Genomic DNA, 111,169 nt, shown 5'->3' with positions numbered 1-111,169 from the left:
CGGCTGTGCCGCTCGTGCACCATCAGCCGGGCGGCGTGCTGGCCGAGGGCCTCCGGCGCGGTGTAGCCGAAGAGCTCTTCCGCCTGAGGGCTCCACAACACGATCCGGCCGTCGGTGTCCAGCACCACGGACGCCACGCCCAGGACGTCGAGCAGCCCGCCCGGGGGCACCGGCCCGCGGGCCGGCTCGCCGCCCTCCGCCGCCGGAGCCTCGGCTGCACTCATGCCACGCACCGCCTTCGCCCGTCCGCACGGCACGCCGTCCCCCGTGCCGACTCCCCTTGTTCTACCGCGCTCACACCCGACTCTCCGCCGCCTTCGCCCGACTACCTCCACCATCCCTCAACCCGGCGCGGGGCGTCCGCCCAAGCCCGCCGCGCCGGCGCCGCACGCGCGGAGGCCCTGCCGAGACCGTACAGCGATGTCCGGCGGGCCGTGAGAGTTCACGCACAGGGTGTGTTGTTGGCCTGTACATGACCAGCACGCCACGCCAGACTGTCCGCCGACCGAGTGCCACCCCCGCACCGCGCCCGAGGAGTCGGCCATGCCCGCGTCCGCCCGGCCACGCTGTCACGCAGTCCTCGCCGGACTCGTCACCTTCGTCACCGCCGCCGTCGTGTCCCTCGCCGCACCCACGCCCGCGGGCGCGGCCGACGCCTGGACCGAGACCGGCTCCGACCGAGCCGACCCGCTGACCGAGAGCCAGGGCCTGACCTCGGTCGAGGTGCCCGCGGGAAGCCCCAACCACTACACCGGCATCGGCACCATCCCCCTCGGGGTCTCCAGCCGCGGCTGGAACCACGTCGGCGACCCCGACGCCTCGTACGACGGCCACTCCATCGAGCCCTACCAGCGGGACTCCGGCAACTCCAAGATGTTCCGCGTGCGGGCGCCCGGCGGCACCTGGTCGGAGTACGTCCACACGCTCGGCGCGGGCGAGGCGCTGAACAACTCGTGGGTCGCCGTCTCGCCCGACGGCCAGTGGATGCTGTCCGGCGAGTGGGGCACCATGACCCGTCTGCTCGTCTTCCCCACCCCGGGCGTCAACCCCTCCACCTCGCCCTCGCAGAACCTCCCGCAGGTGTCGACCGTCCGCCTCGACCACGCCGTCCGTGACGTCCAGGGCTGTGACTTCTCCGGCCCGACCACCCTGCTGTGCTCCTCCGACGATCCGGAGGGCAGCCTCTTCGGGCTCACCAAACCGCTGCTCCAGATCGACCTGTCGGCCGCGCCGAACGGCACCACGGACGTCTCCGGCCATGTCACCGCACTGCGCCGGCTGCCGCTGCGCAGCTCCTGCTCGGGCGCGTTCGAGGTGGAGGGCATCGACTACGACCGCCGTACCGGCATCCTGCGCGTGATCGTGATCTCGCCCGGCTTCTGTGTGCTGACGGACAGCAAGACGTACAAGTTCTCCCGCGGCTGAGGTGTGTCCGGCGGCCGGTGATGCTTTGCTGAAGGGATGGACGCGGTGCGGTGGGGTACTCCGTTCCACTGCAGCGTGGTCATGAAAGGAGCGATCAATGGCAGACACGGAGCGGTCGCATCCGGAAACCGTCTCGGTGGAGATCAGCGGGTATTCGACGGACGACGCCCGGCTCGTCTTCGAAGCGCTCAGCGCCTGCTTCGCCTCCGACCGGGCTCCCGAGGAAGTACCGCAGCAACTCCACGAGACGCGTCCGATGGTGTGGCTGGGCACGTACGACGTCGCGGAGGCCCGTGGCGGGGGCTGCCCGCCCGTCCACCTGACGTCCCCCGTCCAGGCGGACGTCCAGGGCAGCTACTGGGCGGTGGAGCGCTTCCGCCACACCCTGGACTCGATGTTCAACGTGCAGGAGACCTGCACGGCCTCGGGCGACCAGGAGCGGGACCTGCACCTGCGGCTGGAGAGCCGCTGACCCGCACGGCAGCGCCCCGGCCGGCCTCTCGCCGGCCGGGGCGCCGGCGCGCCGCTCCGCAGCTCCGTGACCGTCCGCCGTGACGCGCGCCGCCCTGCCGACGGCTTCGCGCCGGACGTTTTTCCAGCCCCACTCTGTACATACCAGTCGGTACAGAGTGGCCGGTGTCACCGCCGTCCGGTTGTGCAACTAGTTGCATAAAGCGGCGGGCTTCCTCTACAACAAGAGGCGGACGACACCGCGCACGGAGGGCCCCATGAGCCGTTACCCGCACCTGATGACCCCGCTCGACCTGGGCTTCACCACGCTGCCCAACCGCGTGCTCATGGGCTCGATGCACGTCGGCCTGGAGGAGGCCGACCGCGGCTTCGAGCGGATGGCGGCGTTCTACGCGGCCCGCGCGCGCGGGGGAGTGGGGCTCATCGTCACCGGCGGTATCGCCCCCAACGACGAGGGGCGGCCCTACGAGGGCGGAGCCAGGCTCACCACCGAGGCGGAGGCCGAGCAGCACAAGGTGGTCACCGAGGCCGTGCACCGCGAGGGCGGCCGGATCGCCATGCAGATCCTGCACTTCGGCCGGTACGCCTACCACCAGGACCTCGTCGCGCCGAGCCCCCTCCAGGCGCCGATCAGCCCCTTCGTGCCCCGTGAGCTGACCGAGGCCGACATCGAGCGCACCATCGGGGACTACGCCCGCGCCGCCCGCCTGGCCCGGCAGGCCGGCTACGACGGCGTGGAGATCATGGGCTCCGAGGGCTACCTGATCAACGAGTTCATCGCCGCGCAGACGAACCAGCGCACCGACCGCTGGGGCGGCTCGTACGAGAACCGGATGCGTTTCCCCGTCGAGATCGTCCGGCGGGTCCGCGAGGCCGTCGGCGAGGACTTCATCGTCATCTACCGGCTGTCCATGCTGGACCTGGTCCCCGGCGGCTCCTCGCTGGACGAGGTGATCGCGCTCGGCAGGGCCGTCGAGGCCGCCGGTGCCACGATCATCAACACCGGCATCGGCTGGCACGAGGCCCGCATCCCCACCATCGCCACCTCCGTCCCGCGCGGCGCCTACACCTGGGTCACCAAGAAGCTCATGGGCGAGGTCTCCGTGCCCCTGGTGACCACCAACCGCATCAACACCCCGGAGCTCGCCGAGGAACTGCTGGCCGACGGCTGCGCGGACATGGTCTCCATGGCCCGGCCGATGCTCGCCGACCCCGACTTCGTCGCCAAGGCGGCCGCCGGCACCCCGGAGGCCATCAACACCTGCATCGGCTGCAACCAGGCCTGCCTCGACCACACCTTCAGCGGCCGGATCACCTCCTGCCTGGTCAACCCGCGCGCCTGCCACGAGACCGAGCTGGTCCTCGCGCCGACCCGGCTGAAGAAGCGCGTCGCCGTCGTGGGTGCCGGTCCGGCCGGACTCGCCTGCGCCGTCTCCGCCGCCGAACGCGGCCACGCCGTCACGCTGTTCGACGCCGCGAGCCGGATCGGCGGACAGCTCAACATCGCCCGCAAGGTGCCCGGCAAGCAGGAGTTCGACGAGACCCTGCGCTACTTCCGCCACCAGCTCGACGCCCACGGCGTCGACGTACGCCTGGACACCTGGGTGGACGCCGGCGACCTGGAGGGCTACGACGAGGTCGTCGTCGCCACCGGCGTCACCCCGCGCACCCCGGACATCCCCGGCATCGACCACCCCCGCGTCCTCGGCTACCTCGACGTGCTGCGCGACGGCGCCCCCGTCGGCGACCGCGTCGCCATCCTCGGCGCCGGCGGCATCGGCTTCGACGTCGCCGAGTTCCTCACCGACGGCGGCGACAAGGCGAGCGAGGACCCGCGGACCTACTTCCGCCACTGGGGCGTCGACATGGACTACCGGGCACCCGGCGGCCTCGCCGCCCCCGAGCGGCCCGCCGCGCCCCGCCAGATCCACCTGCTCCAGCGCAAGACCACCAAGGTCGGCGCCGGACTCGGCAAGACCACCGGCTGGATCCACCGCACCGAGCTGAAGCACCGGGGCGTGACCATGGTGCCGGGCGTGCGCTACGACCGGATCGACGACGCCGGCCTGCACATCACCGTCGGCGAGGAGAGCACCGTCCTGGACGTCGACACCGTGGTCCTCTGCACCGGCCAGGAGCCGCGCCGCGACCTCTACGAGGAGCTGGTCGCCGCCGGCCGCAGCGCGCACCTGATCGGCGGCGCCGACGTGGCCGCCGAACTGGACGCCAAGCGCGCCATCAAGCAGGGCACCGAGCTGGCGGCTGCCCTGTAGGCACCCAGGGGGGCCGCGGGCGCGGTCCCTAGGATGAGCCCATGTCCCTCCCGCACGCGATCCTCACCGCCCTGCTGGAAAAGCCCTCGTCCGGGCTGGAGCTGACCCGCCGGTTCGACAAGTCGATCGGCTACTTCTGGTCCGCGACGCACCAGCAGATCTACCGCGAGCTGGGGAAGCTGGAGGCCGGGGGCCTCATCCGCGCGCTGCCGTCCGCACAGCCGGCCCGCGGGCAGAAGAAGAGCTACGAGGTCCTGTCCGCGGGCCGTGCCGAACTGGCCCGCTGGACCGCCGCCGCGCAGGACCCGCGGACGATGCGGGACCCGCTCCTGCTGCGGCTGCGCGCGGCGGCCGTGGTCGGCACCGCCGGTCTGGAGGCCGACCTGCGCCGCCACCTCCGGCTGCACCGGCGGCAGCTGGCCGAGTACCAGGAGATCGAGAAGCGCGACTTCCCGCCGGAGCGGGACACCCCCGAGGACCGGCTGCGCCACCTGGTCCTGCGGGCCGGCATCGACCTGGAGACCTTCTGGACCCAGTGGCTCACGCACGCCCTGGCGGAGTTCGCGGAACTGCCCGCTGAGGAGCGCGAGCAGAGCTGACTCAGAGCCGGTACGGCTTCGAGCGGCGGCGCAGCACCCAGGCGGTGGCCACGATCCCGGCGCCGACCAGGGCGCCGCCGACCCCCATGGTCAGCGGGCCGTAGTCGCGGGCCGCGCCGCCGAGACCGCCCATCACACCGCGCGACGGAGCGGGGCTGGACGTCGAGGAGGTCGTGGGGCGCGCGGGGCTCGCCGGCGCGGAGACGATCACCGACTGGCTGCCCGCGGTGGCGCCGCTGGAGCAGACCACGACCACGGTGTACGTCCCCGGGCTCACCGCCGACCAGGCGGCGGACTGGCTGACGGAGGTGCCGGACAGGGCCACCTGCCGGCCCTGGGCGAAGTTCGCCTGCCGGCTGTTGAGCAAAGCCGCGGTGCCCCAGCTGCCGTTGATCTGGGTGCACGCGCTGGTGACCACCGACACGGCGGAGCCGGTGGTGCTGACCGAGATGCCCGAGACGGCGGCGGACGGCCCGGCGAGCGCGGCCGGGAGCGCGGCGGCGGCCGCCAGGGTCAGGCCGGAGCGGAGCGGAAGTCGCGAGTTGTCCATGGGCTGGCCTCCGGCGGCACGGTTGGCGGTACGTCCCATGCGCCGCCGAGGGTCGGAAACGTCCGTGCTGCCTCAACCGCAGCCAACGCGGCCCCGGACCCGCACGCACGCGGGGCGGACCCGGTCGGGTGACGGGCTCCGCCGACCGGCGCACCGGCGCGCCGGTCAGCCGCCCGTGGTCACCGTCCGCTCCGCCGACCAGCCGCCCCACGTGCCGTCCGGCAGCCGTGCCCGCAGCCGTACCCGGTGTTCCTCGCCGGTGGCGGTGCCCACGTAGAAGCTGTGCCGGGCCCGGCCGCGCGGCGGTGTGCCGCCCCAGACGAGCGAGGTGGCCGCGGTCCCGTCCAGCTGGATCTGGTACTCGGCGATCACGCCGTCCGCGCTCGGCGGGTCCCAGGCGAGGTCGATGGAGAAGGCGCCACCGGAGCGGTGGGTGGCGGCGGTGAAGGCGGTGGGCGCGGTGCTGCGGCCGTCGTCGCCGCCCGGGGTGGTGAGGCGGACCGGCGCGCCGGCAGGGGAGAGGTTGTCGGCGGCGTCCCGGGCCCGGACGGTGAAGACGTACCGCCTGCCGGGGCGCAGGCCGGTGACGACGGCGGCGGTCTGGTTCCCGCCGACGCTGTGGATCTTCACCCCGCCCTGGTAGACGTCGTACGACACCACACCCCGGTCGTCCCGGGACGCGCCCCAGCCCAGCTGGACCGCGCGGCTGCCCACGGCCCGCCCGGTGGCCGGCCCCGGCCGGGACGGTGCCGACCGGTCGGACGCCGTCGCGGCCGGCGTCCGCGCCCGCACCGCGCGGCTCGGCGGGCCCAGCCGGCCCTCGGCGCCCCGCGCCCGCACGGTGAAGGCGTACATGGTCGACGGCCTGAGCCTGGTGACGTCCACCATGTGTTGCGAAGCCGGTACTTCGGCCACTTTCGTGGTGCCGCGATAGACCTCGTAGCCACGGACCCCGGAAGATGCCGGGGCCGCGTTCCACATCACGTGCACGCTGGTGGCGCTGCCCGCCGCGGCGGTGATCCCGGCCGGAGCCCCGGGCGCCCCTCCCTCGCCGCCTTCGTCGGCCCGGCTCCAGCCGCAGGACGCCACCAGCAGCAGCGATCCGCAGACCAGCGCGAGCGGGACAGGAACGCGTCGCACGGCTGTGCCTCCTGGACGGCCTCGGCAGCACGTAAAGGTCCGGACCAATATGGCCCGCCGGGTGCGGCCACAGCAAGAGGGCCGTGTTGGTGACCATCGCCGGACCTTACGTATGCTGAATCCCCCTACGGCTGAACTACCCGAGAGGGCAGGGAAGTTCATGCCTGTGGCGCGGACACGCTGTCGTCGCCGATCCCGCGCCGGCGCGGGTGGCCGGGGGTCCGGGAAGACACCGGCCGGACCCCCGGCCCCTGTTGTCCCCGCCCGACCCGCCATGTGGACCTATCCGTTCCCTCACGGGGTGTCAGCGGCGTGCTCCATCCGGCCCCTTCGCGGCGGCCCCCGTCGCCGGGCGCCCGGACCCGCACCACAGTGTGCTGCACGTTCGCCTTGTCCCCGACGAGAGGGTCCCTCATCGTGCGTGTCCCGTCGCTGACCCTGGCCGCGGCCGGCGCCGTCCTGATCGCCCCGGCGGCGCTGCCCGCCCCCGCCACCGCCGTTCCGCCCCGCGAGCGGTCCGTGGCCCGCGGCGACGGTGCGGTCACCGCCGCCGAGCTGCTGGCCCGGACCGGCACGTGCACCCGGCTCTCCCGGGGCCGCTACCGCACCGACGCCGGCGATCCCGCGACCGTCCGCGTGTGCGGCACCCGCGACGCCGTCTTCTGGAAGGCCGACCTGGACATCGACTGCGACGGCCGGCCCAGCGCCCGCTGCAACCGCCGCACCGACCCGGTGTTCGCCGCCGCCACCGCCTTCCAGCAGTCCGACGGCCGGTACCTCAGCGCCGAGAACCTGCCCTACATCGTGGTCCCGCCGCCGAGTCACCGCTGGAACCCCCGCGCGTACGGCGTCCGTGGCGGCTCTGTGGCCGCCGTCCTCTACCGCGGCCGGGTGCAGTACGCGGTCGTCGGCGACACCGGGCCCCGGGACGTCATCGGCGAGGCCTCCTACGCCACCGCCCGCGGCCTCGGCATCCCCGCCGACCCGCGCGAGGGCGGGGTGCCCTCGGGCGTGACCTACATCGTCTTCCGGGACTCCCGCGTCAGCCCCATCGAGGACCACGCGGCGGCCGTCACGGAGGGACGGCGGCTGGCCAGGCAGTTCGTCGCCAGGCACTGACCGGCCCGGCGACGCGCTCCCCGGCGCGCTGACCCGCCCGGGCCCCCGCCGCACCGACCGGCCCGGCGGCGCGGACGGCGGCGCGCTCTCCGCTGCCCCGGCGCACCGGCCGGCCCCCGGGCCCGGACACTCCTGTCACAGTGATCGGCGTCGCCCCGACCGGCCCGGCGCGCCGGTACGCCGGCGCACCGCACCGCACCGGCCGGCCCCAGCGCGCCGGGCCCCCGCGTCGACCAGCCGGGGGCGCCGGCCCCCGTCACACCTTCCGGTAGGCGTACGCCTCCGCCGCCGCGGCCTCCACCGCGTCCAGGTCCCCGCCCGCGGCGGCGGTGACCACCGCGGCCACCGCCCCCTCCACGAACGGCGCGTCGACCAGGCGCGTGCCCTCCGGGAGTTCGTCGCCCTCGGCGAGCAGCGCCTTCACCGTGAGCACCGCGCTGCCCAGGTCGGTGAGGACCGCCACCCCGGCGCCCCGGTCCACGGAGGCCGCTGCCGCCGAGACCAGCTCGGCACTGGTGCCGAGCCCGCCGCCCTCGACGCCGCCCGCCGCCGCCACGGGGACCGCGCCGGCCCCGCCCGCCAGGCCCTTCGCCAGCTCGGCGACCGAGGCGGCGACCTCCGCGCTGTGCGACACCAGCACGATCCCCACCCGCTTGTCCTCACTCACCGTCCGCCTCCGCCGTGTCGGCCAGCGCGGCGATCAGCAGCGCCGACGAGGTCGCCCCCGGATCCTGGTGGCCGATGCTGCGCTCGCCCAGATAACTGGCCCGGCCCTTGCGTGCCTGCAGGGGGGTCGTGGCCACCGCCCCCTCCTCAGCCGCGGCCCGCGCGGCGGCGAACCCGTTCCCGAGCGCGTCCACGGCCGGCACCAGGGCGTCGATCATCGTCTTGTCGCCGGGCGCCGCCCCGCCGAGCTTCATCACCCCGTCCACACCCGCGCGCAGCGCCTCGGCCACCTGTTCCGCGCCCACCTCCTCGGCGTCGCCGAGCGCCTTGCCGGCGCGGCGCAGCAGGGTGCCGTACAGCGGGCCGGACGCGCCGCCGACCGTCGAGATCAACTGCCGCCCGGCCAGGGTCAGGACGGCGCCCGGCGTGTCCGGCGCCTCCTTCTCCAGGGCGGCCGTCACGGCCCTGAACCCGCGCTGCAGATTGCTGCCGTGGTCGGCGTCCCCGATGGCCGAGTCGAGAGCGGTGAGCCGTTCCGCCTCGCGGTCGACGGACGCGGCGGCCGCCGTCATCCAACGGCGGAAGAAGTCGGCGTCGAGCACTGGATCTCCTTGCGTGGTAGGGCCGTTGACCAAGCCACCGGTCCGGTGGCCGCCTGCTCCGCCGGATCACATACCCCAGCGCAGCGCCGGCGTGCTCACCGGCGCGTCCCACAGCCGCAGCAGCTCCTCGTCCGCCTGGCACAGCGTCACCGAGGCACCCGCCATGTCCAGGGAGGTGACGTAGTTGCCGACGAGGGTGCGGGCCACGGCGACACCGCGTTCCCGGAGCACCCGCTGCACCTCGGCGTTGAAGCCGTACAGCTCCAGCAGCGGCGTCGCGCCCATGCCGTTGACCAGCACCAGGACCGGACTGCGCGGCGGCATGTCCTCCAGGACCGCGTTCACCGCGAAGTCGGCGATCTCCCCGGACGTCATCATCGGCCGCCGTTCCCGGCCCGGCTCGCCGTGGATGCCGATGCCCAGCTCCAGCTCGCCGTCCGGCAGATCGAAGGTCGGGCTGCCCTTCGCCGGGGTCGTACAGGCGCTCAGGGCCACACCGAAGCTGCGGGAGTTCTCGTTGACCTGCCGGCCGATCGCCTCCACCCGCTCCAGCGGCTGCCCCTCGGCCGCGGCGGCGCCCGCGATCTTCTCCACGAAGAGCGTCGCGCCGGTACCGCGCCGGCCCGCCGTGTACAGGCTGTCGGTCACCGCGACGTCGTCGTTCACCAGCACCTTGGCGACCTGGATGCCCTCGTCCTCGGCCAGCTCGGCCGCCATGTCGAAGTTCAGCACGTCCCCGGTGTAGTTCTTCACCACGAACAGCACACCGGCGCCGCTGTCCACGGCCGCCGCGGCGCGCGCCATCTGGTCGGGCACCGGCGAGGTGAACACCTCTCCGGGGCAGGCCGCGGCGAGCATCCCGGGGCCCACGAACCCGCCGTGCAGCGGCTCGTGCCCGGAACCGCCGCCCGACACCAGCCCCACCTGTCCGGCCACGGGGGCGTCCCGGCGGACGATCACCCGGTTCTCCACGTCCACGTTCAGGTCCGGATACGCGGCCGCCAGCCCGCGCAGCGCGTCCGCCACGACGGTCTCCGGCACGTTGATCAGCATCCTCATGGGTGTCTCCTCGTGGGCTGAGCACTGGGATTCGTTGACTGCGGTCCGAGGCGGGTCGTCTTCCACGGGTCGTGGCGGGCTGTGGCGGTCGTGGCTCACCTTCCGCCGGCGTCGTGCCGACGCCGGCGGCGATGCGTCGGGTGCTGCCGGCCGCCCGCTGGGGGCGGCCCCCGACGCGTCTACTGGCAGTATCGGCCTTGCGGCGGCGAAGGTCACCTGCGCCGCCGGCCGCGCGCCTCCCGGTGCCCCGGGCGGCCATGCTCGCCGGCGGTGCCGCGGCGGCGAAGGCCGTGCGCGTCGCACGCTTCCGTCCGGGCCGGTGGGGGAACTCGGCGGACGGGGACCCTTCGGGCCGCCGACCGGCGGAGGAGGTGCCGTTGCCGTGGACGACTGGGAGACCTGGGAGAAGCCCGACGAGATACGGCTGTCACTGCGCGAGCGGCTCGTGCTGGCGCGGATCGAGGCCGGACTGCGTCAGGACCGGCGGTTCGCGCGCCGTATGGGCCGTACCCGCCGTGGGGGCCGCACGCGCCGTGCGGGCCGCGCGCGCCGGGAGGTGTGGCTGCCGGCGGCGGTGCTGCTGCTGACGGTCGCGTCGGTGTTCGTCGCCGTCATGGGCATCCGCACGTCGGACCCCGCGCTGCTGTGGTGCTTCGCGCTGCTGTGGCCGCTGACCCTGCTCCAGGCCTTCCGGCTGCTGTGCCGCGCGGCCCGTGCCCGCTCCGGCCGCGGCTCCCGGGCCACACCGTGGCTCTGACCCGCACTCGGCCCGGCCCCGCCGGAGCCCGTGGAACCCGAAGAAGCCGAAGAAGACATGCGAAAGGGGCCGGGCACGTGCCCGGCCCCACGGGGAGCGCCTCGTCAGCTCTTCGCGTCCGTCTGCTCTCCGCGCCCCGTCAGCTCTCCTTGCCGCGCCCCGACATCATGTCGCGCAGACGGTCGACCAGACCGGCTCCCGGTGCCAGCAGCTTGTTGGCCGGGGGAGTGTCCGGCGCCGAGGGGTGCGGGCGGGTGGGGGCCATCTTCTTCGCCCGGCGCACCTTGTCCCCGAGGTCCATCAGCGCGTCCGGCGTACACGCCGCCTCCAGCTGCGGGAAGAGGTTCTGCTCCTCGTCCGTCACATGGGACCGGATCTCGCTCATCAGCCGCGTCATGAGCGTGTCGAAGCGGGGATCGTCCGCCTCGCAGCTCTCCAGGTCCTTCATGATCTGCTCGGCCTCGGCGTGGTCCTCGAGCTCCTTGTCGGCCAGGGCGTCCCCGCCGGTCAGGTGCTCCCGCACCGCCGGGTACAGGTAGGCCTCCTCCGCGACCGAGTGCCGGACCAGCTCCATCGTGGCCTGGTCGCACAGGGTCTTGCGCTCCGCGGAGCCGGGCGGCAGAGCCTCGATGCGGCCGAAGATCTCCTCGACCTCGCGATGGTCGGTGATCAGCTCCTGGATGACGTTCCCGCCGTGACCCATGGTCGTTACCTCCTGCGTGAAACGCGGCGGCCCGTGGAAGGCCGGCCGTCGCCGCGCCGAGTGCCCCGAGCCCGGCGCGCTACACGGCCCCCCGGGCCCCGTCAGCCCATCGAGTGGCAGGCGGCGGCCGACCGGCCCCCCTCCGACAGCGCCCACTCCCACCAGTGGTCCAGGATCTCCGGAGCCAGCTCGTCCGCCGGCACCAGCGCAGGCCAGCCCAGGGCGCGGGCCTGCGCGCCGACCTTGGCGCCGCCCGCCACCGGGTCGACGGCGATCACGGGGATGCCGCTGCGCAGCGCCAGCACCAGGCCGTGCAGCCGGGTGGTGACGACCACGTCGAAGCGGGCGACCAGGGCGAGGAACTGCTCGGCGGTGGCGCACAGCCGCCAGTCGTCGACGGCCAGCCGGGTGTCGGCGGATACGCGCGCACAGTCCTTGCCGGCCAGCCAGCCGGTGATCCGGTCGCTCACCTCCGTGTGCCGACGGCGCCCGGCGTACTCGCCCTGGCCGTGCGTGAGCACCACCCCGGCCACCGGCGGCCGCGGTCCCGCCGGAGCCCCGGCCGCCAGGTCCCGCCGGGCCGGGGCGCCGGTGCCGTCGCGGGCGACGACCGCGTGGAAGCCGGTGGCCGCGGGGTCCGCCGGGTCGACCACCGAGACCCCGGCCGCGAGTCGTCTGCAGAACCTGAACCTGTCATGGAGGGCGGCCACTTGGGGCCCGTGCACGGGACCGCACACGAAGAGCAGCGTGTCGTACGTCCCCGGGTGGGCCGTCTCCAGGGACAGCGCGCCGGGCCGGAAGCCGGGGCTCCACGCCGTGTCGTGCGGGATACCGGCTCTGTTCAGCGCGGCGGACATGTGCGCCTGCGCGAGGACGTCCCCGGCCGTGGCCTCCCCGTCCCGGAAGCTGAACCAGCCGGTGAGCAGCAGCCGTCGGGGGGTCCGGCCGGACGCCCCGAGCGTGCGCAGCGCGGCGTCCGTGACCTCGTCGTGCATGAGTCCTCCACCGTGACCAGCGGGATCACCGGGGCGTAGGAGTCGCGCGAGTACCCCTGGTTCCGGAGAATAAGAATCCAACGTGTGAAACCAACTGGCACGGGAACTCAGCTGCCAGTGCCGTCCAGCCAGCGGCGGCCACCCCAGGGCGGTCCTCCCGATTCAGCGGGGACCCGAACCCTGTCCTCTCCCTCTCCCACGGGCCGACGACGTCGGGCCCGTCGACGCGACACGCGCCGAACACCCGCACACAGCCCCTCCGACCTGCGGAGCGAGGCTCTCGGGGCCGCGCACGAGACGCGGACGACGTGCACGAAGGACGACGAAGGAACAGCCCCATGACTGGTGACACACCGTTCTCCTGGCGGCGCGCCCTCGTGACCGGCGGCGCCGGATTCCTCGGCTCCCACCTGTGCGAGCGCCTGCTGGATTCAGGGGTCGAAGTCGACTGCGCCGACAACCTGGTCTGCGGGCGCCGCGAGAACGTCGCGCACCTGGAGGACCGGCCCGGTTTCCGCTACGTGCACGGCGACGTCTGCGCACCCAAGTGCGCCGGGCGCCTGCCGGGCCCGTACGACCTGGTCCTGCACTTCGCCTGCCCGGCCTCGCCCGCCGACTACCTGCGGATGCCGCTGCAGACCCTGGACGTGGGCAGCCTCGGCACCCGCAACGCCCTGGCGATCGCCGAACGCGACGGCGCCCGCCTGCTGCTCGCCTCCACCTCGGAGGTGTACGGCGATCCGCTGGTCCACCCGCAGCACGAGGGCTACTGGGGCAACGTGAACCCGGTCGGACCGCGCAGCGTGTACGACGAGTCCAAGCGGTTCGCCGAGGCCCTGGTGACCGCGCACGCGGGCACCCACGGCACGAACGCCGGCATAGTGCGGCTGTTCAACACCTACGGCCCGCGCATGCGGGCCCACGACGGCCGCGCGGTGCCCACGTTCATCTGCCAGGCCCTCGCCGGCGAGCCGCTCACGGTGACCGGCGACGGCAGCCAGACCCGCTCCCTGTGTTACGTGGACGACACCGTCGACGGCATCCTGCGGGTGGCCGAGAGCCGGTCGGTCCGGCCGGTGAACATCGGCGGCAGCGAAGAGATCACCATGGCGGACCTGGCCCGCCGGATCGTCGCCCTGACCGGTTCCCGCTCGCCGATCGCGTTCGTCGACCGGCCCGTCGACGACCCCGGCCGCCGCCGCCCCGACACCACCCTCGCGCGCGAGCTGCTCGGCTGGTCGCCGCAGGTGCCGTGGGAGGAGGGCCTGAAGCAGACGATCGCCTACTTCGCCGCCCTGCTCCCGGAACCGGCCCAGCCCGCGGCGGAACCCCCTCGGTCCTGACCCGGCCCCCCGCCCTTCCCCGGCCCTGGAGACAGCGCATGCACGTCCTAGGAATCAACGCACTCTTCCACGACCCCGCCGCCGCCCTGATCACCGACGGCCGGATCGTGGCGGCGACGGAGGAGGAGCGTTTCTCCCGCCGCAAGCACGGCAAACGGCCCGTTCCGTTCTCCGCCTGGGAGCAGCCGGAGCAGTCCGCCCGCTGGTGCCTGGAACAGGCCGGGCTCACCCCGTCCGACCTCGACGCCGTCGCCTACTCCTACGACCCCGCGCTCGCCCGCCCCGCCGAGGAGATGGGCCTGCACGACCCCTGGGACCACCTGCGCCGGCAGTACGCCCGCGAGGCCCCGGGCTTCCTCGCCGAGGCGCTGCCCGGACTCGACCCGGCCAAGGTGAGGTTCGTCCCGCACCACATCGCGCACGCGGCCTCCGCCGGGCCCGTCTCGCCGTACCCCGACTGCGCCGTCCTCGTGCTGGACGGCCGCGGCGAGTGCGGCTCCCACCTGGCCGGCCGCTACACCAACCGCGAACTGACCGTCCTCGGCACCCAGCGGCTGCCCGACTCCCTCGGCCTGTTCTACGAGGACCTCACCCACCACCTCGGATTCCTGCGCAGCAGCGACGAGTTCAAGGTGATGGCCCTCGCCTCCTACGGCACCCCCCGCTTCGCCGGCCGGCTGCGGGAGTACGTCCACGCCGACGACGGGGGCGGCTTCCGGGCCCGCCCGGTGCCCTGGGCCGATCTCGTCCCGCCCCGCCCGGCCGGCGGCGCCTTCGGCCAGGACCACGCCGACCTCGCGGCCAGCGCCCAGCTGTGCCTGGAGGAGACGATGCTCGCCCTCGCTCGCCGGCTGCACGAGGCCACCGGTGAGGACGCGCTCACCATGGCCGGCGGTGTCGCCCTGAACTGCGTGGCCAACACCCGGCTGTGGCGCGAGAGCGGCTTCCGGCACGTGTGGGTGCAGCCCGCCGCCGGCGACGCCGGTACGGCCCTCGGCGCGGCGGCCCACGTCGCCAGCCAGAAGGACACCCTGGAGCCGATGCCGACGGCCGCGCTCGGCCGCGGCTGGAGCGACGCCGAGCTGCGGGCGTGGCTGGAGCGGGCGGCCGTACCGTACGAGGAGCCCGCCGACATCGCCGAGACGGCCGCCGAGGCGCTGGCCGACGACGGGATCGTGGCCTGGTTCCAGGGGCGCAGCGAGTACGGGCCGCGCGCGCTCGGGCACCGGTCGCTGCTCGCCCACCCCGGGCGGGCGGAGAACCTGGAGCGGCTCAACGCGGTCAAGGGGCGCGAGGAGTTCCGGCCGGTGGCGCCGATGGTGCTCGCGGAACGCGCGGCCGAGATCTTCGACGGACCGCTGCCCAGCCCGCACATGCTGTTCGTGCACGACGTGGCCGCCGACTGGAAGGCCCGCATCCCGGCCGTCGTGCACGTCGACGGCACGGCCCGCATCCAGACCGTGGACCGCGCCCAGGAACCCCTGGTGGCCCGGATGATCGAGGGCTTCGAACGGCGCACCGGGCTGCCGGTGGTGGTCAACACCAGCCTCAACACCGCCGGGCGGCCCATGGTTGACGACCCCCGCGACGCCCTGGAGTGCTTCGGCTCGGCCCCCGTGGACCTGCTGGTGCTCGGGCCGTTCGCGATCCGCCGAGGGAAGGCGTTCGCATGAGCGACGCACCCGCCTACACCGTCGTCGTCCCGACGATCGGCCGCCCCTGCCTCGCCGAGTGCCTGCGCGCCCTCGCCGCGGCCCACGGCCATCCGCCGCACGAGGTGGTCGTCGTGGACGACCGGCCCGCGCCCGACGGCGACCTGACGCTGGAGACGGCCGGGCAGCTGCTCGACCGGGTGCGCACCCTGCGCACCGGCGGCCGGGGCCCGGCCGCCGCCCGCAACGCCGGGTGGCGGACCGTCCGCACCCCGTGGACGGTGTTCCTCGACGACGACGTCCAGGTGCTGCCGGACTGGTCCCGGCGGCTCGCCCGGGACCTCCGGGACGCCGGCCCCGACGTCGGCGGTGTCCAGGGACGGTTGCGGGTCCCCCTGCCCCCGGACCGCCGGCCCACCGACTGGGAACGCACCACCAAGGGCCTGGAGAACGCCGCCTGGGCCACCGCCGACATGGCCTACCGGACCGAGGCGCTTCTGCGGACCGGCGGCTTCGACGAACGCTTCCCGCGGGCCTTCCGCGAGGACGCCGACCTCGCGCTGCGCGTGCAGCGGGCCGGCTGGTCCCTGATCCGGGGCACCCGGGTCACCCGGCACCCGGTCCGCCCCGCCCACTGGTGGGCCTCGCTGCCCGCGCAGCGCGGCAACGCCGACGACGCGCTGATGAACCGGCTGCACGGCCGCGACTGGTGGGACCGCGCCCGGGCGCCCCGCGGCCGCCTGCCCCGCCACCTGGCGGTCACCGGCGCCGCCCTCGCCGCGGCCGGCTGCGCCCTCACCGGACGGCGCCGGGCCGCGAGCGCCTGCGCCGCGCTGTGGAGCCTGGGCACCGCCGAGTTCGCCCTCGCCCGGATCCTGCCCGGCCCGCGCACCGCCCGCGAGATCGCCGGGATGCTCGGTACCAGCGTGCTCATCCCGCCGCTCGCCGTCCGGCACTGGTTGCGCGGAGTCGTCCGTCACCGGCACGCCGAACCCCTGGGGGGTGCCGAGTGAGCGGGCTGTCCGCCGTCCTCTTCGACCGCGACGGCACCCTGGTGGCCGACGTGCCGTACAACGGCGACCCCGGCCGGGTCCGGCTGCTGCCGGGCGCCGCCGCGGCCGTCGCGCTGGCCCGCGCCCACGGCCTGGCCACCGGCGTCGTCAGCAACCAGTCCGGCATCGGCCGCGGACTGCTCACCACCGAGCAGGTGCACCGCGTCAACGGGCGCGCCGACGAACTGCTCGGCGGCCTGGACGTCTGGCTCTTCTGCCCGCACACCCCCGACGCCGGCTGCGCCTGCCGCAAACCCCGCCCCGGCCTGATCCACACGGCCGCCGCCCGGCTCGGCGTACCGCCGGCCGAGTGCCTGGTGATCGGTGACATCGCCGCCGACGTCCTGGCCGCCCGCGCGGCCGGTGCCCGCGGCGTCCTGGTCCCCAACGCGGCCACGGCCCCGGCCGAGGTGGAACGTTTCTCCACCGAGAGCGCCCCCGACGTGCTCACCGCGGTCCGCGCGGCCCTGATCGAGGCCGGGGCCTCGGTGGGCGGACGCGCGTGCCGGCCGCCGCAGTCCAGGACCGCGCCGGCTCCGGCGGACCACGGGGCCCCCGGCCGGCCCCCGGCCCCCTCCCCGGGTTCCCCGGGCGCGCTCGCCCGGGAGGGGACGCGGTGCGCGGTGCCGGACACCGTCGCGCCGGCCCGGAGGTGGTCGGCGTGAAGTCCCTCGTCGTCCGGCTCGACAGTTTCGGCGACGTGCTGCTCGCCGGGCCCGCCGTGCGCGCCGTCGCCGCGGGCTCCTCGCACGTCACCCTGCTGTGCGGCCCCCGGGGCGCGGACGCCGCGCGGCTGCTGCCCGGAGTGGACGAGGTGCTGGTCTGGGAGGCCCCCTGGGAGGGATTCGATCCGCCCCCGGTCGTCCCGGCCGACATCGACGGGCTGGTGGGACGGCTGCGGGCCGGGGCGTACGACACCGCGCTCGTCCTCACCTCCTTCCACCAGAGCCCGTTGCCCACCGCGCTGCTGCTCCGGCTCGCCGGTGTCCGCAGGATCGGCGCCGACAGCGTCGACCACCCCGGCCGGCTCCTCGACGTACGCCACCGGCGCCTTGAGGGCCGGCACGAGGCCGAGGCGGCGCTGGACACCGCCGCCGCCCTGGGCTTCCCGCCCCCGCAAGGCGACGACGGCCGGCTGCGCGTGCTGCCGCCCCCCGACACCAGCGGCCTCACCGGCAAAGGCCCCTACGTCGTCCTGCACCCCGGCGCCACCGCCCCGGCCCGCGCCTGGAGCCCCCGCCGCTGCGCCGAGGCGGCCGCGCTGCTCGCCGACGCCGGGCACCGGGTCGTCGTCACCGGCGGCCCCGGCGAGACGGACCTCACCCGGCGGGTCAGCGGCGATCTGGCCGTGGACCTCGGCGGCCGGACCTCCCCCCGGACCCTCGCCGGGGTGCTGCGCCTGGCCGACGTCGTGATCAGCGCCAACACCGGCCCCGCCCACCTCGCCGCCGCCGTCGGCACCCCGGTCGTCTCCCTCTTCGCGCCCGTCGTCCCGGCGGAGCGCTGGGCGCCGTACGGCGTCCCCGTCATCCTGCTCGGCGACCAGTCCGCGCCGTGCGCGGGCACCCGGGCCCTCACCTGCCCGGTACCGGGCCACCCCTGCCTGGACGAGGTCACCGGACAGGACGTGGTGCGCGCGGTGCACAAGCTCATCCAGGAGCGGCAGTCATGAACATCCTCGTCTGGCACGTGCACGGATCCTGGCTCACCGCCTTCGTGCAGGGCCCGCACACCTACCTGGTCCCGGTCACCGAGGACCGCGGATCCGACGGCCTCGGCCGGGCCGCCACCTGGGACTGGCCGGCGTCGGTCGAGGAACGCACGCCCCGGCAGCTGCGGGACTGCGACATCGACCTGATGGTGCTCCAGCGCCCGCACGAACCCGACCTGGCCGCGCGCTGGACCGGCCGGCGGCCCGGTGTGGACGTGCCCGCCGTGTACGTCGAGCACAACAGCCCCGACGAGTCACCCGAGCGGGAACTCCACCCGCTGGCCGGGCAGTCGGCGATCCCCGTCGTCCACGTCACCCACTTCAACCGGCTGATGTGGGACAGCGGCCGGGCCCCGACCGAGGTCGTCGAGCACGGCATCATCGACCCCGGGCCGCTCTACACCGGCACCGAGCGGCGCGCGGCCGTCGTGGTCAACGAGCCCGTGCGCAGGGGCCGTACCACCGGCACCGACCTGCTGCCCCGGTTCTCCCGGTCCGCGCCCCTCGATGTCTTCGGGATGCGCACCGAAGGCCTCGCCGGACACCTCGGCCTGTCGCCCGAACGCTGCCGCGCCCGGGACCTGCCGCAGCACGAACTGCACCGGGAGATGGCCCGTTGCCGGGTCTATCTGCACCCCGTGCGCTGGACCTCGCTCGGCCTGTCCCTGCTGGAAGCGATGTTCCTGGGCATGCCCGTGGTCGCCCTGGACACCACGGAGGTCCGCGAGGCGGTACCCGAGGGCGCCGGAGTGGTCTCGAACCGCCTCGACGTGCTGGAGGACGCCGTACGGACCTTCCTCGCCGAACCCGGGCAGGCCCGCCGCACCGGCGCGGCCGCCCGGGCCGCGGCCCAGGCCCGCTACGGAGAGCGGCGCTTCCTGGACGACTGGGAGCGCCTGATCAAGGAGGTCACCCGATGAGCCGCATTCCGCACACCGCAGGGCGCGTCGCCATGGTCTCCGAGCACGCCAGCCCGCTGGCCGCGCTCGGCGGACCGGACGCGGGCGGCCAGAACGTGTACGTGGCGCAGGTCGCCCGGCAGCTCGCCCGGAAGGGGTACCGCGTCACGGTGTACACCCGGCGGGACTCGGCGGGCCTCCCGGACCGGGTGACCCTCATCGACGGCGTGCAGGTGGTGCACGTGCCCGCCGGGCCGCCCGCACCCGTCCCCAAGGACGATCTCCTGCCCCACATGACCGAGTTCGGGCACTTCCTGGCCCGGCAGTGGGCCCAGAGCCCACCCGACGTCGTGCACGCCCACTTCTGGATGTCCGGCCTGGCCGCCCTCGCCGGCGCCCGCGACCTCGGCATCCCCGTCGTGCAGACCTACCACGCGCTCGGCACGGTGAAGAAGCGCTACCAGGGCACCGCCGACACCAGCCCCCCGCAGCGCCTCGCCATCGAGGAGGCGATCGGCCACGAGTGCGCCCGGATCATCGCCACCTGCAGCGACGAGGTGGCCGAACTGAAGGCCATGGGGCTGCCGGAGGACCGGATCAGCGTCGTGCCGTGCGGGGTGGACCCCGACCAGTTCGCACCGGCCGGCCGCACCCGCCCGCCCGGCGCCCGCAGGCGGCTGCTCGCCGTCGGCCGGCTCGTGCCCCGCAAGGGCTTCGACCGGGCCATCCGTGCCCTGGCCGGCGTCCCCGACGCCGAACTCCTCGTCGCCGGCGGCCCCGAGGCCGACCTGCTCGGCACCGACTCCGAGGCCGCGCGCCTCTACGGCATCGCCGGCGAGTACGGCGTCCTGGACCGGGTCACCCTGCTCGGCGGGGTCAGCCGCGCCCGGATGCCCCGGCTGATGTCCAGCGCCGACCTGGTGCTGTCGCTGCCGCTGTACGAGCCCTTCGGCATCGTCCCGCTGGAGGCCATGGCCTGCGCCACGCCCGTCGTCGCCACCGCCGTCGGCGGCCAGCTCGACACGGTCGTGGACGGCACCACGGGCGTCCTGGTACCGGCCGACGACGACTACGACCTCGGCGCGGTCGTCCGCACGCTGCTCGCCGACCCCGACCGGCTCGCCCGGTACGGAGCCGCCGGCCGCTCCCGGGTGCTGAGCCACTACACCTGGGACCGGGTGGCCGACGGCGTGGCCGGGGTGTACGGCGCCGTGTCCTCGATCCCCTCGCTCTCGGGAGTCGTCCGATGAACACCGCCACCGGCACCACGCACTGCGACGACCTCGCCAAGGCCCTGGAGGCCTTCCGCGACCACGGCCCGCTCCTCGAACGCTGGGGCACCGAACTCGCCAGGCGGCTCGGCTCGGGCGCCCGGCTGCTCGTCGCGGGCAACGGCGGCAGCGCCGCCCAGGCACAGCACCTCACCGCCGAACTGGTCGGCCGCTACCGCGACGACCGGCCGCCGTTCTCCGCGGTCGCCCTGCACGCCGACACCTCCTCCACCACCGCGATCGCCAACGACTACGGCGTCCAGGAGGTGTTCGCCCGGCAGACCGCCGCCCACGGCCGCCCCGGCGACGTGCTCCTGCTGCTGTCCACCAGCGGTGCCAGCGCCAACCTGCTGACCGCCGCCGACAGCGCGCACCGGCTCGGCATGACGGTGTGGGCGCTGACCGGGCGGGCCCCCAACCCGCTGCAGCTCGGCGCGGACGACGCGCTGTGCGTCGACGCCCCCGTCGCCGCCACCGTGCAGGAACTGCACCTGGTCGCCGTACACATGCTCTGCGAGGCCTTCGACCAGGCGGTCGAGCGCGGCGAGGCCGGCCACCGGGTCCCCGGCCACGGCACCGACGGCCACCCGGACGCGGACGGCCACCCGGACGCGGACGGCCACCCGGGCGCGGACTGCCGGCCGGGTACGGACAGTCGGCCCGGTGCCGATGGAAGGCCGGGCGCCGATGCAAGGCCGGGCGCCGACGGGAGGCCGGGTGTGGTCGGCCGGCTCGTCGGCCGGGCCCGCACCGTCGGCCGTACCCCCGCGCCCGGCGCGCCGGTGGCCCCGCGGAAGGGACACGCATGACCGCCTCGCAGACACCCCTCGTCGTCGTGGGCGACGCCCTGCTCGACCACGACCTGTGCGGCCGGGCCGAGCGGCTGGCCCCGGACGCGCCCGTGCCCGTCGTCCACGGCACCCGCCGCAGCTCCCGCCCGGGCGGCGCCGCCCTCGCCGCCTGCCTCGCGGCCGCCGACGGACGCCCCGTCACGCTGGTCACCGCGCTCGGCTCCGACACCGCCAGCGACACCCTGCGGGAACTGCTGGCCGGCCGGGTCCGGCTGGTCGAGGTGCCGATGGAGGGAACGCTCAGCAGCAAGACCCGCGTCCTCGCCGGGGACCGGCCGCTGCTCCGCCTCGACGACGGCGAGGGCCGCGCCCGCGAAGCCACCCGGGAGGCGGTGTCCACGGTCGCGGCGGCCGCGGGCGTCCTCGTCGCCGACTACGGCCGCGGTACCGCCGACGTCCTGCGGGACGCCCTGGCGCACACGGCGGCCCCCGTCGTCTGGGACCCGCACGTGCGCGGCCGGCCCCCCGTCTCCGGTGTCCGCCTGGCCACCCCCTCCGCCCAGGAGGCCCGCGCCTTCGCCCGGCGACTCGACGGCACCGGGTCCGGCGACGCCGCCGGGCTGCGCACCGCCGCCCGGGACGCCCGCGCCCTGGTCCGGGCCTGGCAGGCCCAGGCCGTCGCGGTGACCCTCGGCGAGCGCGGCGCCCTCCTCTCGCACGGCGAGACCCCGCTGCTGGTACCGACCCCCGCCGCCGCCACGGGCGACCCGTGCGGCGCCGGCGACCGGTTCGCCGCCGCCGCCGCGGGCCTGCTCGCCGACGGCGCGCTCACGGAGGCCGCCGTCCAGGCCGCCGTGCACGCGGCCACCCGGTTCGTCGCCGAGGGCGGCGCCCGCGCGGTCGCCGTCCCGGACCAGCCGGAGACGGCCGCGGAACCGTCGGCCGACGGCGACACCACCGGGGACGCCGTGCGCACCGCCGCCCGGGTCCGCGCCGCGGGCGGCACCGTCGTCGCCGCGGGCGGCTGCTTCGACCTGCTGCACGCGGGGCACGTCGCCCTCCTCCAGGCGGCGCGCCGGGCCGGCGACTGCCTCGTCGTGTGCATCAACTCCGACGACTCGGTGCGCCGCCGCAAGGGCGACGGCCGGCCCCTCGTCCCGGCCGCCGACCGGGTGCGGGTGCTGCGCGCCCTGGAGTGCGTGGACGCCGTCGCCGTGTTCGACGAGGACACCCCGGAACGCATCCTCGGCGAACTCCGCCCGCACATCTGGGCCAAAGGCGGCGACTACGCCCGGACCCAGCTGCCCGAACAACCCCTGGTGGAGAGCTGGGGCGGCCAGGTCCTGCTGCTGCCCTACCTGGACGGCCGCTCCACCACGGGCCTCGCCCGCCGCGCGGCCCTGGCCCCGAGCCCGACGGGAGGACGGCCCAGGTGACCACGCGACGTCCCGCCCGGCCCCCCGCCCGGACGCGAGCACGGTCCCGTGCGGGCTCGCGGTCCTGGTCGCGGGCAGGGGTCGTGGGTCGGGGGTGGTGGGCCGGCCGGTGGGTTTGCCCCGGTTCCGGTGCACGGTTCCGTGCGGGCTCGCGGTCCTGGTCGCGGGCAGGGGCCGTGGGTCGGGGGTGGTGGGCCGGCCGGTGGGTTTGCCCCGGTTCCGGTGCACGGTTCCGTGCGGGCTCGCGGTCCTGGTCGCCGGTAGGGGCCGTGGGTCGGGGGTGGTGGGCCGGCCGGTGGGTTTGCCCCGGTTCCGGTGCACGGTCCCGTGCGGGCTCGCGGTCCTGGTCGCCGGCAGGGGCCGTGGGTCGGGGCTGGTGGGCCGGCCGGTGGGTTTGCCCCGGTTCCGGTGCACGGTCCCGCCGCGTACGGACGCCGCGGACACGGCCGTCGGCTGCCGGGCCACAGCTCACGCCCCCATCCACCGGAGGTCTCCCTCGGTGATCACTGATCGCTCCCCGAGCCCCCCGAACGTCCTGGTCCTGCGTGCGCTGGGTCTGGGCGACCTGCTGGCCGGTGTACCCGCGCTGCGCGGCATCCGCCGGGCCTTCCCCGGGCACCGGGTCGTCCTCGCCCAGCCGCCGGGCCTCGCCGAACTCGCCCTGGCCACCGGGGCGGTCGACGCCGTGTTCCCGGCCGAGGCACCGGGCCGCGCGGTGCCGGACCTCGCCCACTGGCCCGGACCGCCCCCCGACGTCGCCATCGACCTGCACGGCAACGGCCCCGAGAGCCGGGACGCCCTGGCGGCCCTGACCCCGCGCCGGCTGCTCGCCCACGCCTGCCCGGACGGGCCGCCGTGGCGGGCCACCGTCAACGAACGGGACCGCTGGTGCGCCTTCCTGCACGGCTACGGCATCCCGGCCGACCCTCTGGACCTGCGGCTGCCCCCGCCCGCCGCGCCGTCCCCGGCGCCGGGCGCGGTCGTCGTGCACCCCGGCGCGGCCTCGGGTTCCCGCCGGTGGCCGGGGGAGCGGTTCGCAGCCGTCGTACGGTGCCTGCGCGCCGCCGGCCACCGCGTGGTCCTGACCGGCGGCCCCGGCGAGGACGCCCTGGTCCATTCCGTCGCCGAACGCAGCGGCCGGCCGGACGACGACGTCCTCACCGGCGGCCTGCCGCCCGGGCAGCTGTCCGCGCTGGTCGCCGGCGCGTCCCTGGTGCTCAGCGGCGACACCGGCCTCGCCCATCTCGCGGTGGCCCACGGCACCCGCACCGTCACCCTGTTCGGGCCGGTCTCCCCGCGCCTGTGGGGGCCGCCCCCGAGCCCCGACCACGTCGCCCTGTGGAAGCCCGGTCCGCCCGGCGACCCGCACGGCCGCACCCCCGACGCCCGCCTGCTGCGCATCCGCACCGGCGAGGTCGCCGCGGCCTGCCTCATGCTCCTGCGCGACGCACGCGGCCGGCACCGGCCCCGACCGGAGGTGGCCACGCATGTCCACTGAGCACGCCCCCGGCCGCGTCCTGGAGCCCGCCGGCCCGGGCGACCCCCGCGTCACGGTCGCCGTCATCACCCGCGACCGCAGCGACAGCCTGCTGCGCACCCTGGACGCGCTGGCCGCGCTGCCCGAGCGGCCCCCGGTCATCGTGGTCGACAACTCCCGTGACGACACCACGTGCCGGGCCGTCGCCGGCCACCCGGCGATCGCCCGGCTGCTGCGGCCCGCCGCCAACACCGGGGCCCTCGGCCGCAACCTGGCCGTCCGGCACGCCCGCACCCCCTACGTCGCCTTCAGCGACGACGACTCCTGGTGGGAGCCCGGCAGTCTGCGCCGGGCCGCCGACCTGCTCGACCGGCACCCGCGGCTCGGCCTGCTCGCCGCCCGCACCCTGGTCGGCGAGCAGGCCGCCGAGGACCCCCTCAACGCCGTGCTCGCCGCCTCCCCGCTGCCGCCCGAGCCGGACCTGCCCGGCCGCCCGGTGCTCGGCTTCCTCGGCTGCGCCTGCGTGGTCCGCCGCGAAGCCTTCCTGAGCGCCGGCGGCTACCACCCGCTGCTCTTCTTCGGCGGCGAGGAGACCCTGCTCGCCTACGACCTTGCCGCCGCCGGCTGGGGCGTCGCCTACGAGCCCTCCCTGGCCGCCTGCCACCACCCCGAGGACCACGGCCGCAGCGGCCGCTCCTTCCTCGTCCGGCGCAACCACGTGCTCACCACCTGCCTGCGCCGTCCCTGGCCGGTCGCCCTGCGCGCCTTCGGCGACCTCGTCACGGCCGCGGCGGCCGGCCGGCCCGGTGCCCGCCGCGCCCTCAGGGAGACCGTCGTCCGGTTCCCGGCCGCCCTCGCCCGCCGCCGCACGCTGCCCCCGCACGTCGAACGCGCCGCCCGCCTGCTCGACCGGGACGCGGCCGGCCGCCTGGCGGGACACCCCGCGCGACGACCCGGACCCGCCGTGAAGCCACCGCAGGGGGAGGAGCCGGGTGATGAACCGGACACGAGGTGACGATGAGAGGGGAGAGTGCCGCGCCGTGACGCGTACGGATTCCCACGACCCGCGGGGAGGCGCCGCGAGACGCCCCGGACGACGGCTCGGCCGTGCCCGACCGCGGCCGACGCCGGTTGACGACCGGGTCGTGCCGGACCGCGGCCGCCGCCCGACGACGACCCGGACCTGCCCGACCGCGGCCGACGCCGGCCGGGGTGTCGAGGTGTCGTCGACGCCGCGCCGCTCACCCGGACCCGTCCCGACGGCCCGCGCGGGGGTGCCGCGAGGTGCCCCGGACCTGCCCTGACGACCCACGTGGAGGTGCCGCGCATGACCCGGACCCACCCTGACGACCCGACGGCGGGTGCCGCGCGATGACCCGGACCGCCACCGAGCTCCGTACCCGGACCGGCCCCGACGACCGTACGACCGTCGTCCTGATCACCCACAACCGCCGCGACGAACTGCTGCGCACCCTCGCCCTGCTGCGCCGGCTGCCCGAACGCCCGCCCGTGATCGTCACCGACAACGCCTCCTGCGACGGCACCGCCGAAGCCGTCGCCCGGGACTTCCCCGAGATGACCCTGCTGTGCCCCGGCCGCAACCTGGGCGCCATCGGCCGCAACCTGGCCGTCCAACGGGTGCGCACGCCCTACGTCGCGTTCTGCGACGACGACACCTGGTGGGAGCCCGGCAGTCTGCGCCGCGCCGCCGACCTGCTGGACGCCCGGCCCCGGCTGGCGGGCGTCACCGCGCGGATCGTGGTCGAACCGGACGGCGCCGAGGACCCGGTCGTCCGCGAGCTCCGCGAGTCCCCGCTGTCCGGCCCCGACTGGCTCCCCGGGCCCGCGCTGGGCTCCTTCCTCGCCGCCGCCACCGTGCTGCGCACCGAGGCCTTCCGCGCGGGCGGCGGCTTCCACCCCGGACTCTGGCTCGGCGGCGAGGAGGAACTGCTCGCCTGCGACCTGCTGCGCCAGGGCTGGTGGCTGGCCTACGCCGAGGAGCTCACCGTCCATCACCACGCCTCCCGGCTGCGCGACAGCACGGCCCGTCGCGTCCTCGGACTGCGCAACACCCTGTGGTTCACCTGGCTGCGCCGCCCGCTGCTGCCGGCACTGCGCCGCACCGGCCACCTCATCCGGACCGTGCCCCGGGACGTGGCCTCCGCGCGCGCGTTCGCCCGCGCCACCGCCGGACTGCCGTGGGTGCTGCGCCAGCGCGACCCCGTACCGCCGGAGCTGGAGTGCCGGCTCGCCGCGCTGGAACGCGCCCGCAGGGACTCACCCGCACGGCGGTACGTCGGCTGACCGGGCCGCGCCACGACACGCCCGGAGGCGTCGTTGCATCGGGCAACCGGGCGAGGGCACAGTGAGGTCCCGGTCAAGAAGCGGCCGGCCGAGATCCTCCCGTCCCGAGCCCAGGAAAACCCGTGCCCATGGAAATCGGTCAGCCGTCCCCGACACCGCTCTCCTCCCCGTCCCCCTCCCGCGTCCGCCCCGGCGGCCCCGCCCCGCTGCTGCTGCAGACCGTGCACGAGCACCGCCCCGGGCTCGGCGGCATCAGCGTCCTGAAGGCCCGCGGCACGGTCGACGCCGCCAACGCCGGGCGCTTCGCCGAGGCCCTCGCCGACCACCTCCGCCACGCCGGTCAGGCCGGAGAACACCCCCTGCTGGACCTGAGCGAGGTGTACCTGGCCTGCGTCGACGCGGTCCGCTCACTGGAGCGGGCGACCGGGCCGCTCGCCGGCTCCGGCCGCGCCCTGCCCGTCGTACAGCCCCGCCCGCACGTCCGGGAGGCCCTGGCCAGGGCCGGTGTGCCGGGGATCCGACTGCACGCCTCGCTGCCGGCCGCCCTGGACGCCCTGGCCGCGCTGCCCGGATAGCCGACCCGCCGGCCGTCGGCCACGTCCGCACACGGACCCCCGCCCGGCCAGGCCTGCGGACCACTGCCCGCCCGGTGCGTGGACCGCTGCTCCGCCCGGCGCACGGACGACCGTCGCCCCCGCGGCACATGGACCGCTGCCCTGCCCTGCCGGGCGTATGGACCGCCCCCTGGCCCGGCCTGCCGGACCGCCGGTCGCCTGGCGTGTGGGCCGCTGCTCCGTCCGGCGCACGGACGACTCCCATCTCGCCGGAGCACGGACGACCGCCGCCTGGCACACGGACCGTCCCCCCGGGCCGGCCTGCGGGCCACCGCCCACCCGGTGCATGTGACCGCTGCTCCGCCCGGCGCACGGACGAGGGCCGCCCGCCCGGTGCACGTACCGCTGCCCCGCCCCACGCACGGACGACCGCCGTCCCGCCCGGATCACGGACCGTCCCCCTAGGCAGGCCCGCTGGATTCACCGCCCGCGCGGCGCACGGACCGCTGCCCCGCCCGGCACACGGACGACCGCCGTCCCGCCCGGCGGACGGACCGCCCCGGCCCGCCGGCCGCCGCTCGCCTGGCGTATGGACCGTCCCCCTGGCCCGGCCCCGCCCCGGCCCGCAGGCCACCGCTCGTCCGGCGCATGGACCGTCCCCTCCGCCCGGCCCCCTTGGACCGCCGCCGCCCGCCCGGCTTGACGGACCGCCGCCCGCCCCGCTGACGGACCGCCGCCCGCCCCGCTGACGGACCGCCTCCCGACACGCGGACCGCCTCCCGACCGCCGACCGGCCCGCGGATCGTTCCACGCCTCCGGCGTGCCGGACCGTGCGGTTGATGGCCGGGGATCTACCGTGCAATGTGGTGCAAAGGCCGGGAAGAGGCCGATCGAGTTCTTTGTGGACGTCCCGTCTGGGTGATGCGATGAAACCTTCTCCCGGCCGCCCGGCCGCACCGGCACCCCTCGTCATCGAGTCCTCCGTGGTCGAGGGGCTGCCCGCCGAAGGCGCCCTGCTGCTGCGCATGTCGGGCAGCCTCGACGCCGCCGGCGCCGAGGCCTGGTCGGAGGAGCTGCGCGGTCACCTGGAACAGGCCGACCGCGCCGGACTGCGCCCCGTGCTCGACATGGCGCACGTCCAGCTGGGCGGCGCCGCCGTGCTCCGCACGCTCAGCGAGACGACCCGGGCGCGCGCCGGACGCCCGGACCTGATCATCGTCCGCGCCCGTCCCGGCGTCCGCGAGGCGGTGCACCTGGCCCGGCTGGACGGCGTCCGGCTGTACGCCACCCTGGACGAGGCGCTGCGCGAGCTGGCCCGCACCGCCGCCCGGATGGAGGAACTGCCCGCCTGGCGCTCCCAGATGGCGGACCCCCTGCGACCCTCGTACGAGGACTTGCACAAGGAGGTCCGCGCGCTGCGCGCCCGGGTGCGCACCGCGCCGGTGATCGGCATGGCGCAGGGCACACTCATGGTCCGCTACGGCCTGCCGGACTCCGGCAGCGCCTTCCGGGTGCTGCGCGACGCCTCGCAGCGCTTCAACGTGCCGCTGCGGGTCCTCGTCTCCGCCGTGGTGGTGGCCCGGCCCCCGGACGGCGAGGTGTGGTTCCCGGGCCGCCGCTCCCTGCCCGTGCCCCAGCTGCGGATCCTGGCCCGGGGCGGCCGGGACCCACGCTGCCGGCGGCAGATGATCGACGCCGTACTGCACGAGGCGCTGGCCGCCGGGCAGGCCCCCGCCGGTTACGTGCAGTTGGTGGACCCGGCCGTGAACGCCCTGATGCTGGAGACCCACCACGGCTGCGTGGACGCGTTCCTCGACCATCTCGTGCGCGGGCGCGGCGAAGGCGCGGCCGACGCGGCGGCCCGCGTCCAGGGCCGCCAGGTGAGCGTGCCCGACGTCGCCGCCGACACCCGGCTCTCCGACGAGTGCCGGCGCGCCCTGCTGGCCACCGGCACCCACGCCGTGCGGAGCGTCCCCCTCCTCTCCACCGCCGGCTCCTGCACCGGCGTGATCACCCTGCACTGGCCCGACACCGGCCACCGGCCGACCTCCGCGCGGACCGAGGCGCTCGCGCTGCTGGCCGCGGAGAGCTCGGCCTGGCTGAGCTGGTACCACCGCTCGGTCCTCCTGGACGCCCTGGAACACCTCCACCGCACCCTGACGCGCCCCGCGCCCTGACCGGGTCCGGCGACGGGTGCGTCACCCGCGCCGCCCTGGGAACCCGGCCCGCACGGAACACCCACCACCGGAAAGGAGTCCGGCGCATGTCCAATCCGCAGCAGCCCGAACAGCGGCGCAGTGACAAGGGTGGCGCCACCCCGCAGGACAGCGGCGAGCTGAAGGCCCGCCAGACCGGCCCGGACGCGGGCGCCCGCCCGCACGGCACGGACAAGGGCGGCAAGGGCGGGGGCGAGGGCGGCGGGGTGCCTCCGGCGCAGCAGCCCGACCACCCCTGACCCGGTCCTGTCCCGACCACCAGCCACACCAGCCGGTCCCCGACGACCGCGCCCCCCCGACGTCCTGCCGAGCGGCCCCCTGACGGGGCCGCTCGGCACGTCCGGACGGTTCCGTCAGGCACGTTCGGACGGTCCCCGTCAGGCACGTTCGGACGGTCCCGCCAGGTACGTCCGGACCGCCCGGACGGTCCCGTCAGGCGTTACGCTCCGGGGTATGCGGATCTCCGTCTCCTCCGACATGGACGAACCCGTGGCCCGCCTCCTGGTCGCGGAGCTGCGCCGGCGCGGGCACGAGGTCCGGGAGCACGGCGCGCTGCGGCCCGGGGCCGACGCGCAGTGGGCGGTCTGTTCCGAGGCGGCCGCCCGGGAGGTGGCCGAGGGCACCGCGGACCAGGCGGTGGTGTGCTGCTGGACCGGAACCGGCGCGTCCATCGCGGCCAACAAGGTGCCGGGCGTGCGCGCGGCGCTGTGCACGGACGCCGGCACGGCCGACGGGGCGCGCCAGTGGAACGACGCGAACGTCCTGGCGCTGAGCCTCCGGCTGACGTCGGAACCGGTACTGAAGGAGATCCTCGACGCCTGGTTCGCGGCCGAGCCCAGCCAGGACCCGGAGGACCGGCAGAACGTGGCCCGCGTCGGCCGCCTGGACGCCGCGCGGAAGACCTCCTAGAAGACCTCCCCGGCGCCCGGGACGGTCCGGCGCGGGCCGGTTGCCGTGCTTAGGGGGATGCGGGGGTGCGGGGTGGGCTCGCGGGGCCGGGGCTCAGTGGGCGCCGAGTCCGCCGCCGCCGAACGAGCCGCTGGAACCCTTGCTCCAGCGTGGCCGGTGCGTCGTCTCGCTCGGCTTGGAGTCCATGTTGCTCAGCTCGTAGGGGGTGAGGGGGCGGTCGCCCTTGGCGATCCGTGGGATCTCCGCGGACTCCCTGTTCTGCCGGACCTCGTGCACCGGTCCGTCCGTCGGCAGCTTCGGCTGTTCCTCGGGGCGCGGGCGCGGCGACTCGTTGTACTTGACACGTGAGGTCATCCAGAAGCCGCCGGCGAGCAGCGCGAGGACGCCCACGGCCACGATGAACAGAACGAGGCTCATCAGGCCGCTCGCCGCGGCCAGCTGCATCGATGCGGTAGTCATAGGACAGGAATACCCCTCCCAGAACGCCACGAACCCGGACATTAAGGGTTGCGAGTAGGGGGGCGGGGGCGGCTGGTGGCCGGGATCGGCGGGCAGGTCGCTCCGGACCCTCGACGGGGGTTTGCCGCCGGTCGCCCCGGCTACCCGCACGAGGTGACATCGCCGACTTCGCAGCAGCTGTACCGCTTTCTGGAAGACCGCTTCACCTGCGCGCAGGCCTGCACCGAGTGCGCCCGGGCCTGCGCCGTGCGCGCGAGCCTGGTCGACCCCGACGGCACCGAGCGCCAGGAGCGGGTGCGCCGGCTGGGCATCATGTGCGCCGAGGTGTGCGACGCGACCTGCCGCGTCCTCTGCGAGGAGAACCAGCAGGACGAGGAGGCCATCCGGGTCCGGGTCGACTGCTGCCGCTCGATCTGCCTGGAGAGCGCCCGGGCCTTCGACGAGTACCCCGGCGCCGAATCCGCCGCGGGCTGCTGCCGGGCCTGTGCCGCGGCCTGCGCGGACTTCTTGAAGACGCTCCAGTGACGACCGGACCGGATCTCCCGAACCCGCTCCAGTGACGACCGGACCGGATCTCCCGAACCCGCTCCGGTGACGACGGGATCTCCCGAACCCGCTCCCGAACCCCCGCCGGTGACGACGGGCTCTCCCGAAGGCGCTCCGCCCGGCGGCCGGACTTCCGGACGGCGCTCCCTCGCGGCCGGATCTCCGGAAGGCGCCTGAGTTGCGGCCAAGCTTCCGGAAGGTGCCCCACCGGCGGCCGGACCGGCCATTCGCCGGGGCCCCGGCATTCCCTATTTCTGAAACACGTTCTACGGTGTGCGCCGTCAGGACCGCCCTTGGGGAGCCTGGAGGCGCCGTGCACCTCGACCACACACCCGAGCAGCAGCGGCTGCGCGCCGAGCTGCGCGCCTACTTCGCCGAGCTGGTCCCGGACCACGCCTACGCCCGGTACGCCGACCCGGCCGCGCAGAAGCGGTTCTACCGCGACACCATCCGCCGGCTCGGCGCGGACGGCTGGCTGGGGGTCGGCTGGCCGCGGGAGTACGGCGGGCGCGGGATGACGGCGATGGAGCAGTTCATCTTCTTCGACGAGGCCGCGCAGGCCGGCGTACCCCTGCCGCTGATGGCGCTGAACACCGTCGGGCCGACGATCATGCGCTACGGCAGCGACGAGCAGAAGGCGTACTTCCTGCCCCGCATCCTCTCCGGCGAGATCGACTTCGCGATCGGCTACAGCGAGCCCGGCGCGGGCACCGACCTCGCCGCGCTGAGGACCCGCGCCGTGCGTGACGGGGACGACTACGTCGTCAACGGGCAGAAGATCTGGACCACCAACGGTGACACGGCGGACTGGGTGTGGCTGGCCGTGCGCACCGACCCCGCGGCCCCGCCGCACAAGGGGATCACCATGCTGCTGGTGCCGACCTCCGCCCCCGGCTACTCCTGCACGCTCATCCGCACGCTCGCCTCCCACGACACCACCGCGAGCTACTACGAGAACGTCCGCGTCCCCGTCTCCCGCCGGGTCGGCGCCGAGAACGAGGGCTGGCGGCTGATCACCAACCAGCTCAACCACGAGCGCGTCACCCTCGCCGCCCACGGCACCATGGCGATCCGCGCCCTGCACGACGTCCAGCGCTGGGCGAGGGAGACCAAGCTCGCCGACGGCCGACGGGTCGCCGACCTGCCCTGGGTGCGCCGGCTCCTCGCCCGCACCCACACCCGCCTCGACGCGCTCAAGCTCCTCAACCGGCAGATGGTCTCCGCCGTCCAGGACGGCACGCTCACCCCGCAGGACGCCTCGGCCGTCAAGGTCTACGGCTCCGAGGCCCGCCGGGACGCCTACGCCTGGCTCATGGAGATCGTCGCGGCGGCCGGCCCGCTGAAGGAGGGCTCGGCGAACACCGTCCTGCACGGAGAACTGGAGCGCGGTTACCGCTCGGCCGTCATCTTCACCTTCGGCGGCGGCAACAACGAGATCCAGCGCGAGATCATCTCCTGGATCGGCCTGGGGATGCCCAGGGTGCGCCGCTGACCCGGCGCGCGGCGCGGGGAGCCGCCCGGTCACCCGTCCACGACGCGCAGCACCGCCAGGGTGATGTTGTCGGGGCCGCCGGCCTCGATGGCGGCCTTCCACAGTTCGAAGACGGCCCGCCCGTCGTCGTACTCCCTCAGCACCCCGTCCAGGACCTCGTTCGGCAGCGGGTCGGTGAGGCCGTCGGTGCAGACCAGGAAGCGGTCGCCGGGGGCGATGGCGGTGGTGGTCACGTGCGGGGTGACGGCGCGGTACTCCGGAGTGCCGCCCAGGGCCTGGGTCACCAGGGACGTGGTGCGCTGCCCCGGCGCCCGCGGCGGGCTGTCGTCCACGCTGATCTGGACGACGCCGTCCCGGGGCGCCGCGAAGACCCGGCTGTCGCCCACGTTGAACGCCAGCAGCGACTCGGGCTGTACGACGGCGCCCGCGACGGTCGTCCCCATCGTGACCGGGGCGTCCCCGCCGCCCGCGGTCGCGTACACCTGGCGGTTGCAGGCGTGCACGGCCTCGCGGACGTCGTCCTCGCCGGCCAGCCGCGGCCCCGTCGCGGCGAGCCGCCGCACGACCAGGGCACTGGCCACCTCGCCTCCGGGCTGGCCCCCGAGCCCGTCGGCGACCGCCACGACGAGCGGCGTACCGAGCGGGAACACCAGCGTCTGCGGGTTCTCGGTCACCGTGGCGCACAGGGTCCACGGCCCGGCGACGAGACTGTCCTCGTTGTGTGTGCGGACCAGGCCGGGATGACTCAGCGCGCTCACGGCGACGTACGCCATGGAATGGCACCCCCTGCCGGGCTCAGCCCGCGTACACCCGCTGGACGAACTCGGCCATCTGGTCGTCGGTGAGGTGGCGGGCGATGTCCGCCTCGCTGATCATGCCGATCATGCGCTTGTCCTCGATCACCGGCAGGCGCTTGATCCGGTGGTCCTCCATCTCCCGCAGGACGTCGGAGACGTCGGAGCCGGCGTCGATCCAGCGCGGGGTGCCCTCGCACAGATCGCCGCACCGGACGCGCGCGGGGTCGTGGCCCGCGGCGACGCACTTCACGACGATGTCGCGGTCCGTGATGATGCCGCACATCCGGTCGTGATGGTTCGGGTCGCTGACCGGCAGCGCCCCCACCTGGTGGTCCCGCATCATCTGTGCGGCGCGGTCCAGCGTCTCGGACGCGGGGATCCACTGGGCTCCCGGGCTCATGATGTCCTTGGCGGTCGTCATCGTCCGTCTCTCCTCCGTCGTGTGGGGTTGGGATCGTCTGTGTCTGTGCGGCGCCTCCGTGTGAGCGGGACCGTTCCCGTCAGCCGAGCCGGTGCGAGGTCACCGTGAACTGGGCGCCGTCGGGGTCGCGCAGGACCGCCTCGTCCTCGCCCTCCGCCAGGACGCTGCCGCCGTGCTTCTCCGACGCGCGGGCGCAGGCCTGGACATCGGTCACCTTGAAGTGCACCTGCCAGTGCGCCCGGACCGAGGGGTCGGGCGGCGCCTCCACCGAGCCCGACTCGATGCGGGCCACGACGGAGCCCCCGCTGCGCAGCAGCACCGATTCCTCCGCGTACTCGACCTCGCAGCAGCCGGGGCGGCCCGAGGCCCAGTCCAGGATCTGGCCGTAGAAGATCACGGAGTCGAAGGCGTCGCGGGTGTGGAGGGTGATGAACGTCGGTGCCGCCCGCCGCCACGCCTCCCACTCGGTGACGAGCTTGCCCTGCCACACCCCGAACGCCGCTCCGTCGCGGTCGGCGAGCAGCGCCGCCCTGCCGGGAGGGAAGGAGATCGGCCCGACCGCCACCGTGCCGCCGCGCTCCCGGGTGCGGGACGCGGCCTCGTCGGCGTCCGTCACGGCGAAGTACGGCGTCCAGGCCGCGGTCCGCTGGCCCACCGCGGCCACCGCGGCGATCCCCGCGACCGGTATCCCGTCCTTCAGCGCGGTCCGGAAGTGCTCGCCCAGGCGGGCCTGGCGGCACCGCCAGCCCAGCACGGCGCCGTAGAAGTCCTGGGTGGCGTCGAGATCGCGGCTCGTCAGGCTCACCCAGCACGGCGCACCGAACACCGAACTCGAGTCGACGTCATCCGTCGTACCGGGATCCGTCGTACCGAGATCCGTCGTACCGAGATCCGTCGTACCGAGATCCGTCGTACCGAGATCCGTCGTACCGACATCCGTCGCACCGGACGGGTCTGTCGTGCCGTGGTTCATGGCATCGCTCGCACCCTGGTCTCACAGACCGGCGGCCACCGCTCTGCCTTCCAGTGTCCGACGGGAACCCCGAGCCTGCACGCCGTGCCCGCCGGGGCACGGATCCCGTGGCATCCGGATCCCGTGGGACCCGGGCTCCCGCGGACGTGGGCCCCCGTCGGCGTCGGACGGTGGACGCCTACACTTTCGAGTGGCTGTTCCCCTGCGGGAAGGGACGTGCGGTGGCTGTGGTCACACCTGCGGACGGCGGCGATCCGGGGCTCTTCACCCCCGCCTCCGTGACCTGGCAGATGCACGGCGACCCCATGATGTGGGTCGCCGGCGTCCGCGCGCTCTACCTCCAGGCCCTGCACCCGCGGGCGGTCAGGGGCGTGATGCAGAACTCCGACTTCCGGCGCGACGCCTGGGGCCGGCTGATGCGCACCGCCGACTTCGTGGGGACGACGACGTACGGCACCACCGAGGCCGCCGAGCGGGCCGGGGCCCGGGTGCGCAGGATCCACCGCATGCTCACCGCCACCGATCCCGACACCGGTGAGCGCTACGGCGTCGACGATCCGGAACTGCTGCTGTGGGTGCACTGCGCGGAGATCGACTCCTATCTGCACGTCCTGCGCCGCTCCGGTTTCCCGCTCACCGACGGCCAGGCCGACCGGTACGCAGCCGAACACCGCGCCAGCGCCCGCCTGGTGGGCCTCGACCCCGGGACCGTGCCCGGGAGCCGCGCGGAGCTGGCCGCGTACTTCGCGGCGGTCCGGCCGCGGCTGGCCGCCGGTCCCGACGCACGCGCGGTGGACGACTTCCTGCTCCGCCCGCCGGTCCACGCCGTCCTCGTCCCGGCACGGGAACTGCTGTGGCGGCGGGTGGCCCTGCTGGCGTACGCGGCGCTGCCGCCGTACGCCCACGAGCTGTACGGCAGGCCGGCCCCCGCGCCCGCCACCGTCACCCGCCGGCTGCGGACCGCCGGCGCCCTGCTCCGCCGTGTCCCCGCACGGCTGCGCTGGCAGCTGCCCCCGAAGCACATCCTGCGGGCCATGGAACGCCTCGGCCCGGGTGCGCGCCCGGCACCGGAGAAGGTACCGGCAGTACCGGAGATCCCGGCAGCACCGGCGGTTCCGGCACCGGAGGGCGCACCGGCGGCGCCGAGGGCGGCGGAAGCGGGGGAGTGACCCGGTCCCGTCCGCCTCTGGCCGCGTGGATCACCGCGTGCTACGAAGGACCATGCCCGCGAACGAGACACCCCGCGCCTACGACGCCGTCATCGTCGGCGGCGGCCACAACGGCCTGGTCGCCGCCGCCTACCTGGCCCGGGCCGGCCGCTCGGTGCTGGTACTGGAACGCCTGGACCACACCGGCGGCGCTGCCGTCTCCACCCGCCCGTTCGCCGGGGTCGACGCCCGGCTGTCGCGCTACTCCTACCTGGTCAGCCTGCTGCCACCCAAGATCGTCCGCGATCTCGGGCTGGACGTCCGGCTCCGCTCCCGCACCATCTCCTCGTACACCCCGGCCGAGCGGGCGGGCCGGCCGACCGGGCTCCTCGTCGGCGGGGGCGAACAGCGCACCCGGGAGGCGTTCGCCCGGCTCACCGGCGGCGACCGCGAGTACGAGGCCTGGCAGCGCTTCTACGGCATGACGGGCCAGGTCGCCCGGCGCGTCTTCCCGACCCTCACCGAACCCCTGCCCACGCGGGAGGAACTGCGCCGCCGCATCGACGACGAGGCCGCCTGGCGGGCCCTGTTCGAGGAACCGGTCGGTGTGGCGATCGAGGAGAACTTCGCCGACGACCTGGTCCGGGGTGTCGTCCTCACCGACGCGCTCATCGGCACCTTCGCCGACGCCCACGACCCCACCCTCGTCCAGAACCGCTGCTTCCTCTACCACGTCATCGGCGGCGGGACCGGTGCCTGGGACGTGCCCGTCGGCGGCATGGGCGCCCTCACCGACGCGCTGGCCGCGGCGGCGCGCGCGGCGGGGGCGCGCATCGCCACCGGGCACGAGGTGGTCCGCGTCGACACCGACGGGCACACCGCCGAGGTCGCCTACCGCACGGCCGAAGGAGAGGGCGTCGCCACCGCCCGGCACGTCCTGGTGAACGCCTCCCCCCGGGAACTGGCCGCCCTCACCGGCGACCCGGCACCCGAACCCGCCGAGGGCGCCCAGCTCAAGGTCAACATGCTGCTGACCCGGCTGCCCCGACTGCGCGACCCGGACACCGACCCGCGCGAGGCCTTCGCCGGGACCTTCCACATCGCCGAGGGCTACCGGCAGCTGGCCACCTCCCACGCCCAGGCCGCCGCCGGCGAACTGCCCGCCGCGCCCCCCTCGGAGATCTACTGCCACTCCCTGACCGACCCCACGATCCTCGGCACCGACCTCGCCGAGCGCGGATACCAGACGCTCACCCTGTTCGGCCTGCACGCACCGGCCCGGCTCTTCGACCGGGACAACGACGGCGCCCGGGAGGAACTGCTGGCCTCCACCCTCGGCCAGCTCGACGCCCACCTCGCCGAACCTCTCGCGGACTGCCTGGCCACCGACGCCGACGGCCGCCCCTGCATCGAGGCGAAGACCCCGCTCGACCTCGAACGCGACCTGCGGCTGCCCGGCGGCAACATCTTCCACCGGGCCCTGTCCTGGCCGTACGCCGAGGAGGGCGGCGGCCGCTGGGGCGTGGAGACGCGGCACGCCAACGTCCTGCTGTGCGGGGCGGGCGCGGTACGCGGAGGCGGGGTGAGCGGGGTGCCGGGGCACAACGCGGCGATGGCGGTGCTGGAGCGGCCCTGACCGCCGACGCGCCGGCCCTCAGTCGGCGGACCGCAGCCAGCCGGCCGCCGTGATCCGCGCCGCGTCCGCCGGCCGGGCCCCGTCGAACAGCACCGTCCCGCCCGCCTCGACGCGCAGCGCGTCCACGTACGCGCCCCGGCCGACGTACAGCCGGTCGGTGGTGTACCGCCAGCGCACGGCGAGCCGCGGGGCGGCCGGCAGGGCGGCGGTCACCCGGTGCCAGACCCGCCCCGACCAGCCGGTGACCACGCCCGCCGGGTGCTGCCCGGGGTCCTCGCCGTGGCGGGTGGTGCTGAACGGGACCGGCTGCCAGGTGGTGCCGCCGTCCGCCGTGTGCTCCAGCACCACCGCGTCGGAGTCCGGCTCGGTGTCCCACCACAGGGCGCAGCACAGCCGGGCCGCGCCGGCGGAGGTGTCCAGCGCCGGGAGCGTGAGCGTCGCGGCCGTGGCGCTCGCCATGCCGGAGAACCAGGCGGTACGGCCGCGCGCCGGGCGGACCGGTACCGCACGGGCGAGGTGGTTGCCGGCGGCGACCCGGGGAGCGGAACCGGAGCGCCAGGTGCGCACGGGGTGCACGGAGTTGCCGAGCACGACCAGGAACGAGTCGGTCGTGGGATCGAGCACCAGTGAGGTGCCGGTGAAACCGGTGTGGCCCGCCGTGCGCGGTGTGGCCATCGCCCCCATGTACCAGTGCTGGTACAGCTCGAAGCCGAGCCCGTGCCCGTCGCCCGGGAAGGCCGTGTTGAAGTCGGTGAACATCAGGTCGACGGACTCGGGCCGCAGGATGCGCGCCCGGCCGTAGCAGCCGCCGTTGAGCAGCGTCCGGCCGAGCACCGCGAGGTCCCAGGCGTTCGCGAAGACGCCCGCGTGACCGGACACACCGCCCAGGCTGTACGCGTTCTCGTCGTGCACCTCGCCCCACACCAGCCCCCGGTCCAGCCCGGACCAGGGCCTGCGCGCGTCCTCGGTCGCCGCGATCCGCGGCTTCCAGGAGGCGGGCGGGTTGTAGCGGGTGCTGTCGAGGCCGAGCGGGCCGGTGACCTCCTCGGCCAGCAGCGCGTCCAGGGTACGTCCGGTGATCTTCTCCAGGACCAGGTGCAGGGAGATCAGGTTCAGGTCGGAGTAGAGGTAGGCGGTGCCCGGCGGGCTGAGCGGCGCCTGGTCCCAGATGAGCCGGAGCTTCTCCTCGTACGTCGGCGCGTCGTACAGCGGGATCCAGGAGCGGAACCCGGAGGTGTGGGTGAGGAGCTGGCGGACGGTCACGTCCTGCTTGCCCGCGCGGCCGAAGTCCGGGAGGTACGAGGCGACCGCGCGCTCCAGTTCCAGCGTGCCCCGCTCGATCTGCTGGACGGCGAGGACCGAGGTGAACAGCTTGGAGACGGAGGCGAGGTCGAACACCGTGTCCCGGGTCGTCGGGAGCTGCAGGTCGGGGGGCAGTTCGACGCCGGTGTCGGTCGTCTCGTCGTACCGGGCGTAGCGCACGGCCGTGCCGATCGGCTCGTGCAGGGCCACGGTGCCGCCGCGCCCGGCGAGCAGGACGGCGCCCGCGTACCAGGGGTGGCGGGGCGAGGCCGAGAGGAACGCCTCGGCGTCCGCGACGAGTCGGCGCAGGGGGGCGGGGAGCAGTCCGGCGCGCTCGGGGGAGCCGTGGCGCAGGGTGGGACGGCGGCCGGAGGCGGGTGCGGCCGCGGCCGGGGCCGCCGGGAGCGCGCCGAGGGCCAGCGCGCCGCCGGCGGCCAGGGAGCCCACGACGAGCCGGCGGCGGGTCGGTCCGCTCCCCGGTCTGCCCGCGGCTTCGTCCGTCATGGTGCGGCCTCCTGACTGAAAGAATCCTTCCGGGGCTGCGTCGCACCGTGAAACTTTCCTGTCACGTGGTGGGTGTGTCAACGGGGCGCGTGACCTTCTGGAAAAACTGACGGTCCATCAGGAAAAGTCTTCCGTCGTCCGGCCGCCTGCGGCATCCTGCGCCCATGCAGACGGAGCTGAGCGAGAGACTGGAAATCGAGCACGCCGTCTTCGGCTTCACGCCGTTCCCCGCCGTCGCCGCGGCCATCAGCCGGGCCGGCGGCTTCGGCGTGCTCGGCGCGGTCCGTTACACCGCCCCCGACGACCTCAAGCGCGACCTCGACTGGCTCGACGCACACACCGGCGGCCGGCCCTACGGGCTCGATGTGGTCATGCCCGCCCGGAAGGCCGAGGACCCGGAGGGCCGGACACTGACCGAGGCCGACGTCGAGGCGATGATCCCGGAGGAGCACCGGCGGTTCGTCCGCGACACCCTCGCCGCGCACGGGGTGCCGGAACTGGCCGAGGGCGAGGCGTCCGGATGGCGCATCACCGGCTGGATGGAGCAGGTCGCCCGCACCCAGCTCGACGTCGCCTTCGACCACCCGATCCGGCTGCTGGCCAACGCCCTCGGCTCCCCGCCCGCCGACGTCGTCGCACGCGCCCACGTCCGGGACGTCCTGGTCGCCGCGCTCGCCGGAAGCGCCCGGCACGCCACGAAGCACCAGCAGGCGGGCATCGACGTCGTCGTCGCCCAGGGCTACGAGGCCGGCGGCCACACCGGGGAGATCGCGACCATGGTGCTCACCCCCGAGATCGTGGAGGCCGTCGACCCGCTGCCCGTCCTGGCCGCGGGCGGCATCGGCAGCGGCCCGCAGGTGGCGGCCGCGCTCACCCTCGGAGCCCAGGGCGTATGGCTGGGCTCCGTGTGGCTGACCACCACAGAGGCGGAGCTGCACTCGCCCGCCCTGACCCGCAAGCTGCTCGCCGCCGGCTCCGGGGACACCGTCCGCTCCCGCGCCCTGACCGGGAAGCCCGCCCGCCAGCTCCGTACCGCCTGGACCGACGCCTGGGACGACCCGGCCGGACCCGGCCCCCTGCCCATGCCCCTGCAGGGCCTGCTGGTCGCCGAGGCTGTCTCCCGCATCCAGAAGCACGAGGTCGAGCCCCTGCTCGGCACCCCCGTCGGCCAGATCGTCGGCCGGATGACCGCCGAACGCAGTGTCCAGGCTGTCGTCGACGACCTCACCCGCGGCTTCGAACGGGCCGTGGACCGCATCAACCGCATCGCCGGAAGGAGCGGACAGCCGTGAGCGCGCCCGCCAGCACACCCCCCGCCGGTTTCTGGGCCCAGGCCGCCCACGACCCCGGCCGCACGGTCCTGATCGCGCCGGACGGCGGCGAGTGGACGGCCGGCCGGCTGCACGCCGCCGCCAACCGCCTCGTCCACGGGCTGCGCGCCGCCGGACTGCGCCGCGGGGACGCCCTGGCCGTCGTCCTGCCCAACGGCCCCGAGTTCCTCACCGCCTACCTCGCCGCCGGCCAGGCCGGTCTCTACCTCGTCCCCGTCAACCACCACTTCGTCGGCCCGGAGATCGCCTGGATCGTCGCCGACTCGGGTGCCAAGGTCCTCATCGCCCACGAGAGGTTCGCCGGCCCGGCCCGCGAGGCCGCCGACGAGGCCGGGCTGCCGGCGAGCCACCGGTACGCCGTCGGCCCGGCCGAGGGCTTCCGGCCGTACGCCGAACTCCTCGCAGGGCAGCCCGAGTCGGCCCCCGCGGACCGGGAGCTGGGCTGGGTCATGAACTACACCTCCGGCACGACCGGCCGCCCGCGCGGCATCCGCCGGCCGCTGCCCGGCAAACGCCCCGAGGAGTCCTACCTCGGCGGTTTCCTCGGCATCTTCGGCATCAAGCCGTACGACGACAACGTGCACCTCGTCTGCTCGCCGCTGTACCACACCGCCGTCCTCCAGTTCGCCGGCGCGTCCCTGCACATCGGGCACCGCCTGGTGCTGATGGACAAGTGGACACCGGAGGAGATGCTTCGTGTCATCGACGCCTACCGGTGCACCCACACCCATATGGTCCCGACCCAGTTCCACCGGCTGCTGGCACTGCCGGACGAGGTCAAGGCCCGCTACGACGTCTCCTCCCTGCGGCACGCCATCCACGGCGCCGCGCCCTGTCCCGACCATGTGAAACGCGCGATGATCGACTGGTGGGGCCACTGTGTGGAGGAGTACTACGCCGCCAGCGAGGGCGGCGGGGCCTTCGCCACCGCCGAGGACTGGCTGAAGAAGCCCGGCACCGTCGGCAAGGCCTGGCCCATCAGCGAACTCGCGGTCTTCGACGAGGACGGCAGACGGCTGCCGCCCGGTGAACTCGGCACCGTCTACCTGAAGATGAACACCGGCGGCTTCTCCTACCACCAGGACGAGGCGAAGACGCGGAAGAACCGCATCGGCGACTTCTTCACCGTCGGCGACCTCGGCTACCTGGACCAGGACGGCTACCTCTTCCTCCGCGACCGCAAGATCGACATGATCATCTCCGGCGGGGTGAACATCTACCCCGCCGAGATCGAGTCCGCCCTGCTGGCCCATCCAGCCGTCGCCGACGCCGCCGTCTTCGGCATCCCGCACGACGACTGGGGCGAGGAGGTCAAGGCCGTGGTCGAACCCGCTCCCGGCCACGAGCCCGGCCCCGGGCTGGTCGCCGCGCTCCTCGGCCACTGCGCCGGGCGGCTGGCCGGCTACAAGCGGCCCCGGAGTATCGACTTCATCGCCGAGATGCCCCGAGACCCCAACGGCAAGCTGTACAAGCGGCGGCTGCGGGACCCGTACTGGGAGGGACGCACACGCCCCGTGTGAGACGGATGTGGTCCCGCCCCATGGGGACGGGACACACACGGGAGCGCGGAATCAGCGCTCGCGCACGTGCACGACCCTGAGCGCGGGGGAGGACACGAGGTCCTTCTCTCAGAAGCGCGGTGTCACCCGCTTCCCCCGGGGAGAACAGCTCGATCGTGTTCCACGCGCCCAGGGCCTTCCGTTCCGCCCGGCACGGGCATCCGCCCGTCCTTCCGCACGAGGAACCGGTGCTCGCCGAGCGGGGAGTCCGGCGGGACGTCCCCCGCCCGCAGCCCGGTCACCGTGTCCGCGAGGGCCGTGGCGAAGCCCGGGGCACCGGGGTCGAGCGTGCTGGGGGTGTGGACCGGGTCCGCCGCGGAGAACGGCAACCTCCACCGCCGGGCGCTCGGCGTCGGCGCGCCGAGCCGCCGCCGGAAGCGGTCGAAGAGCAGCGCTCCCCGGCTGCCTGCGCCGGCGGTGCGGTCCCGGGCCGCGAGCACCGGGCACGCCCCGCAGACGTCGGCCTCCGTGCCGTCCGTGTTCCCGGCGACGCCGTCGGGCAGCGACGCGTGCTTGACCTGTCCCGGTGGCGGACCGAGGATCGTCAGTCATGACGCAGGGACAGGGCAGCACGGTCGACGGGGTGCTGCGGCGCAGTGCCCGGCGCACCCCGGCACGGATCGCGGTCGAGTACGGCGACCGCGCCTGGACGTACGAGGAACTGGACGCGGCCGTCTCGCGCGCGGCGACCGTCCTGCTCGCCCAGGGACTCACCGCCGGCGACCGGGTCGGTTCCTACGGCCACAACTCCGACGCCTATCTGATCGGCTTCCTGGCCTGTGCCCGCGCCGGCCTCGTGCACGTGCCGGTCAACCACGGCCTGACCGGCGACGACCTCGCCTACATCATCGGCCAGTCCGGCAGTTCCCTGGTCCTCGCCGACCCCGTTCTCACCGACCGGCTCCCCGCCGGCGTCCGCATGCTGCCGCTGCGTGACGCCGACGACTCGCTCCTGGCCCGGCTCGCGACGGCGCCCCCTTACGACGGCCCCGAACCGCGCACCGAGGACCTGGTGCAGCTGCTCTACACGTCCGGGACCACCGCGCTGCCCAAGGGCGCGATGATGACGCACCGCGCCCTGGTCCACGAGTACCTGAGCGCGATCACCGCCCTCGACCTCAGCGCCGGCGACCGCCCCGCGCACTCCCTGCCGCTGTACCACTCCGCGCAGATGCACGTCTTCCTGCTGCCCTGCCTGGCGGTCGGCGCCACCAACCTGATCCTCGACGGGCCCGACGGGGACCGGCTGTTCGACCTGATCGAGGCGGGACGGGTGGACAGCCTGTTCGCCCCGCCGACGGTCTGGATCGGCCTGTCCCGGCGCCCGGACTTCGCGACCCGGGACCTGTCCGGGCTGCGCAAGGCCTACTACGGCGCGTCGGTCATGCCGGTGCCGGTCCTGGAGCGCCTGCGCGAGCGACTCCCGGGGCTGGGCTTCTACAACTGCTTCGGTCAGAGCGAGATCGGTCCGCTGGCCACCGTCCTGGCGCCCGACGAGCACGAGGGCCGGATGGACTCCTGCGGCCGTCCCGTCCTGTTCGTGGACGCCCGGGTGGTCGACGAGGACGGCAAGGACGTCCCCGCCGGCACGCCCGGCGAAATCGTCTACCGCTCACCGCAGTTGTGCGAGGGCTACTGGGACAGGCCCGAGGAGACGGCGGAGGCCTTCCGCGACGGCTGGTTCCACTCCGGGGACCTCGCGGTGCGGGACGCCGACGGCTACCTCACCATCGTGGACCGGGTGAAGGACGTCATCAACTCCGGTGGCGTACTGGTGGCTTCACGCCAGGTCGAGGACGTCCTGTACACCCATGAGGCGGTCGCGGAGGCCGCGGTGATCGGCCTGCCCGACGAGCGGTGGATCGAGGCCGTCACGGCGGTCGTCGTCCCCCGCGGCGAGGTGACGGAGGACCAGCTCGTCCGGCACGTGAAGGAGCGGCTCGCGCCGTTCAAGGCGCCCAAACGGGTCCTGTTCGTCGACGAGTTGCCGCGCAACGCCAGCGGCAAGATCCTCAAGCGCGAGCTGCGGGACCGCTTCAGCGGCTAGCGGGGACCCGCTCCGGCAGCAGCGCGTCGGCGAGCAGCCGCCAGTACGGCAGGGCCGATGCGCCCGGCTCGACCCCGATCACCTGTACGGCCACATGGTCGGCGCCCGCGTCGACATGGCCGTGCAGCTTCCGTACGACGGTGTCCGGATCGCCCCAGAACACCAGGTCGTCCACGAAGCGGTCGCTGCCGCCGCCGGAGAGGTCGTCCTCCGTGTAGCCCAGCCGGCGGAACTTGGCGAGGTTGTACGGCGTCCGGAGGTAGCCCTGCAGGTGTTCGCGGGCAAGGGCGCGGGCGGTGGCCGGGTCGGACTCGAAGAGCACGGCGTGCTCGACGGCCAGGAAGGCGTCCGGGCCGAGGATCTCCCGGGCTCCGGCGGTGTGGGCCGTGTTCACGTGGTACGTCTGGGCGCCCTCGGCCCGGTCGCGGGCCAGCTCCAGCATCTTCGGCCCGTACGCCGCCAGCAGTCGCCTGACCGGAGTCCCGGGCCCGGGGTTGGGGGTCCGCAGGGTGTCCAGCTCGTCCAGGTAGGCCGACATGGCGGCCAGCGGCTTGACGCCCGGCCGGGGGTCGCCGCCGAAGCCGAGCCCGAGCACGTGCCGGCCCGGGTAGGCGTCCGCGAGCAGCGTGGCCGCGCCCTTCGTCCAGCGGGCCTCCCGGGACCAGATCCGCGCGATGCCGTTGACCACGTTCAGCCGCCGGGTCGAGGCGAGCAGCAGCCCGGCGTGCGTGAACGCGTCGCGGCCGAGCGCCTCGGGGACCCACAGCGCCCGCCAGCCCATGTCCTCCAGCTGCCGGGCCGAGTCCCGGAGCCGGGCGGCCGACTGGTGCTCGAAGTCGAAGGTGTAGATCCCGTACGTGCCGAGGTTCATCGGTGTGCCCCCTGTCGATTCGTTGATTCGTAATATTGCAGATTTTCGATATGAGTCGCAAGGGGGAGTGCGCGCGCCGAAGTCGGGAGGGGGTGAGCGGCCCGCCAGGGGCTGGGGAGTGCCTGGCCGGGCGGCTGGGGCGTGCCCGGCGAGTGGCCCGCGGGCGGCTGAGCCGTTCGGGTGACGCGTGGTCGGCTCGGCGACGCAGGGTCCGCACCGGGCGGCCCGGCTTCGGGAAGGATGGCGCCCGCACGCCGTCGCTCCTCGTGAAGGGACACCCGTCCATGCGTCTTCGCACCGCCGCGGTCGCCGCCTTCGGCGCCCTCGCCCTGGTCCTGACCGTCCCCGGCTCCGCCTGCGCCGCGGAGGGGGAGTTCGAGTACACCTACACCGGCCTGGACGGCGCGCCGCGGATCGCGGTGCTGGAGGATCCGCCGAACGGGGAGTGCGTCACCCTGCCGGAGGTGGCGGACCCGGGCGCCGGCTCGCCGGCCCACTCTCCGCGCAACCGCACGGACGCGCCCGCCGTGGTCTTCACGGAGCCGGACTGCGCGGGGGAGTCGTTCACGCTCCGCCCGCACACCGGACGCGGCGGCGAACGGCTCAGGCTCCGTTCCGTCCTGTTCCTCTGACTGTTCCTCTGGCAGCGGCCCGGGGGGGCGTTCTCCGGCGGCGGTGCGGCGGGCCCCGCGGTGGCGCCCCCTAGAGGGTCCGCCCCATTTCCGCGACCAGGTCGGCGATGCGCTGCTCGTCCCGCTTGTAGTGGGTCCACTTGCCCACCCGGGTCGCCCGGACCAGCCCCACGCGCTGGAGCTCCGCCATGTAGGCCGACACCGTCGACTGCGCCAGTCCGGCCTTGGCCTGGATGTGGCTCACGCACACACCCACCTCGGCCGGGTCCGCTACGGCGGCCTCCATCGGGAAGTGCCGCTCCGGCTCACGCAGCCAGCGCAGCATCTGCAGCCGCACCGGGTTGGACAGTGCCCGCAGCGCGTCGACCAGGTGAGGGTCCGGGGTGAGGGCGGTGTCCGTCATGCCTGCGGAGTATAGGCGCCGCCGACGATTCGAGGAACGTCGATGCGATCCGCCCGGTGCTCCCGTGCCGCGCCTGCGTTCCGCCCGGTGCTCCCGTGCCGCGCCTGCGTCACTCCGTCTCGCGCGGTCGCAGGTCCACGATGCGGCGGATCTTGCCCACCGAGCGCTCCAGCGACTCCGGCTCCACGATCTCCACGTCGGCCGACACCCCGATGCCGTCCTTGACCGCGGCGGCGATGGCCCGGGCGGCCGCCTGCCGCACCTCGGGCGGCGCGTCCGGGCGGGCCTCGGCCCGGACCGTCAGCGCGTCCAGCCGGCCCTCCCGGGTCAGACGCAGCTGGAAGTGCGGTGCCACGCCGGGCGTGCGCAGCACGATCTCCTCGATCTGGGTCGGGAACAGATTGACTCCGCGCAGGATCACCATGTCGTCACTGCGCCCGGTGATCCTCTCCATCCGCCGGAACACCCGGGCCGTGCCGGGCAGCAGCCGCGTCAGGTCCCGCGTCCGGTACCGGACGACCGGCATGGCCTCCTTGGTCAGCGAGGTGAACACCAGCTCGCCCCGCTCGCCCTCCGGCAGCACCTCACCGGTGATCGGATCCACGATCTCCGGATAGAAGTGGTCCTCCCACACATGGAGACCGTCCTTGGTCTCCGCGCACTCCTGGGCCACCCCCGGGCCGATCACCTCGGACAGCCCGTAGATGTCGACGGCGTCGATGGCGAACCGCTCCTCGATCTCCCGCCGCATCCGCTCGGTCCAGGGCTCGGCCCCGAAGACGCCCACCCGGAGCGAGGTGCCGCGCGGGTCCACGCCCTGCCGCTCGAACTCGTCCAGCAGGGTGAGCATGTAGGACGGGGTCACCATGATGACCGACGGGCGCAGGTCCTGGATCAGCTGCACCTGCCGGGCCGTCATGCCGCCGGACGCGGGGACGACCGTACAGCCGAGGCGCTCGGCGCCGTAGTGGGCGCCCAGACCGCCGGTGAACAGCCCGTAGCCGTACGCCACGTGGACGACGTCCCCCGGCCGGCCGCCGGCCGCCCTGATCGACCGCGCCACCATGTCGGCCCACAGGGAAAGGTCGTCGTCGGTGTAGCCGACCACCGTGGGGCGGCCCGTGGTGCCGCTGGAGGCGTGCAGCCGGCGGATCCGCTCCCGGGGCACGGCGAACATGCCGTAGGGGTAGTTCTCCCGGAGGTCGGCCTTGGTGGTGAAGGGGAAGCGGGCCAGATCGGCGAGCGAACGGCAGTCCTCCGGGCGGACGCCGGCCTTGTCGAAGGACTCCCGGTAGAACGGCACGTTCTCGTACGCGTGCCGCAGCGTGGAGCGCAGCCGCTCCAGCTGCAGCGTCCGCAGCTCCTCGGCTCCGAGCCGTTCGCCCGCGTCGAGCAGGTCCGTCACATCCGCCATCGCGACGTCTCCCTCACCAGCAGCACCAGGCGGCCGACCGATCATTCGGTCGACCCGTTCGGGGTCAGTAATCCAGGCCACGCGGCCGGAATCAAGAGGGCGGCCGGGATTTTCCGTGCGGTGACCCGGCCTCGCGTGATCTCCTGCGGTGGGATCCTCCGCGGCGTGATGCCCCGGCGGCCTGACCCCGGAACGGCGTTGCGCGCCCGGGGCGCCCGGCCCGATGATCAACGGCATGTCCACCTTCGCCACGACCGACGGCACCCGGCTCGCCTACCACCTGCGCGGTGAGGGCGAGCCGCTCGCCGTGCTGCCCGGCGGCCCGATGCGCGCCTCGGCCTACCTCGGCGACCTCGGCGGACTGACCGCCCACCGCCGGCTGGCCCTCCTCGACCTGCGGGGCACCGGTGACTCGCAGGTGCCGGCGGACCCGGCGACGTACCGCTGCGACCGGATGGTCGAGGACGTGGAGGCGTGGCGGGCCCACATGGGTCTGGAACACATGGATTTGGTCGCCCACTCGGCGGGTGCCGCCCTGGCGATGCTCTACGCGGCCCGCCACCCCCACCGGATCCGGCGGCTGCTGCTGATCACCCCCAACCCGTCCGCCCTCGGCCTGCGGGCCACGCCCGAGGACCGGCTGGCCGCGGCCCGGCTGCGCGCGGACGAGCCCTGGTTCGCGACGGCGTTCCCCGCGTTCCGGGCCTGGCTCCACGGGGAAGCCGAGTTCGACGACGTGTTCCTGCCGTTCTTCCACGGCCGCTGGGACGCCACCGCCCGCGCCCACACGGACGCCGAGCCGTAAGAGACCAACGAGGAGGCCGGCGAGCGCTACTTCGGCGAGGGCGCCTTCACCCCGGAGGCCACCCGGACCGCCCTCGCCGCCCTGACCGCGCCGGTCCTCGTGTACGCCGGCGAGGTCGACGGCGGTCCGCGCCCCGGCCTCGCCCGCCGCACCGCCGAGCCCTTCCCGGTCGCCGAGTGCACCGTCCAGCCCGGCGCCGCCCACTACCCGTGGCTGGACGACCCGGAGTGGTTCGTGCGCCGGACGCTCGCCTTCCTCGACCGCTGACCGGCCGCGCAGCGCCCGCCCCGGACGCTCCGGCGATCGGGCGGGCCGGTGTCCGGCCCCCGGCCGGTCGTGAAGTGAGGCACCCGTGGTCCTTCCATGCGGGCGGACGTCATCCTGAGTGGGTGAACGGCGCGGTCGTGCGCACAGAGTGATCGGCCCACGGCAGCCCGGGCTGCCAGGAACACCGCCCCGGACTACGGCTGCTCCGCCGCCACCGCCACCTCGCGTGCCCACCGGTAGTCGGCCTTGCCGCTCGGCGACCGCTGGACGGCGTCGGTGATCACCAGCTGGCGGGGGACCTTGTACCCGGCCAGGCGGGTACGGCAGTGGCTCTGGATGTCGGCGAGCGAGGGCCGCGGTGCTCCCGGGCGCAACTGCACCACGGCCGCCACATGGCTGCCCCACCTGCTGTCGGGCACACCGGCGACCAGCGCGTCGTACACGTCCGGGTGCGCCTTGAGCGCCTGCTCGACCTCCTCCGGGTACACCTTCTCGCCGCCCGTGTTGATGCACTGCGAGCCCCGGCCCAGGACGGTGACCACGCCGTCGGTGCCGACCGTCGCCATGTCGCCCAGCAGCACCCAGCGCTGCCCGTCCTTCTCGAAGAACGTCCCGGCCGTGGCCTCCGGGTCGTTGTAGTACCCGAGCGGGACATGGCCGTACTGCGCGACCCTGCCCACCTCGCCGGGCGCCACCGGCTCGTGTGTCACCGGATCCAACACGGCCGTGCGGGAGTTGACGTGGATGCGGAAACCGCGCTCGGGTCCCGCGTCCTCGGTCGCCGTGCCGTTGAAGCCGGACTCGGAGGAACCGAAGTTGTTCAGCAGCACCGCGTTCGGGAGCAGCTCGCGGAACTGCCGGCGCACCGTCTCCGACATGATCGCGCCCGACGACGAGACGCTGAACAGAGCCGAGCAGTCCGTGCCCTTCAACGGTCCGGCGAGCGCGTCGATCAGCGGCCGGAGCATCGCGTCACCGACCAGCGACATGCTGGTGACCCGCTCCCGCTCGACGGTCCGCAGCACCTCCTCCGGCACGAACCTGCGGTGCAGTACGACGCGTTGGCCGAAGTAGAAGCCGATGAACGCGGTGAGCGTCGACGTTCCGTGCATCAGCGGGGGAGTGGGGAAGAAGGTGATCCCGGCGCCGCCCACGGCGACCCGCCGCGCCAGCTCCTCCGGTGCCTTCACCGGCTCCCCGGTCGGCGCCCCGCCGCCCAGCCCGGCGAAGAACAGGTCCTCCTGACGCCACATCACACCCTTGGGCATGCCCGTCGTGCCGCCGGTGTAGATGACGAACAGGTCGTCCCCGGAGCGCGCGGGAAAGCCCCGCCCGGGCGACCCGGCGGCCTCCGCCTCGGTGAAGGGCACCGCTCCGGGTACGGGGTCGGGCGCGGCCCCGGCGAGGGGCGCCGCCGTCTCCACGGACGGCACCGCCTGTGCGGCCGATGGGCCCACCCGCAGCAGGTGCCGCAGCTTCGGCGTCCGCGGCAGCGCCCCCGCCACCCGGTCCTCGAACTCCGCGTCGAAGACCAGCGCGACCAGGTCGGCGTCCCGGTAGAGGTACACCAACTCGTCCTCGACATAGCGGTAGTTGACGTTCACCGGGACGATCCTGGCCTTCAGGCAGGCCAGCACCGTCTGCAGGTACTCGACCCCGTTGTACAGGTGCAGGCCCAGGTGTTCGCCGGGGCGTACGCCGCTGTCGAGCAGGTGGTGCCCGATGCGGTTGGCGGCGGCGTCCAGACGGGCGTAGGTCAGCCGGCGCTCCGCGCCCGTACCGGGATGGTCGAGGTACACGAGCGCCTCGCGGTCCGGGACCACGTCGACGACCGACTCGAACAGGTCGGCAAGGTTGTACTCCACCGCTTCCTCCTGACCCCGGCACGTCCTGGCGGCGAGAGGCGCATCCGTCGGTTCGCCGGTCATCAGAGCAAAGGGCGCCGCAACTGGGAAGGGCCCGCACCAGAAAATCTGACTGTCTGTCAGAAAACCCTTGAAGTGCCTCCCCGCCTCCTGCAACCTGTTCTCGTTCCGACCGAGGGGAGATGGCCCATGGGTGGGACGGAACACCTCACCGTGCGGCGGGAGGGCGCCACACTGGTGCTCACGCTCAACCGGCCCGACGCCAGGAACGCGCTCTCACTGGCGATGCTCGTCGGCCTGTACGACGGCTGGCTGGAGGCCGACGCGGACGACACGGTCCGCTCGATCGTGCTCACCGGGGCCGGCGGCGCCTTCTGCGCCGGCATGGACCTCAAGGCGCTGGCCGGCGACGGCATGCAGGGGCAGCAGTACCGCGACCGGCTGAAGGCCGACCCCGACCTGCACTGGAAGGCGATGCTGCGCCACCACCGCCCCCGCAAACCGGTGATCGCCGCCGTCGAGGGCCACTGCGTCGCGGGCGGCACCGAGATCCTCCAGGGAACGGACATCCGGGTCGCGGGCGAGTCCGCCACCTTCGGCCTGTTCGAGGTCAGACGCGGTCTCTTCCCGATCGGCGGCTCCACCGTCCGCCTCCCGCGCCAGATCCCGCGCACCCACGCCCTGGAGATGCTGCTCACCGGCCGCCCCTACAGTGCGCAGGAGGCCGCCCGTATCGGCCTGATCGGGCACGTCGTCCCGGAAGGCGGCGCACTCGGCAGGGCCCTGGAGATCGCCGACCGGATCAACGCCTGTGGTCCGCTGGCCGTGGAGGCCGTCAAGGCGTCGGTGTACGAGACCGCCGAGATGACCGAGACCGACGGTCTCGCCGCCGAACTCGCCCGGGGATGGCCCGTGTTCGACACCGCCGACGCCCGGGAAGGCGCCCGCGCCTTCACGGAGAAACGGCCCCCCGTCTACAGACGCGCGTGACCCTCCGCAGGGGCCGGCGGACGCCGGTCGCACCCGCCCCCCGGTCGCACCCGCCCCCCGGTCGCACCCGCCCCCCGGTCGCACCCGCCCCCCGGTCGCACCCGCCCCCCGGCCGCACCCGCCCCCCGGCCGCCCCCGGCCGGCCGGGCCCACGCGGCGGAGCCGCCCACGTCACGCCCCGCGCCCCCACCGCCGACCTCCCAAGGAGGCAGCCGATGCCAGACGTCCTCACCGCCCCGCTCGTCGTGGAGTTCCCCTTCACCCGCTCCCTCGGCCCCGTCCAGAGCGCCTTCCTCACCGGCCTGCGCGAGCGCGTCGTCCTCGGTGTGAGGACGAACGACGGCCGCACCCTCGTCCCGCCCGTCGAGTACGACCCCGTCACCGCCGAGGAGATCCGCGACCTCGTCGAGGTCGCCCCCACCGGCACGGTCACCACCTGGGCCTGGAACCCCGAACCCCGCCGCGGGCAGCCCCTCGCGACACCCTTCGCGTGGGTCCTGGTACGGCTCGACGGCGCCCACACCGCCCTCCTGCACGCCCTGGACGCCCCCGGACCCGACGCCGTGCGCACCGGGATGCGCGTCCGCGTGCGCTGGGCCGCCGAACGCTCCGGCGCCATCACCGACATCGCCTGCTTCGAACCGTACGACGGCGAGGCGGCCCGGCCCACGGGCCACAGCGGCGCGTTCGCGGACGCCGTCAGCGGTGTCGTCGTGCCCGCCCGCCTCGACTACACCTACTCCCCGGGACGCGCCCAGTCCGACTACATCCACGCCCTCGCCGAGCGGCGCACGGTCGGTGAACGCTGCCCCTCCTGCCGGAAGGTGTACGTCCCGCCGAGGGGTGCGTGCCCCACATGTGGCGTCGCCACCACGGAACACGTCGAAGTGGGTCCCCGGGGCACGGTGACCACCTTCTGCATCGTCAACATCAAAGCGAAGAACCTCGACATCGAGGTGCCCTACGTCTACGCGCACATCGCCCTGGACGGCGCCGACCTGGCGCTGCACGCCCGTATCGGCGGCATCCCCTACGACCAGGTGCGCATGGGCCTGCGCGTCGAACCCGTGTGGACGGAAGGGGCCCGCCACCCCGACCACTACCGGCCCACCGGCGAACCCGACGCGGAGTACGACACCTACAAGGAGCTGCTGTGACCAGCGAGGAAGCCCCCGGCCCCCGGGACGTCGCCGTCGTCGCCTTCGCCCAGACCGACCACCGGCGCTCCACCGTCGAGTCCTCCGAGGTCGAGATGCTCATGCCGGTCCTCCACGACGTCCTGGCCCAGGCCGGGCTGCGGACCTCCGACATCGGCTTCACCTGCTCCGGCTCCAGCGACTACCTCGCGGGCCGCGCCTTCTCCTTCACCCTCGCCCTCGACGGCGTCGGCGCCTGGCCGCCCCTGTCCGAGTCGCACGTCGAGATGGACGGCGCCTGGGCGCTGTACGAGGCCTGGACCAAGCTGCTCACCGGCGACGCCGACACCGCGCTCGTCTACTCCTACGGCAAGTGCTCGCCCGGCTCCCTGCGGGACGTGCTCACCCGCCAGCTCGACCCGTACTACGTCGCCCCCCTGTGGCCCGACGCCATAGCCCTCGCCGCCCTCCAGGCCCAGGCCCTCATCGACGCCGGACACACCGACGAACCCGCGCTCGCCGCCGTCGCCGCCCGCAGCAGGTCCGACGCCACCGCCAACCCCCACGCCCAGCTCACGGGCGACGTCCCGCAGGGCGACTACGTGGTACGCCCCCTGCGCACCGGCGACTGCCCGCCCGTCGGCGACGGCGCCGCCGCCGTGATCCTCGCGGCGGGGGAGCGGGCCCGCCGGCTGTGCGAGCGGCCCGCCTGGATCCGGGGCATCGACCATCGCATCGAGGCCCACGGCCTGGGCGTACGCGACCTCACCGACTCACCCTCCACCCGGCTCGCCGCCGAGAAGGCGGGCGCCTTCGAACGGCCCGTCGACACCGCCGAGCTGCACGCCCCGTTCAGCGCGCAGGAGGTGGTCCTGCGCCGGGCCCTGCGGCTGGACGACACCGTGCGCGTCAACCCCTCCGGCGGCGCGCTCGCCGCCAACCCCGTCATGGCCGCCGGACTCGTCCGCATCGGCGAGGCCGCCGCCCGCATCCACCGCGGCGCCTCCGACCGCGCCCTCGCCCACGCCACCTCCGGCCCCTGCCTCCAGCAGAACCTGGTCGCCGTCCTCGAAGGGGACCCACGATGAGCAAGGAACCCGTGGCCGTCGTCGGGATCGGCCAGACCAGGCACGTCGCCGCCCGCCGGGACGTGTCGATCGCCGGCCTCGTCCGCGAGGCCGCCCGGCGCGCGCTGGACGACGCGGCCCTGACGTGGACCGACATCGACGCCGTCGTCATCGGCAAGGCACCCGACTTCTTCGAGGGCGTCATGATGCCCGAGCTGTACCTCGCCGACGCGCTCGGCGCCGTCGGCAAACCCATGCTGCGGGTGCACACCGCCGGCTCCGTCGGCGGGTCCACCGCGCTGGTCGCCGCGAACCTGGTGGCCGCCCGCGTCCACGGCACGGTCCTCACCCTCGCCTTCGAAAAACAGTCCGAGTCCAACGCCATGTGGGGCCTGTCCCTGCCCATCCCCTTCCAGCAGCCCCTGCTCGCCGGAGCAGGAGGCTTCTTCGCGCCGCATGTGCGCGCCTACATGCGGCGCAGCGGCGCCCCCGACACCATCGGCACCCTCGTCGCCTACAAGGACCGGCGCAACGCCCTGAAGAACCCCTACGCACACCTCCACGAACACGACATCACCCTGGAGAAGGTGGTGGCGTCCCCCATGTTGTGGGACCCCATCCGCTACTCCGAGACCTGCCCGTCCTCCGACGGCGCCTGCGCCATGGTCCTCACCGACCGCGCCGGAGCCGCCCGCGCGCCCCGCCCGCCCGCCTGGGTGCTCGGCGGCGCCATGCGCAGCGAGCCCACCCTGTTCGCCGGCAAGGACTTCGTCTCCCCCCGGGCGGGCCGGGACTGCGCCGCCGACGTCTACCGGCAGGCCGGCGTCACCGATCCGCGCCGGGACGTCGACGCCGCCGAGATCTACGTGCCGTTCTCCTGGTACGAGCCCATGTGGCTGGAGAACCTGGGCTTCGCCGAAGAGGGCGAGGGCTGGAAACTCACCGAGTCCGGCGTGACCGAACTCGAAGGCGACCTGCCCGTCAACATGTCGGGCGGGGTGCTGTCCACCAACCCCATCGGCGCCTCCGGCATGATCCGCTTCGCCGAGGCCGCCCTCCAGGTCCGCGGTCAGGCCGGGGAACACCAGCTGGACCGGGCCCGCAGGGTGCTCGGACACGCCTACGGCGGCGGCTCCCAGTTCTTCTCCATGTGGCTCGTGGGCTCCACGCCCCCCGACTCCTGACCGCCCGCCGGGAACGCCCGGTCGGGAAGGCCCGGCCGGACTCCGGGAAGGTCGTCCCCACGTGCCCTGTCCGCCGTAGCGGCCGGTCGCTAGGCTGGCCCGCGGACGACGAACCGGGAGGAGCACGGACGTGGCCGAGAGCACCATCCAGCAGCAGCCGCTCATGGGCTGGGACAAGCCGGAGCTGGACCTCAGCAGGGCGCAGTGGCAGTCCAGCAGCCGAGGCCTGGGCGATGTCCAGATCGCCTTCGTCGAGGGCTTCATCGCGATGCGCAACAGCCGCCGCCCGGAGAGCCCGTCCCTGATCTTCACCCCCGCGGAATGGGGCGCCTTCGTCTCCGGCGCGCGCGAGGGCGAGTTCGACCTCACCTGAACCGGGGGTGTCGCCGCCGGAATTCGGGACACGCGACCGACAGCGCCCCGCCCGGGGCCCGACCTGAGCGAGGCTGGCCCCAGCAAGGGGGAAGGTCGTGTTCCGGAGGTGAGGTAAGGATGAGCGCTGCGCCGGTCATCGCCGCGGTGGACGGGTCCGCCGACAGCCTGCGCGCCCTGGACTGGGCCCTGGACGCCGCCCGCCGCCGCGCGGCGCCGCTGCGGGTGGTGCACGTACGGCAGTACGCCGCCTGGGGCCAGGCCGATGTCCTGGTCGCCGGGCCGCCCGACGTGGAGGGCGACCCCGTCCTGGACGAGGTGCGCACCCGGCTCGCGGACCGTGCCGGGGACCAGGTCGTGGAGTACGTCGCGCAGGAGGGCGTACCGGGGGCCGTCCTGCCCGAACTGGGCGGCGACGCCCAGCTGTTGGTGCTCGGCTCCCGGGGCCGCGGCGGCTTCGCCAGCCTGCTGCTCGGCTCCAACGGCCTCGCCGCCGCCCGGGACGCCGAGTGCCCCGTGGTGGTCGTCCCCCGGCCCGGCCGCGAGGTGCACGGAGAAGGCCCCGCCGAGCCCGGGCCCCGGGTGGTCGCGGGCGTGCACGCCGACAGCCCCGACGACGGCGTCCTCTCCTTCGCCTGCGCCGAGGCCGCCCGGCGCGGCGCCCGGCTCCAGGTGATCGCCGCCTACCCGTGGCCGCTGCAGACCTGGTCCGCACCCGGCCAGGTGGTGCCGCCGGCGGTCGACCAGGACGCCGTGGAGCACGAGACCCGGGTCCTCGCCGAGGGCTTCCTCGCCCCGCACCGGGACCGCCACCCCGAGGTGCGTGCCTCCGTCGAGGCACTGCCCGGCGACGCGGCCGGCCACCTGGTCGCCGCCTCCAGGGGCGCCGACCTGGTCGTGGTCGGCCGGCACCGGCGACGGCTGCTCGCCCCGGCCCGCATGATGGGCTCCGTCACCCAGGCGGTGCTGCTGCACGCGGCGAGCCCGGTCGCGGTGGTCCCGCCGGCCCCACCGGAGGACTGAGACGGGCACCGCCCAGGGCCTGGATCAGGCCGGCTCCGGGCGACGGCGCCTGTCGTCCGACCCCGGCGAGATCCGGAAGAGAGGCCCTAGCAGAGGGCACCGCGGCCCGCAATCCGTCCGGTGCCGACCCGGCCGCCGACGGCTGTGGTGCCCGGCGCCATGGTCCGCGGACACACCCGAACCTATGGTTCCGCCACCCCCGGCGTTCCCGGCGGCGTCCCCGCGCGGGAGCGGCCGGGGACCCGTGTGTCCACCGAAGGAGCCGCCATGCCCCTGCCCCCGTCCCGCACGGCGCCCGGAACACCACCCCGTGCCCGTCTCCTGTCCCGCCTCCTCGCCGTCCTCGCCGTCGTCCTCGGCACCGCACTCGCCGCCCCCGCACCCGAGGCCCGCGCCGCCGTCACGCTCACCCGGGTGACCGACTTCGGGACCAACCCGGGCGCCCTCGCCATGTACGTCCACCGGCCCGCCACCCTGCCGGCCCGCCCGCCGGTCGTCGTCGCCCTGCACGGCTGCACCCAGACCGCCCAGGTCTACGCCGACAACTCCGGCCTGCCCCAGCTCGCCGACCAGGACGGTTTCCTGCTGGTGCTCGCCGAGACCTCCACCGCCAACAACCCGAACAGGTGCTTCAACTGGTTCCAGACCGGCGACAACCGGCGCGGTCAGGGCGAGGCCCTGTCCGTCCGGCAGATGGTGAGCCACGCCGTCACCGCCTACGGCGCCGACCCCGGGCGCGTCTACGTCACCGGACTGTCCGCCGGCGGCGCCATGACCGCCGTCATGCTCGGCACCTACCCCGACGTGTTCTCGGCGGGCGCCGTCGTCGCCGGCCTGCCCTACGACTGCACCCGGGACAACAGCCCCTACACCTGCATGAACCCCGGCGTCGACCTGAGCCCGGCCGACTGGGCCCAGCGGGTGCGCGACGCCTACCCCTCGTACACCGGCCCGTGGCCGCGCAACGCGATCTGGTACGGCGACCAGGACACCACCGTCGTACCGCGCAACGCCACCGAACTGCGCGACCAGTGGACGGCCCTGCACGGACTGTCCCAGACGCCCACCAGGACCGCCGTCATCGGGTCCGACGCCACCCGGCAGGACCAGTACCTGGCCGCCGACGGCACGGTCGCCGTCGAGGTCGACCGGGTCCCGGGCATCGGGCACGGCACCCCGGTCGACCCCGGCACCGGCGGCGAGCAGTGCGGCAGCACCACTGCCCCGTACTTCCTCGACTCGATCTGCTCCAGCCGCTGGATCGCCCGGTTCTTCGGCCTGGACACCACCGACCCGGGCCCCGGCGACCCGGGTGACGGCGGCACCGCCGCCTGCTGGACGGCGAGCAACTACGCCCACGTGCGGGCCGGCCGGGCCACCACCAGCGGAGGCGTCACCTATGCCAAGGGATCCGGCCAGAACATGGGCCTGTACAACACATTCGTCACCCACACCCTGAAGGAGTCACCCACGGGGTACTTCACCCTCGCCGACAGCGGCTGCCCCTGACAGGGAGCCGGGCTCCCTCCAGCCGCCATGGTGCCCGGACCCCCCTAACGGGTCGTCATCATGGCGGCTCCACACATGTCCGCACCCCCCACACCAGCCCTAGCCTCCAGCGCGTCCCCAACCCGCCGGAGGAACCGCATGCCGCTCCACCACACCCCACCGCCCGGCCACCGCCCCCGGCCCGCCCGCCGTACCCGCCGCACCGCCCTGGGCGCCCTCTCCCTCGCCGCCGCCTGCTCGCTCCTGGTCACGCCCGCCACCGCGGCTCCCACCGCCCAGGGGACACCCGACGCCCACTGCGCCGGCCGCACCCGGCTGCACGTCCCCGGCGCCGCCCGCCGGCAGGCCGACTGCCTGGACGAGCTGACCACCGCCGGCACCGTGGCCACCGGCCACACCGACCCGGCCGACTACGCGGGCCTCACCCCCAAGGACCTGCCCACCCCCTCGGGCGTCCCCGGCATCCAGATCGACGGCTACTTCCCGGACAACTCCACCACCAACACCAACCACGGCTGGCACCACGACGCCCAGTTCGTGATCCGCCTGCCCGACCACTGGAACGGCGGCCTGGTGGTCGCCGGCACCCCGGGCAACCGCGAGCAGTACGCCAACGACCGGGCCATCGCCGACTGGGTGCTCGCCCGCGGCTACGCCTACGCCGCCACCGACAAGGGCAACACGGGAACCGCCTTCTTCCGCGACGGCCGCCGGCCCGGCGACGCCATCGCCGAATGGAACACCCACCTCACCCAACTCACCCGCGCCGCCCGCGCCGTGGTCACCCAGCGCTACCACCGGCCCCCGGCCCGCACCCTCGCCACCGGCCTGTCCAACGGCGGCTACCTGGTCCGCTGGCAACTGGAGAACCACCCCGAGCTGTACGACGGCGGAGTCGACTGGGAGGGCACCCTCTGGCGCGCCGACGGCCCCAACCCGCTCACCTCCCTGCCGGCCGCACTGCGCCACTACCCCGCCTACGCCGCCGGCGGACCCGGCGCCGCCGAGGCCCGGACGGCACTGCACCGGGCCGGCTTCCCGGCCGGCTCCGAGTTCCTGTGGCCGTACCACCACCAGGTCCACTGGGACCTCACCCAGCGCATCTACCGCGAGGAACTCGACCCCGGCTACGACGGCGTCACCGAGGCGGGCACCCCGTACTGCGCCTCCGGCACCCCCGGCTGCGACGCCGACTACGACTACGCGGCCCGCCCCGCCGCCGTCCACCGGGCGGTCGGCCGCATCGCCCTCACCGGCCGCGTCGGCAAACCCCTGATCACCCTCCAGGGCACCCTCGACGTGCTGCTGCCGATCAGCGAGGACTCCGACGTCTACGCCCGCATGGTCCACGAGGCCGGCCGCGGCTCCCTGCTGCGCTACTACCGCGTCGAGGACGGCACCCACACCGACGCGCTGGCCGACGCCTTCCCCGGCCGGATCCGCCCGATGGTGCCCTGCCACCGCGCGGCCTTCGAGGCCCTGGAACACTGGATCGCGGGGGACGCCGCCCCGCCCGCCGGCCACACGGTCCCGCGCCCGCCCGACGCGACACCGGCCACGCTGCTGACCAGCTGTCCCCTGGGCTGAACGGGGAACGAGCGGCCCCGACGGACCCGCTCATGATCGACCACCCCGTCACGGCACTTCCCGCGGAGCCCACGTACCATGGCCGCATGTCGTTCCTCCGCCGCCGCAGCGCGACCCCTGCCGGACCCGACTTCGACGTGCTGGCCATGGACCCGGGCGACTGGCCGGGCAACCTCGGCGCGGGCCTGCTGCCCGCCCCCGACGGCACCTGCCAGGGTGTCTTCCTGCGCTACGACCTGTTCGGCGGACGCGGCCCCGCCATGATCATCGGCAATCTGCCGGAGGGCTCCCCGGCCCGCGACGTCGCCGAGGGGGAGATCCCCTTCGAGGTGGGCCAGCTGCTGCTGGCGCTGGAGAACGACGAGGAGGTCACCGTCGTCGGTGTCGAGGACACCCCGGTGCTCCAGGGCGACAACCTCCTGATCGTGCGGCGGCTGAAGCTCTCCGAAAGCCGGATCTCCTGCGTCCAGTTCGACCGCAGCGACGGAGTCCTGGTGACCATCGCCGCCTGGGACCGGCCCATCACCGACGACCTGTACGCCCTGCTGAAGCCGCTTCCGGCGGAGCTTTTCCAGCAGGGCTGAGACCCGGCGGGGATCCGGGGGCAGGACCGGGAAGCCGCCGGACTAGCGGGTGGCGGCTTCGAGCGTCACGTCCGCGGCCCGGACGAACCCGATCCGGTGGCCGTACTGGATCTCGTAGTACAGCTCCTCGCCCACCACGACCCGGTGCGCGTCGGGGGTGAAGGTGACCGCGTAGTAGTACTCGCCCGGCACCTCGTCACCGACCACGTACCGCTGTCCGGCGGGAATGGTGTACGGCAGCGGCACCACCGACTGCGCGGGGACGCCCGCCGGGTAGGCCTCCTTCTCCGGATAGGCGCGGCCGTAGACCGGGACGCTCGCCAGTCCCTCCCTCGGCGTCACCACGAGACCCCGCGCGGGCACGGCCGCCGGGTCCTTGTGCGGGTTGCGGAACCAGGCCTTCTGCCCCAGGTACCAGATGGCCGTCCACTCGCCCCAGCGGTCGGCCACCGCGTAACTCTGGCCGGTGGAGACCCGCGAGGACAGATCGTTCACGCCGTCGGTCGGGTCCGTCTTCAGGCCGATGTCCTTGACCAGCGGGGCGGACTCGTCGTGGTCCATGTACAGCCGCACCTCGCTGGAGCCGTGCGCCGCGCACGGCTCGCCCCTGGTGGTGCAGCCGGTGTAGACGGGCCGGTTGGCGGCGTAGTCCGGCAGCACCGTCACCACCCCGGAGCGGGGACCGGCCGTGCGCCGGAACGGGTGGCCCAGCAGCTGGAAGTAGTGGCGCCAGTCCCAGTACGGGCCGGGGTCCGTGTGCATCCCCGGGATGCTGGACGCGGTCGGCCCGGGCACGTTGTCGTGGCCGAGGATGTGCTGCCGGTCCAGCGGGATGTCGTACGTCCGCGCGAGGTACCGCACCAGCCGGGCCGAGGACCGGTACATCGCCTCCGTGTACCAGGCGTCCGGCGCGGCGAGGAACCCCTCGTGCTCGATGCCGATCGACTTGGCGTTGACGTACCAGTTGCCCGCGTGCCAGGCCACGTCCTTGGCCTTGACGTGCTGGGCGATCAGACCGTCGGTCGAGCGAATCGTGTAGTTCCACGACACATAGGTGGGGTCCTGGATCAGTTTCATGACCCCGTCCCAGGCGCCCTCGGTGTCGTGGACGACGATGTACCTGATGCTCTGCGAGTCCGGGCGGTCGCCGAGGTCGTGGTTGCCGTAGTCGTTGTCGCCGAACTCCTCGTAGGGCGCCGGGACCGACTCGCACGACACCGACTTCGGGCACTCGGTGCCCTCCGCGGGCAGGGTGCGCAGCCCGGCCCGCCGCAGCGAGCCGGTGTCGGCGGTCAGCCGCGGCTGCGCGGCCAGGGTCACCAGCTGGCCGTCGTCCGTGGTGCGTTCCTCGCCGGTGCGCAGCACGTCGTACACGTCGTCGGCGTACGCGGCGGCGGTCGCCCGGTCATCGGCTCCGGAGAAGGTGGCCACCGCGCCGTACCAGTCGGCCGGATCGGCGCTCAGCGGTTCGCCCAGCCGCTTCTGCGCGGCGGCGAGCAGGGCGGCGCCGCCCGCCACGTTGGCCGCCGGGTCGGTGCGCAGCTCCTCCGCCGGCAGGCCGGACAGCTCCGCGGCCCTCGGCAGGGTCTTCAGGCGGGCCGGCAGCGCCGACTCGGCCGGCGCCCCGGCGGTGGGACGCAGCGCGGCCCGGGCGGAGTCTCCCCGGGCGTCCTCCGTCCCCTCGGCGAGGTGTTCCGTGGCGGCGATCGCGGTGCGCGCGTCGGTGAGGTGCATCGGTCCGTAGCCGCCGGTCACACTCGGCGCCCCGCCGTGGGCGTCCCAGCGGGACTGGAGATAGGAGACGGCCAGCAGAACGCTCTGCGGTACGTGGTACTCGGCCGCCGCGGCGGCGAACGCGTGCTGCAGCCGGTGCGGGGAGGGGTCCGTGGCGGTGGGGGCCGGGGCCGCGCCGAGCAGGGGCAGCAGCAGGGCCGCGGAGGCGAGCGGGACGCCGGTTCGCCGCAGACGTCTGTGGCCGGGAGTGGACGTGGGGTCGGTGGCGGATCCTCGCAATGCGGCCTCCTGTGACGGGCGGAGCGTGGCGGGGCGTGCGGCGCCGAGCTGGGTCAGTGGTACCGGCTTGCCGACGATCCGTCAATGATGCCCACAGGAAGGCGATTTACCACGTCACGGAGGGTTTCCGGCGAGTTTCGCGGCGGCGGTGCGCGGGCCTGCGGAGCGTCACTGGCATACACCAGTGGCCATCCGCCCGCGGCGGACACGAAAGCGCCGGCGCGGACACGCAGGCGCCGGCGCGGACACGCAGGCGCCGGCGCGGACACGAAGGTCCGCGGTGCGCCGCCGCTCGGGGCGCATCGCGGACCCGTCGTCCCCGTCAGCGAGTGCCGACCGCCGCACGGACGGCCCTGCGGGCCATCTGGCAGTCGTCGTGCAGCCGCCTGAGCAGCAGCCGCTGTTCCTCGCCGGACGGCGCGGCACCCGGGTGGGCCGCACCCGGTGCCGTCGGGGCCGCGTCGTGCATCGAACGCTGCACGGCCGTCTCGTACGTACGGATCTCCCGGGTCAGCAGGAGCATCAGGTTCACCAGGAAGGCGTCCCGGGAGGCCGGGCCGGCCGACTGGGCGATCTGGCTGATCTGCCGCCGGGCCACCGGCGCGTCACCGAGGACCAGCCACAGCGTCGCCAGGTCGTACCCCGGCAGGTACCAGCCCGCGTGCTCCCAGTCCACCAGCACTGGACCGGCCGGTGACAGAAGGATGTTCGAGAGCAGGGCGTCGCCGTGGCAGAACTGGAGCATGCCGTGCCGGCCCACCTCGTGGGCGATGCCGTGCAGCAGCTTCTGCAGGTCGCCGAGGTCCCGGTCGGTGAGCAGGCCCAGTTCGTGGTACCGGGAGATCCGGACCGCGTAGTCCAGCGGCATGTCGAAGGTGCCCGGCGGAGGCCGCCAGGCGTTCACCCGGCAGATCGCGCCGAGCGCGGCCCGGATGTCCGCGCGGGGCGGTGCCTCCGAGGGGTGCCGCTGGAACGCCGCCGTCCGGCCCGGCATGCGCTCGATCACCAGCGTGCAGTTGTCCGGGTCCGCCGCGATCAGCCTCGGCACCCGGACCGGCGGCCGGTGCCGGACGAACGAGCGGTATGCGGCTATTTCCTGACGGCTCCGCTCCACCCAGGCCGGCGAGTGGTCCAGGAGACACTTGGCCACGGCCGTGCTGCGCCCCGTCGTCCCGACGAGAAGGACGGACCGTCCGCTCCGCCGCAGGACCTGCACCGGGGCGAACTCCGGGCAGATCCGGTGCACCGCGGCGAGCGCGGTGCGCAGCTGCGCGCCCTGGGGGCCGGACAGGTCGAGCCTCCCGCTGAGCGGCTGGGCCCCGGGCTGACCCGGGATCCGCCGGGGGCGGCCCCCGAGCGGTACGGGACCGCCCGGGCGCGCCGCCGGATCGAGGTACGGCCCGCCGCCCGCCGGGCGGGGGCGCAGCGGCCGGGGCGGGGCGGACACGGAGGACGATGCTGCGTACATGGGAAAACAGATCCCTTCGTGTGCCTGCAGTGCCTGCCTGTGCGTCTCACGCGCAACCCGTCCCGGCCGCCCGGGCACACCCTGGGGAGAGTGCCCGGCAGTTGCCGTCCTGTGCCGTCACGCGCCCTCGGGTGGAAGGCGGCGACCGGGTCGGGGTGGCGCGTTCCTACCTGACACCCGATGCCCAGTGGCACACCATCTGGCGGACCCTGGCGAACCCTGGCGAATAGTCGCCCGGCAACCTCCACCGGGCTACTGTCAACTCAGCCGAGAACCTGGGGGCTTGACGTGAGCGGACAACCCAACACCCGACTGGCGGACCTGTTCGGCCTGGCCGGCTGGTCGAAGGGCGAACTCGCGAGACTGGTCAACCGGCAGGCGGCGGCCATGGGCCACCCCCAGCTGGCGACCGACACCTCCCGGGTGCGGCGGTGGATCGACATGGGAGAGATCCCGCGCGATCCGGTGCCGCGGGTGCTGGCGGCTCTGTTCACCGAGCGTCTCGGCCGTGTCGTGACCATCGAGGACCTCGGTCTGGTGCGGCACGGGCGTGCAGGGAAGCGGCAGCCCGACGGGATCGAGGAACATCCCGAAGGAGTGCCGTGGGCGCCCGAACGGACCGCCGCGGTCCTCACCGAATTCACGGGAATGGACCTCATGCTCAACCGACGCGGCTTGGTGGGCGCGGGCGCCGCGCTCGCCGCGGGATCCACGCTCAGCAGCGCCATGTACGACTGGCTGCACACCGACCCGGCCCTGAAGGCCGACGCCCCTGTCCTCGACGATCCCCTGCACGCCGACCCCGCCGGATTCGACCGGTACGAGGCCGCCCCCATCGGGTCGCAGGAGATCGAGGAACTGGAGCGCTCGGTCGAGGTGTTCCGCGCCTGGGACGCGGCCCGGGGCGGCGGGCTGCAGCGCAAGGCGGTCGTGGGGCAGCTCAACGAGGTGGGCGGCATGCTCACCTACCACCATCCACCCCATCTCCAGCGGCGCCTGTGGGGCGTCGCCGCCAACCTCGCCGTTCTCGCGGGCTGGATGTCGCACGACGTCGGCCTGGAGCCCACGGCGCAGAAGTACTTCGTCATCGCCGCCCACGCCGCCAGAGAGGGCGGGGACCGCCCGCGCGCCGGCGAGGCGCTGTCACGGGCGGCCCGGCAGATGGTGCACCTGGGCCGCCCGGACGACGCCCTGGACCTGATGAAGCTCGCCCAGTCCGGGGCCGGCGACCGCCTGCAGCCGCGGACGAAGGCGATGTTCCACACCATCGAGGCCTGGGCGCAGGCGTCGATGGGCAAGGGCCAGGCGATGCGCCGCACGCTCGGGCAGGCGGAGGACCTCTTCGTCTCCGACCGGCAGGACGTGGAACCACCGGAGTGGATGCAGACCTTCAAGGACGAGGACCTGTACGGCATGCAGGCGCTCGCCTACCGCACCCTGGCGGAGTTCGACCCGGCAGCGGCCGCGCACGCCCAGTACTACGCGGAGAAGGCCCTCGCCCTGCGCGTCGACGGGCGGGAGCGCTCGAAGATCTTCGACCATCTGTCCATGGCCTCGGCCTGCTTCATCGCCGACGACCCGGAACAGGCCGACCGCTACGCACGGCTGGCCCTGATGTCGATGGGTTCGAACTCCTCGCGTCGCACCTGGGACCGGCTGCGGCAGATGTACCGGCTGACCGCGGAGTACGCCGGCTATCCGAAGATCCACCAGCTGCGGGAGGAGATCAGGCTCGCCCTGCCGAAGCCCAGGCCGAGGACCGACGGCAGCGCACCGGCATAGGGAGCCTGTGCGCCGTCCGGCCCGACGGGTCGGCTGCCGTCACGCGGTGACCTTGGCGACCAGCACGCACGCGTCGTCCTCGCGCCCGGCCCCGCCGAACTCCTCGACGATCGTCCGCACGCAGTCCTGCGCGGTGCGCGCCGCGCCGAACCGTGGGGCGAGGCCGAGCAGCCGGTCCGCGGCCGCTGTCCTGCCGTGGCCCGACATCAGCCCGTCGGTGTGCAGGAGGAGCAGGTCACCGGGGTGCAGGGGTACGACGGACTGTCCGTAGACGGCGCCCGAGGAGGCGCCGAGGAGGACGCCGTCCGGTGCGTCCAGCGGGTGCCCCGTCCCGTCCCGGTACAGCAGCGGGGCGGGGTGTCCCGCCTGCGCCCAGACCAGCGTGCGGTCCTCCGGACGGTAGTGGCAGCAGACGGCGCTGCCGAGGGCGGGCTGCACGGTGGTGTCGAGTAACTGGTTGAGCAGGGTGAGCAGTCGACCGGGCTCCGTGCCGGCCAGCGCCATGCCGCGTAAGGCGCCGAGCAGCATCGCCATGCCGGAGGCGACGGCCACGCCCTGCCCGGTGAGGTCGCCGACGGTGAGCAGGGTCTGGCCGTCGGACAGCTCCAGCGCGTCGTACCAGTCCCCGCCGATCAGGGTGGGGGTGGCGGCCGGGAGGCGGTGGGCGGCCAGGTCCAGCGCGACCGGTCCCCGGTGCGGGAGCCGCAGGGAGCCGCGCCATGGCGGTAGCACGGCTTCCTGCAGCTCTGCCGCGATCCGGTGCTCGGTCCGCTCCTGCCGGCGGTGGTGGTGCAGCGAGTCACGGGTCTCGCGCACCGTCCGCTGGCTGCGGCGCAGTTCGCTGACGTCGCGCAGCACGGCCCACATGGAGGTCGTGCCGCCGTCGGCGCCGAGCACGGGTTCGCCCATCATGTGCACGGTCCGCACGGAGGCGTCGGGCCGTACGACACGGAACTCGCCGTCGATCGGCTTGGCGTCGACCAGGCAGTCCGTGACCATCGCGGTCAGCTTGGGCCGGTCCTCCTCCAGGACCAGGCTGGGCAGCTCGTCCAGGGTGAGGGCGGGGCGGGCCGGGTCGAGGCCGAGGATCTGGTACAGCTCCCCGGACCAGGTGGCCTCGTCGGTCAGCAGGTCCCACTCGGCGCTGCCGACGCGGCTGAGCAGGGAGCCGCTCGGAGCGCCGGCCGGTGCGGTCCGTCCGGCGGGCGGCCGGGCGGGCGGCTCGTCGGGCTCGGCGGGGGCGGGGCCGTCCCGCAGCTGCGCCAAATGGGCGTCCAGGTCGTCCAGTTGGTGCGCCGCGAGGTCGTACAGGGCGCGCTGCCAGCGTTCCTCGGGGTCCGTACCGTCGCTCCGGGTGTCCCGCCGTACGGCGTCCACGTCACCCTTGAGCCGCCGTGCCTGCGTTATCAGCGCCTCGACCGAGCCGCGTCCTGGCGGCTGGGCGGGTGGGCGGTCCGCGGAGACTGGGGACGGCATGACGCACTCCGATGAGGGGGGACGAGAACGGCGGGGACGGCGGGGGACCGCTACGACTGTGGCACAGCCCGCGACGCGCTGTAAGGGATTTGGCAACACACGATACGGTGGTGCTTCTGGCATATGCCAGAGTCTTCCCGGACCGTTCCGAAGGTACGGATGACGTAGGCGCCGGCGCGGTCAAGTCGTACGTCACTTACGCGAGTTGAGGCAGGCGAGCGGCCGACGGGCCGGTGTTCAAGCGGGTGTTCGTCGCTCCTCTGTTCCATGATGCCGCAGGGCGGCCGGTACCCGACGAACTCTGACCGGAATTGGCGCCATGCGGGGGGCCCTCGCGGACTCCTAAAGGACATGGACATCACCGTCGAACAGCTCGCCGAAGCCCGCCTGGTCACCGCCCAGGACCGGGAGGTCATGGTGCCGGCCACCCTGCGCTACACCGCCGCCGACCCCCTCGCCGTGTTCGTGGACTTCCCGGCCGAGGCCGCGCTGCACGGCGAGGAGGTCACCTGGACCTTCGCGCGCACCTTGCTCGACCAGGGGCTGCGGGCCCCCGCCGGCCACGGTGACGTGCAGATATGGCCGTACGGCAGAACCCGCACGGTCGTGGAGTTCCACTCGCCGCACGGCATGGCCCTGCTCCTCTTCCAGGCCTCGGCGCTGCGGTGCTTCCTCCAGCGCACGTACGAGGTGGTGGCGTCCGGGCAGGAGGACCTGGCCCGGGTGGTGGAGCGGGGGCTGAGCGCGCTGTTCGGTGGCGTGTGAGCGGCACACGGGTGCCGCGCACGCCTTTCGGTTCCCGTCGGTCCCTGCCCCGTGCGCGGGTACGGCCCCTGACGAGGCCGCACGCACTCCGGTCGGCGGTGTGCCGCGGGGGCACCCCCCTGGACGGGGGCGGAGCGGCTGACGGCGCGGCGGGCGTCAGCGGCCGGCGGCGGCGTACAGCTCCGGACGCGGGGCGAGGCCGACGGCCACCCGGCGGCCCGTGTCCAGGGCCCGGACCCCCGCCTCGGCGACGGCGGAGGCCGCGTAGCCGTCCCAGACGTCCGGGCCGGTGACCTCGCCGCGGCGGGCCGCGTCGACCCAGGCCTGCACCTCACGGTCGTAGGCGTCGGCGAAGCGGACGAGGTAGTCCTGGGCCACCTGCTCGCGCGCGGTTCCCCCGGCGGTGACCACCATCGTGTGCTCGTCGCCGATCCGGGCGCTGCCCGCCTCGCACACGGCCTCGCAGCGCACCTGGTAGCCGAAGCCGCAATTGACGAAGACCTCCACGTCCACCAGGGCGCCCCGCTCCGTCTCGAACAGCACGAACTGCGGGTCCAGCAGGCCCTCGGGCGCCCCCGGGGACGGTGTGGGCCGCAGCACGGTGACCGCCGTCAGTTCCTGCCCGAGCAGCCAGCGGGCCGCGTCGATCTCGTGCGAGACCGAGCTGTTGACCAGCATGGCGCTGGTGAAGCCGGCGGGGGAGGAGACGTTGCGGTGCGTGCAGTGCAGCATCAGGGGCCGGCCCAGGCCGCCCCCGTCCAGCAGGGCCTTCAGCCGCCGGTACTCGGCGTCGTAGCGGCGCATGAAGCCGATCTGGGCCAGGCGGCGGCCGATCCGCGCCTCGGCCTCCACGACCCGCAGCGCGCCCGCGGAGTCCGGAACCATGGGCTTCTCGCACAGCACCGGCAGCCGGCGGGCGAAGGCGGCGAGCAGCGCCTCCTCGTGCGCGGGTCCCGGGGAGGCGATCAGGACGGCCGCGACGCCCGGCGCGTCCAGCGCGGCCACCGGGTCCGTGTGCACGGTGACCCCGTCCAGGCCGGCCGCGGCCTCCGTCGCCCGGTCGACGTCGGGGTCGGCCACCGCGGCGACCCTGGCTCCACTGGTCACCCGGTCGAGACGACGTATGTGATCGGCCCCCATGTGTCCGGCACCCAGTACCGCCACACCCAGCAGGTCACCCATGCGCGCGCTCCCTTACGCCGACGATCACGCCGTAGCGTACGCCGACGCAAGGGAGCCGCTGTGGCGGTGCGGCCCCGGGGTTCTCCGGGGTCAGTACCGCAGTACTCCGGCGATCCCGGAGGCGTCGCCGAGCGTGCCGTCGGGCACGAAGCGGACGTCGGCGCCGGTCTGCAGGCACTGCTCGACGATCTCGTCCACGATGTCGTCGCGAGCGTCCAGATCACCGGGTTCGGCCGGTACCAGGTGCTCGCCCAGATCGCGGACCCTGGCCCGGAAGTTCTCCTCCACGGCCAGCAGCCGGACCCGGCCCTCGCGGGCGCTCTGCCACAGCTCGTCCAGCCCGGCCGCGTACGTCCGGTGACCGCGCGCCGACGTCAGCTCCCCGACCACGGCGGCGGTGTCCTTGTGGGACTCCTCCGCGAGCACCGGCCGCAGCGCCTGCCAGACGGCCTCGGGGCCGGCGTGTCCGAGACCGCCGCGCGGGACGTGGACGGCCGCCTTGGCGACGCTGCCGACCTCGTCCATCAGGGACAGGGCCTCCTGGTCGCCCATGACGTACAGCGGCCGGGGCTGTTCGCGCAGGACCGTGGCCATGGCGGTGTCCGCCTCGCGCAGGAACTGGCGGGTGCCCTCGTCGCTGAAGGTGCTCGGCAGGCCGCCCGTGCGCATCTGGCGCTCGGGGTCGAAGTTCACCTGCCGGCGCTCCAGCGGGAAGCCGCCCGAGCGGCCCTGCACGACCCGTTCCTCGCCGCCGTTCCACAGGGTGACGCGGTCGGCGGAGACCGACAGCACCCAGTAGGGCCGCTCGGCGGCCTGCGCGGCGACCAGGTTGCGGGTGAGGAAGGTGTCGGACAGCACCACCCGCTCGGGGACGGCGCGCGCCAGGGACCACACCTGGTGTTCGCCGGGGGCGGCGAAGATGACCAGGCCGTCCTCGGCGTGCGCAAGGTCCACCTCCGCCAGCGCCCGGTCGAGCTGCGCGACGACCTCGTTGCGCCGCTCACGGGTGACGGCGGGGTCGGCCTCCAGACGCCGGCGGGCCTCGGTGACCACGTTGCGCAGCCGGACGGGATCCTGGCCGTTCTCGGGTTCCCGGCGGTGCGTCGGGGTCAGCACGGACACCGCGGGATATGGGCGCGGGCGCCGCAGTTGGGCGAGGGTCGCGGGACTCAGTGCGTGCTCCATGACACGACGATAGGGCCGATTCACCTGTACGGCATTCGGGGTAATCCGGACCCGGGCGGTGCCGCCGCTCCCCGCCGGAAGTCACCGTCCGGCCCCCGGTGACGCCGGGCCCGGCGGGCGGCTACCGTACCGGTCGGTAACCAAAGCGCGCCGTACCCCGGGAGACACCATGCCGCAGCTCGACGTCGACGGAGCGAGACTGGCCTACGACGACGAGGGACCCCGCGACGCGGCGGACGCGCCCCTGGTGTTCGTGCACGGCTGGACCGCGAACCGGCACCGCTGGGACCACCAGACGGCGCACTTCTCCGCACGGCGCCGGGTGATCCGGCTGGACCTGCGCGGGCACGGCGAGAGCACCGGAGCCGGGGTGCCCACCATCGCCCACCTCGCGGCGGACGTCGTGGCCCTCCTGGACCACCTCCGGGTCGGGCGGTGCGTGCTGGTGGGCCACTCGATGGGCGGGATGATCGCGCAGACCGTCGCCCTCGCGCACCCGGGCCGGGTGGAGCGGATGGCGCTGGTCAACTCGATCGGCCGGATGACGTACAGCCGCGGCCGGGGCCTGCTGATGGCGGCCTCCACCCTGCTGCCGTTCAGGCTGTTCGTGGCCGCCAACATCCAGCGGGCCTTCGCCCCGGGCCACCCGCGCGAGGAGGTCCGGGCGCAGATCCGCGCCTCCGCCGCCACCCCGCGCGAGGTCGTCATGACGCTCTACGGCGCGATGCGGGCCTTCGACGTCCTGGACCGGGCCGGCGAGATCGCCGTGCCGACCCTGATGGTGCACGGCTACCACGACGTCCAGCTGCCGGTGCGGCAGATGCTCCGGCTGGCCAAGGCCTGCCCCGACGCGGTCGTCCGCGTCCTGGACGCGGGCCACGAGCTGCCACTGGAGAAGCCGGCCGAACTCACCGGGGCGCTCGACGCGTTCCTGACCGCGAAGCCGTGACGCATCCTCGACTTGAGGAAGTTTTTGCCGTTGGCCGGTTCCGGTCGCCCTCGGTGCGAGAGCGCGCTGTTACGTGGATTTTGCTGAGGCAAAACACGGCCGAAACAGTGGGGCGCGCGGCCGGACCGGGACGCGGCCGCGTTGACGCACCCGGGTGCCTGACGGAGGCTCGTCATATAGGTGCTCGATACAACTGGTTTGCCGGCCGGCCGCCTGTCACCGTGGAACCGCAGGTGAGGAGGGGGCCGCCGGGCAGCCGGAGGCAGGAGGTAGCGCATGTGCGGCATCACCGGATGGGTCTCCTTCGACCGTGATCTGACCGCCGAGGACCCCACCTTGCATGCGATGACCGAGACGATGGCCTGCCGCGGCCCGGACGACCGCGGCACCTGGGCCGAGGGCCCCGCCGCCCTGGGCCACCGCCGGCTCGCCATCATCGACCTGCCCGGCGGCCGCCAGCCGATGACCGTGGGCACCCCCGAGGGCACCGTCGCCCTCGTCTACTCCGGGGAGGCCTACAACTTCACCGAGCTGCGCCGCGAACTGACCGACCGGGGCCACCGGTTCACCACCGACTCCGACACCGAGGTCGTCCTGCACGGCTATCTGGAGTGGGGCGACGCGGTCGCCGAACGGCTCAACGGCATGTACGCGTTCGCGGTGTGGGACGGCCGCCACGACAAGCTGGTGATGATCCGCGACCGCATGGGCATCAAGCCCTTCTACTGCTACCCGACCCCCGACGGCGTCCTGTTCGGCTCCGAACCCAAGGCGATCCTCGCCCACCCGCTGGCCCGGCCCCGCGTCACGCTGGACGGCCTGCGCGAGCTGTTCGTCATGGTCAAGACGCCCGGACACGCCATCTGGGACGGCATGCGCGAGGTGGAGCCCGGCACGGTCGTCACCGTCGACCGCTCCGGCCTGTCCACCCGGGTCTACTGGCGGCTGGAGACCCGCCCGCACACCGACGACCGCGACACCACCGTCGCCACCGTGCGCTCGCTCCTCGACGACATCGTGCGCCGTCAGCTCGTCGCCGACGTGCCGCGCTGCACCCTGCTCTCCGGCGGGCTCGACTCCTCCGCCATGACCGCGCTCGCCGCCCGCCGGCTCGCCGAGCACGGCGAGAAGGTGCGCAGCTTCGCCGTCGACTTCGCCGGGCAGACCGACAACTTCGTCGCCGACGAACTCCGCGGCACCCCCGACACCCCCTTCGTGCACGACGTCGCGCGGCTCGCCGGCACCGACCACCAGGACATCGTGCTCGACGCCCAGGCCCTCGCCGACCCCGCCGTGCGCGCCCAGGTGATCCGGGCCCGCGACCTTCCCTCGGGTCTGGGCGACATGGACAGCTCACTGCTGCTGCTCTTCCGCGCCATCCGGGAGAAGTCCACGGTGGCCCTGTCCGGCGAGTCCGCCGACGAGGTCTTCGGCGGCTACCTCCAGTTCTTCGACGAGGAGGCGCGCCGCGCCGACACCTTCCCGTGGCTGGCGATGATGGGCCGCCACTTCGGCGAGGACGCCGGCGTGGTGCGCGCCGACCTCGCCAAGTCCCTGGATCTGCAGGCCTACACGGCCGACGGCTACCGCACCGCCGTCGCCGGCATCGACCGGCTGGACGGCGAGAGCGACTTCGAGTACCGGATGCGTCAGATCAGCCACCTGCACCTGACGCGTTTCGTACGCGTGCTGCTCGACCGCAAGGACCGGATGAGCATGGCCGTCGGCCTGGAGGTCCGGGTGCCGTTCTGCGACCACCGGCTGGTCGAGTACGTCTACAACGCCCCGTGGGCGCTGAAGTCCTTCGACGGCCGGGAGAAGAGCCTGCTCAGGGAGGCGGCGGCGGACGTGCTGCCGCGCTCGGTGTACGACCGCGTCAAGAGCCCGTACCCGTCCACGCAGGACCCCCGGTACGCCCGCGCCCTCCAGGAACAGACCAGGGAACTGCTCGCCCGGCCCGCCCACCCCGTGTTCGACCTGGTCGACCGGGACCGGGTCCGCACGGCCGCCGAACGCGAGGCACCGGTCAGCACACAGGCGGCCCGGCGCGACCTGGAACGAACCCTGGACCTGGCGGGGTGGCTGGACCTCTACTCGCCCGAGCTGGTCCTCAGCTGAGCCCGATGGCGCGGTCCGCGGCCGCCGCGGACCGCTGCCACCACGTGGTCACGGGCTCCCACACCAGGATCCGCCGGCCGGTGCCGAGCTGCGCGGCGGTGAAGGAGCGGCCCCAGTGCGCGGCCGAGGCCGCAACCGTGACCGTGTCCACCCGGCGGGCCTCGGGGTCGCGCGGGTCCTCGATGGTCCGGACGTCGGCGTAGGCGGTGCCGCGCACCGCGAGCCGGTACGTCCCCGTGCCGCCCTCCGGCACGGGCAGCGCCGCCCCGTCGAGGTCCCCGAAGGTGACCGTGGGCACGCGGTCGACGACACACGCGCGCGTGCCGTGGTTGGTGACGCCGACCCGCAGCACGGCCGGGTGGCCGGGCACGGCCTTCGCCCGCACCGTCAGCGCCTTCTCGGCGCAGCGGGCGGTCCGGTCGGGCCCGGCGGCGGCCTGGCTCTGCGGCGCGGTGAGCAGCAGGGCCGCCACGGCGGCGGAGGCGGCGGGTACGGCGATGGCGGCGCGGATGCGCATGAGGGGTCCCCCTGTCGTGGTCACGGACGGGATGCGGCGGCCTGGGCGCGCCTCGCCCGGTCTGACGACCGGGGTGACAGGAAGGTTGCCCCGGTTCGCGGCTGTCACTCGGTCGTGCCCCGGATGTCACCGTCCGGCGGCACCCGGACGCCGGCCGGAGGAGGGTTCCTCAACCGGTGCCGGCCGAGGGGACGTGCTCGCCCGGCGCGTCCGCCGGGCAGGAGCTGCCGCTCGGGGGCAGCGAGCCGTACAGCAGGAACTCGTTGACCTTGCGGTGCACGCACTTGGACGAGGAGTACCCGGTGTGGCCCTCGCCCTTGTTGTCGAGCACCACCGCCGACGGGCCGAGCCGGCGGGCCGTCTCCACGGTCCACCGGTACGGGGTCGCCGGGTCGCCGCGCGTGCCGATGAGCAGCATCTTCGCGGAGTGCACGTCCTTCACCCGGTCGCGGATGAAGTCGGTGCCGCGGGGGCGGCCGTAGCACATCAGCAGCTGGGTCAGCCGGTAGCGGCCGAACACCGGCGAGGCCTGCTCGTACGCGGTCCGCAGGTCCTTCAGGTCCCGGGTGATCCGGGCCGCGGTGGGCCGGTCGGGGTCGTCCGCGCAGTTGATCGCCATGAGCGCGGCCGGCAGGTTGTCCGCCGGGACCTCGGACGCGTCGGCCAGCCCGCCGTCACCCCGGTGCCGGCCCGCGGGCAGTCCGAAACCGCCCGTGGAGAAGGCGAGCACGCGCCGGGTGTCGCCGTCCTCGATCAGCGAGGCCAGCGCGCGCTCCAGCGAGGGCCACAGCTCCCTGCTGTACAGGGCCTGCCCGATGGCGCCCACCAGGTCCTGCCCGGAGAACGAGCCGCCGAAGTCGCCGGGCACCGGGTTCTGGTCGAGGGAGCGCACCAGCCGCAGCACCTGGGCGCCGGCCGTGCGCCGGTCCTCCCCGAACGGACAGCCGAGATCCGTCGTGCACCAGTCCAGGAAGTCGTCCAGAGCCGTCTGCTGCCCCTCGGCGCCCGCGATCCCCTGTTCCGCCAGCGGCTCGGTCAGCGTGTCCACGCCGTCCAGGACCAGCCGGCCGACCTTGCCCGGGAACTGCGCCGCGTACACCGCGCCGAGCCGGGTGCCGTAGGAGAAGCCGAGGTAGTCGAGCCGCTTGTCGCCGAGCGCCTCGCGGATGACGTCGAGGTCGCGGGAGGCGTTCACGGTGCCGATGTGCGGCAGCACCGGGCCGGAGTGCCGGACGCACTGGTCGGCGGCCGACCGCAACCGCCTGAGCAGTGTCTGCGGGCGGGCGAGGTCGGTGTCGTCCTCCGTCACGGCCGAGGCCACGTCGGTGCCCTCCCCGCAGCTGACGGGGGAGGACCGGCCGACACCGCGGGGGTCGAAGGTGACCACGTCGTAGCCGTTGGTCAGGTCCATGAACTGCCTGCCGTCGGCGGCGAGCTCGGGGATGCCGGCGCCGCCCGGGCCGCCGAAGTTCAGCACCACCGAGCCGCGCGAGTTCCCCGTGCCGCGGTAGCGGGCAAGCGCGATCTGCAGGGTGCCCGCCCGCGGCCGGGCGTAGTCGAGCGGGACGGTGACCTTCGCGCACTGCAGGTCCTTCGGCATGTCCGGGCCCTCGCAGGCACCCCAGACCGGCTTCTGCCGGTAGAAGCGGGACAGATCCGGCTGCGGCCGGTCGGCGGCAGCCGCGGGCAGCCCGGCCCCGAGCAGCGCCAGGGCGAGGGCCGAGGCACCCGCGCAGCGCCGCACGGCGGGCCGTGTGGACAGCTTGGCCAGCATCGATCGCCTCCCGGGCGCCCGCCGGCGCCTCGCATCACCATAAGCGGGCCTTCGGCGGCCCGCCTCCGGACGAGCGGGCCGCCGGCTCCCGCCGTACACTGCGCCCCGCCGTACGAGCCATCCGTCATGCCCCATTGGTGATCGTTCTGTGGCTTTGCATCCTGTTCGATAACAGTGACGCTCGATGGGGTGAAAGACCGATAAGCCATAACTCCGATGGTTCTCCTGCGTTTTACGAGGTGCGGGTGACCACCCGCGACGACGTCTGGAAGGCAGGAACCTATGAGACGGGCTACCCGAAACGGTGTGATCGCCGTCGTCGCCGCGTCCGGCGCGATGGCCGTGGCGCTGCCGGTGTCCGCCGCCTTCGCGGCCGGCGGGGCCGACGCCGACGGCACGGCGGCCGGCTCGCCCGGGCTGGTCTCCGGCAACGGCATCCAGCTCCCGGTGCACGTCCCGGTCAACGTCTGCGGCAACACGGTGAACGTGGTGGGTCTGCTCAACCCGGCCGCGGGCAACGCGTGCGCCAACCGGAGCGCCGGGAAGAGCGGCGCGGGACAGGGCGGCGCCACAGCCGCGTCCGGCGGGGCCTCCGCTCACGGCCGTGCCACCGACGCCCCCGGAGTGGTCTCCGGCAACGGCATCCAGCTGCCGGTCGACCTGCCGGTGAACGTCACCGGCAACAGCGTCGACGTGGTCGGCCTCGGCAACCCCGCCATCGGCAACCACGCGGCCAACGGGTCCGGCGACACCCCCCGGACCCCGAAGCCGCCCGCTCCGACGCCCCGGGCACCGAAGCCCCCGGCCCCCGCCCGCGCCCACCCGGCACCCCCCACCCCGCGCCCGGCGGCGTCCTCGCTGGCCCACACCGGAGCGGACCTGGCGGCCCCGGCCGCCGCCGGCAGTGCCGCGCTCCTCGTCGCGGGCGCCGTCCTGTACCGCCGCTTCCGCCCGGACCGCCCCCGCTGACCCGCCCGGCACGGCCCCACCGGACGCCGGCCCGGTGGGGCCGTGACGCCGGCGAGCGGCGACGCCCCGCGCCCGGAGGTCCGCGCCCCGCCTCGTCATCGGCCGAACGCCCCGTGGCGCCGCCGCGCGTTGATCCGCGAGGATGCTGCGGGCGGCGCGGCCGAGCCCCGTGCCGCACGACAGCCGACCCCGACGGAAACGGAGCGCACCGATGACCTCTGCGGCCCCCCACGACCTCGTCGTCACGCAGGCCACCCTCGCCGACTGGCCGGTGATCAGCGGGTGGGCGGCGGCGGAGGGCTGGAACCCGGGGCTGTCCGACGGGCCCGCGTTCTTCGCCCAGGACCCGGAGGGCTTCTTCCTCGGCCGGATCGACGGAGAGCCGGTGTCGGCCGTCTCCGTCGTCAACCACGGCCCCGACTTCTCCTTCCTCGGCTGCTACCTCGTCCGCCCGGAGCTGCGGGGCCACGGACACGGACTCACCACCTGGAAGACCGCCCTGGCCCACGCGGGAAACCGGACCGTCGGTCTGGACGGGGTCGTCGCCCAGCAGGACAACTACCGGCAGTCCGGCTTCCGGCTCGCCCACCGCACCATCCGGTTCACCGGGCCCGCCCCCGAGAGCGCCGCGCCCGCCGGCGTGCGGCCGGCGGGGCCGACCGACCTCGCCGCGCTCACCGCCTACGACAGCGCCTGCCACCCGGCCGACCGCCCCCGCTTCCTCGCCGAGTGGCTCACCGCCCCCGGGCACCGTGCCGTCGTCCGTGAGGACGGCGGGCGCCCCACCGGCTACGGCGTGATCCGCCCGGGCCACGACACCCTCCGGATCGGCCCCCTCTTCGCCGACACCGCCGACGACGCCCGGGCCCTGTTCGCCGCCCTCACCGACGGCGTGGCCGGCCGCGACATCGCGATCGACGTGCCCGAACCCAACGCGGCCGGCGTCGCCCTCGCCGAAGCGGCGGGACTGCGGCCCTCGTTCGAGACCGCCCGCATGTACACCGGCCCGGTGCGCGCCCACGCCCGGGAACGGGTCTTCGGCGTCACCACGCTCGAACTCGGCTGAGTCCCGGGCGGAGTGAGGGGACCCGGCGCCGTCCCGTGCCCGGTCCGCCGAGCCGAGCACCCGCCCCCGCCCCGGCGGCCGCGGATCAGCGTCCCCCGCCCCCGCCCCCGGCGGCCGAGAATCAGCGCCCCGGCCCTCGGCGCGCCCCCTCGCCGCAGGCTCCCTGGAGCGGTCCGCGGCCCCCGGGACCGGTGCCTCCGCCCGCGGGGCGAGGGGACCCGGTGCCGTCCCGTGCCCGGTCCGCCGAGCCGGGCATCCGCCCCCGGCCCCGGCGGCCGCGGATCAGCGCCCTCCGCCCGCGGCGCACCCCCGCGCCCCGCGGATCAGCGCCCCGGCCCTCGGCGCGCCCCCTCGCCGCACGCTCCCCGGAGCGGCCCACGGCCCCCGCGGCCGGTGCCTCCGCGGCCCGGGCCTCCGCCCGCGGGGCGAGCGCGGGCCGTCGGGCCGGGAACGCGCACCGGCGCGCCGCCGCGACCGTCGCGAGCGCCGCCAGCACCGGCGCCCCGAGAGCGTGCCGCCGGAGACGGCGGCCCTGCTGCGGGAGCACTTCGACCGCATCCAGGCGCGCATCGACTGTCTGGCCCGCAACCGCGACCGGCTCACCGCGTACCTGGCGGCGGTCCGGCCGGAGGGCCGGTGACGTCCTCGACTCCCAGGACGGTCAAATCACTTGGCCGCGTCCGGCCGTCCGTGCTGAAGTGAGGCCATGGATCACGCCGCGGTGCTCGCCCAGTACGACCGGCAGGTGCGCGAGGGCGCCCGGCCCGACGGGCCCGGGGCCCGGATCGAGCGGGCCGGAGGGGTGGTACGGCAGGTCGCGGACGAGTCCGCCTGGAACGGTGTCCTGTGGTCCGCCCTGGACACGGCGGGCGCGGACCGGGCGATCCAGGACCAGATCGCCCGCTTCACCGGCCTCGGCCGGGAGTTCGAGTGGAAGCTCTACTCCCACGACGAGCCCGCGGACCTGGCCGCCCGGTTGCTCGCCGCCGGGTTCCGGGCCGAGCCCGCGGAGACGCTGATGGTCGCCGAGACCGCCGCACTCACCCTGGACACCACGCCCCCGGCCGGTGTCCGCTTCGTACGGGCCGCCGATCCGGCCGGGGTCGACCTGGTCGTCGACGTGCACGAGAAGGCCTTCGGCGGCGACGGCACCCGGCTGCGGCACCAGTTGCTCGCCCGGCTGGCCGCCGACCCCGGCACGGTCGTGGCCGTGGCCGCCCTCGCCGACGGCGAACCCGTCGCCGCCGCCCGCATGGAGCTGGTGCCGGGCACCGACTTCGCCGGACTGTGGGGCGGCGGCACCGTGCCGCGGTGGCGGGGCCGGGGCCTCTACCGGGCCCTGGTCGCCCACCGCGCCCGTGCCGCCGCCGCGCACGGCTACCGCTACCTCCACGTCGACGCCCTGCCCACGAGCCGCCCGATCCTGGAGCGCCTCGGCTTCCACGCGCTGGGCACCACCACGCCGTACGTCCACGGGAACTGACTCAGCGCAGCGCCCGGACCCGGCCCAGCGCGGCCACGCCCACCGCCGCCAGGGCTGTCTGGATCAGCCACTCGGTCCAGTCGGGACCCCTGGTGTCGGCGACCCCGATCCCGGCGGCGATCGCCGAGCCCACCAGCGCGGCCGCGATGCCGACGACGATCGTCCACAGGATCCCGATGTGCTGCCGCCCGGGGACGACCAGCCGGCCCAGCGCACCGATGACGAGGCCGATGACGAGCGCGCCGAGGACGCCGTCGATCTGCATGGCCGTACCTCCTTGGGGTTTCCGGTCGTTGCACCCGCTGATGTGGCGTGTGCCCGCTGCCGGTGCGGCCACTCCGCCCCGGGGCGCCCCTCGGACGCCTCTGTTCACCGGCCCTTCATGCCATGTACCTTTCAACCAATCGGCGCCTGTAGAAACCTCAAGCGGGTTCTACGCGCGCAGACTTGGGCGCCCGCCCCGCCTCTTCCCCACCCCCTCATGGAGGTTCGACGGATGCTTGGATCGAGGAGATCCCGCCACAGACGCACCACCGCCGCCCTGACCGGCCTCGGGCTGCTGCTCACCGGAGCCGCGCTCCAGGTCGGCACCGGCACCCCCGCCCAAGCGGCGACCACCCACCGCATCCTGTTCGACAACGCCCACGCCGAAACGGCCGGCAACGCCGACTGGATCATCTCCACCAGCCAGCCCGACCCCCTCGGCCAGGACTCCTCCCCGTCCGCCGAGACGGACTGGACCGGCGCCCTCTCCTCCTGGGGCGTCGCACTGCAGAAGACCGGGAACTACAGCCAGAAGACCCTGCCGTCGGGGTCGAGCCTGAGCTACGGCGGCACCTCCGCGACGGACCTGTCGAACTTCGACACGCTGGTTCTGCCCGAGCCCAACACGACGTTCTCGGCCGCGGAGAAGACCGCGATCATGAACTTCGTGAAGAACGGCGGCGGTCTTTTCATGATCTCCGACCACACCGGAGCCGACCGCAACAACGACGGCTACGACGCGGTCGAGATCTTCAACGACCTGATGACGAACAATAGCGTCGACTCCACCGACCCGTTCGGCTTCTCCATCGACTCGCTGAGCATCAGCTCGGACCACCCCGCCGCGATCAGCGACAGCACCGACCCCGTGCTGCACGGCTCCTTCGGCACCGTCAGCAAGAGCCTCATCGCCAGCGGTACGACCGCGACACTGAAGCCCGCCGACAACTCCGGCGTCAAGGGCCTGCTGTACCGCACGGGTTACTCGGGCAACACCGGCGCCTTCTTCGCCACCAGCACCTTCGGCAGCGGCCGGGTCGCCTTCTGGGGCGACAGCTCCCCGGTGGACGACGGCACCGGCCAGTCCGGCAACACCCTCTACGACGGCTGGAACGACTCCAGCGCCACCAACGCGGCCCTCGCCCTCAACGCCACCGAATGGCTGGCCGGCGCGAGCGGCGGCAGCGGAGGCGGGAGCGGCGGGGGCGGTGGTGGCACCTGCGCGGCCGGGCAGCTGCTGGCCGACCCCGGCTTCGAGTCCGGCTCCACCTCCTGGACCGCGTCCAGCGGCGTCATCACCAACGACTCCGGTGAGGCCGCCCGTACCGGCTCCTACAAGGCCTGGCTGAACGGCTACGGCTCGGCCCACACCGACACCCTGGCCCAGTCGGTGACCATCCCCGCCGGCTGCACGAGCGCCACCCTGAGCTTCTACCTCCACGTCGACACCGCCGAGACGACCACCTCGACGGCCTACGACACCTTGAAGGCACAGGTCCTCAACAGCAGCGGAACGGTGCTGTCCACGCTGGCGACCTACTCGAACCTGAACGCCGCGAGCGGCTACGTCCGGCGCAGCTTCAACCTCGCGAGCTACGCGGGCCAGACGGTGACGATCAAGTTCACCGGCACCGAGGGCTCCACCCTCCAGACGTCGTTCGTCGTCGACGACACCGCGCTCGACGTCGGCTGAACCGGCACGAACGAGGGGGTGGGCCGGTGCGGTCCACCCCCTCTTCCTCTTCCCGCTGTTTCCCGCTGCCGTGTCAGCCCGCCGGCACCGTCCGCTCGGGCGTGTTCCACCCGGACACCCGGACGCCCGGTGCCGAGCCGCGCAGGTCGGCCGTGCGGTAGGTGGCGGTCAGCGTCACCGACTCGCCCGGCCACAGGCTCACCTCGTTGTCCGACCAGTGCACCGGCAGCACCGGCCTGTCCTGCGCGTCCACGAGGTGGACGTCCGTCAGCAGCGCCGGCGTGGTCCCGTTCCCGTTGTGGCGCAGGGTCACCGTCGTGGTCGACGTGCCGTCCGACGCCCGGGTGGCCGCCGACGCCGAGACGGGCACCCGGGCCATCGAGGCGAGGCCCCGGAGGTCGGCGTACTGCGTCGTCGGCGTGTAGTACCAGGTGGTGCCGTTCCAGTCGAGGGTGTCGGCCCTGGTGGAGAGCCAGTACACGTTCCGGCTCACCTCCGTGCCGTCCGCGTCCGTCAGCACCAGCCGCAGCAGATACGTCCGCGCCAGTCCGTTCACCGAGGAGGGCAGGGTGAGCGGAGTGCCGTGCGCCCCGTCCCCGTCCACCGACACACCGTGGACGGTCTTGTCGTACATCCGGGTGCCGTCGGGGTTGAACAGCGTGGCCCGGGCGGTGAGGCCGGCGGCGGGGGTGTGCCGGTTGTTGACCACCACGACCGAGCGGTTGTCGTACGAGTACTGGACGTGCAGCGGCTCGTTCGCCTTCTTCGCGCCGAAGTAGGCGCCGTTCTGGTCGAGGTAGCGGTCGGTCAGCTGCCAGTGCAGGGACGTCCAGCCGCTGTTGAACATCCAGTGGATCACCCCGGTGGCGGGCCGGTCCGTGTCGGACGCGTTGCGCCCGTACGCCTCGAACTGGGCGCGGACGTTCTCGTATTGGGCGAGCTGGGCCTTGCGCACATAGTCGGTGAGGCTCGTGGGGGCGCCGTAGCGGCCGGTGAGGGCGTTGTCGTAGATCTTGAGCGTGCCGAAGACCGAGGACGGCGAGCGGTGGTACTGCCGGGCTTCCGGGTCCTTCCACAGGGTGTCGAGCTCGGCCGGCGTCATCATGCGGCGCAGGGTGTCGAGGGTGGGAATGCTCGGACCCGCGCTGGTCTCGGAGTTGAAGCCGGTGGCCCCGCCCTCGCGCTTGGCGTACCAGTAGCCGGGCGGCACCCAGTCGTAGGGCCCGGTCATCTTCATGCCGGAGGCGCCCAGCCGGGGTGCGGACGCCTCGGAGGCGGCGGGGACCACGGGGACGGGCCAGTCGGCCGCCCCGAGGGCGTCCAGGTAGCCCCGTTCGATCGTCGCGTCGGGGGCGGAGTCGCTGCCGATCAGGAAGGACAGCACGCTCGGATGACCGCGCAGGCGGGCGGCCTCGGCGGCCATGGACGCACGCGCCACGGCATGGTCGTCGTCGCTCCACTTCTCCCCGGAGCCGCTCGGGTTGACGTCGCCCTCCCACTTGTCGCAGCACTCCCAGCCCGGCAGGGTGAGCAGGCCGTGGCGGTCGGCCAGGTCGAAGAACTCGTCCGGTTCCAGGTGGCCTTCGAGCCGCAGGGTGTTCAGGCCGAGGTCGCGGGCGTACGCCAGCCGGTCCTCGGCGTAGGCGCGGTCCCAGCGCAGGAACTCGTCCGGGGACCAGCCGCCGCCCTTCACCAGCAGCGCGCGGCCGTTGATCCGGAAGCGGCGGGCGCCGTCGCGGTTCAGCGGGGCCTGGACGTCCCGGATGCCGAAGGTCTGGTGCGCGGTGTCCGACACGGTGCCGGCCACGGTCGCGGTGAGGTCCAGGCCGTACAGCGGCTGCCCGCCCATCCCGGCCGGCCACCACACCTTCGGCTCGGTGAGGTGCAGGCCGGGGACGTCGGCGGGGGAGAAGGCGACGGTCCTCGTCTCGTGCGCGGCGAGCGAGACGGTCGTGCGGAACTCCGTTCCGCCGACGCGGCCGCCGACCTCCGCCGTGACCGGGGCGTCCGTGTCGTTGCGGGCCCGGGCCTTCACGGTCAGGTCGGCGGTGGCGAGGGAGGGCACGGCCAGCTTCGTGACCACGTGCGCGTCGCGCAGGGCGACCGGGCCGCCCCGGCGGACCAGGACGTCCCGGACGAGGCCCATGTTCCGGTCGGGCGGCGGCTGGAGCCAGTCGAGCCAGCCCATCGTGAGGTGCTTGTCCGGGTCGTTGGGCCGCACCCGGAAGGCGACCGTGTTCGTGCCCCGCCGGACCAGCCGGCTGATGTCCAGTTCGTGGTGGGTGTAGGCGCCGGCGACCTGCGAGGCCGGCGCCACCTGACGGCCGTTGACGTAGACGTCGGCCGCCGAGACCACGCCGCTGAAGTCGAGGGCGGTGCGCGGGCCGGTGTCCTCGACCGTGAAGTCCGCGCGGTACCACCACGGGACCCGGAAGGCGGCCGGGTCGATCTTCCGCAGGTTCGTGGAGTGGAAGGGGTCGGCGTAGAGGCCGTCGGCCAGGAGTGCCGCGAGGACCGTCGAGCGCGGGCCCGCCGGGTACCAGCCGGTCGCCGGATAGCCCGGGGAGGAGACGGCGGTGGGGGAGTCGCTCACCTCGGCCGTGGACCGGATGGCGAAGCCGGAGAGCGGGGTGCTCGATCCAGCGGCGCCCGGGACCCGGGTGGGCTCGGCCGGTGCGGCTTCGGCCCTGGTGCCTCCGAGGCGTCCGTGCGGTGCGGCCGGGCGCCGGTCCCCGGCCCAGGCGCCGGAGGTGAGTCCACCGAGCAGTCCGAGGACCAGGGCTGCGGTGGTGTACCGGCGCGCGCGGGCGGGGCGAGGGAACACGGCGGTCTCCAGCCTCGTAAAGTTAGGAAACTTTACTAACGCGGGTCACGGTAGGGCGGGGGGCGGGGAGTGTCAACGCGCCTCGCCGGGGTGCCCCCCGCACGGGTCAGGTTCCGGCCGTGCGGCGGTCGAACACCAGGTCCCGGGCCGTGTCCAGGGCCGTGGCCACCGCGCCCAGCAGGACGGCGTCCTCGCCGAGCCGGCCGGGTGCGATCCGGGGGCGCAGCGGGGTCAGGGCGCGCAACCGCTCCCGTACGGGCCGCAGCAGCAGGTCGACGCTGTGACCGACCCCGCCGCCCAGTACCACGAGGTCCGGGTCGAGCACGGCGGCGGCCGCCGCCACGGTGTGCGCGATCCGCTCGCCCTCCAGCTCCACCGCCCGCACGGCGGCCGGATGCCCCTGCCGGGCCGCGTCGAAGACGGCTTTCGCGGTGAGCTGCCCGCGCATCCCCAGCTCCCGGGCCGACTCCACCACCGCCCCTCCCGACACCGCGTCCTCCAGCCGCTCCGGCTTCTGCCGGCCGTGCCACGGCAGGAACCCGATCTCCCCGGCCAGGCCGTGCGCACCCGTGAAGAGCCGCCCGTCGGCCACCACGCCCATCCCCAGGCCGGTGCCTATCAGGATGTACGCGAAGAGCCGGCTGCCCGCCCCGACGCCGTACGTGTACTCGCCGAGCGCGGCCAGATTGGCGTCGTTGTGCACCTCCAGCGGCACGCCCAGCTCCGCCCGGACGCGGTCCACGACCCCGGCCCGTCCCCACCCCGGCAGATGCATCGCGTACCGCACCCGCCGCTGCTTCTCGTCGTACACCCCGGGCGTGCCGACCACCCCGTGCACCACCTCCGCCGGGTCGACGCCCGAGGAGGCGATCACCTGGCGGGCGGTGGTCACGACCAGGCCGGTGAGGGCGGCGGAGGCGCGGGCCCGGTTGCGTACGTCGGCCCGGGCGACGACCGCGCCGTCCAGGTCGGCCACGGCCACCCGCAGCCAGCCCCGGCCGATGTCCACGCCGAGCGCGTACCCCGCGGCCGGGTCCGGGGCGTACAGCACGGCGGTTCGCCCGCGCTCCGGGGCCTGGGTGCCCACCTCGCGCACCAGGCGGGCCGCCGCCAGCGCGGCCAGCGCGCTGGAGACCGTCGGCTTCGACAGGCCGGTGTCGCGGGCCAGCTGGGCGCGGGACGCGGCGCCGGACGCGCGCAGCCGGTCCAGGAGCAACCGCTCGTTGTTGCTGCGCAGGCGACGGCGGCTCCAGGGCTGTTCCTGCTGCGCTTCGGCTTCGCTGGCGGGCATCGCACCATTCTCGGGCATGCGTGTCGCACACTTGACGCCGATAGTAAGGCTCCTTAACTTTATCGGCCTGTCCGCCCCCGCCGGTGCGTCGCGCCCGCCGCGTCAGGAGACCCCATGTCCGGTAGCCCGCCGCCCCCGGGTGGTTTCGTCCGCCGCGTCGGCCTGTTCCAGGCCACCGCGATCAACATGAGCCAGATGTGCGGCATCGGACCGTTCGTGACGATCCCGCTGATGGTGGCCGCGTTCGGCGGTCCCCAGGCGGTCGTCGGGTTCGTCGCCGGCGCGGTGCTGGCGCTGTGCGACGGACTGGTCTGGGCGGAGCTGGGCGCCTCGATGCCCGGTTCCGGCGGCAGTTACGTCTATCTGCGCCAGGCCTTCCGGTACCGCACCGGCCGGCTGATGCCGTTCCTGTTCGTCTGGACGGCGATGCTGTTCATCCCGCTGATCATGTCCACCGGCGTGGTCGGCTTCGTGCAGTACCTGGGGTACCTCGCGCCCGGCCTGGGGCGGACCGCCGGCGACCTGACCGGGCTCGGTGTCATCGCGCTCGTGGTGCTCCTGCTGTGGCGCGGCATCGAGCACATCGCCCGGATCACCGCCGTGATGTGGGCCGTGATGATCGCCTCCGTGCTGCTGGTGATCGCCGCCGCCGCCACCCACTTCAGCCCACATATGGCCTTCACCTATCCGGCAGGCGCCTTCGACGTGTTGAGCGGCCACTACTGGCCGGGCTTCGCCGCGGGTCTGACCATCGGCATCTACGACTACCTCGGCTACAACACGACCGCCTACATGGGTGCCGAGATCAAGGACCCCGGCCGTACGCTGCCGCGCTCCATCGTCTTCTCGATCCTCGGCATCATGGCGATCTACCTGCTGCTGCAGATCGGCACCCTCGGCGTCGTCGACTGGCGCCGGATGACCGACCCGCACGACATCGCCTCCTCCTCGGTGGCCTCGGCGGTGCTGGAGGAGACCTGGGGCAGGGGCGCGGCCGACGCGGTGACCGTGCTGATCCTGGTCACCGCGTTCGCCTCCGTCTTCGCCGGTCTGCTCGGCGGCTCCCGGGTGCCCTGCGACGCGGCCCGGGAGCGGGTCTTCTTCCGCCCGTACGCCAGGCTGCACCCGAAGCACCGGTTCCCGGTGTTCGGGCTCGCCACCATGGGCGCGATCACCGCCGTGGGGTTCCTGATCGGCCGCCACACCGACCTCGCGACCCTGATCCAGCTGCTCACCACGGTGATGGTCATCGTGCAGGCGCTGGCGCAGATCGTCGCGCTGACGGTGCTGCGCAGACGCCGGCCGGACCTGCCCCGCCCGTACCGGATGTGGCTGTATCCCCTGCCGAGCGTCGTCGCGTTCGCCGGCTGGTGCGTGATCTACGGATACGCCGACGAGAACTCCCCGGGCCGCCGTCCCGTGGAGTGGTCCCTGGCCTGGCTGGCCGCCGGCTGCGTGGCCTTCCTGGTGTGGGCGCGCCGGGAGAAGGTGTGGCCGTTCGGGCCGAAGGAGACCGGCGGCAGCGGCGACGACGTGGGCGAGGACCGCGACGCCCTTGGGGTGGGCTAGAGCCGCGGGTGCCGAAGCGGACTCCCGGCCGGACCGCGGTCCGCCGGGGACGCTGTCGAGCACGACCCGCGTAGTCACCGCGGACGTCGCCCCGCGGGCCCCCGGGGCCGGGCCGCCGTGGAACGGCTGTGGCTGGTGTTCCGCCACGACCCCTCCAGCCCGGGGGCGCCCTGCCCACCGCCGACGGCACCTGCCGCGGCGAGCGCGTGTGTCCGTCTTCACCGGGCCCGGCTGGGCGCCGTACCGCCGGACCCTCCGGCGAGTGCCTGGCCTTCCTGTCCGGGATGGAGGCCCGGAGCGTGTGCAGACAGCTTCTTTTGTGGTGCGCGCGGCCCGGCGCCGCATCGGGTTCCGGGCCGCGCGCGAGGTGCTCACCGCCGTCCCGGCCCTGGACCGATCGGCTTCCGGCAGGACGCCCCGGCCGCGTGCGCTTCAGGCCGGGCATCGCGCGGGAGCCGGCCGGTGACGCCTGGGCCCGGGAGCCGCGGCCGGTGCCGAACCGGCCGGAGGGGCCGCCGGACGTGTGGTTCTCCCTCACGGTGCCGGGTGCCGCTCCCGCTGGACGGGCCCGCGGCGAGGACGCGGGCGCACAGCGAGGCCGGTCCGCCCGGGCGAACCGGCCTCGCCGTGTCTCCCTTCCTTCTCTCGATCTCCTCTTCTACGGCTCTACGGCTCTACGGCTCTACGGCTCTTCTACGGCCTGGGGGTGCTCTTCGCCGCCGTACCGGCGCACACCAGTCCGAGGACGAGGGCCAGGGCCCCGATGACGATGTTGTTGACCACGACGCCCGCGTCCGGGCGGGTGCCGACGATCCACGGGGCGATGATCATCCAGACGCCCATGGCACACATGGCCCAGCTCAGGCCGTACATCCGCTCGGGTGCCCGGCTGAACCCCAGTGCCAGCAGACCGATCGCCACGCCCAGGATCAGGTTGTGGGTCATGAGGGCGGGCTGGCTCGCCGTGTAGTGCACGATCCACGGGGAGGCAGCGCAGTAGAGGCCGAGCAGGAAGACCGGCCCGTCCACGAGGGCCACATCGCGACCGCCGAGCATGCGGGCGTAGCGTTCCCGCATTTCGGAGACATCGGGGTGGCTCGCTATGTCACCTCTGTGCAAGTTGGCCATGAGTCGTCTCCTTTGACTGTGCAGGCCAGACCGCTTCTGGTGCAGTGTGCGTGCGGTAAGCGCCGCATAGTCCAGTTTGCTCTTATTTCTTCCTTATGTGTAGCGGTGGCGGTGGGCCGGGGCGGAAGCGCCGCAGTCGGGGGAGAAGGTGACATGCTCCCGCAGATCGGGGGCAAGTGGGTCGGTACAACACGTACATTCCGTCCGGGTCAGCGACGCAGGAGGTGGCCGCCGTCATGAGTGAGAGGGTGCTGGAGCGATTTCCCGCCGGGGCTCCGCGTGGTTCATGGCCCGCAGAGGAGTACGCGGCCGCCCGACGTGCCGAGGGCGAGCACGCGACCGTGGTCATGGACCTGACGTCGGATGCCTTCCTCGTCGTGGTCGAGGGGCAGGAGGAGGGCGGCGGCGCCTGAGGGCCGCCCCCTGTCTCCGTGAGATCGGGGCCACTGAGGCAGGACCGGCCGGGATCTCCCTGACCGGTCTCGCGGGTGAGCGGAGCCGGGTGAGCCCGGCCGGCCCCTGGCACGCTTCACGTCCGGCCGGCCCTGGCGCGCTGCGCGTCCGGGCCGCGCACGGCACCGAACGGCTCGGGGGTGCACGACACAGGGCGGGTCGGCGGCGCAGGGGATCGAGCGGATGCGGCTGCGCACGGCACCGGGCGGTTGCGGCGTGCGGCCGGCCCTCCGTCGCCGACCGGCCCGCCGGAACGGCTCCGGAGCGCGGCGACCGCTCTGTCGCGGCCGCCCCCCCGTGGGGACGCCACGCAGGACGGTATGCGCGGCGGCGCCCGGCCGCCCCCCGCCGTGGCCCACCGCCCGCCGCGCCGACGCTCGACGGCGACGGTCAGCGGTTCTCTCGCGGGGTCTCTCGCGGGGTCTCCCGCGGCGAGGTGACCAGGGCCCGCAGATGCGCCTCGCGGGACTCGGCCGTCTGGCCCTGGACCAAGAGGAACAAGCCTTCCCGGGCGAGACGCTGGGCCCGGCTCGTCAGCGCCATGGAACGGCCACCGCCCGCCACCACCGCCGCCGTGGTGGCCGCCCGTAGTAGCTCGTACGCCTCCGCCCGCACCGCCAGCCGCTCCCCGGCCCGCACCTCGGGCGCCGGAAGGTCGGCCAGGGCGTAGGCCCGGTCGCGGACGTCGGCGAGGCGGGAGCGCAGCGGGGCGGCCGTGCCGTCGTCCAGAAGGGACAGGGCGGCCTCGGCCACGCCGAAGACCGCCGGGCTGGTGTGCAGCGTCCTGATCCGGTCCCCGGCGGCCCACCGCGTGTACGGAGTGTGCAGTGCCACCGCCTCCGCGGGCAGCCACAGACCGTCCAGCTCCAGCGACACCGTGCGTGCGGCGGTGAGGGCCGCCAGCCGCATCGGCGCCGACGCCCGCAGCCCCGGCTGCTCGCGGGCCTCGGCGAACGCGAAGAGCACCTCGTCGGAGTCGGTCACCCCGGCCAGCAGCATCACGTCGTTCAGCCCCCACCCGGTGTACCAGGGGACGGCCCCGTCGAACCGCCATCCCGCACCCTGCCGGCTGACCCGCACCGGACGGCGCGGATACGACCGCAGGTGCGCGTAGGCCACCCCGGACAGCAGCTCGCCGCGGGAGAGCGGCCCGAGCAGCCGCTCGCGGGCGGGAAGCCCGCTCCGGGCCAGGGTCTGCACCGGGGTGTGGTGCTGGGTCTGCACGAACCAGGTCGCGCAGCACGCCCCGGAGAGGATCTCCGCCGTCTCGCGCAGCACGGCGGGCGGTGCCCCCGCCCCGCCGTGTTCCGCGGGCGCGGCCACCCCGAGCAGCCCCGACCGCTTCACCGCCTGGATGTGACCGGCGGGCACGCCCTCCTGGTCGACCCGCTCGGCCTCGGGCGCGAGCAGGCCCGCGGCGAGGCGGCGGGCGCGGACGACGAGCGGGTGCGGGGTGAGGTCCATGCGGACGATTCTTCCGGGCGGTTCGCGGCAACCCGGACCGGGCGGCAATGGAGGCGCCCCCGGTCGAGTGACCCTCGTCACGCCCCGGCGTCTCCGGAATGAACTTGAGGACATGAAAGGTTGGCATTTGCATCTGACCTACCAGCACGCCCGGGCCGGACCGCCCGGGCACCCCAGCGAGGCACCCGTGAACCACACCCTGCCCGAGCGGCCCGCCGACCTCGTGGCCCGGCTGCGCGCCACCTTCGCCACCGGCCGCACCAAGCCCGTCGAGTGGCGCACCGGCCAGCTGCGCCGGCTGCGCGCACTGCTCACGGAACGCGGCGCCGACCTCGCCGCCGCCCTCCACGCCGACCTCGGCAAGAGCGGCACCGAGGCCTATCGCACCGAGATCGACTTCACCGTCCGCGAGATCGACCACACCCTGGAACACCTGGCGGACTGGCTGCGCCCCGAGCCCGCACCCGTCCCGGCGCACCTCGGTGCCGACGCCACGGCCTGGACGCAGTACGACCCCCTGGGCGTCGTCCTCGTCATCGCCCCCTGGAACTACCCGGCGCAGCTGCTGCTCGCCCCCCTGGTCGGCGCGCTGGCCTCGGGCAACGCGGTCGTCGCCAAGCCGAGCGAACTGGCCCCCGCCACCTCGGCCGCGCTGGCCGAGCTGATCCCGGCCTACCTGGACACCGACGCCGTCGCCGTCGTCGAGGGCGGCGTCCCGGAGACCACGGCCCTGCTCGCCGAGCGCTTCGACCACATCTTCTACACCGGCAACGGCACCGTCGGCCGTGTCGTCATGCGGGCCGCCGCCGAGCACCTCACCCCGGTCACCCTCGAACTGGGCGGCAAGTCCCCGGTGTTCGTGGACCGCGGCACCGACCTGGACGTGGTCGCGGACCGGCTGGCCCGGGGCAAGTTCCTCAACGCCGGCCAGACCTGTGTCGCCCCCGACTACGTCCTGACCGACCCGGAGACCGCGCCCGCCCTGGAAGCCGCGCTGGTCCGTGCCGTCGAGGGCCTGTTCGGCAGCGACCCGGCCCGCTCGCCGGAGTACGGGCGGATCGTCAACGAGCGGCACTTCGACCGGCTCTCCGCCCTGCTCGGCTCGGGCCGGGTCGCCGTCGGCGGCACCGGCGACCGGACGGCCCGGTACCTCGCACCCACCGTGCTCGCGGATGTCGACCCGGCCTCGCCCGTCATGCAGGAGGAGATCTTCGGGCCGATCCTGCCGATCGTCACCGTGCCCGGCCTCGACGAGGCGATCGGTTTCATCAACGAGCGCGACAAGCCACTCGCGCTGTACGTCTTCAGCGAGTCCGACGAGACCCGTGCGCGCATCGCCGCCGAGACCTCCTCGGGCGGCCTCGGCCACGGCCTGCCCCTCGCCCATCTCACCGTCTCGGACCTGCCGTTCGGCGGCGTGGGGGAGAGCGGCATGGGCAACTACCACGGCCGCTACTCCATCGAGACGTTCAGCCACCGCAAGGCCGTCCTGGCGAAGCCGCTGAGCTGACCCTCCGCCACCACCCCCCTGGGGCCCTGCCGGCACCACCTTGAGTCCGGCCGGCACCACCCTCGGGCCCGGCCGCCGACGCGGCCGGGCCCGACTCGTGTGCGCGGCCCGGCCTGTGGGTGCGGGGCGGCAACCGGTTGCCGGGCAGCGGGAGTCGGCCCGCGCGCCCCTGCGTCGGATTGACTGATCTTCATCCTTGACTGGTACAGACCAAAGCGGTTGAGTGGGGCCGACCCCCCACCCGGCCGTACCCGCCCCGTGCGCGAGCGGCCGTGCCGCGCAAAGGAGTTGGTCCGTGCCGAAGCGCCGTATCGCCGCTCTCCTGACCTCACTCGCCCTGGGCGCCTCCGCCCTGGCGCTGCAGGCCGCCCCCACGGCCTCCGCCGCAGGCTTCGTGGTCAGCGAGTCGCAGTTCAACCAGATGTTCCCGAACCGGAAATCCTTCTACACCTACAGCGGGCTGACCGCCGCCCTCGGCGCCTACCCCGGCTTCGCGAACACCGGCAGCGACACCGTGAGGAAGCAGGAGGCCGCCGCCTTCCTCGCCAACGTCAGCCACGAGACCGGCGGACTGGTGTACGTGGTCGAGCAGAACACCGCCAACTACCCGCACTACTGCGACTGGAGCCGCCCGTACGGCTGCCCGGCGGGACAGGCGGCGTACTACGGGCGCGGCCCCATCCAGCTGTCCTGGAACTTCAACTACAAGACCGCCGGAGACGCACTCGGCATCGACCTGCTCAACAACCCCGGCCTGGTCCAGAACAACGCGTCCGTCGCCTGGAAGACCGGCCTGTGGTACTGGAACACCCAGACCGGGCCCGGCACGATGACCCCCCACAACGCCATGGTGAACGGCGCCGGCTTCGGCCAGACCGTGCGCAGCATCAACGGCTCCCTCGAATGCGACGGCAAGAACCCCGCGCAGGTGCAGAGCCGCGTCTCCGCCTACCAGCGTTTCGCCCAGATTCTCGGCGTCTCGCCCGGCGCCAACCTGTACTGCTGATCCGCCCGGGAGCCGGCCGTCTGCGAGACTCCGCGGATGACCGCAGAAACGATCACCGCAGCCGCCTCCGGCACCTGGCACCTCGGCGACCTGCCCGTCCACCGCGTCGGCCTCGGCGCGATGCGGCTGACGGGCAGCGCCGCCTTCCACAACGGCACCCCGAGCGACCGGGAACGCTCACTCGCCGTCCTGCGCAAGGCCGTGGAACTGGGCATCAACCACATCGACACGGCGGCCTTCTACTTCTCCTCGCTGCGCAGCGCGAACGAACTCATCAACACCGCGCTGTCCCCGTACCGCGACGACCTGGTCATCGCCGCCAAGGTCGGCCCCTTCCGCGACTACCACGGCGAGTGGGGCGCCTCCGCCCGGCCCGGCGAACTGCGCGGGCACGTCGAGGAGAACCTGCGCCAGCTCGGCCGCGACCATCTCGACCTCGTCTACCTGCGCCGGATGAGCCAGGACTCGATCGCCGAACACTTCGGCGCCCTCGCCGAGTTGCGCGAGGCGGGCCTGATCCGGCACCTCGGGATCTCCGGGGTCGAACCCCGGCACCTCGCCGAGGCCCTGGAGATCGCGCCGGTGGTGAGTGTGCAGAACCGGTACGCCGTGGACCGCCCCGACCCGGTCGGCGACGAGGTCCTGCGGCTGTGCGGCGCACACGGCATCGCCTTCGTCCCCTTCTACTCCGTGGCCGGAGCGGCCGGGGAACACGGCGCGACCACCGCTCACGACGAGGCCGTGCTCTCCGCCGCCCGGGCCCACGGCGTCAGCCCCGCCCAGGTCCGCATCGCCTGGACGCTGCACCAGGGCCCGCACGTCCTCGCCATTCCGGGCACCGGCGACCCCGGCCACCTGGAGGAGAACGTCGCCGCGGGCGGGCTGCGGCTCACGGAGGAGGAGCGGGCGCGGCTCGGCGCGGCCCGCAACGGGGTGAGCTGACGCCGACGGCCGGACGGGGGCCGTACATGCCCCGGTGCGCACCGTCGTGTGGCGGTGGGGCGGTGTGACCGGGTCCGTGCGCGTCGCGGTGCGTACCGTCGTGTGGCGGTGGGGCGGTGGGGCGGTGGGGCGGTGGGGCCGTGTGGCGGTGGGGCCGTGTGGCGGCCTGGCCGGGGGCTGCGCACGTCCCGCCCCGTGGCCGTACGACCGCGGGGCGGCCCCGGCTGGCTACCATCGGGTGGACGGAGACGGGTCCGGACCGCCGGGCCAGGACGGGGTGAGGAACCTTCCCATGAGCGACGCCAAGGACGAACGCAGGCCGGCCGGCGAACTCGAAGCGAGCGTCATGGCCGTGCTCTGGGCCGCCGACGCGCCCCGGACGCCCGGCCAGGTCCAGCAGAGCCTCGGCGTGGACCTCGCCCGTACGACGGTGACGACGATCCTCACCCGGCTGCACGAGAAGGGGGTCGTGATCCGGCGGCGCCAGGGCCGCGGCTACGCCTACTCTCCCGCGCGGGACGTCCAGGACGCCCACGGTCTCACCGCCCGCCGGATGCACAGCGAACTGGACCGCGACAGCGACCGCGAGACGGTACTCGCCCGCTTCGTCGCCCAGCTCAGCCCGGACGACGAACGCGTGCTGCGGGACCTGCTGGAATCCGACGGCCGATGACCGTGATGACCGTACTGCTGCTGCTCCTGCTTCCGCTGCTGCTGCCGTGCGCCCTGCCGGCCCTGGCCCGCCGGGCCCTGGGCCGGCTGGACCCGGTCGTCGCGCTGTGGTCCGTCACCGGCTGCGCGGTGCTCCTCGCCGGCTGCTCGCTCGCCGCGCTCGGCGGGTTCGTCCTGATCGGCATGCTCGAACTGCCCGTCTTCGCCGCGCTCGGCGAACTGGTGCACCCCCTGCGCACCGCCTCCGACCTCTACGTCGTCCCGGCCGCCGTCGCCTCGACCGGCGCCCTGGCCGTCACCGGCTGGACCCTGGTCCGCTCGGCGCTGCGGCAGAGCCGCGCCTTCCGGGCGGCCCGGGCCGAGGCCGCGCGCGGGTCCGGCGCCGGTGACCTGTGCGTCGTGGACTCGCCGGACCCCGACGCCTACGCCCTCCCGGGCCGCCCGCACCGGGTCGTCGTCACCACCGCCATGCTGCGCAGCCTGGACGGCCGCGAGCGGGAGGTGCTGCTCGCGCACGAGCGGGCGCACAACGCGGGCGGCCACCACGTCGCGCTCGCCGCCGCCGAACTCGCGGCCCACTGCCATCCCGCGCTGCGCCGGGTCCGGTCCACGGTACGGCTCGCCGCCGAGCGCGCCGCCGACGAGGCCGCCGCGGCCACGGTCGGCGACCGGCGCCTGACGGCCCGCGCCATCGCCCGCGCCGCCCTCGCCGGCCCCACCGCGCGCCACGGCCTCCTCCCCGGCGCGGCCACCGGGCCCGTCCCGCACCGTGTCCAAGCCCTGCTGGCCGCCCCACGGGCCCCCCGGGCACGCGCGGCCCGCACCGTCGCCATGCTCCTCGCCGCCTGCACGGCCCTGTCCTGCGCGGCCTCGGCCACCGCAACGGCCGACGTCCACCACCGCGTGGAGGTCGCCCAGGGCGAGGAGGCCCCCTGAGAAGCGGGCGCGGAGGCCCTTGAGCACAGGGGGAGCGAGGCACCCCGAGAGGAGTACCTCGCCGACCGCCGCGTGCGGCCTTGGATGCCGTAGAGGCCCGACGTGAGGCCGTGCCCGGGTGCGCACGCCTCAGAGCCCGGTCGTGAGGCCGTGCCTGGCTACAGATGCGGTAGAGCTCGGCAGCCGTAGAGCTCCGTCGGTAAGGCGGTGCCCGGATGCGGCGCCATAGAGCTCCGTCGGTAAGGCCGTGCCCGGACGCGTGAGCGGGTGGAGCCCCGGCGGCCGTGCCCTGCGTAGACGGGATGCCGTGGGGCACCGCCGGCGAGGTCAGGCCCGGCCGCGGACGCCGGGAAGGCCCGCCTAGGGCCTCCCGCGCCCGCGGACACGACCGCTCTTCGTCGGGCGAGGCCTGCCACCCGTCCCCACGCCCTCCCCGCCCCCTCGCGGCACCGCCTCCGTGACGCGCGTAGAACCAGACTGGCGCCCGGAAGGTTTTACGTATAACCTCACCGGCTAACCCGTCCCACCGGAAGGTCGTCATGCGCCGCGTCGCCCTGGTCACCCTCGTCGTGCACGACTACGACGAGGCCATCCGCTTCTACACCGAGGCCCTCGGGTTCCGTCTCGCCGAGGACGCCCCCCGTCCCGACGGCTCGCGCTGGGTCGTGGTCGAGCCCGGCGGTGACGGCACCGGCACCGGACTGCTCCTGGCCCGGGCCAAGGACGAGGACCAGCGGGCCCGCGTCGGCGACCAGACCGGCGGACGCGTCGGCTTCTTCCTGCACACCGACGACTTCGCCCGCGACCACGCCCGGATGACCGCCGCCGGCGTGACCTTCCTGGAGGAGCCGCGTCACGAGCCGTACGGCACGGTCGCCGTCTTCCAGGACCCGTACGGCAACCGCTGGGACCTGCTCCAGCCCGCCGGCCACTGATCCACCCCGTACCACCTGCCCGAGGACTTGAGGAAACGAAACGCCCATGACCGCGTCCCGCATCGACACCGAGACCCTCCGCCGGCTCCCCAAGGCTGTCCTGCACGACCACCTCGACGGCGGCCTGCGCCCCGCCACCGTCGTCGAACTCGCGGACGCGGTCGGCCACACCCTGCCCACCACCGACCCGGACGAGCTGGCCGCCTGGTACTTCGAGGCCGCCAACTCCGGCGACCTGGTCCGCTACATCGCCACGTTCGAGCACACCCTCGCCGTCATGCAGACCCGCGAGGGCCTGCTGCGCACCGCCGAGGAGTACGTCCTCGACCTCGCCGCCGACGGAGTGGTCTACGCCGAGGTCCGCTACGCCCCCGAGCTGAACACCAACGGCGGGCTGGCGATGAGCGAGGTCGTGGAGACCGTTCAGGAGGGCCTCGCGGCCGGCATGGCCAAGGCGGCCGCCGCCGGCACCCCCGTCCGCGTCGGCACCCTGCTGTGCGGCATGCGGATGTTCGACCGCGTCCGCGAGGCCGCCGACCTGGCGGTGGCCTACCGTGACGCCGGTGTCGTCGGCTTCGACATCGCCGGTGCCGAGGACGGCTTCCCGCCCGCCGACCACCTGGCCGCCTTCGAGCACCTGCGCCGCGAGAACGTGCCCTTCACCATCCACGCCGGTGAGGCCCACGGCCTGCCCAGCATCCACCAGGCCCTCCAGGTGTGCGGTGCCCAGCGCATCGGCCACGGTGTGCGCCTCACCGAGGACATCCCGGACCTCGCGGCCGGCAAGCTCGGCCGCCTCGCCTCCTGGGTCCGCGACCGCCGTATCGCCCTGGAGATGTGCCCCACCTCCAACCTCCAGACCGGCTGCGCCACCTCCATCGCCGAGCACCCCATCACCGCCCTGAAGGACCTCGGTTTCCGGGTCACCCTCAACACCGACAACCGTCTGGTCTCGGGGACGACGATGACCCGGGAGATGTCCCTGCTGGTCGAGGAGGCCGGCTGGACGGTCGAGGACCTGCGCACGGTGACCGTGAACGCCCTCAAGAGCGCGTTCATCCCGTTCGACGAGCGCAAGGCCCTCATCGAGGACGTGGTCCTGCCGGGGTACGCCGGCGCCCTCTAGACGAGACCCCTGAGGTAGGCGGCCTGTCCGACGTGCTGGAGGTCGTCGGACAGGACGCTCACCAGGCGGACGCCGAGCGACACAGGGGGGTCCCAGCGTTCGTCCACGACGCGTTCGAGATCCTTGGCGGCCAGCGTCCGCAGGGCGCCGAGGGTCTGCTCGTGGACGGCGTCGTAGTACCCGGTCAGCAGGTCGGCCGACGCCACCCGCACCTTCGCGACCTTCGCCGGGGTGTGGCCGTACCCCGTGTCGTGCCGGGGCAGGTCGAGGCCGAACCGCTTTTCCCAGTCCTGGGAGAGCCACACCTGGTCGAGATCGAACGCGTCCGCGACATGGTCGTCCTGCACGCGCGTCAGGTGCCAGACCAGCCAGGCGATGGAGTTGGCCTCGGGCGACGGGCGGTGGTGCAGCTGGTCCGGGCCGAGGCCGTCGAGGGCGGCGTGGACTTCTTCCTGGATGCGGCCGTAGCCGTCGATGAGGATGTCCTTTGCATGCATACCGTCCACCATCCCAAACCGGCGCCGCTGACGCGTCCCGTCGGCAGGATCCCGACGGGAGCCGGCCCTCGTCACGCGGTCAGCGCTCCCGTTTCGAGCAGCGTCACCAGCGCTCGCGCGGCCGGGCTCGTGGCCCGCTCCGGTGGCAGCAGGGCGACGGTCTCGTACTCCGCCTCGCCCACGCCCTTCAGCGGGAGGGCCGCGAGCGCCGGCCGCTTGTGCCGGAAGTGTTGGGGTACGACGGCGATCCCCAGGTTCTCGTCCACCAGGTCCAGCAGGCTGTGCACGTCGTTGACCTCCAGCGCGACCGTGCGCCGGACGCCGGCCCCGGTGAACGCGGCGTCGGTGGTGCGGCGCGGGCCCCAGTCGGGGTGGAAGTCCACGAAGACCTCCCCGGCGAGGTCGTCCGGGCCCAGCACGGCCGGGGCGGCGGCCAGGCGGTGGCTCGGATGGCACAGCACGGTCATCGGCTCGCTGGTCAGCGACACGGAGCGCAGCTGGTCGGTGTCCGCCTGGGTGCGGTAGGCGAACGCCAGGTCGAGCCGACCGGCGGCGACCTCCTCCGCCAGCGCGCCCGAACCGGCCTGCCGCAGCCGGATCTCCACGTCCGGGTGCCGGCCTCGGAAGGCCGCCAGCAGCCGGGCCACCTGCACCCCGGCGATGCACTGCTCGGTGCCGAGGGCCAGCGTGCCCCGCAGCACGCCCTGCACCGCCGCCACCGCCTCGTGCGCCGAGCGCACCTGCGCCAGGATCCGCTCGGCCTCCACCAGCAGCGCCCGCCCCGCCTCGGTGAGCGTCACCCTCCGCGTGGTCCGCACGAACAGCGGCGCCCGCAGCTCCCGCTCCAGCGCGCGGATGGACGCCGACAGGCCCGACTGGGACACCATCAGCCGTTCGGCGGCCCGGGTGAAGTGCTGGTCCTCGGCGACCGCGACGAAGTGCTGGAGATGGCGCAGTTCCATGATTGAGAAGCCTAACCGCTGAATCCCATCGGATTCTTCTGTTGGACCGCTGCCCTCCGCCCGGGAAAGAGTGGCACCGGTAGATCGTGTGCCAACCCCTCTGGAGTCGCGTTGTACACCGCACACCCCGACCGCTACGCCGGGATGCCCTACCGGCGCACCGGACGCAGCGGACTGAAGCTCCCCGCCCTGTCGCTCGGCCTGTGGCACAACTTCGGTCCGGACCGGCCCGTCGAGACCCAGCGGGCCATCCTGCGCCGCGCGTTCGACCTGGGCATCACCCACTTCGACCTCGCGAACAACTACGGCCCGCCGCCCGGCGCCGCCGAGTCCGCCCTCGGCGAGGCGCTGAAGGCGGACTTCGCCGGTTACCGCGACGAGCTGGTGATCTCCACCAAGGCCGGCTACCTGATGTGGCCCGGCCCGTACGGCGAGTGGGGCTCGCGCAAGTACGTGCTGTCCTCCCTCGACCAGAGCCTGAAGCGGCTGGGCCTGGAGTACGTCGACGTCTTCTACTCGCACCGCTTCGACCCGGACACTCCCCTGGAGGAGACGATGGGCGCCCTGCACTCGGCGGTGCGGCAGGGCAAGGCCCTCTACGTCGGCGTCTCCAACTATTCCGCCGAGCAGACCCGCGAGGCCGCCCGCATCCTCGGTGAGCTGGGCACCCCGCTCCTCATCCACCAGCCGCGCTACTCGATGCTCGACCGGCGCCCCGAGGACGAGGGCCTGCTCGACACCCTGGACGCGCTCCAGGTCGGCTCCATCGCGTACTCCCCGCTGGAGCAGGGCCTGCTCACCGGCCGCTACCTCGACGGCATCCCGGAGGACTCCCGGGCCGCGAGCGACAGCCCGTTCCTGAACTCGGACGCGGTCACCGAGGACCTCGTCGGCCGGCTGCGCGCGCTCGACGAGATCGCGAAGTCCCGCGGCCAGACGCTGGCCCAGCTCGCCCTGGCCTGGGTGCTGCGCGGTGGCCGGGTGACCTCCGCCCTGGTCGGCGCGAGCAGCGCGCGGCAGATCGAGGACAGCGTCGCGGCCGTCCGCAACCTGGACTTCGACACCGAGGAACTGGCACGCATCGACGCGATCGTCCGGCCGTAGCACCGGACGGACGGCCGTAGCACCGGAGGGACGGCCGTAGCACCGGACGGACGGCCCGGGGGAGGCCGCGCCCGTCCGGTGCCGCGCCCGGCTGGTGCCGTGACGGTTCGGTGCCGCGCCCGGCTGGTGCCGTAACGGTGCGGTGCCGCGCCCGGCCGGTGCCGTGACGGTTCGGTGTCGTACCCGCCTGGCGCCGGCACCGTCCGGTACCACGCCCGTCCAGTGCCGCAGCCGTCCGGCGTTGCGGCCGTCCGGTGCCGGGCCCGTGCGGTGCCGCAGCCGTCCGGCGCTGGGCCCGTGCGGTGCCGCAGCCGTCCGGCGTTGCAGTCGTCCGGTGCCGGGCCCGTGCGGTGCCGCAGCCGTCCGGCGTTGCAGTCGTCCGGTGCTGTGGCCGTCCGCTGCCCGGACCGTCCGGGGCGCGTTCCGGGTGGTGCCGTCAGGCGCCGGCCGGTACCCGGTCGAGGAATCCCAGGACCTGCCGGATGCGGCCCTCGGCGTCCAGGGTGATTACGTCGAACCCGGCCACCGGCGCGGACCCGTCGACCTCGTTCACCAGCTCCCAGCCGAAGCGCGCGGTGTCGTGGTGGCCGTCGACCGCGCCGAGCGGGCGGAACACGAAGCCCGGGAACTGCTCGTGGGCCGCCGCGATGACGGCCGCGATCTGCTCGTGGCCGCGGACGTCCGCGAGGGGGTCGGTGTAGCCGCCGTCCGGGGCCCACGCGGCCGCGACGGCCTTCGCGACGGCCTCCGGTCCGGAGGCGTTCCAGGCCTCGAAGTAACGGGCGGCGGCGTTCTCGTGACGGTCGGTGCGCACGTCCATGGCGAAGCTCCTCCATCGAGGTCGTCTCTGCTGGTCAGGACCCGGGTCGGGGTTCCGTCGACCCGGTGTCACCACCATGCGGGAGAAGCGGCGGCCGGGTCGATTACCTCGAAGGTCATGCACGGGCGCAGCGCGGACGCCTCATTCCGGCCAGAACCGGCGCGGAATATGCCAAGAGACTGGCCGGAAAGTCATGGTGACAGTGATTCAGTAGTGAACATACTCGACTGTACGGACTTCACTTCACGCGAGGTTCTGATCACGCACCGCACATGATCCGCGTCGAAGGCGAGGCCGTCCCGCAGGCGAAGGACGCGACGGGGGAGCGCGCATGCACGACGAATTCCTGTGCCATGTCACCGCGTACGGCGTCTGCGGCGGACAGCGCATCGGAGTGCCGCTCGGGACCTACCGCGCCCCCACCCTGGCCCTCGCCCTGTGGTGGCTGCGCGATCGCGCCAACTGGATCGCCGACCGCCTCGACCCCCGGCCCGAGGCCGGGCACTTCCCGGCCGGCTCGCTCGTGCCGGTCGCCGACACCGTGCCGGACGTGTCCTTCGTGCTGCGTGCCTGGTGCGGCGACCCGGTCCAGCAGGAAAGCGTCGCCGACCAGCTGGCCGGGGGCCGGCTGGTGCGGATAGCGACCGGCGACGAGACCACCGAGTACGAGCTCCTCGCGGAGTCCGTCGACGCGCTGCGGATGCAGCGGACGGTGCCAGGTCTCGTCGTACCGGTCGCCTGAGCGACCGCCCCCTCCGGCCCTCCCCCCCGTCCCCGCCCGCTCTTGCCTCTCGTCCGCCTTCCCGCTCCGCCCTCTCGTCTCCCGGGCGGGGCGCGTATCTGGACGAATCGATAGAATTTCGGCATGGCTGAGTGGCCGGTCGTCCCGACCGCGCCCGCACTCGTCCTGGCGACCGAGACGGGCCCCGCGGTGATCCCCTACGCGGAAGCGGGCCGGCGATGAAGACCCCCGGGTTCCGGCCCACGCACGTCGTCCCGCCGCACGGACTGCCCGCCTGGGAGGCCCCGGACCCGGCGCGGCCCACCGTGCCCCTGGACCCGCTGCTGCCGGTGCAGCTCGTGGAGCGGCGCGGCGACTGGGGGTACATCCGCTGTGCCAACGGCTGGGCCGCCTGGGTCGACGGCCGGCTCCTCGTCGCCCTGCCCGACGACCCGCCGGCCGCCGCCGAGCCCGATGCCGTCGACGATCCGCGTGCCCTGCTCGTCCGGCTGGAGCAGGCCCTGGCCGACTACCGGGCCGCCGTGGAGGACCTGGCGGCCGGCGATCTGGACGGGGAGGCCTTCGACCTCCGCACCGAGGGCCTGCGGATCGGGCTCGTCGTCGACGGCGCCTCGATGTGGCTGTACGACGCGCAGGAGGAGCGGTGGGTGTACGGCGACGGACGGAGGCTGAGCACCTACGCCACCGACGCCTCGGTCACCGGGGAGGACGGCTCCGACCGCGCGTCCGCCCGGCTGGTCGCACCCGAGGGTGAGCGCTGATGTCGAGCGAGACCAGCCTCTTCGCCGGCCGCCCCTCGGAACTGATCGGCCGTCAGGTGGCGAGCTACCTGATCGAGAGCGAGGTCGGGCGCGGCGGGATGGCGGTCGTCTACCGTGCCCGTGACCTGCGCCTGGACCGTACCGTCGCGCTGAAACTGCTCGCCCCGGAGCTGGCCCGCAACGACACCTTCCGCAAGCGTTTCACCCACGAGTCCCAGGTCGCCGCGGCGATCGACCACCCGCACATCGTGCCCGTCTTCGAGGCGGGCGAGACCGACGGGGTGCTCTACATCGCCATGCGGTACGTCTCCGGCAGTGACCTGCGCCACCTCCTCGACGAGCGTGGCCCGCTGCCGCCACCGGACGCGGTGCGCATCGCCGCCCAGGTGGCCTCCGCCCTGGACGCCGCCCACGACCACGGCCTGGTCCACCGGGACGTCAAGCCCGGCAACATCCTGGTCGCCGAGGGCACCGACAGCGACCATCCCGAGTACGTGTACCTGACCGATTTCGGGCTCACCAAGAAGTCCCTCTCGCTGACCGGGTTCACCAGCGTCGGTCAGTTCGTCGGCACCCTCGACTACGTCGCCCCCGAGCAGATCTCCGGCCGCCCGGTCGACGGCCGCTGTGACGTCTACGGCCTCTCCTGCGTGGTCTACGAGACCCTCACCGGCCGCCCGCCGTTCCAGCGCGAGGACGACATGGCCCTGCTGTGGGCCCATCAGTACGACGAGCCGCCCGCACCGAGCGCCGTCAGTCCCGGTCTGTCCCCGGCTGTCGACTCCGTGTTCGCCCGCGCCCTGGCCAAGAGCCCGGACGCCCGTCACGACACCTGCCGGGAGTTCGTCGCCGCCCTGCGCGCGGCCGCGACCGCGCCGGCCGCCGCGCCGCCGGGCGGACGCGCGGATCCGGAGCCGGCTCTCTCGCAGCCGCCCGAGCCCGTGCCCTGGCCCCCGAACTGGGCGGCGCCGGTGTTCGGCGCCGACCCGCACCAGGGCCGCCCGCGGGTGGGTCCCCGGCTTGAGCGGCCCGGCACTCCGTCACACAATAGTGTCAGTGTGCAGCCAAATAGCCCACAACGGGCTTATGGGATCCAACGGAATCATCTGAGCTAAGCCGCGCCTCGCGACGGGAAGTAGGGCTCGTGAGCGTCGAACCTCCGTCCTCCGGTCGTCCCACAGGTCCGCCCTCCGGTCCGCTGTCGGGCTCGTCCCGGCCGCCCGGCGGCCCGCCGCCCTCGCCGCCGCCCGCCGGTGGCGGCGGACACAAGGAGCCGCACGGCCCCTGGTGGAAGTCGGTGCCCCGGGTGGCGGCGCTCACCGCGGCCCTGATCGCCTGCGCGGCCCTGGCGGTGGTCTTCACCCGTCCGGGCGGCGGCGGAACCTCCGCCCAGAGCGGCGAGGTCTTCCTGGAGGCCGCCAACAGCACCGGACAGGACCCTTTCACGGAGTCGACCGCGACGCAGGGCACCGCCACCACCCCGGGCAAGTCCACCGCGCCGGGGAAGTCCGGCGAACCCGGGAAGTCCAGCGCATCCGGGAAGTCGACCGCGCCCGGGAAGTCGACCGCTCCGGGCGGATCCACAGCGCCGGGGAAGTCCACCGCGCCCCGGAGCAGCGTCTCCCTGCCCGTCAGCACCCCGCAGGGCGGGGCCAATGAGGTCCGCGGTGTACAGGGCGGCGCGCCCGGCCTCTACAGCGGCACCCGGAAGACGCCCAGCTGTGACGTCGACCGGCAGATCAGGGCCCTCCAGGCCGACACGAGCAGGAACCGGGCCTTCGCCACGTCGATCGGCGTCCAGCCCGGCGGTGTTCCCGGCTACCTCCGCTCCCTCACCTCCGTGCAACTGCGCGCCGACACCCGCGTCACCAACCACGGCTACCGCAACGGCAGCGCCACCAGCTACCAGTCCATCCTGCAGAGCGGCACCGCCGTCCTGGTCGACGCGCACGGCGTGCCCCGGCTGCGCTGCGCCTGTGGCAACCCGCTGAAGGAGCCGGTCGCGCAGCGCGCCGCGCCCCGGCTGGTCGGCCGGCAGTGGCCCTCGTACCGGTCCACGAGCGTCGTCGTGGTGCAGCCCGCCCCGGTGGTCATCAAGGTCTTCGTGATCTACGACACCCACCACCACGTGTGGGTGAATCGCCACCGCGGATACGCGAACGTCCGGTACGACGCGCACGGCAAGCCGCCGAAGTACCCGGACCCGTGGAAGTCCCCGCTGCCGTGCGCACCGGGAACGTCCAGCAGACCGGGTTCCGCCTGTCCGCCGGCCTCGTCCGGGATCACCACGTCCCCGGCCTCCCCGTCGCCCTCCACCTCACCGGGTTCGACACCGCCGACGTCGTCGTCCTCGTCGTCCTCGTCGTCTTCGTCTTCTTCTTCGTCGTCCTCGTCGTCCTCGTCCTCTTCGTCGTCCTCGAAGTCGACGTCACCGTCCTCGGAATCGTCGAAACCCTCGGAGAAATCCTCGTCGCCGTCCGAGAAGTCGTCCTCCCCGTCGGAGAAGTCCTCCTCGCCCTCGGAGTCCGAGTCCAAGTCCGCCTCGCCGTCGAAGTCCGAGTCGCCGTCGAGTGAGAAGAGCTCGGCGACCGAGTCGCCGTCGAAGGAGTCCCCGTCGAAGGAGTCTCCGTCCAAGGAGTCCCCGTCCAAGGAGTCCCCGTCCAAGGAATCGCCGGCCGGGAGCCCGTCCGGCGAGACGTCGGCTCCATCGGCTCCGTCGGCCGGCTCGCCGTCGATGGAGCAGTCCGGCGCCTCGCCTGGGTCCCCGGCCGGCTCCGAGAGCCTTCAGCAGACTCAGGAGCAGCAGACCCAGGAACAGCAGACCCAGGAGCAGCAGACCCAGGAACAGCAGCAGCAAGACCAGCAGCAGAACCAGCAGCAAGACCAGCAGCAGAACCAGCAGCAGGGGCAGTAGTCCCCTCCCGGGGCGTGAGCCGCCACGGCGGCCCGCCCCGGGCGCACGCAGTGACTCTCGCCACTGTGCGCGCTGGGCGAACGCATCCGGTGGACTGGGGGGCCGTACTCGGGGTACGAGGACTGGTGCACCATCGACCGGCCGGACCGGGTTTTCCCAGAAGGACAGAATGACCGAGCACCTGGGCGGGGCAGTGATACCGACTGGTTTCGACGTACCCGTGGAACCATTGCGCAACGCGGCGCACTACACCGGCGAGCCCGGATGCATCGCCGAGGCCCGCGCCTTCGCTTCCCGGTTTCTCCAGCAACTGCGCACCGAGTGGTGCGCCACCGCGGACGGCCGGGCCGACGGTGAGCTGCTTCTCCTGGTCAGCGAGCTGGTCACCAACGCCGACCGGCACAGCAACGGTCCGTACATCCTGGAACTGGAAGGCACGGACAGCTCGGTCACGGTGTCCGTGTACGACAGCAGCACCGCCCTGCCCCGCCGCTTCCCGAAGGATCCGGAGCGCGTCGGGCGGCACGGTCTGGAGATCGTGCACGCCCTCGCCTCGGAACTGAACGTCGAGCGTGTGCCCGTGGGCAAGCGGGTGCGGGCCGTCTTCCAGCTGCGACGGGACTGAGCGGCGGCGGGGCCGAGCGGTGCGTCGGCTGCGCGGTGTGTCAGGCGCAGCCCAGCTCGCCGAGCATGCCCTGCCGCAGCCGGGCGATGATCCGCTTGATCAGGCGGGAGACGTGCATCTGGGAGCAGCCGAGCTGCTCACCGATCTCCGCCTGGGTCGCCTCCTCCACGAACCTGAGGTGGAGGATCTGCCGGTCACGGTCGCTCAGCTCCGCCATCAGCGGGGCGAGCGCGTGGAAGTCCTCGACGAGCTGCAGGCCCTCCTCCTCCACGCCGATGAAGTCGGCGAGCACCGCCTCGCCGTCCTCCGGGCCGTCGCCGGTGAGCGCGGCGTCCAGGGAGGCCGAGTTGTAGCCGTTGGAGGCCAGCTGGGCCTCGACGACCTGGCTCTCGGAGATGTTCATCAGCGTGGCCAGCTCGGCGACCGTCGGGTCCCGGTCCAGTCGGCTCGACAGCTCCTCGCGGGCCTTGGCCAGCTCCACGCGGAGCTCCTGGAGCCGGCGCGGAACGTGCACGGCCCAGGTGGTGTCCCGGAAGAACCGCTTGATCTCGCCGACGATGTAGGGCAGCGCGAAGGAGGTGAACTCGACCTCGCGCGCCAGTTCGAACCGGTCGATGGCCTTGATCAGGCCGATCATGCCGGTCTGGACGACGTCCTCCATGTCGTCGCCGCGGCCGCGGAAGCGTCCGGCCGCGAACCGCACCAGCGACATGTTCATCTCGATGAGGGTGTTGCGCGCGTACTGGTACGCGGGCGTCCCCTCCTCCAGCTCGGTCAGGCGGCGGAAGAACTGGCGGGACAGCTCCCGTGCGTCCCGCGGCGCGACGGACGCCGGGTCCGCGATGCCGGGAAGCGACCCCTCGCGCGTCCTGTCCTGCACGGTCCGTTCGGCGACCTCTGCTTCCGACCGGATCCCGGCGGCGGCGTCCATTACCTCTCCCACGAAAGTCACGGTTCCGACATCTCCCTTTACGGCCTGATTGCCGGTTTCCCGCACAGGCCGTTCTGTGCGGGTACCCGTTCTGCGGGGTTTCAAGCAGATCCGCAGAGCCGCTCACGCCCCGGGTACCCACGGTGACGCCACGCATGCACCCCTCCGTCCGCTCTGGCGCGAAACGGTCGGTCCGCCGCGGGGAGTTCCCTCAGAGCGCAATCCTCCTCCCTCGTCCGGGACGACGCCGCTCCTAGGCTGACGGGATGAGCAACCCGGTGAGCGAAGAAACCCGCGTGATCCCTCTGCGACCGGCGTCCGCCCGCCCGGCCGCGCCGGAGACCGAGCCCGCCCCCAGGGAGCCGCTGTGGCGGGATCTCGTCGGTGAGGTGCTGCGCAGGGAGCGGCAGGCACAGGACCGCACGCTCAAGGACGTCGCCGACGCCGCCCGGATCTCGCTGCCCTACCTGTCCGAGGTCGAGAGGGGGCGCAAGGAGGCGTCGTCCGAGGTGCTGGCGGCCGCGGCCCACGCGCTCGGCCTGGGCCTCGGGGACCTGCTGTCGCTGGTGCACGGCGAGCTGAGCCGGCGCACCGCCGGGCGGCCCTCGCCCGCGGCCGCTCCGCACCGGCCGTACCGGGGGCTCTGCCTGGCGGCCTGATCCGTCACGTCTCCCGCGGCTGCCGGAAGAGCGCCCGGACGCCGCGGCACCGGCAGGCGGCGGCTCCGCGGCACCGAGGGGCGGAGCGCGCGGACACGGCGGGGGCCGCGGCCGTGACCCGGAGACCGGACCGATGAGTTTCGGCGCGTGCGGGAGTCGACAGACACGACCGCGTTCCACGTCCCCAGGAGGTGCTCGTGTCCACCGACGGATTCATCACGTGTCTCTGGTTCGACGGCCAGGCGGAGGAGGCCGCACACCACTACGTCTCGGTCTTCAAGGACTCCCGCATCGGGAGCGTCGTCCGGTGGCCGGAGTCCGGTCCCGGCCCGGCCGGCTCCGTGCTGACCGTGGAGTTCACGGCCAACGGCCAGCGGTTCGTCGCGCTCAACGGCGGCCCCGAGTTCCGCTTCAACGAGGCCGTCTCCTTCCAGATCCTCTGCTCCGGCCAGGAGGAGATCGACCACTACTGGACGAAGCTCACCGAGAACGGCGGCGAGGGCAGCCGGTGCGGCTGGCTCAAGGACAGGTACGGCGTCTCCTGGCAGGTCGTCTACGCCCCCCTCCTCGACATGATCGCCGACCCTGACCAGGAAAAGGCCTCCCGCGCCCTCAGGGCCATGATGGGCATGACGAAGCTGGACGCGGCGGAACTGGACAGGGCGTACGCGGGCGAGTAGCGGAAGCCGGCCGAGGACCGGCCGGAGGGGTTCGCCGCAGGGCTCCGCGCGTCGTACGGGCAGTCGGCTCGGCGCGCGGGGCGGGCCCCGCGTGGCTAGCGTGAACAGACGGGACCGACCACGTCAGGAGGGCCGGCAGCATGGCCGTGCAACCCGAGGGAACGCCCTGTTGGGCCGATGCGATGTTCAGTGACGTCGAGGGAGCCAAGCGGTTCTACGGCGACGTCCTCGGCTGGACCTTCGGCGAGTCGTCGTCGGAGTACGGCAACTACACCCAGGCCTACGCGGACGGCAAGGCCGTGGCCGCCGTCGTCCCGCCCATGCCCGGCCAGGAGGGCCACTCGCAGTGGTGCCTGTACCTCGCCTCGCCGGACGCCTCGGCCACCGCGGAGAAGATCAGGGAGCACGGCGGCGAGGTGCTGATGGAGCCGATGAGGGTCGGCGAGTTCGGCACCATGTGCCTGGCCCGGGAGCCCAGCGGAGCCGTGTTCGGCGTGTGGCAGGCGGGCACCCACGAGGGCTTCGAGGCGGTGGCCACGCCCGGCGCCTACTGCTGGGCCGAGGTCTTCACCAGGGAGCCGGAGCAGGCGGACGCCTTCCTCTCCGCGGTCTTCCCGTACCGGATGAAGGAGATCGAGGACGACGCGGTGGACTTCCGGATGTTCGACGTCGGCGAGGACACCGTCCTGGGCCGGATGCGGATGACCGACGACTTCCCGCCGGAGGTGCCGTCGTACATCAACGTCTACTTCACCGTGGACGACTGCGACGCGGCCGTCGACCGGGCCGTCAAGCTCGGCGGGATCCTCCGCTTCGGGCCGATGAGCAGCCCCTTCGGCCGGTTCGCGGCACTGAGCGACCCGCAGGGCGCGGCCTTCTCGGTGATCGACATCACGACCACCGAGGGGGAGATGCCGAGGATCAAGGACCTCTGACCGCTCCCGGAACGGCACCGCCCCGGGCCATGGCATGATCGGGCACATGCGTGAACGTGTGGTGGCCGCGTGCGACGGGGCTTCGAAGGGAAACCCCGGACCGGCCGGATGGGCGTGGGTGGTCTCGGACGGCGATGAGCGGACCCCCGCCCGCTGGGAGGCGGGCCCGCTCGGCCGGGCCACCAACAACGTCGCCGAGCTGACGGCCCTGGAGCGGCTGCTCACCGCCGTCGACCCGGACGTCGAACTGGAGGTCCGGATGGACTCCCAGTACGCGATGAAGGCCGTCACCACCTGGCTGCCGGGCTGGAAGCGCAACGGCTGGAAGACCGCCGCCGGCAAGCCCGTCGCCAACCAGGACCTGGTGGTCCGCATCGACGAACTCCTCGGCGGCCGGTCCGTCGAGTTCCGCTACGTCCCCGCACACCAGGTCGACGGCGACCCGCTGAACGACTTCGCCGACCGCGCGGCCAGCCAGGCGGCCTCCGTCCAGGAGCCGGCCGGCAGCGCACTCGGCTCGCCCGAGCCTCCGCCGTCGTCCGGCACCCCGGCGGCCGGCGCGCCGCGCGGTAAGGCGCGGGGCCGTACCGGTGGCGCCGCTTCCGCGCGCGGCGGCGGGGCCGCCTCCTCCCGCACCATCAAGGCGAAGTTCCCCGGCCGCTGCCTGTGCGGCCGGTCCTACGCGGCCGGCGAGAAGATCGCCAAGAACGCGCAGGGCTGGGGCCACCCGGAGTGCCGTACCGCCGAGGTCTGATCAGACGTCGAAGGTGTAGTGCTTGGTGTGGTCCAGCATGTCCGCCGGACGCACGGTGTTCCACGGCTTCATGGTGTCGTTCAGGTCCACCACGTTCGGCGTGCCGCCCGCCGGGACATAGGCGGAGTCCGGGTGCCGGCGCTGCCACTCGGCCCACAGCTTGTCGATGTAGGCGTGGTGCAGCCAGAACACCGGGTCGTTGGGGGAGACGCCGGTGGCCATCTGCCCGCCGACCCACACGTGCACCCTGTTGTGCAGGTTGACCCCGCGCCAGCCCTCCAGGTGGTTGCGGAAGCCGTCCGAGGAGCTGTTGTACGGCGCCATGTCGTACGTCGCCATCGACAGCACCGACTCCACCTCCGCCCGCGTCGGCAGCTCCCGCACGCCGGTGCCGAGCGAGCGGCGCAGGAACGTACGGCCGTCGACGCGCACGTTGATCGTCCAGTTCCCGGTGGACGCGGCGAACGGGCCGTCCATCACCCGGCCGTCGGTGCTGCGCCCGGTGCCGCCGAGGAAGTCCGGTGCCCACAGCGAGGCCCGCACCGTGCGGTCGGCGCTCCAGTCCCAGTAGGGCAGCGCGACCGAGGAGTCCACCGACTGCAGCGCCTCCTCGAAGTCGAGCAGGAATCTGCGGTGCCAGGGCAGGAAGGAGGGGGAGCGGTGGCCGGTCCGCTCGCCGTTGTCGGTGTCCGACATGATGAACTCGTTGTGGGTGCGGACGAAGTCGTCGTAGCGTCCGCTGCGCTTCAGTTCGAGGACGGCGCCCACGAACCGCTTCTTCTCGTCGGCGGTCAGGGTGGCCTGGTTCTTGCGTACGGTCATGGTGCGGGGTGCTCCGGAAGTCCTTGCGGGGGCGGTCAGTTGGCGGGGAACGGCAGCAGCGGCGCGCCCTGCAGCTCGTCCACCGCGGCACGGGCGGCGGCGCGCGGGGTGGGCACCGGGTCGTAGTGGCTGACGACGCTGATCCAGCTGCCGTCGGCGTTCTGCATCACGTGCAGCTGCACGCCGTCGACGAACACCCCGTAGCCGCCGCCGTGTTCGTGGTGGTGTCCGCCGCCGCTCGCCGGACGGCCCTGTATCCGGCGGCCCTTGTAGACCTCGTCGAAGGAATCGGGCGTGGTGGGCATGTGGTGGTCTGCGGCCGACGCGGCGGGCGCCGCGAGGGCGGCGGCCGAGGCCGTCGCGGCGACGGCGGCCGCCGCGGTGAGCGCGCGACGCCGGGTGATGTCGGGCATGCGAGTCCTCCTGAAGAGTGCTTCGGTGGTGACGACGCATGCCTATCGGGATCTTCGGAGGCGGAAGAAATCGGCCGGAACCGGTTGGCTGTGATCCGGACAATTAACCACATGTCGTAGAGAGTTGAACCAAGATGATCTTGCTGGGGCGGTAGGCCGATCCACACCGGAACGGGGAATTCCTTGCCGGGGCGCCCCACTTCCCGATGATCTTTGCCGGTCGCCGCCCGTCCGAGTGGCGCGGCTCACCGCGCCAAACTGACGCGATCGGGCGGCCCGGCACCCTGCTACCCTCCGGTGCCGTTCCAGCACGTCGGGTGACGGTCAGGGGAGTGCGCGTGAAGGTCGTCTGTGTCGGAGGCGGGCCCGCCGGCCTGTACCTCGCCATCCTGCTCAAGCGGCAGGACCCCGCTCACGACGTCACCGTCCACGAACGCGACCCCGAAGGCTCCACCTACGGCTGGGGCGTGACCTACTGGCACGGACTCCTCGACCGGCTCCGGGCGCACGACCCCGAGACGGCCGCGGCGATCGAGGAGCACTCGGTCCGGTGGAGCGAGGGCGTCGCCCACGTCCGCGACCTGACGGCCCGGCAGCCCGGTGACGAGGGGTTCGGCATCGGGCGGCACCGGCTGCTCGACCTGCTCGCCGGCCGGGCCCGTGCCCTCGGGGTCCGCCTGGAGTACGAGAGCGAGGTGACGCACCCGCCCGCCGGCGCGGACCTCGTCGTCGCGGCCGACGGAGTGCACAGCGCCCTGCGCGCCGGCGCCGCCCACGCCTTCGGCACCCGCGTCACCTCCGGCCGCAACCCCTACCTCTGGCTCGGCACCAGCAAGGTCTTCGACGCCTTCACCTTCGCCTTCACCGAGACCGAGCACGGCTGGATCTGGGCCTACGGCTACGGCTACGGCGACGACCGCAGCACCTGCGTCGTGGAGTGCTCCCCGGAGACACTCGCCGGCCTCGGCCTGGACCGCGCCGACCAGGGGGAGGGCCTCGCCCTGCTGGAGAAGCTCTTCGCCGGCGTCCTCGACGGCCACCCCCTGACCGCCCGCCCCGGCGCCTCCTGGCAGACCTTCCGCACCCTCACCA

Annotated in this window: 102 protein-coding genes and 2 pseudogenes (2 of these 104 only partly in view); 69 read left to right on the top strand and 35 right to left on the bottom strand. The window is 74.0% G+C overall.

All coding sequences use genetic code 11. The features are described from left to right. Positions 1–224, bottom strand: partial view of a SpoIIE family protein phosphatase gene (locus ACZ4VF_RS13710; RefSeq protein ID WP_467925881.1) — the 5' portion only. 1,855 nt of this gene lie to the left of the window's left edge; the window shows 224 of its 2,079 coding nt (coding positions 1–224); its start codon is at positions 222–224; its stop codon lies off the left edge, out of view. Positions 225–543: 319 nt separating this feature from the next. On the opposite strand from ACZ4VF_RS13710, the gene ACZ4VF_RS13705 reads away from it, so the two are divergent. The 4 genes from ACZ4VF_RS13705 (at position 544) to ACZ4VF_RS13690 (ending at position 4,768) form a co-directional block, all read left to right on the top strand. Beyond that, positions 544–1,425 carry a hypothetical protein gene (locus ACZ4VF_RS13705; protein WP_467925880.1) on the top strand — a complete coding sequence of 294 codons (882 nt, stop codon included), beginning with the start codon at positions 544–546 and terminating at the stop codon, positions 1,423–1,425. Positions 1,426–1,522: 97 nt separating this feature from the next. Further along, entirely contained in the window at positions 1,523–1,897 is a 375-nt protein-coding gene (locus tag ACZ4VF_RS13700) for a hypothetical protein (RefSeq protein WP_467925879.1), read from the top strand. Between the two features lie 256 nt (positions 1,898–2,153). Then, positions 2,154–4,169, top strand: coding sequence for an oxidoreductase (locus tag ACZ4VF_RS13695; protein WP_467925877.1), 2,016 nt, complete (start codon positions 2,154–2,156; stop codon positions 4,167–4,169). A 41-nt stretch (positions 4,170–4,210) separates the two neighbouring features. Further along, complete coding sequence (locus ACZ4VF_RS13690; RefSeq protein WP_467925876.1) at positions 4,211–4,768, top strand: PadR family transcriptional regulator; 558 nt, start codon at positions 4,211–4,213, stop codon at positions 4,766–4,768. 1 nt (position 4,769) lies between these two features. Here ACZ4VF_RS13690 and ACZ4VF_RS13685 read toward each other — a convergent pair whose 3' ends face one another. Then, positions 4,770–5,318 carry a hypothetical protein gene (locus ACZ4VF_RS13685; protein WP_467925875.1) on the bottom strand — a complete coding sequence of 183 codons (549 nt, stop codon included), beginning with the start codon at positions 5,316–5,318 and terminating at the stop codon, positions 4,770–4,772. Positions 5,319–5,483: 165 nt separating this feature from the next. Next, positions 5,484–6,458, bottom strand: coding sequence for a fibronectin type III domain-containing protein (locus ACZ4VF_RS13680; RefSeq protein WP_467925873.1), 975 nt, complete (start codon positions 6,456–6,458; stop codon positions 5,484–5,486). A 417-nt stretch (positions 6,459–6,875) separates the two neighbouring features. Here ACZ4VF_RS13680 and ACZ4VF_RS13675 point away from each other — a divergent pair, with 417 nt between their 5' ends. Further along, the gene (locus ACZ4VF_RS13675) at positions 6,876–7,577 is read left to right on the top strand and encodes a glycoside hydrolase family 75 protein (RefSeq protein WP_467925872.1); all 702 of its coding nucleotides are present in this window, start codon (positions 6,876–6,878) and stop codon (positions 7,575–7,577) included. A 256-nt stretch (positions 7,578–7,833) separates the two neighbouring features. Here ACZ4VF_RS13675 and ACZ4VF_RS13670 read toward each other — a convergent pair whose 3' ends face one another. The 3 genes from ACZ4VF_RS13670 to dhaK all read right to left on the bottom strand — a co-directional run bounded on the left by ACZ4VF_RS13670 (position 7,834) and on the right by dhaK (position 9,904). Next, the gene (locus ACZ4VF_RS13670; protein ID WP_467925871.1) at positions 7,834–8,244 is read right to left on the bottom strand and encodes a PTS sugar transporter subunit IIA domain-containing protein; all 411 of its coding nucleotides are present in this window, start codon (positions 8,242–8,244) and stop codon (positions 7,834–7,836) included. Continuing rightward, a complete protein-coding gene (dhaL, locus tag ACZ4VF_RS13665; protein ID WP_467925869.1) occupies positions 8,237–8,845 on the bottom strand; it encodes a dihydroxyacetone kinase subunit DhaL in 609 nt (202 codons plus the stop codon). The genes ACZ4VF_RS13670 and dhaL overlap by 8 nt, the downstream gene beginning before the upstream one ends. 66 nt (positions 8,846–8,911) lie before the next feature. After that, positions 8,912–9,904, bottom strand: coding sequence for a dihydroxyacetone kinase subunit DhaK (gene dhaK / locus ACZ4VF_RS13660; protein WP_467925867.1), 993 nt, complete (start codon positions 9,902–9,904; stop codon positions 8,912–8,914). A gap of 382 nt (positions 9,905–10,286) precedes the next feature. On the opposite strand from dhaK, the gene ACZ4VF_RS13655 reads away from it, so the two are divergent. Continuing rightward, positions 10,287–10,661 carry a DUF3040 domain-containing protein gene (locus ACZ4VF_RS13655; protein WP_467925865.1) on the top strand — a complete coding sequence of 125 codons (375 nt, stop codon included), beginning with the start codon at positions 10,287–10,289 and terminating at the stop codon, positions 10,659–10,661. A 139-nt stretch (positions 10,662–10,800) separates the two neighbouring features. On the opposite strand, the gene ACZ4VF_RS13650 is transcribed toward ACZ4VF_RS13655, so the two are convergent. Together ACZ4VF_RS13650 and ACZ4VF_RS13645 are read right to left on the bottom strand one after the other, a co-directional pair. Next, positions 10,801–11,364: a hemerythrin domain-containing protein gene (locus ACZ4VF_RS13650; protein ID WP_467925864.1), complete on the bottom strand. Its 564-nt coding sequence runs from the start codon at positions 11,362–11,364 to the stop codon at positions 10,801–10,803. Between the two features lie 101 nt (positions 11,365–11,465). Then, a complete protein-coding gene (locus tag ACZ4VF_RS13645; RefSeq protein WP_467925863.1) occupies positions 11,466–12,359 on the bottom strand; it encodes a polysaccharide pyruvyl transferase family protein in 894 nt (297 codons plus the stop codon). Between the two features lie 338 nt (positions 12,360–12,697). Between ACZ4VF_RS13645 and ACZ4VF_RS13640 the strand changes: the two genes are divergently transcribed. From ACZ4VF_RS13640 to ACZ4VF_RS13565, 16 genes are all read left to right on the top strand, one after another. Beyond that, positions 12,698–13,702, top strand: coding sequence for an NAD-dependent epimerase/dehydratase family protein (locus ACZ4VF_RS13640; protein ID WP_467925861.1), 1,005 nt, complete (start codon positions 12,698–12,700; stop codon positions 13,700–13,702). A 38-nt stretch (positions 13,703–13,740) separates the two neighbouring features. Next, positions 13,741–15,375 carry a carbamoyltransferase family protein gene (locus ACZ4VF_RS13635; RefSeq protein WP_467925860.1) on the top strand — a complete coding sequence of 545 codons (1,635 nt, stop codon included), beginning with the start codon at positions 13,741–13,743 and terminating at the stop codon, positions 15,373–15,375. After that, complete coding sequence (locus ACZ4VF_RS13630) at positions 15,372–16,367, top strand: glycosyltransferase family 2 protein (RefSeq protein ID WP_467925859.1); 996 nt, start codon at positions 15,372–15,374, stop codon at positions 16,365–16,367. Before ACZ4VF_RS13635 ends, ACZ4VF_RS13630 begins: the two co-directional genes overlap by 4 nt. After that, entirely contained in the window at positions 16,364–17,071 is a 708-nt protein-coding gene (locus ACZ4VF_RS13625; RefSeq protein ID WP_467925857.1) for an HAD-IIIA family hydrolase, read from the top strand. The genes ACZ4VF_RS13630 and ACZ4VF_RS13625 overlap by 4 nt, the downstream gene beginning before the upstream one ends. Further along, a complete protein-coding gene (locus ACZ4VF_RS13620) occupies positions 17,068–18,078 on the top strand; it encodes a glycosyltransferase family 9 protein (RefSeq protein ID WP_467925856.1) in 1,011 nt (336 codons plus the stop codon). The genes ACZ4VF_RS13625 and ACZ4VF_RS13620 overlap by 4 nt, the downstream gene beginning before the upstream one ends. Then, positions 18,075–19,037: a glycosyltransferase gene (locus ACZ4VF_RS13615; protein ID WP_467925854.1), complete on the top strand. Its 963-nt coding sequence runs from the start codon at positions 18,075–18,077 to the stop codon at positions 19,035–19,037. The genes ACZ4VF_RS13620 and ACZ4VF_RS13615 overlap by 4 nt, the downstream gene beginning before the upstream one ends. Then, positions 19,034–20,266, top strand: a complete 1,233-nt coding sequence (locus ACZ4VF_RS13610; protein ID WP_467925853.1) for a glycosyltransferase — start codon at positions 19,034–19,036, stop codon at positions 20,264–20,266. Before ACZ4VF_RS13615 ends, ACZ4VF_RS13610 begins: the two co-directional genes overlap by 4 nt. Beyond that, positions 20,263–21,096: a D-sedoheptulose-7-phosphate isomerase gene (locus tag ACZ4VF_RS13605; RefSeq protein ID WP_467925852.1), complete on the top strand. Its 834-nt coding sequence runs from the start codon at positions 20,263–20,265 to the stop codon at positions 21,094–21,096. Before ACZ4VF_RS13610 ends, ACZ4VF_RS13605 begins: the two co-directional genes overlap by 4 nt. After that, on the top strand, positions 21,093–22,514 hold the full coding sequence (locus ACZ4VF_RS13600) for a PfkB family carbohydrate kinase (protein WP_467925850.1): 1,422 nt from the start codon (positions 21,093–21,095) through the stop codon (positions 22,512–22,514). The genes ACZ4VF_RS13605 and ACZ4VF_RS13600 overlap by 4 nt, the downstream gene beginning before the upstream one ends. Positions 22,515–23,013: 499 nt before the next feature. Then, the gene (locus ACZ4VF_RS13595) at positions 23,014–24,012 is read left to right on the top strand and encodes a glycosyltransferase family 9 protein (protein ID WP_467925849.1); all 999 of its coding nucleotides are present in this window, start codon (positions 23,014–23,016) and stop codon (positions 24,010–24,012) included. Next, positions 24,002–25,006 carry a glycosyltransferase family 2 protein gene (locus ACZ4VF_RS13590; protein ID WP_467925847.1) on the top strand — a complete coding sequence of 335 codons (1,005 nt, stop codon included), beginning with the start codon at positions 24,002–24,004 and terminating at the stop codon, positions 25,004–25,006. The genes ACZ4VF_RS13595 and ACZ4VF_RS13590 overlap by 11 nt, the downstream gene beginning before the upstream one ends. A gap of 356 nt (positions 25,007–25,362) precedes the next feature. Continuing rightward, positions 25,363–26,295, top strand: coding sequence for a glycosyltransferase family 2 protein (locus ACZ4VF_RS13585; protein WP_467925846.1), 933 nt, complete (start codon positions 25,363–25,365; stop codon positions 26,293–26,295). 128 nt (positions 26,296–26,423) lie between these two features. Further along, on the top strand, positions 26,424–26,870 hold the full coding sequence (locus tag ACZ4VF_RS13580) for an STAS domain-containing protein (protein ID WP_467925844.1): 447 nt from the start codon (positions 26,424–26,426) through the stop codon (positions 26,868–26,870). A 905-nt stretch (positions 26,871–27,775) separates the two neighbouring features. Beyond that, positions 27,776–29,026: an ANTAR domain-containing protein gene (locus ACZ4VF_RS13575; RefSeq protein ID WP_467925842.1), complete on the top strand. Its 1,251-nt coding sequence runs from the start codon at positions 27,776–27,778 to the stop codon at positions 29,024–29,026. A gap of 86 nt (positions 29,027–29,112) precedes the next feature. Then, entirely contained in the window at positions 29,113–29,304 is a 192-nt protein-coding gene (locus ACZ4VF_RS13570) for a hypothetical protein (RefSeq protein ID WP_467925841.1), read from the top strand. 214 nt (positions 29,305–29,518) lie between these two features. After that, on the top strand, positions 29,519–29,974 hold the full coding sequence (locus tag ACZ4VF_RS13565; protein WP_467925840.1) for an RpiB/LacA/LacB family sugar-phosphate isomerase: 456 nt from the start codon (positions 29,519–29,521) through the stop codon (positions 29,972–29,974). Positions 29,975–30,067: 93 nt separating this feature from the next. On the opposite strand, the gene ACZ4VF_RS13560 is transcribed toward ACZ4VF_RS13565, so the two are convergent. Beyond that, entirely contained in the window at positions 30,068–30,433 is a 366-nt protein-coding gene (locus ACZ4VF_RS13560; protein WP_467925839.1) for a DUF6479 family protein, read from the bottom strand. 153 nt (positions 30,434–30,586) lie between these two features. Here ACZ4VF_RS13560 and ACZ4VF_RS13555 point away from each other — a divergent pair, with 153 nt between their 5' ends. After that, a complete protein-coding gene (locus ACZ4VF_RS13555) occupies positions 30,587–30,958 on the top strand; it encodes a four-helix bundle copper-binding protein (protein WP_467925837.1) in 372 nt (123 codons plus the stop codon). 334 nt (positions 30,959–31,292) lie between these two features. Beyond that, positions 31,293–32,471: an acyl-CoA dehydrogenase family protein gene (locus ACZ4VF_RS13550; RefSeq protein WP_467925835.1), complete on the top strand. Its 1,179-nt coding sequence runs from the start codon at positions 31,293–31,295 to the stop codon at positions 32,469–32,471. A gap of 29 nt (positions 32,472–32,500) precedes the next feature. Here the strand turns inward: ACZ4VF_RS13550 and ACZ4VF_RS13545 are convergent, their stop codons facing one another. The 3 genes from ACZ4VF_RS13545 to ACZ4VF_RS13535 all read right to left on the bottom strand — a co-directional run bounded on the left by ACZ4VF_RS13545 (position 32,501) and on the right by ACZ4VF_RS13535 (position 34,662). Beyond that, positions 32,501–33,244 (bottom strand): PP2C family protein-serine/threonine phosphatase, encoded by a 744-nt coding sequence (locus tag ACZ4VF_RS13545; RefSeq protein WP_467925834.1) that lies wholly within the window; start codon positions 33,242–33,244, stop codon positions 32,501–32,503. 22 nt (positions 33,245–33,266) lie between these two features. Beyond that, entirely contained in the window at positions 33,267–33,689 is a 423-nt protein-coding gene (locus ACZ4VF_RS13540; RefSeq protein ID WP_467925832.1) for a CBS domain-containing protein, read from the bottom strand. 79 nt (positions 33,690–33,768) lie between these two features. Then, positions 33,769–34,662, bottom strand: coding sequence for a VOC family protein (locus ACZ4VF_RS13535; RefSeq protein ID WP_467925830.1), 894 nt, complete (start codon positions 34,660–34,662; stop codon positions 33,769–33,771). Positions 34,663–34,952: 290 nt separating this feature from the next. Between ACZ4VF_RS13535 and ACZ4VF_RS13530 the strand changes: the two genes are divergently transcribed. Beyond that, positions 34,953–35,831, top strand: a complete 879-nt coding sequence (locus ACZ4VF_RS13530; RefSeq protein ID WP_467926558.1) for an oxygenase MpaB family protein — start codon at positions 34,953–34,955, stop codon at positions 35,829–35,831. Positions 35,832–35,883: 52 nt separating this feature from the next. Then, positions 35,884–37,446, top strand: coding sequence for a phytoene desaturase family protein (locus tag ACZ4VF_RS13525; RefSeq protein ID WP_467925829.1), 1,563 nt, complete (start codon positions 35,884–35,886; stop codon positions 37,444–37,446). Positions 37,447–37,464: 18 nt separating this feature from the next. Here ACZ4VF_RS13525 and ACZ4VF_RS13520 read toward each other — a convergent pair whose 3' ends face one another. Continuing rightward, positions 37,465–39,252 carry a serine hydrolase domain-containing protein gene (locus ACZ4VF_RS13520; protein ID WP_467925827.1) on the bottom strand — a complete coding sequence of 596 codons (1,788 nt, stop codon included), beginning with the start codon at positions 39,250–39,252 and terminating at the stop codon, positions 37,465–37,467. A gap of 164 nt (positions 39,253–39,416) precedes the next feature. Between ACZ4VF_RS13520 and ACZ4VF_RS13515 the strand changes: the two genes are divergently transcribed. From ACZ4VF_RS13515 to ACZ4VF_RS13505, 3 genes are all read left to right on the top strand, one after another. After that, positions 39,417–40,544 carry an NAD(P)H-dependent flavin oxidoreductase gene (locus ACZ4VF_RS13515; protein ID WP_467925826.1) on the top strand — a complete coding sequence of 376 codons (1,128 nt, stop codon included), beginning with the start codon at positions 39,417–39,419 and terminating at the stop codon, positions 40,542–40,544. Continuing rightward, entirely contained in the window at positions 40,541–42,103 is a 1,563-nt protein-coding gene (locus tag ACZ4VF_RS13510) for an acyl-CoA synthetase (RefSeq protein WP_467925825.1), read from the top strand. Before ACZ4VF_RS13515 ends, ACZ4VF_RS13510 begins: the two co-directional genes overlap by 4 nt. Positions 42,104–42,692: 589 nt before the next feature. Next, positions 42,693–44,189: an acyl-CoA synthetase gene (locus tag ACZ4VF_RS13505; protein ID WP_467925824.1), complete on the top strand. Its 1,497-nt coding sequence runs from the start codon at positions 42,693–42,695 to the stop codon at positions 44,187–44,189. On the opposite strand, the gene ACZ4VF_RS13500 is transcribed toward ACZ4VF_RS13505, so the two are convergent. Then, positions 44,179–45,060, bottom strand: a complete 882-nt coding sequence (locus ACZ4VF_RS13500) for a TIGR03620 family F420-dependent LLM class oxidoreductase (RefSeq protein WP_467925822.1) — start codon at positions 45,058–45,060, stop codon at positions 44,179–44,181. The genes ACZ4VF_RS13505 and ACZ4VF_RS13500 overlap by 11 nt on opposite strands. A 284-nt stretch (positions 45,061–45,344) precedes the next feature. On the opposite strand from ACZ4VF_RS13500, the gene ACZ4VF_RS13495 reads away from it, so the two are divergent. Then, positions 45,345–45,692, top strand: coding sequence for a hypothetical protein (locus ACZ4VF_RS13495; protein WP_467925821.1), 348 nt, complete (start codon positions 45,345–45,347; stop codon positions 45,690–45,692). Between the two features lie 70 nt (positions 45,693–45,762). Here the strand turns inward: ACZ4VF_RS13495 and ACZ4VF_RS13490 are convergent, their stop codons facing one another. Both ACZ4VF_RS13490 and paaK read right to left on the bottom strand, forming a co-directional pair. Further along, positions 45,763–46,095, bottom strand: a complete 333-nt coding sequence (locus tag ACZ4VF_RS13490) for an ArsR/SmtB family transcription factor (RefSeq protein WP_467925820.1) — start codon at positions 46,093–46,095, stop codon at positions 45,763–45,765. 109 nt (positions 46,096–46,204) lie between these two features. Then, a complete protein-coding gene (gene paaK / locus ACZ4VF_RS13485; RefSeq protein WP_467925819.1) occupies positions 46,205–47,509 on the bottom strand; it encodes a phenylacetate--CoA ligase PaaK in 1,305 nt (434 codons plus the stop codon). Between the two features lie 235 nt (positions 47,510–47,744). On the opposite strand from paaK, the pseudogene ACZ4VF_RS13480 reads away from it, so the two are divergent. Beyond that, positions 47,745–48,581 (top strand): annotated as a pseudogene (locus ACZ4VF_RS13480) (alpha/beta fold hydrolase). A 194-nt stretch (positions 48,582–48,775) separates the two neighbouring features. On the opposite strand, the gene ACZ4VF_RS13475 reads toward ACZ4VF_RS13480, so the two are convergent. Then, complete coding sequence (locus ACZ4VF_RS13475) at positions 48,776–50,446, bottom strand: acyl-CoA synthetase (protein WP_467925817.1); 1,671 nt, start codon at positions 50,444–50,446, stop codon at positions 48,776–48,778. A 189-nt stretch (positions 50,447–50,635) separates the two neighbouring features. Between ACZ4VF_RS13475 and ACZ4VF_RS13470 the strand changes: the two genes are divergently transcribed. From ACZ4VF_RS13470 to ACZ4VF_RS13430, 9 genes are all read left to right on the top strand, one after another. After that, positions 50,636–51,436, top strand: coding sequence for a crotonase/enoyl-CoA hydratase family protein (locus ACZ4VF_RS13470; protein ID WP_467925816.1), 801 nt, complete (start codon positions 50,636–50,638; stop codon positions 51,434–51,436). A 215-nt stretch (positions 51,437–51,651) separates the two neighbouring features. After that, positions 51,652–52,593, top strand: a complete 942-nt coding sequence (locus tag ACZ4VF_RS13465) for a Zn-ribbon domain-containing OB-fold protein (RefSeq protein WP_467925814.1) — start codon at positions 51,652–51,654, stop codon at positions 52,591–52,593. Next, positions 52,590–53,660 carry a thiolase domain-containing protein gene (locus tag ACZ4VF_RS13460; RefSeq protein WP_467925813.1) on the top strand — a complete coding sequence of 357 codons (1,071 nt, stop codon included), beginning with the start codon at positions 52,590–52,592 and terminating at the stop codon, positions 53,658–53,660. The genes ACZ4VF_RS13465 and ACZ4VF_RS13460 overlap by 4 nt, the downstream gene beginning before the upstream one ends. Beyond that, the gene (locus ACZ4VF_RS13455; protein ID WP_467925812.1) at positions 53,657–54,823 is read left to right on the top strand and encodes a thiolase domain-containing protein; all 1,167 of its coding nucleotides are present in this window, start codon (positions 53,657–53,659) and stop codon (positions 54,821–54,823) included. The genes ACZ4VF_RS13460 and ACZ4VF_RS13455 overlap by 4 nt, the downstream gene beginning before the upstream one ends. Positions 54,824–54,953: 130 nt before the next feature. Then, positions 54,954–55,196 carry a DUF397 domain-containing protein gene (locus tag ACZ4VF_RS13450; protein WP_467925810.1) on the top strand — a complete coding sequence of 81 codons (243 nt, stop codon included), beginning with the start codon at positions 54,954–54,956 and terminating at the stop codon, positions 55,194–55,196. Between the two features lie 119 nt (positions 55,197–55,315). Further along, on the top strand, positions 55,316–56,218 hold the full coding sequence (locus ACZ4VF_RS13445) for a universal stress protein (RefSeq protein WP_467925809.1): 903 nt from the start codon (positions 55,316–55,318) through the stop codon (positions 56,216–56,218). A gap of 267 nt (positions 56,219–56,485) precedes the next feature. Further along, positions 56,486–57,727: an extracellular catalytic domain type 1 short-chain-length polyhydroxyalkanoate depolymerase gene (locus ACZ4VF_RS13440; protein ID WP_467925807.1), complete on the top strand. Its 1,242-nt coding sequence runs from the start codon at positions 56,486–56,488 to the stop codon at positions 57,725–57,727. 138 nt (positions 57,728–57,865) lie between these two features. Further along, a complete protein-coding gene (locus tag ACZ4VF_RS13435; protein WP_467925806.1) occupies positions 57,866–59,314 on the top strand; it encodes a 3-hydroxybutyrate oligomer hydrolase family protein in 1,449 nt (482 codons plus the stop codon). Between the two features lie 86 nt (positions 59,315–59,400). Beyond that, the gene (locus tag ACZ4VF_RS13430; RefSeq protein WP_014670824.1) at positions 59,401–59,898 is read left to right on the top strand and encodes a glycosyltransferase family protein; all 498 of its coding nucleotides are present in this window, start codon (positions 59,401–59,403) and stop codon (positions 59,896–59,898) included. A 42-nt stretch (positions 59,899–59,940) separates the two neighbouring features. Here the strand turns inward: ACZ4VF_RS13430 and ACZ4VF_RS13425 are convergent, their stop codons facing one another. Both ACZ4VF_RS13425 and ACZ4VF_RS13420 read right to left on the bottom strand, forming a co-directional pair. Further along, positions 59,941–61,911 (bottom strand): N-acetylmuramoyl-L-alanine amidase, encoded by a 1,971-nt coding sequence (locus ACZ4VF_RS13425; protein ID WP_467925805.1) that lies wholly within the window; start codon positions 61,909–61,911, stop codon positions 59,941–59,943. Positions 61,912–62,233: 322 nt separating this feature from the next. Next, positions 62,234–63,379, bottom strand: coding sequence for an aminoglycoside phosphotransferase family protein (locus tag ACZ4VF_RS13420; protein ID WP_467925803.1), 1,146 nt, complete (start codon positions 63,377–63,379; stop codon positions 62,234–62,236). 288 nt (positions 63,380–63,667) lie between these two features. Between ACZ4VF_RS13420 and ACZ4VF_RS13415 the strand changes: the two genes are divergently transcribed. Continuing rightward, on the top strand, positions 63,668–65,161 hold the full coding sequence (locus ACZ4VF_RS13415; RefSeq protein WP_467925801.1) for a DNA-binding protein NsdB: 1,494 nt from the start codon (positions 63,668–63,670) through the stop codon (positions 65,159–65,161). Between the two features lie 39 nt (positions 65,162–65,200). On the opposite strand, the gene ACZ4VF_RS13410 is transcribed toward ACZ4VF_RS13415, so the two are convergent. Then, on the bottom strand, positions 65,201–66,637 hold the full coding sequence (locus ACZ4VF_RS13410; RefSeq protein ID WP_467925800.1) for a PP2C family protein-serine/threonine phosphatase: 1,437 nt from the start codon (positions 66,635–66,637) through the stop codon (positions 65,201–65,203). Between the two features lie 351 nt (positions 66,638–66,988). Here ACZ4VF_RS13410 and ACZ4VF_RS13405 point away from each other — a divergent pair, with 351 nt between their 5' ends. Then, a complete protein-coding gene (locus tag ACZ4VF_RS13405; RefSeq protein ID WP_467925799.1) occupies positions 66,989–67,402 on the top strand; it encodes an SsgA family sporulation/cell division regulator in 414 nt (137 codons plus the stop codon). 156 nt (positions 67,403–67,558) lie between these two features. Here ACZ4VF_RS13405 and ACZ4VF_RS13400 read toward each other — a convergent pair whose 3' ends face one another. Then, the gene (locus tag ACZ4VF_RS13400) at positions 67,559–68,584 is read right to left on the bottom strand and encodes a Gfo/Idh/MocA family protein (RefSeq protein WP_467925797.1); all 1,026 of its coding nucleotides are present in this window, start codon (positions 68,582–68,584) and stop codon (positions 67,559–67,561) included. Between the two features lie 90 nt (positions 68,585–68,674). Continuing rightward, on the bottom strand, positions 68,675–69,769 hold the full coding sequence (locus ACZ4VF_RS13395) for a baeRF3 domain-containing protein (protein ID WP_467925796.1): 1,095 nt from the start codon (positions 69,767–69,769) through the stop codon (positions 68,675–68,677). Between the two features lie 169 nt (positions 69,770–69,938). On the opposite strand from ACZ4VF_RS13395, the gene ACZ4VF_RS13390 reads away from it, so the two are divergent. Together ACZ4VF_RS13390 and asnB are read left to right on the top strand one after the other, a co-directional pair. Further along, complete coding sequence (locus ACZ4VF_RS13390; protein ID WP_467925795.1) at positions 69,939–70,718, top strand: alpha/beta fold hydrolase; 780 nt, start codon at positions 69,939–69,941, stop codon at positions 70,716–70,718. A gap of 276 nt (positions 70,719–70,994) precedes the next feature. After that, positions 70,995–72,836: an asparagine synthase (glutamine-hydrolyzing) gene (asnB, locus tag ACZ4VF_RS13385; protein ID WP_467925793.1), complete on the top strand. Its 1,842-nt coding sequence runs from the start codon at positions 70,995–70,997 to the stop codon at positions 72,834–72,836. On the opposite strand, the gene ACZ4VF_RS13380 is transcribed toward asnB, so the two are convergent. After that, positions 72,829–73,353 carry a DUF4232 domain-containing protein gene (locus tag ACZ4VF_RS13380; protein ID WP_467925792.1) on the bottom strand — a complete coding sequence of 175 codons (525 nt, stop codon included), beginning with the start codon at positions 73,351–73,353 and terminating at the stop codon, positions 72,829–72,831. The genes asnB and ACZ4VF_RS13380 overlap by 8 nt on opposite strands. Positions 73,354–73,522: 169 nt before the next feature. After that, positions 73,523–75,127: an alpha/beta hydrolase gene (locus tag ACZ4VF_RS13375; RefSeq protein ID WP_467925790.1), complete on the bottom strand. Its 1,605-nt coding sequence runs from the start codon at positions 75,125–75,127 to the stop codon at positions 73,523–73,525. 282 nt (positions 75,128–75,409) lie between these two features. On the opposite strand from ACZ4VF_RS13375, the gene ACZ4VF_RS13370 reads away from it, so the two are divergent. From ACZ4VF_RS13370 to ACZ4VF_RS13355, 4 genes are all read left to right on the top strand, one after another. After that, entirely contained in the window at positions 75,410–76,096 is a 687-nt protein-coding gene (locus ACZ4VF_RS13370) for a chaplin (protein ID WP_467925789.1), read from the top strand. A gap of 211 nt (positions 76,097–76,307) precedes the next feature. Next, positions 76,308–77,162 (top strand): GNAT family N-acetyltransferase, encoded by an 855-nt coding sequence (locus ACZ4VF_RS13365; protein WP_467925787.1) that lies wholly within the window; start codon positions 76,308–76,310, stop codon positions 77,160–77,162. A 511-nt stretch (positions 77,163–77,673) separates the two neighbouring features. Further along, positions 77,674–77,802: a hypothetical protein gene (locus ACZ4VF_RS13360; protein WP_467925785.1), complete on the top strand. Its 129-nt coding sequence runs from the start codon at positions 77,674–77,676 to the stop codon at positions 77,800–77,802. 66 nt (positions 77,803–77,868) lie between these two features. Next, the gene (locus ACZ4VF_RS13355; RefSeq protein WP_467925783.1) at positions 77,869–78,645 is read left to right on the top strand and encodes a GNAT family N-acetyltransferase; all 777 of its coding nucleotides are present in this window, start codon (positions 77,869–77,871) and stop codon (positions 78,643–78,645) included. Position 78,646: 1 nt separating this feature from the next. Here the strand turns inward: ACZ4VF_RS13355 and ACZ4VF_RS13350 are convergent, their stop codons facing one another. Beyond that, positions 78,647–78,910, bottom strand: coding sequence for a GlsB/YeaQ/YmgE family stress response membrane protein (locus ACZ4VF_RS13350; protein ID WP_467925781.1), 264 nt, complete (start codon positions 78,908–78,910; stop codon positions 78,647–78,649). A 231-nt stretch (positions 78,911–79,141) separates the two neighbouring features. Between ACZ4VF_RS13350 and ACZ4VF_RS13345 the strand changes: the two genes are divergently transcribed. After that, complete coding sequence (locus ACZ4VF_RS13345; protein WP_467925779.1) at positions 79,142–80,602, top strand: hydrolase; 1,461 nt, start codon at positions 79,142–79,144, stop codon at positions 80,600–80,602. Between the two features lie 73 nt (positions 80,603–80,675). Here ACZ4VF_RS13345 and ACZ4VF_RS13340 read toward each other — a convergent pair whose 3' ends face one another. Both ACZ4VF_RS13340 and ACZ4VF_RS13335 read right to left on the bottom strand, forming a co-directional pair. After that, on the bottom strand, positions 80,676–83,426 hold the full coding sequence (locus ACZ4VF_RS13340) for a glycoside hydrolase family 2 protein (RefSeq protein WP_467925777.1): 2,751 nt from the start codon (positions 83,424–83,426) through the stop codon (positions 80,676–80,678). Positions 83,427–83,532: 106 nt separating this feature from the next. Further along, positions 83,533–84,717, bottom strand: coding sequence for an ROK family protein (locus ACZ4VF_RS13335; RefSeq protein WP_467925776.1), 1,185 nt, complete (start codon positions 84,715–84,717; stop codon positions 83,533–83,535). Positions 84,718–84,831: 114 nt separating this feature from the next. On the opposite strand from ACZ4VF_RS13335, the gene ACZ4VF_RS13330 reads away from it, so the two are divergent. Further along, the gene (locus ACZ4VF_RS13330) at positions 84,832–86,286 is read left to right on the top strand and encodes an APC family permease (RefSeq protein ID WP_467925774.1); all 1,455 of its coding nucleotides are present in this window, start codon (positions 84,832–84,834) and stop codon (positions 86,284–86,286) included. Between the two features lie 693 nt (positions 86,287–86,979). Here the strand turns inward: ACZ4VF_RS13330 and ACZ4VF_RS13325 are convergent. Beyond that, positions 86,980–87,414: an SPW repeat protein gene (locus ACZ4VF_RS13325; RefSeq protein WP_467925773.1), complete on the bottom strand. Its 435-nt coding sequence runs from the start codon at positions 87,412–87,414 to the stop codon at positions 86,980–86,982. A 236-nt stretch (positions 87,415–87,650) separates the two neighbouring features. On the opposite strand from ACZ4VF_RS13325, the gene ACZ4VF_RS13320 reads away from it, so the two are divergent. After that, positions 87,651–87,827 carry a hypothetical protein gene (locus ACZ4VF_RS13320; protein ID WP_467925772.1) on the top strand — a complete coding sequence of 59 codons (177 nt, stop codon included), beginning with the start codon at positions 87,651–87,653 and terminating at the stop codon, positions 87,825–87,827. Between the two features lie 430 nt (positions 87,828–88,257). Here the strand turns inward: ACZ4VF_RS13320 and ACZ4VF_RS13315 are convergent, their stop codons facing one another. Further along, positions 88,258–89,331 (bottom strand): acyl-CoA dehydrogenase family protein, encoded by a 1,074-nt coding sequence (locus ACZ4VF_RS13315; RefSeq protein WP_467925771.1) that lies wholly within the window; start codon positions 89,329–89,331, stop codon positions 88,258–88,260. Between the two features lie 187 nt (positions 89,332–89,518). Here ACZ4VF_RS13315 and ACZ4VF_RS13310 point away from each other — a divergent pair, with 187 nt between their 5' ends. From ACZ4VF_RS13310 to ACZ4VF_RS13280, 7 genes are all read left to right on the top strand, one after another. Beyond that, the gene (locus ACZ4VF_RS13310) at positions 89,519–90,841 is read left to right on the top strand and encodes an aldehyde dehydrogenase family protein (protein WP_467926557.1); all 1,323 of its coding nucleotides are present in this window, start codon (positions 89,519–89,521) and stop codon (positions 90,839–90,841) included. 337 nt (positions 90,842–91,178) lie between these two features. Next, positions 91,179–91,847, top strand: a complete 669-nt coding sequence (locus ACZ4VF_RS13305) for a chitinase (protein WP_467926556.1) — start codon at positions 91,179–91,181, stop codon at positions 91,845–91,847. A 36-nt stretch (positions 91,848–91,883) separates the two neighbouring features. Further along, complete coding sequence (locus tag ACZ4VF_RS13300; RefSeq protein ID WP_467925769.1) at positions 91,884–92,789, top strand: aldo/keto reductase; 906 nt, start codon at positions 91,884–91,886, stop codon at positions 92,787–92,789. Positions 92,790–93,081: 292 nt separating this feature from the next. Next, entirely contained in the window at positions 93,082–93,462 is a 381-nt protein-coding gene (locus ACZ4VF_RS13295; protein WP_467925768.1) for a BlaI/MecI/CopY family transcriptional regulator, read from the top strand. A 5-nt stretch (positions 93,463–93,467) separates the two neighbouring features. Then, positions 93,468–94,397 carry a M48 family metalloprotease gene (locus ACZ4VF_RS13290; protein WP_467926555.1) on the top strand — a complete coding sequence of 310 codons (930 nt, stop codon included), beginning with the start codon at positions 93,468–93,470 and terminating at the stop codon, positions 94,395–94,397. Positions 94,398–94,936: 539 nt separating this feature from the next. Beyond that, complete coding sequence (locus ACZ4VF_RS13285; RefSeq protein WP_467925766.1) at positions 94,937–95,332, top strand: VOC family protein; 396 nt, start codon at positions 94,937–94,939, stop codon at positions 95,330–95,332. Between the two features lie 46 nt (positions 95,333–95,378). Beyond that, a complete protein-coding gene (locus ACZ4VF_RS13280) occupies positions 95,379–96,458 on the top strand; it encodes an adenosine deaminase (RefSeq protein ID WP_467925764.1) in 1,080 nt (359 codons plus the stop codon). On the opposite strand, the gene ACZ4VF_RS13275 is transcribed toward ACZ4VF_RS13280, so the two are convergent. Both ACZ4VF_RS13275 and ACZ4VF_RS13270 read right to left on the bottom strand, forming a co-directional pair. Next, positions 96,455–96,955: a mycothiol transferase gene (locus tag ACZ4VF_RS13275; RefSeq protein ID WP_467925763.1), complete on the bottom strand. Its 501-nt coding sequence runs from the start codon at positions 96,953–96,955 to the stop codon at positions 96,455–96,457. The two genes, ACZ4VF_RS13280 and ACZ4VF_RS13275, sit on opposite strands and share 4 nt — an antisense overlap. Positions 96,956–97,026: 71 nt before the next feature. After that, complete coding sequence (locus ACZ4VF_RS13270) at positions 97,027–97,917, bottom strand: LysR family transcriptional regulator (protein ID WP_467925760.1); 891 nt, start codon at positions 97,915–97,917, stop codon at positions 97,027–97,029. 111 nt (positions 97,918–98,028) lie between these two features. Here ACZ4VF_RS13270 and mgrA point away from each other — a divergent pair, with 111 nt between their 5' ends. Continuing rightward, the gene (gene mgrA / locus ACZ4VF_RS13265) at positions 98,029–99,021 is read left to right on the top strand and encodes an L-glyceraldehyde 3-phosphate reductase (protein WP_467925758.1); all 993 of its coding nucleotides are present in this window, start codon (positions 98,029–98,031) and stop codon (positions 99,019–99,021) included. A gap of 436 nt (positions 99,022–99,457) precedes the next feature. On the opposite strand, the gene ACZ4VF_RS13260 is transcribed toward mgrA, so the two are convergent. Beyond that, on the bottom strand, positions 99,458–99,841 hold the full coding sequence (locus ACZ4VF_RS13260; RefSeq protein WP_467925757.1) for a nuclear transport factor 2 family protein: 384 nt from the start codon (positions 99,839–99,841) through the stop codon (positions 99,458–99,460). Positions 99,842–100,172: 331 nt separating this feature from the next. Here ACZ4VF_RS13260 and ACZ4VF_RS13255 point away from each other — a divergent pair, with 331 nt between their 5' ends. The 5 genes and pseudogenes from ACZ4VF_RS13255 (at position 100,173) to ACZ4VF_RS13235 (ending at position 104,883) form a co-directional block, all read left to right on the top strand. Continuing rightward, the gene (locus ACZ4VF_RS13255; RefSeq protein WP_467925755.1) at positions 100,173–100,583 is read left to right on the top strand and encodes a hypothetical protein; all 411 of its coding nucleotides are present in this window, start codon (positions 100,173–100,175) and stop codon (positions 100,581–100,583) included. 218 nt (positions 100,584–100,801) lie between these two features. Continuing rightward, complete coding sequence (locus ACZ4VF_RS13250) at positions 100,802–101,344, top strand: SH3 domain-containing protein (protein WP_467925754.1); 543 nt, start codon at positions 100,802–100,804, stop codon at positions 101,342–101,344. Further along, complete coding sequence (locus tag ACZ4VF_RS13245) at positions 101,344–102,459, top strand: serine/threonine-protein kinase (protein WP_467925753.1); 1,116 nt, start codon at positions 101,344–101,346, stop codon at positions 102,457–102,459. The genes ACZ4VF_RS13250 and ACZ4VF_RS13245 overlap by 1 nt, the downstream gene beginning before the upstream one ends. A gap of 29 nt (positions 102,460–102,488) precedes the next feature. Continuing rightward, a pseudogene (locus ACZ4VF_RS13240) lies at positions 102,489–103,772 on the top strand (DUF6777 domain-containing protein); the annotation flags it as partial. Between the two features lie 655 nt (positions 103,773–104,427). After that, the gene (locus tag ACZ4VF_RS13235; protein ID WP_467925751.1) at positions 104,428–104,883 is read left to right on the top strand and encodes an ATP-binding protein; all 456 of its coding nucleotides are present in this window, start codon (positions 104,428–104,430) and stop codon (positions 104,881–104,883) included. Between the two features lie 40 nt (positions 104,884–104,923). Here the strand turns inward: ACZ4VF_RS13235 and ACZ4VF_RS13230 are convergent, their stop codons facing one another. Continuing rightward, a complete protein-coding gene (locus tag ACZ4VF_RS13230; protein WP_467926553.1) occupies positions 104,924–105,814 on the bottom strand; it encodes an RNA polymerase sigma factor SigF in 891 nt (296 codons plus the stop codon). Positions 105,815–106,080: 266 nt separating this feature from the next. Between ACZ4VF_RS13230 and ACZ4VF_RS13225 the strand changes: the two genes are divergently transcribed. The 4 genes from ACZ4VF_RS13225 (at position 106,081) to ACZ4VF_RS13210 (ending at position 108,842) form a co-directional block, all read left to right on the top strand. Beyond that, on the top strand, positions 106,081–106,473 hold the full coding sequence (locus ACZ4VF_RS13225) for a helix-turn-helix domain-containing protein (protein WP_467925750.1): 393 nt from the start codon (positions 106,081–106,083) through the stop codon (positions 106,471–106,473). 197 nt (positions 106,474–106,670) lie between these two features. Further along, the gene (locus ACZ4VF_RS13220) at positions 106,671–107,153 is read left to right on the top strand and encodes a VOC family protein (protein WP_467925749.1); all 483 of its coding nucleotides are present in this window, start codon (positions 106,671–106,673) and stop codon (positions 107,151–107,153) included. 140 nt (positions 107,154–107,293) lie between these two features. Then, entirely contained in the window at positions 107,294–108,088 is a 795-nt protein-coding gene (locus ACZ4VF_RS13215) for a VOC family protein (protein ID WP_467925747.1), read from the top strand. A 34-nt stretch (positions 108,089–108,122) separates the two neighbouring features. Beyond that, on the top strand, positions 108,123–108,842 hold the full coding sequence (locus tag ACZ4VF_RS13210) for a ribonuclease H family protein (RefSeq protein ID WP_467925746.1): 720 nt from the start codon (positions 108,123–108,125) through the stop codon (positions 108,840–108,842). Here the strand turns inward: ACZ4VF_RS13210 and melC2 are convergent, their stop codons facing one another. Both melC2 and melC1 read right to left on the bottom strand, forming a co-directional pair. Then, positions 108,843–109,664, bottom strand: coding sequence for a tyrosinase MelC2 (gene melC2 / locus ACZ4VF_RS13205; RefSeq protein WP_467925744.1), 822 nt, complete (start codon positions 109,662–109,664; stop codon positions 108,843–108,845). A 35-nt stretch (positions 109,665–109,699) separates the two neighbouring features. Beyond that, complete coding sequence (gene melC1, locus ACZ4VF_RS13200; protein ID WP_467925743.1) at positions 109,700–110,077, bottom strand: apotyrosinase chaperone MelC1; 378 nt, start codon at positions 110,075–110,077, stop codon at positions 109,700–109,702. 332 nt (positions 110,078–110,409) lie between these two features. Between melC1 and ACZ4VF_RS13195 the strand changes: the two genes are divergently transcribed. After that, positions 110,410–111,169 carry the 5' portion of an FAD-dependent monooxygenase gene (locus ACZ4VF_RS13195; RefSeq protein WP_467925741.1) on the top strand. Its footprint extends 443 nt past the window's final position, so 760 of the gene's 1,203 nt are visible here — the first part of the coding sequence; it begins with the start codon at positions 110,410–110,412; its stop codon lies off the right edge, out of view.

This window comes from Streptomyces sp. NPDC029151 (genome assembly GCF_055564315.1).
This window is presented reverse-complemented; position numbering and strand designations above follow the sequence as displayed.

What these genes read in the sequence shown, in the direction of transcription:
- ACZ4VF_RS13645 (WP_467925863.1), bottom strand. Translation starts at nt 12,359, where the DNA reads ATGCACGACGAGGTCACGGACGCCGCGCTGCGCACGCTCGGGGCGTCC.
- ACZ4VF_RS13260 (WP_467925757.1), bottom strand. Translation starts at nt 99,841, where the DNA reads ATGGACGTGCGCACCGACCGTCACGAGAACGCCGCCGCCCGTTACTTC.
- ACZ4VF_RS13405 (WP_467925799.1), top strand. Translation starts at nt 66,989, where the DNA reads ATGGACATCACCGTCGAACAGCTCGCCGAAGCCCGCCTGGTCACCGCC.
- ACZ4VF_RS13295 (WP_467925768.1), top strand. Translation starts at nt 93,082, where the DNA reads ATGAGCGACGCCAAGGACGAACGCAGGCCGGCCGGCGAACTCGAAGCG.
- paaK (WP_467925819.1), bottom strand. Translation starts at nt 47,509, where the DNA reads ATGGCGGATGTGACGGACCTGCTCGACGCGGGCGAACGGCTCGGAGCC.
- ACZ4VF_RS13515 (WP_467925826.1), top strand. Translation starts at nt 39,417, where the DNA reads ATGCAGACGGAGCTGAGCGAGAGACTGGAAATCGAGCACGCCGTCTTC.
- ACZ4VF_RS13605 (WP_467925852.1), top strand. Translation starts at nt 20,263, where the DNA reads ATGAACACCGCCACCGGCACCACGCACTGCGACGACCTCGCCAAGGCC.
- ACZ4VF_RS13640 (WP_467925861.1), top strand. Translation starts at nt 12,698, where the DNA reads ATGACTGGTGACACACCGTTCTCCTGGCGGCGCGCCCTCGTGACCGGC.
- ACZ4VF_RS13530 (WP_467926558.1), top strand. Translation starts at nt 34,953, where the DNA reads ATGCACGGCGACCCCATGATGTGGGTCGCCGGCGTCCGCGCGCTCTAC.
- ACZ4VF_RS13615 (WP_467925854.1), top strand. Translation starts at nt 18,075, where the DNA reads ATGAACATCCTCGTCTGGCACGTGCACGGATCCTGGCTCACCGCCTTC.
- ACZ4VF_RS13370 (WP_467925789.1), top strand. Translation starts at nt 75,410, where the DNA reads ATGAGACGGGCTACCCGAAACGGTGTGATCGCCGTCGTCGCCGCGTCC.
- ACZ4VF_RS13570 (WP_467925841.1), top strand. Translation starts at nt 29,113, where the DNA reads ATGTCCAATCCGCAGCAGCCCGAACAGCGGCGCAGTGACAAGGGTGGC.
- ACZ4VF_RS13490 (WP_467925820.1), bottom strand. Translation starts at nt 46,095, where the DNA reads ATGACGGACACCGCCCTCACCCCGGACCCTCACCTGGTCGACGCGCTG.
- ACZ4VF_RS13380 (WP_467925792.1), bottom strand. Translation starts at nt 73,353, where the DNA reads ATGCGCATCCGCGCCGCCATCGCCGTACCCGCCGCCTCCGCCGCCGTG.
- ACZ4VF_RS13430 (WP_014670824.1), top strand. Translation starts at nt 59,401, where the DNA reads ATGTCGTTCCTCCGCCGCCGCAGCGCGACCCCTGCCGGACCCGACTTC.
- ACZ4VF_RS13600 (WP_467925850.1), top strand. Translation starts at nt 21,093, where the DNA reads ATGACCGCCTCGCAGACACCCCTCGTCGTCGTGGGCGACGCCCTGCTC.
- ACZ4VF_RS13575 (WP_467925842.1), top strand. Translation starts at nt 27,776, where the DNA reads ATGAAACCTTCTCCCGGCCGCCCGGCCGCACCGGCACCCCTCGTCATC.
- ACZ4VF_RS13695 (WP_467925877.1), top strand. Translation starts at nt 2,154, where the DNA reads ATGAGCCGTTACCCGCACCTGATGACCCCGCTCGACCTGGGCTTCACC.
- ACZ4VF_RS13395 (WP_467925796.1), bottom strand. Translation starts at nt 69,769, where the DNA reads ATGGAGCACGCACTGAGTCCCGCGACCCTCGCCCAACTGCGGCGCCCG.
- ACZ4VF_RS13610 (WP_467925853.1), top strand. Translation starts at nt 19,034, where the DNA reads ATGAGCCGCATTCCGCACACCGCAGGGCGCGTCGCCATGGTCTCCGAG.
- ACZ4VF_RS13285 (WP_467925766.1), top strand. Translation starts at nt 94,937, where the DNA reads ATGCGCCGCGTCGCCCTGGTCACCCTCGTCGTGCACGACTACGACGAG.
- ACZ4VF_RS13525 (WP_467925829.1), top strand. Translation starts at nt 35,884, where the DNA reads ATGCCCGCGAACGAGACACCCCGCGCCTACGACGCCGTCATCGTCGGC.
- ACZ4VF_RS13455 (WP_467925812.1), top strand. Translation starts at nt 53,657, where the DNA reads ATGAGCAAGGAACCCGTGGCCGTCGTCGGGATCGGCCAGACCAGGCAC.
- ACZ4VF_RS13315 (WP_467925771.1), bottom strand. Translation starts at nt 89,331, where the DNA reads ATGGACCTCACCCCGCACCCGCTCGTCGTCCGCGCCCGCCGCCTCGCC.
- ACZ4VF_RS13390 (WP_467925795.1), top strand. Translation starts at nt 69,939, where the DNA reads ATGCCGCAGCTCGACGTCGACGGAGCGAGACTGGCCTACGACGACGAG.
- ACZ4VF_RS13410 (WP_467925800.1), bottom strand. Translation starts at nt 66,637, where the DNA reads ATGCCGTCCCCAGTCTCCGCGGACCGCCCACCCGCCCAGCCGCCAGGA.
- ACZ4VF_RS13435 (WP_467925806.1), top strand. Translation starts at nt 57,866, where the DNA reads ATGCCGCTCCACCACACCCCACCGCCCGGCCACCGCCCCCGGCCCGCC.
- ACZ4VF_RS13540 (WP_467925832.1), bottom strand. Translation starts at nt 33,689, where the DNA reads ATGACGACCGCCAAGGACATCATGAGCCCGGGAGCCCAGTGGATCCCC.
- ACZ4VF_RS13580 (WP_467925844.1), top strand. Translation starts at nt 26,424, where the DNA reads ATGGAAATCGGTCAGCCGTCCCCGACACCGCTCTCCTCCCCGTCCCCC.
- ACZ4VF_RS13590 (WP_467925847.1), top strand. Translation starts at nt 24,002, where the DNA reads ATGTCCACTGAGCACGCCCCCGGCCGCGTCCTGGAGCCCGCCGGCCCG.
- ACZ4VF_RS13210 (WP_467925746.1), top strand. Translation starts at nt 108,123, where the DNA reads ATGATCGGGCACATGCGTGAACGTGTGGTGGCCGCGTGCGACGGGGCT.
- ACZ4VF_RS13465 (WP_467925814.1), top strand. Translation starts at nt 51,652, where the DNA reads ATGCCAGACGTCCTCACCGCCCCGCTCGTCGTGGAGTTCCCCTTCACC.
- ACZ4VF_RS13520 (WP_467925827.1), bottom strand. Translation starts at nt 39,252, where the DNA reads ATGACGGACGAAGCCGCGGGCAGACCGGGGAGCGGACCGACCCGCCGC.
- ACZ4VF_RS13400 (WP_467925797.1), bottom strand. Translation starts at nt 68,584, where the DNA reads ATGGGTGACCTGCTGGGTGTGGCGGTACTGGGTGCCGGACACATGGGG.
- ACZ4VF_RS13280 (WP_467925764.1), top strand. Translation starts at nt 95,379, where the DNA reads ATGACCGCGTCCCGCATCGACACCGAGACCCTCCGCCGGCTCCCCAAG.
- ACZ4VF_RS13470 (WP_467925816.1), top strand. Translation starts at nt 50,636, where the DNA reads ATGGGTGGGACGGAACACCTCACCGTGCGGCGGGAGGGCGCCACACTG.
- ACZ4VF_RS13545 (WP_467925834.1), bottom strand. Translation starts at nt 33,244, where the DNA reads ATGGCGTACGTCGCCGTGAGCGCGCTGAGTCATCCCGGCCTGGTCCGC.
- ACZ4VF_RS13270 (WP_467925760.1), bottom strand. Translation starts at nt 97,917, where the DNA reads ATGGAACTGCGCCATCTCCAGCACTTCGTCGCGGTCGCCGAGGACCAG.
- ACZ4VF_RS13215 (WP_467925747.1), top strand. Translation starts at nt 107,294, where the DNA reads ATGGCCGTGCAACCCGAGGGAACGCCCTGTTGGGCCGATGCGATGTTC.
- ACZ4VF_RS13290 (WP_467926555.1), top strand. Translation starts at nt 93,468, where the DNA reads ATGACCGTACTGCTGCTGCTCCTGCTTCCGCTGCTGCTGCCGTGCGCC.
- melC2 (WP_467925744.1), bottom strand. Translation starts at nt 109,664, where the DNA reads ATGACCGTACGCAAGAACCAGGCCACCCTGACCGCCGACGAGAAGAAG.
- asnB (WP_467925793.1), top strand. Translation starts at nt 70,995, where the DNA reads ATGTGCGGCATCACCGGATGGGTCTCCTTCGACCGTGATCTGACCGCC.
- ACZ4VF_RS13700 (WP_467925879.1), top strand. Translation starts at nt 1,523, where the DNA reads ATGGCAGACACGGAGCGGTCGCATCCGGAAACCGTCTCGGTGGAGATC.
- ACZ4VF_RS13630 (WP_467925859.1), top strand. Translation starts at nt 15,372, where the DNA reads ATGAGCGACGCACCCGCCTACACCGTCGTCGTCCCGACGATCGGCCGC.
- ACZ4VF_RS13255 (WP_467925755.1), top strand. Translation starts at nt 100,173, where the DNA reads ATGCACGACGAATTCCTGTGCCATGTCACCGCGTACGGCGTCTGCGGC.
- ACZ4VF_RS13365 (WP_467925787.1), top strand. Translation starts at nt 76,308, where the DNA reads ATGACCTCTGCGGCCCCCCACGACCTCGTCGTCACGCAGGCCACCCTC.
- ACZ4VF_RS13230 (WP_467926553.1), bottom strand. Translation starts at nt 105,814, where the DNA reads ATGGACGCCGCCGCCGGGATCCGGTCGGAAGCAGAGGTCGCCGAACGG.
- ACZ4VF_RS13235 (WP_467925751.1), top strand. Translation starts at nt 104,428, where the DNA reads ATGACCGAGCACCTGGGCGGGGCAGTGATACCGACTGGTTTCGACGTA.
- ACZ4VF_RS13245 (WP_467925753.1), top strand. Translation starts at nt 101,344, where the DNA reads ATGTCGAGCGAGACCAGCCTCTTCGCCGGCCGCCCCTCGGAACTGATC.
- ACZ4VF_RS13440 (WP_467925807.1), top strand. Translation starts at nt 56,486, where the DNA reads ATGCCCCTGCCCCCGTCCCGCACGGCGCCCGGAACACCACCCCGTGCC.
- dhaK (WP_467925867.1), bottom strand. Translation starts at nt 9,904, where the DNA reads ATGAGGATGCTGATCAACGTGCCGGAGACCGTCGTGGCGGACGCGCTG.
- ACZ4VF_RS13560 (WP_467925839.1), bottom strand. Translation starts at nt 30,433, where the DNA reads ATGACTACCGCATCGATGCAGCTGGCCGCGGCGAGCGGCCTGATGAGC.
- ACZ4VF_RS13705 (WP_467925880.1), top strand. Translation starts at nt 544, where the DNA reads ATGCCCGCGTCCGCCCGGCCACGCTGTCACGCAGTCCTCGCCGGACTC.
- ACZ4VF_RS13330 (WP_467925774.1), top strand. Translation starts at nt 84,832, where the DNA reads ATGTCCGGTAGCCCGCCGCCCCCGGGTGGTTTCGTCCGCCGCGTCGGC.
- ACZ4VF_RS13275 (WP_467925763.1), bottom strand. Translation starts at nt 96,955, where the DNA reads ATGCATGCAAAGGACATCCTCATCGACGGCTACGGCCGCATCCAGGAA.
- ACZ4VF_RS13635 (WP_467925860.1), top strand. Translation starts at nt 13,741, where the DNA reads ATGCACGTCCTAGGAATCAACGCACTCTTCCACGACCCCGCCGCCGCC.
- ACZ4VF_RS13585 (WP_467925846.1), top strand. Translation starts at nt 25,363, where the DNA reads ATGACCCGGACCGCCACCGAGCTCCGTACCCGGACCGGCCCCGACGAC.
- ACZ4VF_RS13335 (WP_467925776.1), bottom strand. Translation starts at nt 84,717, where the DNA reads ATGCCCGCCAGCGAAGCCGAAGCGCAGCAGGAACAGCCCTGGAGCCGC.
- ACZ4VF_RS13325 (WP_467925773.1), bottom strand. Translation starts at nt 87,414, where the DNA reads ATGGCCAACTTGCACAGAGGTGACATAGCGAGCCACCCCGATGTCTCC.
- ACZ4VF_RS13565 (WP_467925840.1), top strand. Translation starts at nt 29,519, where the DNA reads ATGCGGATCTCCGTCTCCTCCGACATGGACGAACCCGTGGCCCGCCTC.
- ACZ4VF_RS13505 (WP_467925824.1), top strand. Translation starts at nt 42,693, where the DNA reads ATGACGCAGGGACAGGGCAGCACGGTCGACGGGGTGCTGCGGCGCAGT.
- ACZ4VF_RS13495 (WP_467925821.1), top strand. Translation starts at nt 45,345, where the DNA reads ATGCGTCTTCGCACCGCCGCGGTCGCCGCCTTCGGCGCCCTCGCCCTG.
- ACZ4VF_RS13535 (WP_467925830.1), bottom strand. Translation starts at nt 34,662, where the DNA reads ATGAACCACGGCACGACAGACCCGTCCGGTGCGACGGATGTCGGTACG.
- ACZ4VF_RS13690 (WP_467925876.1), top strand. Translation starts at nt 4,211, where the DNA reads ATGTCCCTCCCGCACGCGATCCTCACCGCCCTGCTGGAAAAGCCCTCG.
- ACZ4VF_RS13685 (WP_467925875.1), bottom strand. Translation starts at nt 5,318, where the DNA reads ATGGACAACTCGCGACTTCCGCTCCGCTCCGGCCTGACCCTGGCGGCC.
- ACZ4VF_RS13355 (WP_467925783.1), top strand. Translation starts at nt 77,869, where the DNA reads ATGGATCACGCCGCGGTGCTCGCCCAGTACGACCGGCAGGTGCGCGAG.
- ACZ4VF_RS13345 (WP_467925779.1), top strand. Translation starts at nt 79,142, where the DNA reads ATGCTTGGATCGAGGAGATCCCGCCACAGACGCACCACCGCCGCCCTG.
- ACZ4VF_RS13445 (WP_467925809.1), top strand. Translation starts at nt 55,316, where the DNA reads ATGAGCGCTGCGCCGGTCATCGCCGCGGTGGACGGGTCCGCCGACAGC.
- ACZ4VF_RS13225 (WP_467925750.1), top strand. Translation starts at nt 106,081, where the DNA reads ATGAGCAACCCGGTGAGCGAAGAAACCCGCGTGATCCCTCTGCGACCG.
- ACZ4VF_RS13420 (WP_467925803.1), bottom strand. Translation starts at nt 63,379, where the DNA reads ATGTACGCAGCATCGTCCTCCGTGTCCGCCCCGCCCCGGCCGCTGCGC.
- ACZ4VF_RS13320 (WP_467925772.1), top strand. Translation starts at nt 87,651, where the DNA reads ATGAGTGAGAGGGTGCTGGAGCGATTTCCCGCCGGGGCTCCGCGTGGT.
- ACZ4VF_RS13375 (WP_467925790.1), bottom strand. Translation starts at nt 75,127, where the DNA reads ATGCTGGCCAAGCTGTCCACACGGCCCGCCGTGCGGCGCTGCGCGGGT.
- ACZ4VF_RS13650 (WP_467925864.1), bottom strand. Translation starts at nt 11,364, where the DNA reads ATGGGTCACGGCGGGAACGTCATCCAGGAGCTGATCACCGACCATCGC.
- ACZ4VF_RS13500 (WP_467925822.1), bottom strand. Translation starts at nt 45,060, where the DNA reads ATGAACCTCGGCACGTACGGGATCTACACCTTCGACTTCGAGCACCAG.
- ACZ4VF_RS13300 (WP_467925769.1), top strand. Translation starts at nt 91,884, where the DNA reads ATGACCGCAGAAACGATCACCGCAGCCGCCTCCGGCACCTGGCACCTC.
- melC1 (WP_467925743.1), bottom strand. Translation starts at nt 110,077, where the DNA reads ATGCCCGACATCACCCGGCGTCGCGCGCTCACCGCGGCGGCCGCCGTC.
- ACZ4VF_RS13250 (WP_467925754.1), top strand. Translation starts at nt 100,802, where the DNA reads ATGAAGACCCCCGGGTTCCGGCCCACGCACGTCGTCCCGCCGCACGGA.
- ACZ4VF_RS13350 (WP_467925781.1), bottom strand. Translation starts at nt 78,910, where the DNA reads ATGCAGATCGACGGCGTCCTCGGCGCGCTCGTCATCGGCCTCGTCATC.